This window comes from Actinoplanes sp. NPDC049802 (assembly GCF_040656595.1).
In the GTDB taxonomy this organism is placed as follows: Bacteria; Actinomycetota; Actinomycetes; order Mycobacteriales; family Micromonosporaceae; genus Actinoplanes.
Map to the genome: position 1 here is coordinate 56450 of NZ_JBFAMR010000001.1, position 115107 is coordinate 171556.

Here is a 115107-nt window from a genome sequence, read left to right on the forward strand (position 1 = left end):
CCCGCGCCAGGGCGGGAATCATCACCGCCGCGGCGACGAGGTGCAGCCCGATCAGGGCGGCGACGGTGCCCGTATCCGCCCCGCAGACGAACGGCGGCACCAGCGAGATCCCGGTCAGGGTCACGGTGGTCCACACGAATCGGCGGGCGGGCCGGGCGCTCCACCTCCGGAACGCGGCGGCGATGACCACGCCCACCAGCGAGAAGAAGCCGGTCACCACGGCGAACCCGGCCGGCGGGATCGACTCGCCGCCGTCGGGAATCTCGAAGTCGGCGCCGGCGGCCCGGGCGAGCGCGGCGGCGACGGTGGTGACCACGATCGCCGCGAACGTGGCACTCAGGCCGGTGACGACGAGCCCACGAGCACGGCCCGCGGGCAGGGCGACGGCGGTCTTCGGCATGCTGCTCATGTCTGTTCTCCCATCGATGATGCGCACTCGTGCCGTACGCGGGCCGGGGTTTCGCAGTGCGCGGACGCCGGTCCCGCGCAGCCAGAAGGCGGCGTCGCGGCCGAGGACCGGCCCGGGTCGGCCGTCGCGCAGTTCCAGCTGCACCCGGCCACGGGTGACGACGGCGAAGGCGTCGCGCCACTGCGACGCGATCACGGCGGCACGCTCGCCGCCGCGCAGCGTGAGCGTCCGCACCCGGAGCTACTCGGTGCCGTCCGCCGGAAGGCGGTCGGGCAGCCCGAGGCTCGGGAACCGGTCGGCGTGGAAGATGGTGATCTCGGTGATCGCGCCGCCGACGATGCGCAGCACGTCGATCGTCAGCGGCAGGTAGGCGCCTTCCCTACCGCGCCACTGGTAGCAGGCGACGGCGGGCTGCCTGTTCACCACGGTGAAGACCGTGCGCAGGCCGGTCATGCTCTCGAAGCCGCTCTCGATCCAGTCGTTGATCACGGCGTCGCGGCCGGTGACCAGCCCGGGGGTGGGCGGCATCGAGCAGCGGACGTCGTCGCGCAGCATCGTGGCGAGCGCGGAGATGTCGGTGGCCACGCTGGCCTCGGTGAACCGGCGCACCAGCTCCCGCGTCCCGGAGTCCTCGTCGCCGCCGGTCCAGTCCTGCCGCTGCGCGGGCAGGTGCTCCCGCATGCCGGCGCGGGCCCGCTGCAACGCGCTGTTCACCGAGTTGACCGAGTCCCCGAGCAGTTCGGCGACGTCTTTCGCCGGCCAGCCGAGCACATCCCGCAGGATCAGCACGGCCCGCGGCCGCGGCGCCAGGTGCTGCACCGCCACCAGATAGGCCAGCTCGATCGTCTCCCGGGCCACGGCGACGGTCTCCGGCTCGTCGGCGCCGCCGGCGGGCAGCTCGTCGAGCAACCGGTCCGGGTAGGGCTGCAACCACAGCACCTCACCACCGGTCGCCGGCTCCGGCCGGCACTTGGCGAGCAGGTCGAGGCAGGCGTTCGTGGCGATCCGGTACAGCCAGGCCCGGAACGTCGACCGCCCCTCGAAGGTCTCCCGCCGCCGCCAGGCCCGCAGGAACGTCTCCTGCACGGTGTCCTCGGCGTCCTCGAACGAGCCGAGCATCCGGTAGCAGTGCACGTGCAGCTCCCGCCGGTGCCGTTCGGCCAGCCCCGCGAACGCCGGCTCGTCGACCTCAGTCAGCCGCGTCTCCACACCCATGACGTCATCCTTCCGCCTGTCGTATCCGGTCACAGATATGACGGCGGCGGCGGGAAGAACTCATCACCGACCTTTCCGGTACGCGCGACCCCGTTGCGCCGAACGAGGACCGTTCCGCCGTACCACCGCGATCTCACTGCCCGCTCACGCCCGTGCCGCGCCCGCCGGGCTGAGCTCGGTGGCATGTCCGTTCGCAGGTGGCGGCGCACTGTGGTCGACCTTGTTCAGCTGGCCGGTGGGTGTCTCACGGCGGGCACAGCAGGTGCTCGAGGCCGGTGACGGTGATGACGCGTTTGACGATGCCGTTGGCGTTGACGACCCGGAAGGAGCCACCGGACGAACTCGCGGCGAGATAGCCCTCGATGAGCGCGCTGATGCCTTCGGAGTCGATGAACCGCAGCTGACCGAGATCGACCACGACCGTGCCGTCGCGCACGCCTTCGATGACATCGAGCAGCGTGTCACGGACCCGGTCGCGTGCCTCGATGTCGAGTTCGCCGGCGAGCCTGACCAGGGATGCCACGGCGCCATCGCCGCCGGTGGCCGCGTGCTCGACAGCGATGGTGAAGTAGTCGTCGGTCACAATACTTGTCTACCAGCAAATAACGCGGGCGCGTCTCGGGGACGGTCACGATTGGGAAGCTGATCCCAGCCCGACCCCGGAGGTTGACTGTGACGTTACGTCACAGTCGACACTGACATGGTGCGCATCGCGGAGTTGGCGGACCTCACCGAGACGACCGTCCGGACGATCCGCTTCTATCATCAGATCGGCCTGCTTCCGATCCCGCAACACCGCGACGGCCGGCGCGACTACGACCTGTCGCACCTGGCCCGGCTGGTGCGGATCCGCTGGCTGGCACAGGCCGGCATTCCCCTGACCACGATCGCGGTGATGCTGGAGCAGCAGCCCGCGATCCGGGAACGGCCCGACCCGACGGCGGCGCTGACCGATCTGCGAGCCGTCGCCGAGGCGGTCGGCGACGAGATCGAACGGCTGCACGCCCGCCGGGACCGGCTGCAGCACCTGATCGACGTCGTCGAACGCGACGGGCACCTGTCACCGATGCCCGCCTCGATGGTGCGCTTCTACGACGAGATGTCCGCCCGCGCCACCGATCAGGACGCCCAGCGGATGATCCGGCGGGAACGCGACTTCATGGAGCTGGCCTTCTACCGCGGCGACATGCCCGCGGAGTCCGTCGCGGCGTACGAGGGGCTCAGCGAAGCGGCCCTCGCCGAGAGCTCCGGCCTGTTCGGGGAGATGGCCGACCGGATCCAGCACGAGGACCGGCTCGACCCGCGGGAGATGGACCGGATGGCCGCGGCGGTCGTCGACCGCGTCTCCCGGCATCTCGGCGCCGACCTGCACCGGCTCCTCGGGTCGGTCGACATGGAGACGGCACGCCGTGCCGTCGGCCTGTACGTACGGCTCGCCGAACCCGGTCAGCGCCGCGTCGCCCAGATCATCGGCGACGCGATCCTGACCATGATCGAGAAGGAGCAGCCGACATGACGGAACCGATCGTCGACGTCGCCGGGCTGGTGAAGAACTTCGGGTCCTTCACCGCCGTCGACGGCCTGGACCTGCGGGTCGCCCCGGGCGAGGTGCACGGTTTCCTCGGCCCCAACGGCGCCGGCAAGTCGACCACGATCCGGGTGTTGCTGGGTCTGTACCGGGCCACCACCGGCCGGGTCCGGGTCTGCGGCCGCGATCCGGCACGTGACGCCGCCGCTGTCACCGCCCGGATCTCGTACGTTCCCGGGGAGGTCACCCTGTGGCCGAACCTGACCGGGCAGGAGGTCCTCGACGCGTTCGCCGGGCTGCGCGGGCGCCGCGACACCGCCGCCGAGCGGCGTCTCACCGACGCCTTCGCTCTCGACACCCGCCGGCTGGTCCGCACCTATTCGAAGGGCAACCGGCAGAAGGTCGTGCTCGTGGCCGCGTTCGCCGCCCCGACCGGACTGCTGATCCTCGACGAACCGACGTCTGGGCTGGATCCGCTGATGGAGGAGGTCTTCCAGCAGTGTGTCCGGGACGCCGCCGCGGCGGGCCGCACCGTTCTGCTGTCCAGCCACATCCTGGCCGAGGCCGAGGACGTGTGCGACACGGTCACCATCATCAAGGACGGCCGGCTCGTGGAGTCGGGCAGCCTGGCCGGCATGCGCCACCTGGCCGCCTCCACGATCACCGCCCGTCTCGCCGGCGACCGGGCGGGCGCGGTCGTCGCACGGTTGCGGCAGACCGGCGCCGCCGTCGACGGTGACACCGGCGCCGTTCGCCTCGCCGTACCCCGCGATCTTGTCCCGGCCGTTCTCGGGGTGCTGGCAGACGCGAACGCCGACGACATCACCTGCACCCCCGCCAGCCTGGAGGACCTTTTCCTGCGGCACTACGAGGTGGCGGCCCGATGACTCTCACCCGTCTGCTGGCTCGCCGGCACCGGCTGATGCTGATCTGCTGGCCGCTGCTGCTGGTGGCGCTGTGCTGCACGCTGCCCGCCTACCAGAACACCTACACCACACCGGGTCAGCGCCGGATCGCGGTCGAGTCGGCGCAGCACAACGCGGCGAGCACCCTGCTCTACGGGCGCCTGCCGGATCCCGGCACCCCGGCACAGATGTACGCCTGGGAGATCGGCGCGTTCGTCACCATCCTCGCCGCCGTCATGGCGGTTCTGGTGGCCGTCGCGGTGACCCGCGCCGCCGAGGACGACGGCTCACTGGAGCTGTTCCGCGGCTGCGGCATCAGCCCGGCCCAGCCGCTGCGCAGTGCCCTGACCATTCTCGCCACGATGAGCGTCGTGCTGGCGGCCGGCTGCGCCGCCGCGATCACGGTGACCGCGGGCGGGGCCGAAGGGGTGACCGGCGCCGGCACGGCCGTGTTCGGGGCGGTCACCGGGCTCACCTTCCTGGTCGTGGCCACCGGCACCGTGCTGCTGGCGCAGATCGTCGCGACGGCGGGTCACGCCCGGCTGCTGGGTTTCACCGCGCTGGGCGGCGCGTTCGCGGTACGCGCGTTCGCCGACACCGAGCACCTCGACGGGCTGAACCGGCTCAGTCCGCTGGGACTGCGTGCGGTCGCCGAGCCGTTCACCGCCGACCGGTGGACGGCGCTGGCGCCCGCCGCCCTCGCCGCGCTGCTGCTGGCGGCCGCGGCCATGATCCTGTCGGCCCGGCGCGAGTTCGGCACGGGCTTGGTGCGCCGCCGCGACACCCGGGCCACCCGGCTGCGCATACGCACCACGGCGGGGCTGCACGCCCGGCTGACACGGTCGTCGCTGCTGGTCTGGACCGTGGCGGTGGCCGCGATCGGAGCCCTGTTCGCCACCATGGGCTCCGGCGCCGTCGAGCAGCGGCGCGACGGCGAGGTCGGCGGATTCCTCGGCGCCCAGCTCGGCGCCGGCGACCCGACCGCCGGATACCTCGCCTATCAGGGCACCCTCGTCGGGATCGTCGTGTCCGTCTTCGCGATCCTGGCCGTGCTGGACGGCCGGCACGCCGAGGACACCGGCCTCACCGCCCAGATCCTGGCGACCGGCGTACGCCGGTGGGCGCCGACCGCCGCGCGGGCCGCCGTCACCGTCGCCGGAGGCGCCGTGATCCTGACCGTGACGGGCGTGCTCACCGCCCTGGTCGCGCCGGAGTTCCTCGCCGGTGACGACATCGCCGTACGCGGTCTCGCCTTCACGCTCGGGCAGTGGCCGGCCGTGGTGGCGCTGACCGGTTTCGCCACCCTGCTGGCCGGCGCCGTGCCGCGCTTCGCGGTGCTGGCATGGTTGCCGCTGCTGGCCGGCGGTGTGACGGCGCTGCTCGGCGATCTGCTCGGCATTCCCGGCCGGGTCCAGGACCTGGGCGTGTTCCTTCACGTTCCGGACGTCGCCGCCCCGGACCGCCCGGTCGCCGCGCTGCTGGTGCTCGTCGTGGCAGGCGTGGTGTCGATCGTGGCCGGATCGATCGGAGCCGGCCGCCGGGACGTCCGCGCCTGACGGACTCCGCCAGGCGGGCGGCGAGGCGGCCTGACCAGGCCGCCGACCCGAGCTCAGGGATCGAGCCGTCCTACGTCCGGCCTGCGAAGGCATCGAGCTTGTCCACGGGGAACCTCCCGCACGAACGGTCACGTGTTGTCGGACAGGACCATGGCACCCCAGCCAGGGGCGCCGCAGCAGAGTCGCCGGTCCCGGCGCGCGGCCGTCATCAGCCCGGACCGTGACATGGAACCGGGCACGGGCGTCGTCAGCCCGGCTCGGACTCGTGACCGGCCGGAAGGGAACGCAGCAGGCCGGCGTAGGCGCGCTCGGCGGTGATCTCTCCGGTGACGACACGGTGGATGGTGCGGGTGATCGGCATCGCCAGGCTGTGCCGGTCGGCCAGCTGGACCGCGGCGTGAACCGTCTTGACGCCCTCGGCGACCTGCCCCATCTCGGCGAGGATGTCGTCCAGCCGGCGCCCGCGGCCGAGTTGTTCGCCGACGTGGCGGTTGCGGCTGTGCGGGCTGATGCACGTCGCGACGAGGTCACCCATCCCGGCGAGCCCGGCGAGCGTGCTCGGCTCGCCGCCCATCGCGACGGCGAGGGTGGTCAGCTCGGCCAGCCCACGCGAGATCACCCCGGCCCGGGTGTTGTCGCCGACGCCCAGCCCCTGGGCGATGCCGGTGGCGATCGCCACCACGTTCTTCAGCGCCCCGCCGACCTCGCAGCCGATCACGTCGTGGTTGGTGTACACCCGCAGCAGGCCGCGCCGGAACACCCGCTGGATCTCGGTGGCGACGGTGAGGTCCTCGGTGGCGATGACCGTGGCCGCCGCCAGGCCGGCCATTATCTCCTTGGCCAGGTTGGGGCCGGTCAGCGCCGCGGCGGGACGTCCCGGCAGCACGTCCTTGATCACTTCGGTCATCCGTAGCAGGGAGTCACGCTCGAGTCCTTTGCTGAGACTCACCACGGGGATCCAGGGATGCAGGTCCGGCCGGACGCGCTCCAGCGTGTCGCGGAACGCCCCGGTCGGCACGCCGACGACCAGCAGCTCGGCGTGGGCGGCCGCCTCGGCCAGGTCCGAGGTGGCGCGAAGCCGCTCCGGCAGGCCGAAACCCCGGAGGTAGCGGTCGTTGGTGTGCTTGGCGTTGATCTCGTCCGCGGTGCCCGGGTCACGCGCCCAGATCAGCGATCGGTGATCGCGGCGGGTGAGGACGGACGCGACCGTGGTGCCCCACGAACCCGCTCCCAGCACGGTGATCCGCATTGATTCCCCCATTCTCGGATGCGAAATGAGGATACGGCCGCGCCGGCCCCGTTCCGGCGATTGCGCTCGGCTTCCCGCGCCGGCCACTCCGGATCCCCCGGGCGGCGCGTTCACCGTCGGGGCGGGTCTGCCACGGCGGACGATCGGCGCCTCCTGGACCAGATCACGTAGACGGCGCAGATGCCCAGCATGAGGCCGGCGACGGCGGTCCACGCCCAGCGGGCGAAGGGCTCGTCCGCCATGAAGGCGCGGATGCCGGCCAGAACCGCGAGCACCAGCGGGCCGAGGCCGAACCACTCGGAGTGATCGGAGAAGGTCAGGTCTTTCAGCTCCTGCCGCATGCGGCAAGTCTAGGCAGAGCCATCGACGATCCGCTCCCACCGTGACGCCGGGTCAGAGGATTCCCATGTCCCGTGCGCGTACCACCGCGTCGCTGCGCCGCTCGGCCTGCAGCTTGCGGTAGATCGCTCGCATGTGGGCCTTGACGGTGTTGACGGAGACACCGAGTTCGACGGCGATCTGCGCCGTGGTCAGCATCGTCGGCAGGTAGCGCAGCACCTCCGCCTCCCGCTCGCTGAGGTGTGCGCCCCCATGCGGGGCCGCCGGCGGACGGCCGGCGCCGGGGAGACCGGCGATGAGGTCGGCGGCGGCGGCCGCCTGCTCCGGTTCGAGCAGCCGCAGCCGGTCGAAGAGCCCGGCGAGCCGGGCGTCGAACATGGCGGCGAACGGCCGGCGGATGCCCTCCCGGACCGCCACCCGGACGGCTTCCAGAAGGAGGTCCACCGCCTGGGTCGCGTAGCCGCGCGCGTCCGCCACCAGGGCGCCGACGACGCCGGCCTCGACGATCGCGACCGTCTCCGGGCGGGTGACGGGGCCGTCGGCGAGCAGCTTCTCGGCGCGGCTCAGGTCGCGGCGGGCGAGGGCGGCCCGGGCCAGGCGGACCCGCTGTGCCAGGCCGGAGGGCGTGCCCGGGTAGCGCTGCACGACCCGCTCGGGCAGGCCGACGGCGAGATCGACCTCCGCGCCGAGAAGTGTGAGCCAGTCGTCGAGGGTGGGGACGTACATCCGCGGATGCCGGTCGCGGCGTGCCTGGTCCAGGAGCGTCTGCGCGTGGTGCGGGTTGCCCCGGGCCAGCGCCAGCCGCGCCTGCACGCCGAGCAGGACCAGCCGCTGGGCGGCTTCCCGCTCGGCGTCGTGGGCACGCAGACCGTCGCGCAGCACCTCCTCGGCGGCGTTCAGTTCCTGCCGTTCCAGGTGGACGAGCGCCTGCGCGAAATGGGCGGCGACGGTCTGCACGGTGTAACGCCACGCCCGGCGTTCGGCCAGCTCCCGGGCGCTGCCCGCGAGCCGGGCCGCCTCGCTGACCGAGCCGTGCATCATCTCGAGCAGAGCGAGGTGGCCGGTGGCGTTGATCTGGGCCAGTTCGACGCCGGCCGCGCCCGCGGCTTCGGACGCCGCCCGCAGGTCGGCGGCGCCGCGGTCGATCCGGCCGGTCCAGATCAGGCCGACACCCCTGCTGTTCAGGGCGATGGCCCGGAACTGAAGCACCGCGGTGACGTGGTGGAACGGCGACCGGGCCAGCAGCGCGAGCTGTTCGTCCTCCACCGCGATGACGGCCGGCATGTCGCCGATCGCCCGGTCCGCCGCCACCTGCAGGGCCATCAGCAGCACCTCGATGGGATCACGGACCGCGGCCGGCCGGTCTCGCAGCAGCTCCCGGATCCTGCTGACGCGGGCCGGGATGGCTTCGTAGTCCCCGACGTGGAACAGCAGCAGCGCGTCGCACGCCATCAGGTCCGGTGTGGCGGCCAACTGCTCCCGTGGCACCCGGCGGAGCACCCGGACCAGGGCGGCCCGCTGGAGTGACAGGATCAGCGGGCCGGCCTGCCCGGTGACGAGGCTGCCGACGTACGCCCAGTCCTCGGCGTGGACCGCGTGAGTCACGGCTTCGATCACGGAGTTGTGGGCGGCGTACCAGCGGGCGGCACGGCGGTGCAGTTCGGGCAGGTCCGACGGCGTCTCCAGGCGCAGCCGGTGCGCCAGCATGTCTCGGAGTAGGTGGTGGTAGCGGAACCAGACGGGCTTGGGCCCCAGGCGGGTCACGAAGTCGTTGTTCTGCTCCAGTTCCTCGAGCGTCCACTGCCCGTCGTCGCTCCCGGTGATCGCGTTCGCCAGGCCGGCGCACATCTGCTCGCAGATGCTCGTCTCGAGCAGGAACCGGCGTTGCCGGGGCGGGCATCCGGCGAGGACCTCGTCGGTCAGGTAGGCGTCGACGGCGCGGACGTCACGGGCGAAGTCGGCGACGGAGCGGGTTCCGCCGGCGCCGGCGAGGAACACCGCTCCCAGTCGCAGGCCCAGGGCCCAGCCCTCGGTGCGGCCGACCATCATGGTCACGTCGTCCGGGCCGAGAGCGAGCCCGTGCACAGCGGCGAGTTCCATCGCCTCCTCCATGGTGAAGGCCAGGTCGCCGGCGCGGATCTCGCTGACGAGGTCGGCCGCCCGCAACCGGTGCAACGCCAGCGGGGGCTCGTTTCGGGTGATCAGAATCAGCCGCAGGGGCGGTGGCGGGTGCCGGAGGACGGCGCTCATCTCGTCGAGTACCTGCCGGTCGTCGATGACGTGGAAGTCGTCGATCACCAGCACTGTCCGGTCCGGCAGGTGACTCAGCCCGGCGGCGATCCGCATACCGCGTTCGCGTTCGTCGCGGGGCACCGATCCCATCTGGAGCAGTGGATTGGCCGCGGTCAGGACGCCGGCGCCGTCCAGCGCCGCCACCACGTAGGCCCAGAACGTCTGCGGATCGTTGTCGTACCGGTCCAGGCTCAGCCAGGCGACGGGGAAGGGACTGTTCTTCGCCCAGGTCGAGACCAGCACGGTCTTGCCCCAGCCGGCCCCGGCGCGCACGACGGTCAACGGGTCGCCGGCGGCGCGGTCGAGCAGTTCGAGCAGGCGCGGCCGGTCGACGCCGCCGCGCATCATCAGCGGCAGCGCCGTTTTGGCGACGGACAACCACATCGAAGGATCATCTTCGGAAAGCCGTTTGCCCACGGTGCCACCCGGAACCCGGGCCGATCCGAAACCCTTGGGATGGCTGTTCATCGCCGCACCGACAAGATGGCCACTCATCCGCCCCCAGGATGCACGCCTTCTTCGGTGTGGAAGGCCCGGCGCCAGCGAAACATGAATACGGCTCGGCGGCAACCTAGGACCGGCAATGTCACCACCCGGCTGATCCGTATCGGACTTTAGGGCTGCTGTGAAGGGCCAACCGACCTGGCCGGTACCCGGACGGTGTTCCCGCGGTCACACGCCGCTGTGTTCGGCCGGCCGCTGGTCACGGCGGCGAGTGAGGTAGTCACGCTGCGCGGGGGTGCCGGCCAGCTCGATGGCCCGGTCGTAGGCGGCCCGGGCCTCGCCGGCCCGCCCGAGACGCCGCAGCAGGTCGGCGCGCGTCGCGTGGAAGGCGTGGTAGCCGTCGAGAGCCTCGGTGAGACGGTCCACCTCGTCGAGCCCGGCTCGCGGACCGTCGACCTCGGCGACCGCGACCGCCCGGTTGAGCCGCACGACCGGCGACGGGTCGAGGACCGTCAGCCGGTTGTAGAGGGCGACGATCACCGGCCAGTTCGTCTCCTCGACCGACGGCGCCTCGGAGTGGATCGCGTTGATCGCGGCCAGCAGCTGGTAGCGCCCGGCCGGACCGGCGCCGGCCGCCACCGCGTCGATCCGCTCCCGCACCAGGGCCCGGCCTTCGGCGACGAGGGCCCGGTCCCAGGCGCTCCGGTCCTGCTCGCCGAGGGGCACCAGCTCCCCGGTACGGGACACGCGCGCCGGCCGCCGGGCATCGGTGAGCAGCATCAGGGCGAGCAGCCCGGCCACCTCGCCGTCGTCCGGGAGCAGGGTCCGCAGCAGACGGCCGAGGTGGATGGCCTGGTCGGTGAGGTCCACGCGTACCAGATCGTCGCCGTCACCGGCCAGATAGCCCTCGTTGAAGATGAGATAGACGACCGCGAGCACTCCGGCCAGCCGCTCCCGGATGTCGCCGGACGAAGGCACCCGGTACGGGATGCGCGCCGCCTTGATCTTCGCCTTGGCCCGGGTGATGCGGCGGGCCATCGCGGCCTCCTGCACCAGGAACGCGCGGGCGATGTCGGCGACGGTGAGCCCGCCGAGCAGGCGCAGAGTGAGCGCCACCCGCGCCTCCATGGCCAGCGCCGGATGGCAGCAGGTGAAGATCAGCCGGAGCCGGTCGTCCTCGACCGGTCCGGCCGGCCCGGCGGGGGTGTCGTCGTACACGATGCGGGCCGCCTCATGTTTGGCGTCGCGTTGCGACTCGCGGCGCAACCAGTCGATCGCCTTGCGGGCCGCCGTGGTGGTCAGCCAACCGCCCGGGTTGGGTGGCACACCGTCGCGCGGCCATCGTTGCGCGGCCGCCGCGAACGCCTCGGCGGTCGCGTCCTCGGCGACGCTCAGGTCACCGAACCGGCGCGTGAGACCGGCGACGACCCGCGCCCACTCCTCGCGGTGGGCGTGGGTGATCGCCTCCCCGGCCGGATTCACCTGGCCGGGGCGCCGTCACCGCGGGCCACACCGGGACCGCGGAATCGGTGCACCTCCTGCGGCCAGTCGAGCGCGGTCGCGAGCCGTCCGGCCCAGTAGCGGGCCGCCTCGTCGTCGGGAACGTCCACCACGGCGAAGCCGCCGAGGTGCTCCTTGGTCTCCACGTACGGCCCGTCGGTGAAGACGGCCTGGCCGTCGACCGCCTCGACGCCGCACACCGCGGTGGACCGGTCGAGCCCGCCGTTGCTGAAGACCAGCACGTCCGCCGCCAGCATGTCGTCGATCACCACCCGCGCGGCCTCGGCCTTCTCGGCGATCTGCTCCGGCGTGTGCTCCGGCACCCACTCGTCGTTGAAGGTGATCAGGTACTCCGGCATGTCGTCTCCTCGTGTTCCGTGCGGTCCTCGCATTGTCTCCACGAACGGCCACCCCGGATCGGACACCTCGCCGTCAGAAATCTCCGGCGTCGCGGCGCAGCTCGGTGAGGATGCCGACCAGGCCGGTGACCCCGGACGGCGGGATGCCGGGCGCCTCGAACACCTCGGCGTTGAGGTCCTTGGTCGCGGCCAGCGCCAGCTCACGGCCCGCGCCGAGCAGTTCGACCAGGATGGCACGCCGGTCGGCCGGGTGCGCCGAGCGGCGGACCAGGCCGGCCGCCTCCAGCCGGTCGACGGCGTTGGTCACGCTCGTCGGGTGCACCTGCAACCGCTGACCGATCCTGCCCATCGGCAGGGAGCCCGCACGGCTGAAGAACAGCAGCATGAGCACCTCGTACCGGGCGAAGGTGACGCCGTAGCGGCGCAGCACCGCCTCGACCCGGCCCAGCGCGATCTGCTGGGCGCGCATCAGCGACGTCACGGCGGCCATGCCGTCCGCGGCCGACTCCCACCCGTGCTCGATCCACAGCCGACGCGCCTCGGCGATGGGATCCAGTGGTTCTCGGTCAGGATGGGGCACGCGCTGATCGTCATGTGGGGTCATCCGGCGGCCGGCCGTCCGGTCATGCCGGCCAGCTCACCACGGGCGGTGGCCAGCGACGGGCCGTACCAGGTCAGCAGACGGCCCGGGACGAGCACCGCCGGGGTCCCGGGGAACGCCTCGGGGCCGTCGTCCGGGCCGAAGGCGTACGGCTCGTCGGGCAACAGCACCAGATCGGGGCGGGCCGCGTGGATGTCCGCGAGGTCGACGTGGGGATACCGTTCGCCGCCCGTACCGAAGATGTTGTCGAGACCGAGCCGGGACAGCAGGTCGCCGGTGAACGTGCGGGCGCCGACGACCATCCACGGGTCCCGCCAGATCGGCACGGCCACCTTCCGGCGCGGGCCGGGCGCAGGCCGCCGCCACCGGTCGGCCGCGGTCCGCAGCCAGTCGGGCTCACCGACGGCGAGCACCTCGGCGAACAATCGCCGCATCGAGCGCAGGGCCTCGTCGACCGACTCGATCACCGTCACCCAGACCGGTACGCCGGACGCGCGCAGCCGTTCCACATCGAGCCGCCGGTTCTCCTCCTGGTTGGCCACCACCAGGTCGGGCCGCAACGCCGCGATCGCCGCCCGGTCCGGGTTCTTGGTGCCGCGGACCCGCGGCAGGTCCAGGCCGGCGACGTGGGTGCACCAGTCGGTGACCCCCGCCAGCCGCTCCGGCACGGTGACGGCGAGCGCCTCGCTGAGTGACGGCACCAGCGACACGATCCGCCGGGGTGGCGTGTCCAGGGGCACCGGGTGGCCGAGGTCGTCTTTCACACGTTGCGCCGGTACTGGCCGCCGACGGTGAAGAAGGCGTCGCTGATCTGGCCGAGCGAGCAGTGCCGGACCGCCTCCATCAGCTCGCCGAACACGTTGCCGCCGGACATCGCCACCTGCTGGAGGCGGGCCAGCGCGGCCGGCGCCTCGGTGGCGTGGCGGGCGTGGAAGTCGGCCAGCCGCCTCAGCTGGGACCGCTTCTCCTCCTCGGTGGCCCGGGCCAGGTCGACGGTCTGCGGCGGGGTCTGGTCGCGGTTCGGGTCGAGGAACGTGTTGACGCCGATCAGGGGCAACGTGCCGTCGTGCTTGCGGTGCTCGTACAGCATCGACTCGTCCTGGATGCGGCCGCGCTGGTAGCCGGTCTCCATGGCGCCCAGCACACCACCGCGGTCGGCGATGCGCTCGAACTCGGCGAGCACCGCCTCCTCCACCAGGTCGGTCAGCTCGTCGATGATGTAGGAGCCCTGCAGCGGGTTCTCGTTGCCGGCCAGGCCCCACTCCCGGTCGATGATCATCTGGATGGCCAGGGCACGCCGGACGGACTGTTCGGTGGGGGTGGTGACGGCTTCGTCGTACGCGTTGGTGTGCAGGCTGTTGGCGTTGTCGTAGATGGCGCAGAGCGCTTGCAGGGTGGTCCGGATGTCGTTGAAGTCCATCTCCTGCGCGTGCAGCGAGCGGCCGGAGGTCTGCACGTGGTATTTGAGTTTCTGCGACCGCTCCCCCGCGCCGTACCGGTCGCGCATCGCCACCGCCCAGATCCGGCGGGCGACCCGGCCGATCACCGAGTACTCGGCGTCCATGCCGTTGGAGAAGAAGAACGACAGGTTCGGCGCGAAGTCGTCGATCCGCATGCCCCGGGCCAGGTAGGACTCGACGTAGGTGAACCCGTTCGCGAGGGTGAAGGCGAGCTGGCTGATCGGGTTCGCCCCGGCCTCGGCGATGTGGTAGCCGCTGATCGACACCGAGTAGAAGTTGCGGACCCCGTGGTCGATGAACCACTGCTGGATGTCGCCCATGCAGCGCAACGCGAACTCGGTGGAGAAGATGCAGGTGTTCTGGCCCTGGTCCTCCTTGAGGATGTCGGCCTGCACGGTGCCCCGCACGGTCGCCAGCGTCCGTGCGACGACCTGCTCGCGCGGCTCTCCCGGGGCCGCGGCGATCTGCTGGTCGATGGCGGTGTTCAGGAACATGGCCAGGATCGCCGGGGCCGGGCCGTTGATGGTCATCGACACCGAGGTCGTCGGCGAGCAGAGGTCGAACCCGTCGTACAGCGCCTTCATGTCGTCGAGGGTGGCGATCGAGACGCCGGAGGTGCCGACCTTGCCGTAGATGTCGGGGCGCGGGTCCGGGTCGCGGCCGTAGAGGGTCACCGAGTCGAACGCGGTCGACAGGCGGGTCGCGTCACCGCCCCGGCTCAGCAGCTTGAACCGCCGGTTGGTACGGAACGCGTCGCCCTCGCCCGCGAACATCCGGGCCGGCGCCTCGCCCTCGCGTTTGAACGGGAAGACGCCGGCGGTGAACGGGAAGAACCCGGGCAGGTTCTCCCGGCGCAGGAAGGACAGCAGTTCGGCGTCGTCGCGGGTGCGGGGCAGCGCCACCCGGCGAACCGTCGATCCGGACAGGGTCCTGCGGGTCAGCGGCGTACGGATCTCGCGATCGCGGACGCGGTAGACGTATTCGTCGCCGGAGTAGTCGGCGACCCGCGCCGGCCACCGCTCCAGCAGGTCACGGGCGTCCGGCAGCAGCTCGCCGTCGGCGGCGGCCGCCAGGTCCCGCACGCGCGCCGCCGCCGGCTCGTCACCGTCGCCGTCGAGCAGGTCCGCGGTGAGCAGCAGCGCCTGCCGCCGGCGGGCGATGCCGGCCTGCTCGCCGGTGGTGTGGTGGTAGCCGCGGACGGCGTCGGCGATGTCGGCGAGGTACCGCGACCGGGCGGCCGGCACCACGCTGGTCAGGCCGGACGAGGCACGGACCTCGACGGCCGGCAGTGTCCCCGCGCCGGCGGGCAGGCCCTTCGCCGTGAGCAGTTCGCGCAGCCGCTGGTAGAGGGCGGTGACGCCGTCGTCGTTGAAGCGGGCGGCGCTGGTGCCGAACACCGGCATCTCCTGCCAGGCCACGCCGAACGCCTCACGGTTGCGCACCAGCTGGCGGGCCACGTCGCGGCGGGCGTCCTCGGCGCCGCGCCGCTCGTACTTGTTGATCGCGACGACGTCGGCGAAGTCCAGCATGTCGATCTTCTCGAGCTGGGAGGCGGCGCCGAACTCGGGCGTCATCACGTACAGCGACACGTCGGCGACCGGAACGATCCCGGCGTCGCCCTGTCCGATGCCGGGCGTCTCCACGATCACCAGGTCGAAGCCGGCCGCCTTGACCGCGGTCAGGATGTCGTCGAGCCGCTCCGGCAGTTGCGCGCCGGCGCCGCGGGTGGCCAGCGAGCGGAAGAACGTGCGGCTGCCGCCGAGCCCGCTCTCCAGTGCGTTCATCCGGATCCGGTCGCCGAGCAGCGCGCCGCCGCCACGCCGCCGGGTCGGGTCGATCGCCAGGACGGCGATGCGCAGCTTGTCCTCCTGGTCCAGGCGGAACCGGCGCACCAGCTCGTCGGTGAGCGACGACTTGCCCGAGCCGCCGGTGCCGGTGATGCCCAGGACCGGCACGGTGCGGCCGGCCGCGATCTCGCGCAGCCGGGCGGCCGCCGCCGGTGACCGGCCGGCCTCCAGCACCGTGATCGTCCGGGCCAGTGCCGCCAGGTCGCCGGACAGCACCGCCTCGACATCCGGTTCCGCCGCCGCGAGGTCGATGTCGCAGGCCTCGATCAGCTGATTGATCATGCCGGGGAGGCCGAGCCGCTGGCCGTCCTCCGGCGAGAAGATCCGGACGCCGAGCTCGCGCAGCGCGGCGATCTCCTCCGGCACGATCACGCCGCCGCCGCCACCGAACACCTGGACGTGCCCGGCGCCCGCCGCGGCGAGCCGCTGCACCAGGTACGTGAAGTACTCGACGTGGCCACCCTGGTAGGACGAGATCGCCACGCCCTGCACGTCCTCCTCGACGGCGGCGCGCACGACCGCGTCGACGCTGCGGTCGTGGCCCAGGTGGACGACTTCGGCGCCCTGTGCCTGGAGCAGCCTGCGCATCACGTTGATCGCCGCGTCGTGCCCGTCGAACAGGCTCGCCGCCGTGACGAAACGGACCGGATGGGTGGGGACATGCATGTCTGCACCTGGCTTTCCCTGCCGCCCGGACCGGCGAACAGATACTAGGACGTCCGACTATCGTAGGTTCGAATACCAGGATGCCCAAGTGTGCGGGCCTCTCCGTGGCGCCGGCCGGCGGACCTCAGGTCACGAGCGGGCGGGGGCGACGGCCGCACGGCTCGCCGCGGGCGCCTCGACCGGGCCGGTGCGGCCCCGGCGTGACGCGGCGGCCTGTTCCAGGGCCGTCATGAGGCGGGCCTCCTCACCGGCCCGGTCGCGGTACCAGGCCAGTGCCCATGCCCGGTGCAGCCGCCAGCCCAAGCCGCGAAGCACCTGGTCGTACAGGCGGTCCCGGTCGCGGGCGGCCGGGCAGTCGCGGTAGCCGGGCCCGTCGCAGCGCACCCCGAGCAGGTAGTCGCCCGCCGGGTCGTCCGGGTGCCGGATCGCGATGTCGATGCGCCCGCCCGCGGTGCCGAGGCCGGCGGTCGCCGGATATCCCCAGCCCCGCACGCTCTCCAGCACCGAGTTGACGAACTCGCTGGTCCCGTCCACCCGGTCCAGGTCGGCGCCGCCCGCGTCGTGTTCCACGTAGTCGAGGTAGGCGGCGAGTTGCCGGACGCCCTCGTTCTCGGACTCGGGCACGTCCCGGGAGAGGATCGAGGTCACGATCTCCACCCGGTGGCGGGCCCGGGTGATCGCCACGTTCAGCCGCCGCCACCCGTTGGGCCGGTTCAGCGCGCCGAAGTTGGCGCTGATGCGCCCGGCCTCGTCGTACCCGTACCCGATGGAGAAGATCATGACGTCGCGTTCGTCGCCCTGCACCGACTCCAGGCTCTTGACGAAGAAGCCGTGCAGCCGGACGTCGGTCACCGCGCGGTCCTGGTCGGGGCGGCCCGCCGAGATCCGCGTCAAGGCGCGTTCGATCGCCTCTGCCTGCGCGACCGAGAACGTGACCACGCCCAGCGTCTGCTCGGGGCGGGTGGTGAAGTGGTGCACGATCCGTTCCGCGACGCGTTCGGCCTCGACCGGGTTGTCCCGGCTGGTCGCGCGGCGGTAGACGCCGGCGACCGGGAACAGTTCGACGCCGGTGTCCGGCCCGCCGATGGCGGGCGCCGGGAAAGTGCTCAGGCGCCCCTGATAGAAGGCGTCGTTGGCGAACGCGACGAGAGCCGGATGCCGGCTGCGGTAGTGCCACGTCAGGCTCAGGCCGGGGAACGCGCCGCAGGCTTTGGCCAGTTCCAGGACGGACTGGTAGTCGAGCACCTCGGTGTCCTGGTCGACGGCGGTGAAGGAACGGTCGAAGAAGGACGTCGGCGGCAACTGGCGGTCGTCACCGGCGATGATCAGGGACCGGCCGCGGTAGATGCAGTTGACCGCCTCGGCCGGGGTGACCTGGGAGGCCTCGTCGAAGATGACCGCGTCGAAGTCGATGTCGGCCGGGAGCGACTGGCTCACCGTCAGCGGGGAGGCCAGGACGCAGGGGCGCAGGGCGAGGACGGCGTCGCGGGCGAGGGCGAGCAGTTCGCGTACCGGGAGTTGCCGTTCGGCCTTCATGGCCTCGCGCCGCAGCAACTGCGCGGCCGTGCTGTCGGCCGGCGGCCGCCGGGCCTCGACCGCGGCGATGATGTCGCGGGCCGCGACGGCCGCGAGTTTCTCGTCGGCCTGCCGGAACTCGGCGACGAGCCGGTCGCGGTCGCTGCCGCGCCAGGGCCGCAGCCGGTCGTCGGCGCGGGCCACCGCGTCCACCCATCCGTGCAGCAGCGCCCGTTCCAGGACCGCGGGCACCATCGCGCTGCTCAGGTTCTGGTCGGCGCAGAACTCGACGGCGGCGTCGAGCCCGTGGAAGGCGAGCACGTCGCGGGCCTCCAGGCAGGCGAACCACTCCTCCTGGCCGCTGCTGTCGTCGCGGATGTCACGCAGCAGCGCCGCCGCGAGCCGGTAGTCGGCGAAGCGGGCGCGCAGGTCTTCCTGCCGGGCCGGGCCGAATCCGTCGAGGACGGCCCGGCTCGCCTCCTGCCATTCGCGGGCGCGTTCGGCGAGCGCGGGGACCGGCCGCAGCTCCCGCAGGGCGGTGACCTGCGCCGGGGTGAGCGGTCCACCGGCGATCTCCCGGGCGGTCGCGGCCCAGGCGATGGCCGCGGCGAGGGCCGCGGGTTCGGCTTCGGGCAGTTCCCCGGTACGCGCGCCGAGCGCCGCCGCGGCCTGTTGCGCCGTGGCACGCAACTCCCCCAGGCGTACGGTCTCCGCGTAGTCCAGATGCCGCCCGGTCACGAAGTCGTGGGCCCGAACGGTCTCCGCCGCCGCTTGCAGGGCCTCGCTGTGCCGCTGGAGCCAGGTGATCGCGTCGTCGATGGGCCCGGTCACGAGGTCCGGCCGCGCCGCCGGGTAGGGCGCCGGCCGTAGGGTGGCCTGCCAGCGCAGCAGCGCGTCGCGGGCCTCGGTGACCACCTGGATCGGCACGGGGTCGGGCGCGGGCGCGCAGAGGTAGCCGACGACCGCTTCGAGGGCGCTGGGCGGGGCGACGGCGAGCGCCGACGAGGCGACCGCGATGGCCTCGTCGAGGGCCGCGAAGTCGGTGCCGCGGCCCTGCCAGTACCGGCCGAGCGCGGTGGCGTAGGAGTGTTCGGCGGCCGCGAGCTCCTGGAGCGCCCGTTTCCAGGCGACGGCCGTGCCGATGCGGGAGATCGCGACCCCGAGGTGCGCGTTGGGCAGCACGAACCCGGCGACCTGCCGCTTGTCCTGCCGGTACGCCCCGAACAGTTTCCGGAATCCGCGGTGCACGTGGGTGAACCGTTCGGCCAGTTCCTCGATCGGCTGGGCCAGGATGGCCTCGGAGAAGTAGGGCCGGGCCTGGATCTCCGCCGCGACGAGGGTCTCCAGGGCCCGGCGCAGCGTGCTCGCCCCGGTCTGCACGGCCGCGAGCGCCCCGGCCCGGAACCAGAACCGTTCCGGTTTGTGTTTGCGGGTGCCCAGTTCGACGACGGCGGCGACACCGGCGATGTCGCGGCAGGTGGCGACCGGGGGCAGGCCGAGCCGGGCGGTGATCCGGTCGACGGCACGGCGGTGTTTCTCGAGCTGTTCGGCGGCCCGGGTGAAGGAGAGGGCCAGTTCGTCGGCGTCGGCGGCGGTCAGCGCGCCGAGGTCGACCGGCGCGGCGAGCCCGTCCAGGGCGGGGACGGGTGGCAGGTCGGCGGGGTCGGGCAGCACGTTCCAGGGCACTCCGGCGCGCTGTTTGACCGCTTCGGCGGCCTGGGTGGCGGCGGCCAGCACTTCGCCGCGCCGGTCGGCGGCCTCGCGGACCGGGTCCAGGTCGGCGGCGGTGAGCCAGTCGTCGGCGACCTGTTCGGGCCGGGCGCCCGCGTGCTCGGCGAGCCGGGCCAGGGTGGGCGCGTCGGACGGCCGGCGCAGCCCGAACGCGCCGGCGGCCCGGTCGGCCGCGCGGGCGGTACGCGCGAGCGCGGCGAGGGCCTTCTCGGCACGGCTCAGGGCCGGGTCGAGCGGTTCCCGGGTGGTCACGTCGCGCCACAGCAGGGCGTCGCCGCCGGACATCGCCCGCCAGGTGCGGGCCAGCTGGTCGGTGGCTTTGCGGATGCGGTGCATCACGTCGGGGGTGAGGGTGTCGGGGGCGATGGCGGGTGCCGGCGCGGCCGGCACCTTCGCGAGCCCGGCGCAGCGGCCGATGATCTCGTGGAGTCCGGCGCCGAGCGGCCGGCGGGTCTCGTTCATGGCGTACGCGTACGCGGTCAGCCGTTCGCGGCGTTCACGCAGCGCGTCCCGGTCCATCGCCGGGCCGGGACCGGGCGGTTCGGGTGCCTCGTCGACGGCGGCGGCCAGCAGGGTGGCGACCTCGCGGCGGCCGGCTTTCTGACCGTGCAGTTCCAGCAGGTAACGGTCCAGCCCGGATTCGGCGAGCCGGTTGCGCACCACGTCGAGGGCGGCGACCTTCTCGGAGACGAACAGGACCCGTTTCCCGGCGTGCAGCAGGGCGCCGATCATGTTGGCGACGGTCTGCGACTTGCCGGTGCCGGGCGGCCCGTCCATGACGAAGCTGTGCCCGGCCAGGGCTGCGGCGACGCAGGCCCGCTGGGACGAGTCGGCGTCCAGCACGAGCGGCACGTCCTCGGGTGGCGCGATCCGGTCGGCGTCCTCGGGCCTGATCGGCGTGAACCGGAACCGGTCGGTCTGCCGCTGGGGGCCGGTGGTGGCGAGGGCACGGATCGCCGGATGGGCGAGGATGCGCTGCTCGTTGTCCTCCAGGTCCCGGTAGATCGCCTCCTTGTGGAAGGTGAGGCAGGTCAGGATCACCGACCGTTCGACGTGCCAGCCGTGCCGGCGGGCCACGGTGTCGGTGACCTCGTCCCAGAACCGGGAGACGCGCAGTTCGGCACCGGGGTCCGGCGCGGGCACGGTGATGCCGGCGCGCCGCAGCCGCAGGACGAGAGCCGGGTTGAGCACGGGGTCGGCGTCGGCCAGCCGCAGTCCGGGGTTCCCGCCCTGCTCGCCCGCGACGAGTTCGGCGGGCAGCAGCAGCAGCGGGCTGGCGGAGCCGGGGGCCTCGACGTCGGCGTCCTCGTCGTCGGCGGCGAGCCGCCAGTGCAGCAGCCCGAGCGCGAGGTGCAGCACGGCCACGCCACGGTCGAGGTTCTCCTGCTGGGCGCGGCGCATCATCCGGCGCAGCGACGGCCCGAGGAGGCGCCCCGGCAGTTCGGCACGCAGCGCCACGACGTCCCGGCCGGTGCCGTCGTCGGATCCGGCCAGCGTGCACAGCCCGCCGCGGGTCAGCGTGGCGACCACCTCGTCGGCGTCCGGCGAGGTGAATTCCACGGCGTCGCCGTTGCCGTCGACGAAGTTGATCAGGCGGTTGTTGTCGCCGAGGTCGATCAGGCTGTCGCGCCAGGCCCGCAGCGCCGCGTGGACGCCCGCTCGGGCCGGCCTCGGCTCGGACCGGTCGTCGTCTTGCCTGGATGCCATGTACCCGATTGCAGCAGTGTCAGGGCTTTCACGCGGGAGAATTAGATTCTTCGTGTTTGTCGGTTTCACTTTTCTCGGTCCCGGGTGGTCCGGGATCGGGCAGCACGCACGTCTCGGCCAGGTGGGCGATCAGGATCGCGGGGTCGGCGCCGGACGGGAACGGCACGATGCGGGCCGGGTCGACCGGCGGCACCCGCACGTGGGAGATCAGCGGGTGGAACGGCCGCCGCCCGGTCTCACCGGCGCCGAAGAGTGTCTCGTTCAGCTTCTCCCCGGAGCGCAGCCCGGTGTAGACGACCGGGGTCGAGGTGTGGGACAGGGCGACCATCTGCCGCGCCACCTCGGCGATCCGCACCGGGTCGCCCATCTCCAGGACCAGGGCCTCGCCGCCCGTGCCGATCGCCGCGGCCTGGATCACCAGGTGCACGGCCTCCTGCATGGTCATGAAGTAGCGGGTGACCTCCGGGTGGGTGACGGTGACCGGGCCGCCGTCGGCGATCTGGGTGCTGAACGTGGTGAACACCGATCCGCGGCTGCCCAGCACGTTGCCGAAGCGGACGCTCAGGAACGTGCCACCGCTGCGCCGGGCCGTCCACGCGGTGAGGCGCTCGGTGATCCGTTTCGAGTAGCCGAGCACGCTGGACGGATCGGCTGCCTTGTCGGTGGAGATGTTGACGAACCGCTCGACCGACGACGCGGCCTCGGCGGCCTCCAGGACGTTCAGCGTCCCCAGCACGTTGGTCTTCATCGCCTCGGCCGGGTAGCGCTGCAACAGCGCCAGGTGCTTGAGGGCGGCCGCGTGGAACACCACCTGGGGCCGCCGCGTGCCGAAGATTTCCCGCATCCGCCCGGCGTCGCGGACGTCGGCCAGGATCACCGACGGGTCGTCCAGCCGGGCCTGCGCGTCGATCGACAACTGGGTGGCCAGCAGTGACGACTCGTCGCGGTCCAGCATCAGCAGCTCGGCCGGGCGGAAGTGATGGATCTGCCGGCACAGCTCGGATCCGATCGACCCGCCGGCCCCGGTCACCAGGACCCGTTTGCCGGTCAGGTAGCCGGCGATCGCGGTCAGGTCGGTGTCGATCTGGTGGCGGCCGAGCAGGTCGGCGACCTGCACCTCGCGGACGTCGCCGACGCGTACCGGCTGGTCCATCAGCTCGCTGACCGACGGCACCACCTTGAAGGCGGCGCCGGCCTCCAGCGTACGGTCGCGGACCTCGCGCACCAGGGCGGCGTCCGCGTTGGCCACCGCGAAGATCAGCGTCCCGGCGCCGGTGCCGGTGAGCGCCCGCGCGATGTCGTCGCGGCCGCCCAGGACCGGCACGCCGTGCAGGCGCAGCCGCCGTTTGCCGGGGTCGTCGTCGATCATGCCGACCGGCAGGTAGCGGCCCTTCGGATCGTGCAGCATCGACTGCAGGAGCAGGTCGGCGGCCCGGCCCGCGCCGAACAGGAGCACCGGGGCGGCGGTGCGGCGGTCCGGGCGCAGGCGGTGGGCCAGCAGCAGCCGGCACAGGTAGCGGGCGGCCATCATCAGGGTCAGCGCGACCGCCCCGCCGACGGCGGGCACCCCGACCGGCACCAGCGGACGGGCCAGCAACATGCCGGCGGTGAGGAGCAACGAGACCGCGAGGCTGGTGGTGGCGACCGCGTGCACCTCCTCGAAGCTGGCGAAGCGGTAGCGGCCCCGGTAGAGCCGCCGGGTGTGGCCGACCGCCGCCTGCAGGGCGATGGCCAGCGCGATGGCGGCCAGGGTGCCGGCGAGGCGGTGGTGGACGGGGGCGAAGTCGTAACGGGCGTGGACGGCTACGAGCAGGCCGGCCACCCAGGCGGCGCTGTCCACGAGCAGCGGCAGCAGGCGAGCGCCCCTCATATTCCTGAGTATCGAGCACTCAATGGCTATTAATGAGTACTTTTCTGATCTGGGGGATTCGCGTGAGGTATAGCCCTATCCTGGCGATCAGCCTCGACACGAGGAGTCTGGGTGGGACTGCGCGAATACCTCAGTGTCGCCAGACGGCACCGGTGGTTGCTGGCCGCTTCGGTGGCGCTCGCGCTCGCCGTGGCCCTCCTCGTCAACCTCTACGCCACCCCGGTGTACGCGGCACGGGTCACGTTCTTCTTCGCCACCCCGATCTCCGGCGCCGCCGACCTCTACCCGGCCGCCATGTTCAACACCAGCCGCCTGGCCACCTACGTCGAGTTGCTGACCAGCGACGAGATCGCCGGCCCACTCGCCGGAACGCCCGGCATCGACCTGGACGAGGAGGAGGTCCGTGAGGCGATCTCCGCCGAGATCGTGCCGGACACCGTGATGATGGAGGTGGCCGTGGAGGACCTGGACCGCAACCGGGCGATGCTGCTGCTCACCCGGATCACGGCACGGTTCGTCAGCGCGATCGAGGAACTCGAACGGCCGGAGCCGGGCAAAGCGTCGCTGGTCAAGGTCACGGTCGTCGACGGGCCCGCCCTGGACGAGGACCCAGTCCATCCGGACCCGGTGAACAACTTCGCTCTCGCCCTGGTGGCCGGGCTGGTGGCCGGCGCGATCGCCTCGGTCGGCCGGGAGGTCGCCGATCAGACGGTCCGCACCGAGGAGGTGCTCCACACGCTCACCTCGGCGCCGGTGCTGGCCCGGGTGCCACTGGACCCGGGCGGCCCGATCGTCTCGCCGAGCGGCTCGGCGCGCACCGAGGCGCTGCGTGAGGTCCGCACACAGGTGCAGTGCGCCGCCGCCGCGCGTTCGGTGAAGACCCTGGCGGTGACCAGCGCGGTCCCGGGCGAGGGCCGGTCGGCCACCGCCTGCGGGCTGGCCCTGCTGTTCGCCGAGGCCGGGCAGCGGGTCCTCGTCGTCGACGCCGAGCTGCGCCATCCGCGGCTGGCCGCGTTCCTGGGCCGGGAGGACTCGGCCGGCCTGAGCACGGTCCTGGACGGCACCGCCCCGCTGGAGCAGGTGCTCCAGCCGTGGGGGGCGGGGCTGTGGCTGCTGGCCAGCGGGCGGACCCCGCCGAACCCGAGCGAACTGCTGAGTTCGCCCCGGATGACCGAGCTGGTCGACGAGGTCCGCAAGCGGTTCGACGTGGTCATCTTCGACTGCCCGCCGCTGCTGCCGGTCACCGACGCCGCCGTGGTCGCCGCCCGCACCGACGGCACGTTGCTCGTCGTGCGTGCCCGCCGCACGACGCAGACGCAGGTCACCGCCGCCGTACGGGCGCTGCACGCGGTCAACGCCACGCTGCTGGGCTGCGTGCTGAACATGGTCGCCCGCAAGGGCCCGGACGCGGTGCCGAACTACGACACGTACCTCACCGCCCGGAAGCCGCCACAGCACGGCCCGGGCGGCTGGAAGATGCAGGCGGCCTGATGCATGGCCGCCGGTGAACGCCTCGGCTTCCGGTCGCTGCTGCGCAGCGTGCCCGCGGCCGTACGCCGCGACTACGTCGTCACGCTGCTGGTCCAGTGGTTCGTGCTCGCCGTCGGCCTGCTGCTGTTCCACCTGGTCGCGCGGCGGGGCGGCGTCGACGGGTTCACGTTCTACCAGATCGCCCGGAGCACGGTGAGCACCCTGCAGCCGGTCCTGCTCCTGGGGCTCGGCGTGGGCCTGCTGCGTTACCTGCCCCGCACCGAGCACACCACCCGGCGCCTCACCCGCAAGGCGCTGTCCCTCGAGGCCACCGTGGTCGTCGGCGTGGGCCTGGCCGGTGTCGCGGCCGGCGACCGGATCGCCGGCCTGCTCGGGGTGGCCGGCGGCCGGTCCGCGGTGACCGCCGTCATGATCATGCTGGGTGGCAACTGCCTGTGCACCGTCGCGCTCGCCGCGCTGCGCGGCACCCATCAGACGGGCGGCGCGATCCTCGGCATGTGGGCGGGCTTCGGGCTGACCCCGCTGCTCGCCTTCGCCGCGGTGGCACGCATCGAGGACTTCCTGATCCTGCAGGGCGTGGGCGCCGCCCTGGTGGGCCTGTGCGGCACCCTCGCCGTCCGGCGGCTTCCGGCCACGGCGGAGAAAACCCCGGAACCCGACGTCAAAACCCTCGTCACGTACGGCGTACGCCGGATGCCCGGGGAAGTCGCCCTGCCCGCGCTCTACACCGTGCCGACCTTCGCCGTGGCGGTGATGATGCCGGGCAGCCCGCAGGCGGGGTACCTCGGGTTCACCACCTCGGCGGTGACCCTGATCTGCTCGGTCTTCGCCATGCTCACGCCGGTGCTGATGCCCCGGCTCGGCCGGCTGTTCCACCGGGGCGGGGAGAACAGCGGCGTGCACCGGCTGCTCACCCTCCTGCCGGTGTTCGCCGCGCTGCTGGCACTGATCCCCACCGGGGTGATCCTGTTGTTCGCGCCGGCGATGGTCCGCGGTTTCCTCGGCCCCGAGTTCGCCGCCACCGTCCCGCTGCTGCGGCTCGGTGTGCTCGCGGCGGTCCCGCTCGCCATGTTCTACGCGGCCCGCCCGACGATGGACACGCTGCTGGACGCCAAGGTCGTGAGCCGGCTGCTGCTGGCGTGCCTGGCGCTGGAGATCGTGGTGACCGGCGCCGCGAAGGCGGTCCTGGCGCCGCCCGACGCGGCGGTGCTGGGCTTCGTGGTGGCCTCGGCGGCGCTGGGGCTGGACGCGGTGGGGCTCACCGCGTACGCCCTGCGCCGTCAGCGCCGATGACCGCCCCGGCCCGCCCCGGGCCGGTGGTGCTGATCGCGTTCGTGGCCGCCCTGTCCGGCCGCTTCACCCTCGACCGCATCGGCTTCGACGTCCCGCTCGTCAACGACGTACGCGTACCCCTGTTCCTGGTCCTGGTCCTGGCCGTCGTCCTGGAGGCGCATCACATCGGCCCGCGCCCGGTCGAGGGCACGCAGGCCCTGCTCGGCATTCTGGCGCTGCTGCTGTACCAGATGCTGTCGGTGCTCTGGGTGCCGCCGGGCACCGAGACCGGCCCGGTGGTCGGCGACCTGTGCGCGATCGCCGGGCTGGCGGTGGTCTACTTCAACCTGGCGGCCTGGGACCGCGACTGGGTCACCGCGACGACCCTGAAACTCTTCCACGCCACCGCGTGGGTCTACTTCCTGGCGGCGGCGTCCGGCCGGGGCCACCATTCCAACGGCCGGTGGGCGGCGCTCGGCGGTGGCCCCAACGTCTTCATCCGCATCATGATCCTCGGCATCATCACCTCGCTCTACCTGTACCTGCGCAGCGGCGAACGGCTGATCTGGCTGATCCCGATGCCGGCGTTCATGTTCGGCGCGATCGCCTCGGGCTCCCGTGGCGGCATCGTGGCGCTCGCCATCACGATCGTCATCGCGCTGCTGGCCATCCGGCCGCGCATCGACGCCGACCGGCTCGTGAAACCACTCGCCCTGGTCGCCGTGGTCGGCGCGGTCCTGGTCATCCTGGCCGGGCCGATGATCGCCGACTACGTCCGGCAACGGTTCGTCGAGGAGACCATCGGGCAGGGGTACGCGTCGTCGCGTGACGTGCTGTTCCAGATGGCGATCCGGCTCTTCCTGCAACGGCCGGTCCTCGGCTCCGGCGTCAACGGTTTCCACACCGTCACCGACCTCGGATTCGGCGAGCGGTACGTGCACAACCTGCCGCTGTCCATCGCGGCGGAGGGCGGCTTCGTGGGGCTGGCGCTGCTGGCGGTCGCGTGGCTCGGGCTGTGGCACGCGTACGCGGCGCTGCCCCTGCCGCAGCGCAGCCTGGAAGCCCGCACGGCGGCCTACTGCGGCATCTTCATCGGCGCGGCCAGCCTCTTCTCCGGCGACTACTACGACGCCCGGCTGATGTGGATCCTGCTGCTACTGGCCGCCGTACGCCCCGCTCGGCGACCGGTCCGGGCCCGGCGCTGACGCCCCGAGCAGCACCCGCTCGAAGTCGCGGAACAGCAGTTCACGGTCGAAGCGGTCGCATGCCAGCGCGTACGCGGCCGACCGTGCCGCCGCACACGCCGCGCGATCGCCCAGGAACGCGGAGACCCGGGCGGCCGCACCCGCGGGATCGCCCGGCGGAAGCACCAGCCCGGCGCCGCTGCCGGCCAGCAGCTCGGCGATCCAGCCGCCGTGATTGACGGCGACCGGCCGCCCGGCGGCGAAGGCGTCGAAGACCTTGTTGGGCGAGTTGTCGCCGAGTTCGGCGATGTCGAGGAACACCGACGCCGCCAGGTCGCACGCGCCGAAGAAGGCCACCACACGCGACTTGGGGACCGGCCCGAGCAGGAACAGGTTGCGGTCCAGGACGCCCAGCTCGGTGGCCAGGTCCCGCAGCGCCTGGCGCATCCGGCCGTCGCCGACGATCGCGATCCGCACCTCCGGATCCGTCTCGGCGAGCCGGGCGGCCATCCGCACCAGGTAGTCCACGCCGTTGGCCAGTCCCAGCGCCCCGGCGTACAGCACCAGCGGCCGGCCGCCGAGCCACGGTGTCTCGGCCCGCAGCCGGGCCCCGGCCCGGTCGGCGCCGGCGAACAGGTCGCGGTCGCAGCTGTTGGGCACCACGGTGACCGCCACCTCCGGGAAGCGGCGGCGGATGCTGGCCGCCATGCCCGGCGACAGCGCGATGACGTGCGCGGCCCGCCGGTAGGCCCACGCCTCCAGCCGCCCGGCGGCCCAGCGGCTGACCGGTGAGCGCAGCGCACCCACCGCGATCGGCAGTTCCGGCCACACGTCGCGCACCTCCAGGACCATCGGCGCCCGGCGGCGCAGCGCCGCGTAGGCGCCCGGGATCGCGACCGTCAGCGGCGTGCTGGTGGCGAGGACGAGATCGTGCCGCAGCCGCCCGGCCGTCACCGCGGCACGGCCGACGAACCAGAGGAACGCCATGATCCGCCGACGGTACGACATGGCGTTGCTGTAGGGCACCGGCAGCCAGTGCACGACGATGCCCGCTTCCCGGGTGGTCCGGGACCGGTCGGCGTCCGGATCACCGGTGATCATGTGCACCTCGTGGCCGCGTTCCACCAGCCGCCGGGCGAACTCGTAGGACCGGGTTCCACCGGCCATTCCCGGCGTCTTGAAATACTGGTGAATATAGGTTATTCGCACAAACTCACCATAAAGGCGGATGTTACCGGGCCGGAACGCCTTTGACGATCCGTTCCGCGCCCACGTCCCGGACCACGCACGCGCCGGCGCCGACCGTCGAGCCGTCCCCGACCGAACGCCCCTGCAGGATCGCGGCGTTCGTGCCCACCAGCACCGCCCGGCCGAGGACACAGCTGCCGGAGACCGCCGCCAGCGGATTCACCTGCACGAAGGCGGCCAGCACCGCGTCATGGCCGACCGTCGCGTTCTGGTTGACGTGCACGTGCGGGCCCAGGGTCACGTTCGTGGTGATCCGGGCCCCGGCGAACACCACCACGCCGTCCGCCATGTCGTTGTCCAGGCCCACCGTCGCCGCCGGATGCACGAGCGGGGACGCCGGGGTGCCCAGCGGGCCGAGGCGGTCGGCGGCCCCGGCCCGGATGCGCGGGTCGCCGATGCCGATGACGTACCGGGCGTCCAGGCCCGCCAACCGCCCACAGGGCCCGAGCCAGACCGACCCGAGCCGCTCGACGCCCCGCAGACCGGCCTCCGACGGCGCGTCGTCGAGAAAGCCCGCCACCTTCCACACGTCGCCGCCACTGTCGTTGATGGCCGCGATGATCCCGAAGATCTCCCGGCCGTGGCCTCCGCAGCCCACGATGACGATCGGCTCAGGCACCGTCACGGCCCTCGCGTGCGGCCCGCGGCGTGCCGGTGAACTGCGGCATCGTCGACTCCCCCGGCGCGGTGATGCCCTCCCGCCGCAACAGGGTCAGGACGGTCCGCGCACAGATCCGCAGGTTCAGGCCGAGCGAACGGTGCTCGACGTACCAGACGTCGAGCGCGAAACGTTCCTCCCAGGTCAGGCCGTTGCGGCCGCTCACCTGCGCCAGCCCGGTCACCCCCGGCCGCACCTCCTGGCGGCGCGCCTGCTCCGGTGTGTACAGGTCCCGGTAGTGCAGGAGCAGCGGCCGCGGCCCCACCAGGCTCATGTCCCCGCGCAGCACGTTCCACATGGTCGGCAGCTCGTCCAGGCTGGCCGCGCGCAGCGCCCGGCCCAGGCCGGTGAGCCGGTCGGCGTCGGTGACCAGGCCGCGCTCCTCGTCGACGTCCCGCATGGTGCGAAACTTGATCAACGTGAACGGGCGGCCGTGCAGCCCGGGACGTGCCTGGCGGAACAGCACCGGCCGGCCGATCCCGGCCGCGACCGCCACCGCGACCCCGGCCATCACCGGAGCGAGAACGACCAGGCCGGCGCCGGCGACCACCACGTCGATCGCCCGCTGCGCCACGTCGGAGGCGCGGGTCACCGGAAACCGTCCAGGAAGTCCGTGATGTCGTCGAGGACCCGGCGCACCTCGCCGTCGGCGAGAGCCGAGCCGGACGGCAGCACCAGGCCGTTGGTGAACAACCGCTCGGCGGCGCCGCCGAGCACGGCGCGGGCACCCGCGAACACCGGCTGCAGATGCATCGGCTTGAACACCGGCCGCGTCTCCACGTTCCGCCCCGCCAGATGAACCGCCAGGTCACGAGCCCGCCAGCCGGCCCGGCCGGGATCGACGACGACGGCCGTGAGCCAGCAGTTGGCCTCCTGGTCGTCGCCACCCAGCAGGCTCACTCCGTCCACGTGCGCGAACACCTTCGCGTACCCGTCACGGACCGCCCGGCGGCGCGCGATCATCCCGTCCAGCCGGCACAGCTGCGCCCGGCCCAGCGCGGCGAGCACGTTGCTCAGCCGGTAGTTGTAACCGATGTCGGCGTGCTCGTAGTGCGGCACCGGCGACCGCGCCTGCCCGGCCAGAAAGCGCGCCCGGGCGGCCAGCCCGGCGTCGGCGGTGAGCAGCATGCCACCACCCGACGTGGTGATCACCTTGTTGCCGTTGAAGGAGAACGCCGCCACCCGGCCGAACGACCCGGCCGGCCGTCCGTCACGGGCGGCGCCGAGGGATTCCGCCGCGTCCTCGACGACCGGAACGCCGTACCGCTCACACAACGGCAGGATCCGCCCGTAGTCGGCGCAGGACCCGTACACGTCGACCGTCATCACCGCGCGCACCGGCCCGCCGCCGGCGAGCAGACCGGACAGCAGATCCGGATCGAGGTTGCCGGTGGCCTCGTCACAGTCGGCGAAGACCGGCGTCGCGCCGGTGTACACCACGGCGTTCGCGGTGGCCGCGAACGTCAGGGTCGGCACGACCACCACGTCACCGGGGCCGGCGCCCACCCCCAGCAGCGCCAGATGCAGGGCGGCGGTGCCCGAGCTCAGCGCGACCGCGTACGGCACGCCGGCCCGGTCGGCGATCTCCCGCTCGAACAGATCCAGATCCGGGCCGGCCGGCGCCACCCAGCCCGACCGCAGCGCGGCCACGACGTACTGCGCCTCGAGGTCCCCGACGTCGGGCGCGGACAGCAGAACGGCGCGATTCTCAGCAGGCATTCCCCCACCACCCGTACGGTGGCACGATCATCTCGCCAGGGACGCTACCCCGCCCCGGTTGCCGATCCGGCGGATGTAGACGGCATTGCGTGAACGGTGCGCTCGTCGCTGGGCAAGACCGGCGAAACGACCCGGCCGGCCGCGAGGGCTCCTCGGCGACCGCTGCTGACGCTGCCCCGTAGAACTCCAGCGTGTGGCACCGGCCGGCTGCCATACGCAACCACCGCCACGGTCACCGGCTGGCAGCGCACGTAGAGACGAGTCCCCGTTCGGGGGGACGGGACACGGATCTCGGCTATCTGTGTTCCGTAGACGTGACACCCGCAACGGGTGTCGTCACACCCACTACGGGTGTCGTGTTCTCCGAGCACACATTGCCCTGGACGCTGGCCCTCCGCCCATTGGATGCCAGGACGGCAGGGCGCCGGGGGCAGGGCGCCGGGGGCAGGGCGCCGGGGGCAGGGCGCCGGGCGGCAGGACGCCGGGACGGCAGGGCACTGTGTGCGCCCGCCCGGCGGGCAGACGGTGCCGAGCGATTCGGCACGCACGCAGGGCCCCGCGCGGTCGCTCACGAGCGTCACAGCGGTGCTCGGGGCGTGCCCGCCCCCGCCCGGCGGGAGTGCAGGCGGGCGGGGCGGGCGGTTCGGCCAGCAGGGTCAGCTCCAGCGCTCACGACCAGCCGGGGAGTTCGGGCTGGCCGCTGGGCCGACCAGCGCAAAGGTACGCAGTCATGGGTGTGGGGTGGGTGACGACGCTCTTTCGGTGTCAGGGGTGCATGAGGAACGGGACCTCGCGACAGGCAGGTAGTCGACCAGGATCTATCTGCTGCCGGGAATTGGCTCAGTAGACCGGCGGCCCCGGCCGATAGGAACGTTGACGGCCCCGGGCGACCTGGTCATGGACCGCGCGTCACCGTCCTTGGAGGTCAGGATGCCGGAATCAACAGGCAGAACTTCGCCGACCGGCCGCGGGTGGGGGCCGACCCGTTCGCGGCGAGCCGATCGGCCTGCGCGGCGACCGGGGATCCGCCGCGGCCCACGCCGTTGCGCCGGGCGCGGCCTCGGCATCCGCACGGTCGCCGATGACCAGTCGTCCGCCGCTCACCACCTAAACCGCGACGCCGAGTAGCAGCGTCGGCTGCATCTCCGGGAGCATCCATGGACACTCACACCGACCACCTGTCCCAGCTCGGCGATCCGCGGCGCATGCGGGTCCTGGCCAGCATCGATCTGGAGAACGCCGACCTGCGGGACCGGCTCGACAGCATCACCGAACGCACCGCACAGCGGCTGGGACTGCCGATCAGCCTGGTCACGCTGGTGCTGGACACCGCCCAGTTCCTGGCCGGCTCGCACGGCGTCACCGGCTGGGTCGCCGAATCCCGGGGCACCCCGGTCGAGTGGTCGTTCTGTGCCCGTGCCGTGCACCGGCGCGGCCCCTACGTCATCGTCGACGCCTCCGCCGACCCCGACCACGCCACGAACCCGATGGTCGCTTTCGAGGGTGTCCGCAGTTACGCCGGCGTGCCGCTGGAGCTGGACGGACAGTTCCTGGGAGCGCACTGCGTCGTCGGTGGCGCGGCGCACACCTTCACGGACGACGACATCAGCGAACTCCGCCGCGCCGCCGACGAGATCGTCGCCCTGCTCGATCGATATCGCATCAAGGCAGATTGATCTCCTGACCCTGGCGGGCCGAACGGCGCGCGTGAGCCGCGGCGCCGGTGCGGTCGATGTCGCCGAAGGAGGTACGCCGGACGACAGCCTCAGGCCGTCGTCTCGCCGCCGGCTGGAATCCCTGCGGGCCTGATGCCGGATCCCCTACGTTGGTTTTCGTACCGGCCGGCCGCTTGCGGGCGGACGCCGGATCGGGCGTGGCGGCGAAGAGTCGGGCCATGACCAACGCATCCGTGGAGAAGAACCGGCGACGATCGGCGTGCCTGGCACTGGTCGTCGCGGCGATCGGCGACGCCGGACCCGAGATCGTCGAGTCGCGCAGCCTGTTCGCCGGTTACGACGGGCCTGGCCCGCTGATCTACCTCGGAGTGGCCGCCGTGGTGGCGGTGGCCGGATGGCGCTTCATGCCGTTGCTGGCGGCGGCGACGGGCGCTTTGTTCCTCTTCGGCGCCTTCGCCGACGCCTCCTTCGCGGACCGGCTCGGGGGCTATCTGCTCGGCGGCGTGCTGCCGTCGGCCGTGACCGCGGTGCCGGTGGCACTGTGGTCGGGCCGCCCGTTGACCCAGGTCAGCCTCACCACGGCGGCGGTTCTGTGGCTGATCACCGGCGGGCTCGCCTACCGGGCCGCACGCCGCCATGACTTCGCCGCTCACCGCGACTGGATGCTGCGCAACTACGCGCTGACGTTTCTGGCGGTGAACGCCCGCGTCGTCGTTCCGCTGTTCCTGCTGGCCCGTGCCCCGTTCGACGCCGGTGGAACCGTGGCGGAGAACGCCGCCGCGATGATCCCCATCGGCCAGACTGTCGGCTGGATCCTCAACCTGACCGCGGTGGAGGTGTATCTCAGGCGACGCCGCCGCCGAAGAATCTCTGGCAGGGTGTCGAACAGGCCGCCCGCCGTTCGACGCGTAGGTGAACAGGCACCCTGACACGAGGAGACAACCGTGCGGTTCATGGTGATCACCAAAGCCACCGAGGACAGCGAGGCCGGTGTGCTGCCCGCCACCGAGGACTTCGACACGATGGGCAGGTTCATCGAGGAGATGGTCGACGCCGGGGTTCTGCTGGCCGCGGAGGGCATCCAGCCCAGCGCCACCGGCGCCCGGATCTACTTCGACGGCGAGAAGCGGACCGTGGTGGACGGGCCGTTCGCCGAGAGCAAGGAGCTCATCGCCGGCTTCTACCTGGTGGAGATGCGATCGCTCGAGGAGTGCGTGGAGTGGTTCAAGCGCTGCCCGATCCAGCCGAAGGGTGGCGCACCGACGAACATCGAGATCCGGCGGGTCTTCCAGCCCGAGGACTTCGGCGAGAACTTCACCGCCGAGCAGCAGGAGGCGGTGCTGGAACGGCGGGCGAAGGCCACCGGGGCGAAGGGCTAGGCCACGGACACCCACCGTACCGTCGAGGCGGTCTGGCGCATCGAGTCGCCGCGCCTGATCGCCGGGCTGACCAGGCTGGTCCGCGACGTCGGCGTGGCCGAGGAGCTGGCACAGGACGCGCTGGTGGCGGCCCTGGAGCAGTGGCCGTCGGAGGGTGTCCCGGGTAATCCCGGCGCTTGGCTGACGACGATCGCCAAGCGCCGGGCCATCGACCGGATCCGGCGCGACGAGACCTACCGTCGCAAGTTGCGGGAGGTGGGCCGGAGCCTGGAGGAGGTGGTTCCGGCCGGCACCGGGGACGACGGCATCGGCGACGACCTGCTGCGGCTGGTGTTCGTCGCCTGCCATCCGGTGCTGTCGGCGGAGGCCCGGGCCGCGCTGACGCTGCGCCTGCTCGGCGGCCTGACCACCGGTGAGATCGCGCGGGCCTTCCTGGTGCCGGAGCCGACCGTGGCGCAGCGGATCGTGCGGGCCAAGAAGACCCTGGCCGGCGCGCGGGTGCCGTTCGTGGTGCCGGAGGGCGACGAGCTGGCGGCCCGGCTCTCCTCGGTGCTGGAGGTCGTCTACCTGATCTTCAACGAGGGGTACGCGGCGACCGCGGGCGACGACTGGATGCGCCCGGCGCTCTGCGAGGACGCTTTGCGACTGGGCCGGGTCCTGGCCCGCCTGGCGCCACGGGAGCCCGAGGTGCACGGCCTCGTCGCGCTGATGGAGATCCAGGCGTCCCGCGCGGCCGCCCGTACCGGCCCGGCCGGCGAGCCGATCCTGCTGGCTGATCAGAATCGGGCTCGCTGGGATCAGTTGCTGATCCGGCGGGGCCTGACCGCGCTCCAGCGGGCCGAGTCTCTGATCAACGGCAGACCCGGCCCGTACGTGCTGCAGGCCGCCATCGCCGCCTGTCACGCCCGCGCCCGCCACTTCGACGACACCGACTGGCGGCGGATGGCCGCGCTGTACGAGCTCTTGGCCGCGACGGCGCCGTCACCGGTGGTCGAGCTGAACCGGGCGGTGGCCCTGTCCATGGCGTTCGGGCCGGAGGCCGGGCTGGCGCTGCTGGATCAGCTGGCGGCGTTTCCCGCGTTGCGGGGCTACCACCTGCTGCCCAGCGTGCGCGGCGATCTGCTGGCGAGGCTCGGGCGGCACGCCGAGGCGCGGGCGGAGTTCGAGCGGGCCGCGTCGCTGACCCGCAACGAGCGGGAACGCGCCCTGCTGCTGGGCCGCGCCGCCTCGGCGGCCGGCTCATGACCCGCCCAGCATGTCCAGGTAGTGGGGGTTGTGCATGATTCCGAGCAGGTTTCCGAACGGGTCGAGCACCGTCGCGGTGACGAAACCCTCCCCACGGTCCTGCGGCGGTTCGTGCACGGTGGCGCCGAGTTCCACCAGCCGGTCGAGCGTCTTCGGCAGGTCGTCGACGTGCCAGTAGAGGACGGCGCCCACCGGGCCGGTCGGCGTCCCGGGCGTCCGGTAGCGGGCGTCGATCAGCCCGAGTTCGGCCTGGTGGTCGCCGAGGCGCCATTCGGCGTAGCCGTCGCGCAGGAAGTACGGTTCCATCCCGGTGACCTGGGTGTACCAGTCCCGGGCGGCGGCCCAGTCGGCGGCGAAGTAGCTGACAGTGGCCATTCCTCTGAAGGTCATGCCCTGACGCTAGAAGCAGTTGCGGAACATCAGGTTCCTAATCTTCGGCGGACTCTTTCAGGCGCGGGTGATGTCGGAGGCCGGAGCCATCACGATGCGCGGCCGCTTCGCCGGATCGAGCCATCTGAGCAGGCGAACCATGTCGGCCCGGCGGACCGACACGCAGCCGGCGGTGGCGCCCTTCCCGCTGGCGTGCAGGAAGATGGCCGACCCGCGGCGGGTGTCCGCCGTGCGGGCCGCGACGTACTGGCGGCGGGTGGCGTCCCAGCGCACCCCGCCCGGCCGGTTGAAGTCGATCACCACGGCGTGGGCGTACTGGACCGGGTACGCGGCGAGCCGCTCCGCCCGCGACTTGCGCCAGGTACGCTGCGCCGACGCCGACGGCTGGAAGAGGTTGTAGGTCGCGGCGTCCCGGTTGTCGCCCACCCAGTAGTCGTTGCCGTCGACCTTGCGGTACGGCAGCCGCGTCCCCGGATCGGCCCGCACACCGAACGCCCGCGTGAGCGTGAACGTGCCGGCCGGTGTCTGCCCGGTGTCCTGGACCCGGCGCGCGGCCCAGGCCCAGCCGCCGTAGCCCGTACGCCCGCTCATGGTGGTGAAGACCTTGCGCCATCGGCCGTCACCGCCGCGCTGATAGGCGCGCAGCTCCGCGTGCGACGACGCCCAGCCGCGCCCGGTGACCACGATGAGCTGCCGGGCGTCGCCGACGTGGGCCAGCGTGTCGGGCAGCGCGGCGGCGGCCGGCGCCGCGGGCAGCAGGACGGCCGCCGTCACGACAGTCAGCACCGCCGCGCGTCTCCGCATGGGTTCGAGCCTGCCCGCCCACGATGCGGATCTCCATGGCCCGATCAGCCAGGTCCACGAAAACGCGACGATCGCCGGGAAGACGGTGTCCTCCCGGCGATCGAATGTCCGTCCTCGGTCAGGCGGCGACACCCAGGGCATCGGACTTGAGCCGCTCGAACTCGGCCGGGGTGATCGCGCCGGAGTCGAGCAGCGCCTTGGCCGAGGCGATCTCCTCGGTGGCGCTGCGTTTGCCGTCGGCCGGCGCCGCGACCGACCGGATGTAGGCTTCCTGCCGCTTCTGGATCTCGGCCGCCTGGGCCAGGGCGCGCTCGTTCATGCCGTCGCCCCGGGCGATCAGGTACACCAGCATGCCGATGATCGGCAGGATGACGATGAACAGCGTCCACAACGTCTTGCCCCAGCCGCCGAGGTCCTTGCTGCGGAAGAGGTCGCCGAACAGCCAGAAGAGGCACATGAACCAGGCGCAGAAGATGAAGAATTCGAAGACCGCCAGCAGGAACGACCCGTTGTCGTCGAACATGTGAGTGTCCTTCCAGGTAGCCGCCGACCTGGTCGGCGGCATGTGCACCCAGTACAGCGGGGGCCGCCGCCGGGGGCCTCATCCGCAGTGGATTATTCGTGGCCCCGGCTCCCGGCGCCGGCGTCCGGAGCCGGGGCCTCGCGTACCGGCGAGACATCCGTTCGAGATTCGCGGGCCAAAACTGTTATTCGCGAATGGGCCGAGAAGTCGTCGCCGCCGCCTTTCGCGGCTTTTCGAATAGCGCACAGGCGTACGCCAAAAAGGCTCTTGAATGTCTCGAAACATCCTGGCAATCTTCGGTACCAAGCTGTTAGCGCTCCCATCATCAGCCGATGAAACGCTGATCCCCATTCCACACCCGTGCGTGAGCGATAACAGCCTGCCGGTACTCTCCGCTGCTCGCCAGGAAGGCATCACCATGCCGTTGAGGAAAATCGCCATCGCGGCGCTACTGCTCGCGGGCGCCGCCGCCCTTCCCGCCTCCCCCGCCCAGGCCCTCGACAACGGCGTGGCCCGCACTCCCCCGATGGGCTGGAACACCTGGAACACGTTCGGCTGCAACATCAACGAGACGCTGATCAAACAGACCGCGGATGCCATGGTCAGCAACGGGCTACGCGATCTCGGCTACCAGTACGTCGTGGTGGACGACTGCTGGTTCGACCCGAACCGGGACAGCGCCGGAAACCTCCAGCCGAATCTGTCCCGGTTCCCGGGCGGCATGAAGGCCCTCGGCGACTATCTGCACGCCCGCGGCCTCAAGTTCGGCATCTACGGGGTGCCCGGCACCCGCACCTGCGCACAGGGGGTCGGCACCTATCCGGGCTCGACCGGCAGCAAGGGGCACGAGGTCCAGGACGCCAACCGGTACGCGTCGTGGGGTGTGGACTTCCTGAAGTACGACTGGTGTGACGGCACCGGCACGATCAACGACCAGGTGACCGCGTTCGCCAAGATGCGCGACGCGCTCCGGGCCACCGGCCGGCCGATCGTCTTCAGCATCAACTCCAACAGCTTCCACTGCTGCACCGGCCCGCAGCGCAACTGGAGCGACGTGGCCAACATGTGGCGTACCACCGAGGACATCACCAACCGGTGGGACACCGGGAACACCAACGGCTACCCGATGGGCATCAAGAACATCATCGACGTCAACGTCCCCCTGTCCGGTCAGGCCGGCCCGGGCGGATTCACCGACCCCGACATGATGGTCGTCGGCCGTGGCGGGATGACCGACACCGAGATGCGCACCCACTTCGCGATGTGGGCGGTCATGGCCGCTCCCCTGATCGCCGGCAACGACGTCCGCACCATGGACGCCGCCACCTCGGCCATCCTGAAGAACAGCCGGCTGATCGCCATCAACCAGGACAGCCTCGGCCTGCAAGGCACCCAGGTCGCCAACGACGGCGGGCGCCGGGTGCTCGCCAAACGGCTCGCCGGCGGCGATGTCGCGGTCGCGCTCTACAACCCCGGGTCCACCGCCGCGACGATGACGACCACCGCCACGGCGATCGGCAAGAACGGCGCCTCGTTCACCCTCACCGACGCGTGGACCGGCGCCACCACCACGACGTCCGGCACGATCAGCGCCGGCGTGCCCTCGCACGGGACCGTCGTCTACCGGGTCAGCGGCGGCACGTCGACGCCGCCTCCCACCTCGAGCACGCTGGTCAGCTCGGCCTCCGGCCGCTGTCTGGACGTACCGAACAGCAGCACCGCCAACGGCACCCAGCCGATCATCTGGGACTGCGGCAGCGGAGCCAACCAGCGGTGGACCGCCTCGGGGCAGACCCTGCAGTCGCTCGGCAAATGCCTCGACGCTCCGGTCGGCGCGACCGCCGGGACGAAGGTCCAGCTCTGGGACTGCAACGGTGGCGCCAACCAGCAGTGGACCTTCCAGAGCAACGGCACCGTTCGCGGTAACCAGTCCGGGCTGTGCCTGGACGTCGACCGCAACCTGACCGCCAACGGCACCCTCGTCCTGCTCTGGACCTGCACCGGGTCGGCGAACCAGGTCTGGGCCAAACGCTGAGGGATCCGGCCGTAGGGCCGGGTGATCCGGGACGGGACCGCGACAGCGGTCCCGTCCGCGCGTGCACCGGACGGCCTCAGCGGTCGCGCCCCCACGGGCTCGTGGGCTGCAGCACCGCCTCGCTCAGCGCGCCGGCCCGCAGGTGGCTGATCTGCCGGTACCGCGGGTCGGCGACCATCCGCGCGAAGGCCCGCCGGGACGGGTACCGCACCAGCAGAACCGCGTCCCATTCCTGCCCCGGCTCCGCGACCAGCGCGCCCGATCCGTCACCGGCGTAGAGGACCTCGACGCCGTAGTGGTGCGCCACCCGCTCACCGAACGCCTCGGTGTATCGCCGGTAGAGTTCACGGCCGCCCTCGGCGAACCGGAGAAGGTTGAGCATCACCACGGGCCGGTCGGGCTCGTCGGCGAGGAACGCGGTAAGGAAGTCTCCATCGGGATCCACAGCCATCGTCATTCCCCTCCCGGGCCGGCCACCCGGATATTATTGCACGCTTGGTGCAACTAATAGCCGGCGAGCCCGGCCGAAAGGCCGGGCTCGCCGGGGTCGAGAGGTACGTCAGCGCTGCAGCGTCAGCACGCCCGGCCGGTACGGCAGCAGACCGTAGTCGCCGCCGGAGCTCGGCGAACGGCCCTGGTAGAGCAGCTTGAGGTTGCACGGGTCGATGGTCATGGTCTGGTCCGCGCTGGTCCGGATCAGCTCGCCGTGGCTGATGTCGTTGGTCCAGGTGGCGCCGCTGTTGGCCTTGCCCGCGAACGGGTTGCTCTCGGTCGCGGCCTGCGGCGTCCACGAGCCGCCCAGGCTGGTGGCGGTGAAGGACCGGAAGTAGCGTCCGTTGGAGCCGATCGCCTCGACGATCATCAGGTACTGGTTGCGGCCCTGCACCTTGTAGACCTGCGGGGCCTCGAACAGGTTGTTCGTGGTGTCGCTCATGATCGTCGTGTACGACGAGCCGAAGCTGCCCGGGAAGTTGCCGATCGGCATGCTGGCCCGGTAGATCTTGCCGTTGTCGCCGGCGAAGAACAGGTACATGTTGGTGCCGTCACCGATGATCGTCTGGTCGATCGGGCCGGTGCCGGAGCCGGTGATGCTTCCGGAGAACAGCGTCTGCGGCGCCGACCAGCCGTTCGGGTTGGTCGGGTCGGACGACGTCCGGTAGGAGAACGCCGGGCCGCCCCACTGGTAGGTGAGCACCCAGATGTTCTTCGGCGCGAAGTAGAACAGCGACGGCGCGACGGCCGAGAAGTTCATCCCGTTCTGGCTGGCCGACCCCATGTCCGACCAGTTGGTGAACAGGCCGAAGTTCATCGACCCCCACGAGGTGCCGGTGTCGTGCGTGGTCGCGTAGACCAGCTGCCTGCCGTTGTAGGGCGCGTGGGTGAAGTCCTTCAGCGCCACCCATCCGGACTTCGGTGTGGCGAGCACGCCGGTCGAGCTCCACCGGTACGTCGACGGCAGCGCGCACGTCCCGGACGTGGGCGTGGTCGTGGGAGTCGAGGTGCCGGCCCGGACGAGCTGCCACTGCTGGTTGGCGCCGTTCCAGTCGGAGTACTGGACGACGTTCGCCCCGTCGGCGGTCGACGCGCCCTGCACCTCGACGGCCTTGCCGCTGTTGCGGTTGATCAGCTGGATGTAGCCGTCGATGTCCTGAACGCTGAACTGCTGGTTGGTGGTGTTGTTGTCGGTCCACTGCACGATCGAGCCGCCGTCGGCGGTCGAGAAGTTGTGGACGTCCAGCACCTTGCCCGAGTGCTTGGACTTGAGCCGGTAGTAGCCGCCGCCGGAGTCGACGAACTGCCACTGCTGCTGCGCCTGGTCACTACGGGCCCACTGCACGATCTTGCCGCCGTCGGCGGTCGACAGGTTGTAGACGTCGAGGGCCTTGCCGCTGTTGCGGTTGACCAGCACATATGAGGCGCTGGTGTCGATCGTCGCGGCCGAGGCCGACGAGGCGGTCACCGCGACGGCGCCGCCGCCGGCGAGCAGGACCATCGCGGCCAGGCCGGTGCGCCACCAGGTGCGGCGCGTCCGGGTCGGTGTCATCAGAGCTCCTGAGAATCTTGGGGATGTACGGGGGAAGTCAGCTGATCCGGGCCAGCTGCCACTGCTGGTTGGCGCCGTCCCAGTCGGAGTACTGGACGATGTTGGCGCCGTCGGCGGTGGAGGCGCCCTGCACCTCCAGGGCCTTGCCGCTGTTGCGGTTGATCAGCTGGATGTAGCCGCTGATGTTCTGCACGCTGAACTGCTGGTTGGTGGTGTTGTTGTTGGCCCACTGCACGATCGAGCCGCCGTCGGCGGTCGAGAAGTTGTGGACGTCCAGCACCTTGCCGGACAGCTTCGACTTGAGCCGGTAGAAGCCGCCGCCCGAGTCGACGAACTGCCACTGCTGCTGCGACTGGTTGTTGCGGGTCCACTGGGTGATCCGCCCGCCGTCCGCGGTGGACAGGTTGTAGACGTCCAGGGCCTTGCCGCTGTTGCGGTTGACCAGCACGTACCAGGCGTTGGTGTCGATGCCGGCCGACGGGGTCGTCGGCGAGGTGGTCGCGCCGCCGGCGTTGAGGGCGTTGAGCACGGCGGTGTAGGCGGCCTTCTTGTTACCGCTGGAGTCGAACAGCAGCGGGTTCGCGCCGGTGCGCCACGAGTCGCTGTCCCGGATGCCCCACACCGTGATGCCGGTGCAGCGGGACACCGCGAGGCAGGCCTTGGTGACGGCCGCGTACGCGGTGGCCTGCGTGCTGCCGGAGATGTCCAGCTCGGTGATCTGCACGTCGACGCCGAGGTCGGCGAAACGCTGGAGGTTGGCCTGGTAGTCGCCGGGCGCCGAGTTGGTCAGGTGGGACTGGAAGCCGACGCAGTCGATCGGGACGCCGCGGCTCTTGAAGTCCCGCACCATGTTGTAGACGGCGGTGCTCTTCGCGTTGACACCGTCGGTGTTGTAGTCGTTGTAGCAGAGTTTCGCGGCCGGGTCGGCGGCCCGCGCGGCCTTGAACGCGGCCTCGATCCAGTCGTTGCCGGTGCGCTGGAGGCTCGAGTCGCGGCGGGCGCCGCTGGTGCCGTCGGCGAAGGCCTCGTTCACCACGTCCCACGAGTGGATCTTGCCCTTGTAGTGGGTGGCGACCTGGGTGATGTGGTTGAGCATCGCCGAGCGCAGGGTGCTGCCGGACAGCGCCTGCGCCCAGCCCGGCATCTGCGAGTGCCAGGCGAGCGCGTGTCCGCGTACCTTCTGGCCGTTGGTCTGGGCCTGGTTGAGGATCCTGTCGCCGTTGGTGTAGTTGAACGTGCCGCGGGACGGCTCGGTGGCGTCCCACTTCATCTCGTTCTCGGCGGTGACCGAGGTGAACTCGGTCTTGAGGATTTTGGTGTAGGTCGAGTCGCCGAGCTTCGACGCGGCGATCGCGGCGCCGAAGTAGCGGCCCTTCGCCTCGGCGGAGGCGCCGAGAGTGGTCGCCGCCTCCGACGTGTTCGCGAAGACCATCGCGGCGCTCGCGGCGACCGCGCCGGTCAGGATCACCGGCAGGATGGCGCGCAGCCTGCGCCGTGGGGATGTGGGACTTGCCATCGTGGTGCCTTTCGGGGATGTGGGGGTGATGCGGCGTACCTCAACCGGTGGTGAGGTCGAATCTCCTGACCGTGACGGCTCCGCCCAGCGCCGTGGTGGCGTAGTTGAAGACGCCGAACCGGTAGCCCATGAAGAACCGCCAGTCGTTGGTCAGGGTGAAAGCCGGGCCCAGCGTGGTGAACGTGGTCCCGTCGGTGCTGTAGGAGAACGTCGCGGTGCGGCCGGAGCCGGGCTGGATGTTCGCCCTGACCCGCAGCCAGATCCGGCCGCCGGTGACGGTGGCGCCGGCCTGTTCGGTTCCGGTTCCGGTGGTGCCCCAGCCGCTGGTGGACATGGTCAGCCCGTTGGTCATCGAGACCCGGGTCGCGCCGTTGTCCTTGCGGACGCCGATCCACGCCGACTGGTCGCGCAGCATCGCCAGGCCGGCCCGGTCACCGTTGGCCATCGCCGAGTGGTCCAGCTCGATCGTCGCGGTCGATGTCGGCCCCTGGATCCGGTGGGTCAGGGTGTTGCGGGCGTTGTAGAGATCGTTGGTGACCGTCGCGGTGCTCAGCCTCAGGCCGTTGCCGACGGTGAACCTGGACGTGTCGGGGTTGTGGTTCCACTCCCACCGGTGCCCCAGCGTGCCGGCGGTGAAGGTGTCCGGGCCGGTCATCGACTGCACGGTCTTCGTGGTGCTGATGTTCGGTCTCGGGTAGGTGGCGCCCCACCGGCCGTTGACGGTGGTCAGCACCGGCCAGCCGTCGCCGCTCCAGGTGATCGGGGCGAGGGTCGGCACACGCCCGCCGGGGTAGGCGTCGGTGAACGCCATGTACCACCAGTCGCCGGCCGCGGTCTGCACCAGGCCGCCCTGGTGCGGCACTCCCCCGCCGGAGATCGGGCCGGGCAGGTCCAGCAGCACCTGACGCTGCTCGTACGGTCCCCACGGGCTGGTCGAACGCAGCACGTACTGGCCGTTGGCGGGGCGGGTGAGCCAGATGTAGTAGTAGGAGCCGCGCTTGTACATGCGGGCGCCTTCGAGGGTGCCGATGCTCGACGGGGTGGTGTAGACCGTCTGCGCCCGCACCTGCGACGTCAGGTCGGCCGACAGCTGGGCGACGCTGATCGTGCCGTTGCCGTACGCCACGTACGGGGTGTCGTTGTCGAACAGCAGACCGGCGTCGTAGTAGCAGTTGTTGATCCGGGCCTTCTTCGACCAGGCGCCGTCCACCGCCTGCGCCGTGTAGACGTAGGTGCGGTTGAACTCGGTGCAGCCCAGCCAGTAGTAGGTGCTGTTGCTGGGCCGGTAGTTGAACGCCGACGCCCAGATGCCCTTCACGTACGCCCGCGACCCGCTCATGTCGTAGGCGGCGCTGTCGAAGTCCAGCCGCGGCACCGAATGCCCGGCGTACTCCCAGTTGACCAGGTCGTACGAGCGCAGGATCGGCGCGCCCGGCGAGTAGTGCATGGTCGACGCCGAGTAGTAGTAGGCGTCGCCGACACGGATGATGTCGCCGTCGGCGAAGTCCTGCCACACCACCGGATTGGTGAACGTGCCCGTGGTGGCACCGACCCGGACCAGCTGCCACTGCTGGTTCGCGCCGTTCCAGTCGGAGTACTGCACGATGTTCGCCCCGTCGGTGGTCGCGGCGTTCTGCACTTCGACGGCCTTGCCGCTGTTGCGGTTGATCAGCTGGATGTGGCCGTCGACGTCCTGCACGCTGAACTGCTGGTCGGTGCTGTTCGCGTCGGCCCACTGGACGATGCCCGCGCCGTCCGCGGTCGACGACCCGGTGACGTCGAGGACCTTGCCGGAATGCCTGCTCTTGAGGCGGTAGTAGCCGTTGCCGGAGTCGGCGAACTGCCACTGCTGCCAGGCGCCGTCACCCCGGGTCCACTGGGTGATCCGGCCACCGTCGGCGGTCGACAGGTTGTAGACGTCCAGGGCTTTGCCGCTGTTGCGGTTCACCAGCACGTACCAGGCGCTGGTGTCGATCGTCGCCGCGGAGGCGGTGGAGGCCGTCACCACGACGGCGGCACCACCGGAGAGCAACACCACGGTGGCGATGAGTCCGCGCCACCATCGGCGTGGGCGATCGCCTTGCATCATGACTCCTTGATGGTTGCTGAATGGGCGCCGAAACGGGGATTGGGAGCGGTCCCATCGCATTGACGAATGCTGCCAGAACAATTTCGCCAAATCAACCCGACAACAGATCATGAAGCATACGGGCAGGTCAGAGCAGGTCGACCAAATGAATACGGGTCACATAACAGCTTTTCGAATAGGAGGTTTTTTAATTTTTCCCTAGATCACTGACCACAACAGCAATGTAGCCGTCAGTGACGGTTGAGGAATCGCCGACCAGCGAGCGGCAACCCGGATAACAACTTCTGCGGAATTCATTTGCGGACGTTTCCGCGCCGTGGCGCGACGGCGGCCGGCCGGGTCGGCTGAACGACCGACGCAACTCACCGGCAACAGGCATAAAGTATCCCCGCTATGAAACTGACGGATGCGAACGTGGCGGAGCTGGTCACCGCGGCTCAGAGCGGCGACCGGGATGCTCTCGACCGGCTGATCGCCGCGCATCTCCCGCTGGTCTACAACATCGTCGGCCGCGCCCTCGACGGCCATCCGGACACCGACGACGTCGTCCAGAACACGATGCTGCGTGCCGTTCGCGACCTCGGCGCCCTGCGCACCCCCGGCAGTTTCCGCTCCTGGCTGGCCGCCATCGCGGTCCGGCAGGTCGGCACCCACCAGCACCAGCGCGACACCCGCCAGAGCCGGACCGCCACCCTCGACGAGGCCGCCGGGCAACCCGACCCGCGGACCGATCTGGTCACCTCGACGGCCCTGCGCGTACAGCTCTCCGGCCAGCGCCGTGAGGTCGCCGAGGCCACCCGCTGGCTCGACCCCGACGACCACACCATCATGGTCCTCTGGTGGCAGGAGGTCGCCGGCCTGCTGACCCGCGCCGAACTCGCCGAGGCCGCCGGGCTCACCGTCGCCCACGCCGGCGTCCGCGTGCAGCGCATGCGCGAACAACTGGACCTGGGCCGCGCGATCGTCGCCGCCCTGTCCACCGGGCCGGCCTGCCCGCGACTGGCCGCCCAGATCAGCGGCTGGGACGGGCGGCCCGGCCCGCTCTGGCGCAAACGGATCACCCGGCACCTGCGTACCTGTCCGGTCTGCTCGGCCGCCTCGAACACCCGGATCCCCGTGGACCGGCTTCTGGGCAGCCTGCCCGTCCTCGCCGTGCCCGGCGGTCTGGCCGAGGTCACCCTGACGAAAACCGCGGCCGCCGGCATCGCGGGAACGGCGACCGCCGCCGGCCTCACCACGATCATCAGCGCGCATCCGATCGCCGCCGCCATCGCCGGCGTCACCGCCGCCACCGCGATCGCCGTCCCCGTTCTCGTCCAGTCCGGACCGGAACCGCGCCCGCCCGCCCCGATCGCGGCGCCCACCGCCACCGCCACCGCCACCGCCACCGCCACCGCGCCGCGGCCACCGGTCGCCACCTCCACACCGGCGCCCCGGCCCAGCCGCGGCACGGCCACCCCCTCGGCGCCGGCCGGCGCCGTACCTCTCGGCCGCCTGTCACTGGAGTGGAACGGCGGCGGATATCTCACCGCGAACGCGGCCACCGGCGTCGCCGCCGTCACGAACGTCGGCAGAGGCGGCAGCGCCCCGGACCGGCGGGCGGCCACCTTCGTCGCGGTGAAGGGTCTCGCCGACCCGGCCTGCTACTCGTTCCAGACGCTCGACGGACGCTACCTGCGCCACTACGAACTCGAGGGCTTCACCAACACCTTCGACTACACCGACATCTTCCGGGAGGACGCGACCTACTGCCCGGAGCCCGGCCTCACCGCCGGCTCGGTCATGCTGCGGTCGCACAACTACCCGGACTTCTTCCTGCGCTGGACCGGCACCAAGTTCGGTATCGGCTACTTCAAGGACACCGACGAGTTCCGGGCCGCCAGTTCCTTCCACATCCGTCCCGCCCTGGCCACCGGCTGACGGCTTCCCGGGATGCCCGAGACCCGGCTACGCGGGTCGTCCACCGCTTCGGGGGCCGCAGCAGGCGGGAGACCGAAGCCCACGGGAGCGTCTGATGCGGCGAACGGGCCACGCCGGTTCACCGCATGCGGCAGAATTCGAGTACGCATCAACCGTGCGGACGCGGCGCCGCTGATCGGGGAAGGCTCCCCTGGGCGGAGGAGTGACTGTGATGGCCGCATCTGGCGCGGAGAAAGCTGCCGGCACACCGGGCCGGGCCGGGCACAGGCACATACGGCGAAGCGTGGCATTGACGCTGTGGGCGCTCGCGACCGGAGATTTTCCGGCCCTTGATGTCACTGATGACTACGACGCCGTCCACCGCCAGTATGGTGCCCCGTTCGGGCCGTGGGCCGGGCCGTACGCGATCAGCGACAACGACTCCCCGAAGGCCCTGCTCGCGGCCGCAGCTGTCGTCGCCGGCACCGACCGCGTGCTGAAGGCCCTCGAAGGGGCGGCGGCCGATTGGCGGATGCTCGGCGACGGCGTCAGCTACGAGGGCATCGGTATTCCTGACTTCCCGGAGCACCCCACCGTCGGCGACGTCGTGGCGCGATGCCCGCACGGACTGCTCGTCGCGCGAGGACTCGTTCGCATCACGACCCCTGTGGCGGCCACCGAAACCATCCCGTCGGGGTTGGTCCTTCCCGTTGATCAAGCCGTGGACGAGGCTCACGCCGATCCGGGCGCCGATGGAGGAGATCGATCTGATTGACGTAGGCCCATGCAGATCCCACACCCGTCCGAGCAGAGCGCGAAAATCGATCCGCCCGTCTGCAACTGCTCCGGCACGATTGAAGAAAATGTAGGCACACCTCATGGCCAAAGCCGACAACAGGCAGGTACGCGTCGTCATCATCCCCACCGGCGCCACCGAGCCCATCCAGGACACCCGTATCTCCGGTGCCTCCCTCGGCACCGTCGTCGGTGGAACTGCCGGGCTCCTGAGCCTGCCCGGGACCACCGCCCAGCTGTACTGCAACGACAACGGCCGCCAGCTCCAACTTCCCCCGAATCCGCGGGCCACCCGGTTCGTCACTCATTTCATTCCCCATTTCGCACGTGCCGACATGATCCTCGGCCCTGCCGTGATCATCGGCGTCGGCGATGACGGTTACGAAGGCGACATCCCCGACGACGTCGCTGACCTCGCGCTCGACATTCGCTGACGTGCCGACGTCGGCCATCTCGTCGCCGCACAGGTAGGACCAGTCTTGCGCGCGGACCGCCCGCCGACCGTGCCCAGCGCGCCGGATCCACGCCACCCTCCCCCTACTACGGGCGCCGGCCGGGACGGGGCGTGAGGGTGTACCTACCTCCACCGTGGTTCGGTAGCTTGCACTCATGTGGTGGCGGCCGCCCGCACGAAGACTCGAACCATGACTCGCCTCGCTCTCGCCGTACCCCGGTGTCTGGTTCTGAGCATGCTGGCCGTGGCCGGCCTCGCCTATGGACTCCTGCTCCTCGCCGCCGCCACCCTGGTTCTGCCCTATCCGGCGGCCGCCGTCGGCCGGTCCCGGCTGACCGCGCTCGGCCGGCGGCTCGCCCGTGACTGGGCCGGCGCCGACCTGCCCGATCCGGTCCGGCAGCCGCCGCCCGCGCCGCTCCGCCGGGCCGACGGCTGGTATCTGCACGGCAACACGCTCTACCGGTCGCGGGCCGTCGCGGCCTGGCTGATCAGGATGGAGCACTTCGCCGACGACCCGGAGACCGGCCGCGAGTGGCGGTGGCTGATCCTCGCTCCGGTCACCAGCGCAGTGCCGGTCATCGTGCCCGCCGCCCTGCTGGCGACCGGCGTCCTGCTCGCGCGGACCAGCCCGTGGGTCACCCTCGCCGCCGTCGCCGCGGCCTTCCTGCTGGCACCGGCAGGTCTGCGACGGTACGGCCGGAGCACTCACCGCATCCTGCAAGGCGAGTTCCGCCTCCGCCCGATCTGGATCAGTCGCGCCTCGGCGAGCCTCTGGCGCGGCGCCGGTCTCGCCGGGTTCTCACTCGCCGTCCTCGGCGCCGCGATCCTCACCGTGATCGCGACCGTGGTGTCCTGGGGCGGCCTGCTGCCATGGATCACCGCGGCGACCCGGCCGCTCACCGAGGCGTACCGCCGTTACGCCGGCCTGCCCAGCCCCTACCGCCCACCGCCGCCCGCGCCGCAGCCTGAGGACGACGGCGCCTACCGTGTCGGCCGGACCCTCTACCCGAGCCGGTCCGACGCGGTCGCGGCACAACGGTACGGATGGATCGGCCGCGACCCGGCCACCTGGCGTGACCTGCTGTGGTCGCTGACCGCCGTGGTCACCGCCCCGCTCACCATGCTGCCGGCGATCGTGTTCAGCGTCGGCGTCTTCGGGCTGGTCTGGCAGCCGTTGACCTGGGCACCGTGGGGAATCCCGGTCGGAATCGCCACCGGCCACTGGGTCACCCCCTTCTATCTCTGGTACGGCCTGCAGCTCGGCGGCGCCGTACCGTCCTGGATCCCCGGCTGGACCAGCGTCCTGACCGGCGCGGCCATCGCCGCGGCCGGGCTGGCCGTGGCCGGGCCGATGCTGCGACTGCGCCGCTGGTGGGACCGCCTGCTGCTGGGCCCGACCGCCGCCGCGGCGCTGGCCTCCCGGGTCGAGCAGCTCAGCGCCAGCCGCGCCGACACCGTCGACGCCCAGGCCGCCGAGCTGCGCCGGATCGAACGCGACCTGCACGACGGCGCGCAGGCCCGCCTCGTCGCCGTGGGTCTCGGGCTCGCGACGGTGGCCCGGCTGATGGACAGCGACCCGCGGCGGGCCCGGCAGGTGCTCGCCCAGGCGCAGGAGACGTCGGCGACCGCCCTGGAGGAGCTGCGGCGGCTGGTCCGCGGCATCCATCCGCCGGTGCTGGCCGAGCGCGGCCTGGCCGACGCGGTCCGCGCGATCGCCCTGGACACCCCGCTGCCGGTGACCGTGCACGTCGACGTGCCCGGGCGCCTGGACCCGGCCGTGGAGTCCGCCGTCTACTTCGCCGCCTGCGAGGCCCTGGCCAACGCCGCCCGGGTGGCCTCCCGTGTCTCGTTCACACTCACCCACCACGACGACCGGCTCCGCATGATCGTCATGGACGACGGTCCGGGCGGCGCCGATCCGGCCGCCGGGACCGGGCTGCGCGGCATCATCCGCCGCCTGGCAGCCTTCGACGGCACGCTGACCCTGCACAGCCCGGTCGGCGGCCCGACCGTCCTCACCATGGAGGTGCCGTGCGCATCGTCCTCGCCGAAGACCTCCACCTGCTGAGGGACGGCCTGGTTCTGCTGCTGGAGAGCCACGGATTCACGATCGCCGCGGCGGTCGCCGACGGCCCCTCGCTGCGCGGCGCGCTGGCCCGCGAACGGCCCGATGTCGCCGTCGTCGACGTACGCCTGCCACCCACGTTCACCGACGAGGGCCTCCAGGCCGCCCTCGCGGCCCGGCGCGACACCCCCGGTCTGCCCGTGCTGGTGCTGTCCCAGCACGTCGAGCAGCTCTACGCCCGGGAACTGCTGGCCGACGGCCGCGGCGCCGTCGGCTACCTGCTCAAGGATCGCGTCCTGAACGGCGACCAGTTCGCCGACGCGGTCCGGCGGGTCGCGGCCGGCGGCACCGTGATGGATCCGCAGGTCATCGCCAAGCTTCTGACCGCCGGCGGGACCGCCTCCCCGCTGGCCCGGCTCACCGCCCGGGAACGCGACGTCCTGGAGCTGATGGCGCAGGGCCGCTCCAACGCCGCCGTCGCCCAGCGCCTGTTCCTGAGCGAGAGCGCGGTCAGCAAACACATCGCCGCCATCTTCGCCAAGCTGGATCTGTCCCCGTCCGACGACGACAACCGCCGGGTGATGGCCGTCCTCGCTTTCCTCAACGACTCGGGTCGGCCGACTTCGTGACCGCGCCAGGGGACGCACCTCCCGTCCTACGGCTATACGTAATTACGTTATAGTCGATGGATGAGCGACTCCGACCGCCTCGACGCGCTGGAACGGCGCGTGGCCGAGCTCGAGAAACGTCTCTCCGAGCCGGCGGCCCGGCAGACACCGACGCCGGACCCCGACGTCTTCTGGGCGCTCGAAGGCCTTCTCGCCCGCGTCGGTGACCCCGGCGCCGCTCTGATCACCGGGCACGTGACACTGCCGGACGGCCGCACCGCCCGCTGGCAGCAAGGCGCCACCACCGGCGAACTGCTCGGCGCCGACTGGACGGAGCAGGTCACGGCGCTGGCCGCGCTGGCCCACCCCGCCCGGATCCGGCTGCTCCAGCATGTGCTGCACGGCCCGGCCACCGCCGCGGATCTCACCCGGATCGAGGGCATGGGAACCAGCGGCCAGGTCTACCACCACCTGCGCCAACTGGTCGCCGCCGGCTGGCTGCAGACGGTCGGCGGCGGCCGCTACGAGGTGCCCGTCGCCCGCGTCGTCCCCCTGCTCACCACGATCCTGGGAGTCCGCCGATGAAACGCGCGATCGCCCGCCTGCAGACCTGGTGGCTACGACTGTTCGTCGTCACGGTTCTGGCTCTGACGGCTCTGCCCGTACCCAAGCCTTTCGATCTTCTGATGATGGCCGCGCCGCTGGTGCTGGCTTTCGTGCGGCCGCCGCGGGCGGGGCGGGAGCCGATCGAGACGGCGCCGCCGGTGGAGGGCCGATGGGTCGCCATCAACAGTCCCGGCACCGCCGTGCCGAGCCACGGCGTCAAGGCCTACGGCCAGACGTATGCCGTCGACCTGCTGCAACCGTCCCCGGACGCGCCGACGTCGATCGGCTGGGGACTGCGCACCCGCGCGCCCGAGTCGTTCGCCTGCTTCGGCGCCCCGGTCCTGGCCATGGCGGCGGGCACGGTCGTGCACGTCACCGGCGGGTGGCGTGATCACCGCAGCCGCGACACCTGGCCCGCGCTGATCTGGATGATGACGGCCGAAGCGTTCGCCCGCGAGCTGGCCGGGCCCTCCGCCGTCCTCGGCAACCACGTGATCGTCGAGCACGACGACGAGACCTTCTCGGTCTACGCCCACCTGCGCCGCGGCTCCCCCCGGGTCCGCGCGGGCGACCGCGTGACGGCCGGGCAGCAACTCGCCGAGGTCGGCAACACCGGCAACACCTCCGAACCGCACCTGCACGTCCAGCTGATGGACCGCCCGCGACCGACAGCGGCCGCCGGCCTCCCGATGCGCTGGCCCGCCGTGACCGTCGACCCCGCCGGCCGGGACGCCCGCTGGTCCACCGGCGACCCGAAGCCGTCCGCGCTGCCCGGCTTCCCGGAGAACGGCCGGCTCTTCGACGCGGCGCCCGCGGAACGGCAGAGACACACCGGCCGGTGACCGCGGTCGCCGGTGATCCGAGTTCACTTCGTGCCGGGTGGGTACCAGGAGCCCGGTAGGGTCCGGGTGTGTCTCGGCGAGGAGGGGCGGATGGATCCCTTGCGGCGTCTGCTGCGCGAGTCGCACCACGCCCGGCCCGATGACCTGCCGCTGATGGCGATGCGGGCCGCCGGCCTGCTCGGCGCCACGGCCGCCGTCATCTACCTGGTGGATCACCAGCAACGGGTGCTCACCCCGCTGTCGGCCGCGACGACACCGGACCGGGCACCGATCGACGTGGACGGCACCCTGCCCGGCCGGGCGTTCTCCCTCGTCAAACCGTTCTCCAGCGAGGTCGGCCCGGACGGCGGGACCTGGTGGCTGCCGCTGCTGGACGGCGCCGAACGGCTGGGCGTGGTCGAGGTCGTCACCGGCGGCCCACCCCGCGACGACATGCTGGAGCACTACGTGGCGGTGACGTCGCTGCTCGGCGAGCTGATCGTGACGCGCAACGCGTACAGCGACGGCGTCGAGCGGGTTCGGCGCCGCGAGCCGATGCGGCTGGCCGCCCAGATGTTGCGCTCCCAGTTGCCGCCGTTGACGTTCTCCACCGGCAACGTGGTGATCAGCGGCATCCTGGAGCCCTGTTACGACGTCGGCGGTGACGCGTTCGACTACGCCGTCAACGGCGACATCGCCCACCTGGCGCTGTTCGACGCGGTGGGGCACGGCTCCAGCGCCGGAATGCGGGCGGTGATGCTGGCGTCCGTCGCGCTGGCCGCCTACCGCAACGCCCGGGTCGAGGGACGGGATCTGACGGCGACCTACCACCACATCGACGCCGCGGTCGCCGCCCTCGAACGACCCGGGATGATCACCGCCGCCCTGGCCGAACTGGATCAGCGCAACGGGCGGCTGCGGGTGATCTCGGCCGGGCATCCGGGCGGGCTGATCATCCGGGGAGGCAACGTGGTGAAGATCCTTCCGACGCCCACCGCGCTGCCGGTGCCGCTCGGCAACCGGCGGCCGCCCACCGTCGTAGCGGAGTACCTGGAGCCCGGGGACCGGCTCCTGCTCTACACCGACGGCATCACCGAGGCCCGCACCAGCGACGGCGAGGAGTTCGGGCTCGACCGGCTGACCGACTTCGCGGTCAAGGCCACCGCGGACGGGCTGTCCGCGCCGGAGACCGCCCGGCGGCTGGTTCACGCGATCCTCGAACACCAGCGGCACACGTTGCAGGACGACGCCACCCTGCTGCTGGTCGAGTACCGCAAGCCCGCGCCACCGGCGGAGGCCGGCCCGTTCACGCCGCCCGCCGACGACCTGCTCGGCGTCGGCCACTGATCAACCCGGGGCCTGCGGATACGGCGCCAGCCGCACCCACACGTCCTTGCCGTCGCGGTGCACGTCGGCGCTCCACCCCGCGGCCAGGGCGTCGACGAAGCTGATCCCGCGTCCACCGGCGGTCCGCTCGTCGCTGTGCCGGCGCTGCGGCACCCGCGTCGACCTGTCGCTCACGGTGAGGACCACCCGGCCGTCGCCGTCCAGGCGTACCCGCAGTTCGAGACAGCCGCCGCCGTGGCGTACCGCGTTGCTGACCAGCTCGCTGACGATCAGCGTCGCGTCGTAGACCCAGTCCTCGTCGGTCAGATCCCAGCCGAGCAGCACCGCGCGCACCGCCGACCGGGCCGCTGAGGCCGCCGCAGCGCCGTCCGGCAGCCGAACGTCGGCACTCAGCTCCCTCATCAGCACAGTCCTTCGGCGTTCCCCCGTGACGGTGCTCCCATACCCTCTCTCGCGGGCATCAACCGGCCTTTCGCCCCACCGCTTCAGCCGGCCCGCGGATGACGCCGGCGGGCGTGCCGACGAGCGGACCGTCAGCGGAAGCCGGGATGACGCAGGGCCGACAACGCGGCCCGGCCGGCGCCGTTGAGGGCCGCCGCGCACGGGTCGGCGGCGCGATGAACCCGCAGGTCCAAGGCGTGCTCCAGCGCCGCCGGCAGGTCGGCGTGCAGGGCGCCGTCACCGACCAGCAGCAGCCCGCGGGCGGTGGCCTCGCCCATGGCCTCGTCGCCGCTGACGGCCCGCAGGTCGTCCACGTGCGCGGCGACGACGCCGGTGAGCCGGTCGAGGCCGCTGCCGCTGCCGAGGTCGTGGGTGCCGATGTCGGCGCGGCGGGCCGCGGTGACCCGGCCCTGTTCGAGCAGGGCGGTCTCGGTGATCTCGGCGCCGAGGTCGACGACCAGCAGACTGCCCGCGACGGCGCCCGCACCGATCGCCGCGGCGCGGACCGTGTCGATGAACAGGGTCCGGCGCGGCGCGAAAGCACTGTCGATCACCTGGCGCATGAGCGTCTGCTCGGCCTCGGTGGACAGCACCGGCCGGCAGGCCACGACCACATCGGCGACCGGCGCCGGATCCGGGTAGCGGTTGATGAGCTCGGTGAGCAGGGTGACGCAACCGTCGAGGTCGGCGACCCGGCCGCGGCGGATCAGGGCGCCGCCGGACGCCCGTGCGGTCGGGCCGGTCACGACGCCCCGGTCGGCGGCCCAGACCGCGGCGGTGCTGCTGCCCAGGTCGACCGCGAACGCGACCGGTGAAGTCCGGCGGACGCGGAACGGTGCGGGATCACGGGTGTCGACGCTCATGGTGTATTTCCTGTTCTGTGGGGGGCGTTCCGGGAAAAGAAAAAAGGCCGAAGCTGATCAGCTTCGCCCTGGCGGTCGATCGAGGATGCGGTCCGCCGGGGGGCCACGGTCGGCGGGTGCCGGAACGGGCAGACCGTCGGCGGTCAAGCGGGCGGCACGACTTGCCGCCACCGCGGTGGCGGCGAGCGGACGAGCTCCGGCTGCCGGCATCCGACCACCATAGGTCGCCCCGGCGGGAAACGCCAAACGACCGGCAATCAATCGTCCGGCAACAGATTTCCCACGAACCGAAAAAGAAATTCCGAGGTCGTCGAAAAAGAGAGAACACCCACTTCTTTTCGGTACGCGTGACCCCGTCCCGTCACATCAGGGCCGTCCCGCCCGTCCGGCGCGATCTCGCCGCCGGGTCCGGCCCGTGCCGCGCCCGCCGGGCGGAGCCGGGTGGTTGCGCGTACCCCGCCGGGGTGACCGGGCGATCTCAGCCCGGCGGGCGCGCCACCGGCGGGAGGGGGCAGTGAGATCGCGCCGGACGGACGGGACGGCCCGAACGGGGCGGGGCGAGGTCACGCGTACCGAAAAATGGGGTGGAAGAGACCAACCGACCATCGCGCGGGCGGTGTTCGCCGAGATGTCCGTGGACGCAGGCCGCGGCATGCCGGGCCTGCCGTGGACCACGCGCCGCGCCTGCTCGCCCGCACATCGACCCGGCCGGCCGGCCGTGAAACCGATCCGGATTCCTTGATCGTCCGGCTCCCCGCACGAACGACCCCGCGAAACCGGATACCTGGACCTTGCGACCCGCGCCAGTTTTCTGTGCTACGGTTGGCCGCAGTTGCAGTTTTGATTTCCGTAGACGCATCCGGCGCCTGATGGGTTATCTGAACCCGTCTAGGTGCCTTTTCGTTTTTCGGTCCGTTCAATGCGGGTGATCAATACGGCGGCGTGCGAGTCCGCACGGTGCGGGCTCCGGCAGGCCTGCTAAGGAGCACACATGCCTACAGGTACCGTGAAGTGGTTCAACGGCGACAAGGGTTTCGGCTTCATCAGCCAGGATGATGGCGGCGCCGACGTGTTCGCCCATTTCTCGGCAATCGCGACTAGCGGCTTCCGCAGTCTCGAAGAGAATCAGCGGGTGGAATTCGACGTCACCCAGGGCCAGAAGGGCCTTCAGGCGGAGAACATCCGGCCTCTCTGACTCCGCGTTCTGCCAACGGCGGCCCGACTGGTTCAGCGGGCCGCCGTTCGGCATTTCCGATCACGGCCGGATCGTTGTCACGCGGCGGCGGAAACTCGACTCGCCGCTGGTCCGCCGATGAACGGTCCCCATGGCCGGCACGCAGCTCCGACGACCGAGACGCCGTCTCCGGCCGGGCCGGGCGGCGACCGGACATCCGGAATCCAGCCTGGCCGGACCGGTCGAGCCGGAATGATCCGGAGAGGGCCACTGGCCGGCCGGACGACGGACTGGGGACGCGATGACGACACTCGACGCCGACGCCGCCCCGGCGTCCGGGCTGACGTCCGCCCAGGTGGCGGCCGCACGGGAGCGCGGCGAGACGAACACGGTGCGATCGGCGGCGTCTCGCGGATACCGGACGATCCTGCGGGCGAACCTGTTCACCCTGTTCAACAACTTTCTGTACGTGATCGGCGTCTCCCTGCTGGCGATGGGCCGCACGAAGGACGCCGTGGTCAGCGTCGGCCTCGGGCTGCTCAACTCGTTGATCGGCTCGGTGCAGGAGATCCGCGCCAAGCGCAAACTCGACCGCCTGCGGCTGCTGCACCGGGCGCCGTGCCGGGTGATCCGCGACGGCGCCGAGCAGCGGGTGCCGCCCGAAGAGATCGTGCGTGGTGACCTGCTGCTGCTGGGCCCCGGCGACCAGATCGTGGTGGACGGCCCGCTGCTCGACACCGGCCGGCTCGAGATCGACGAGTCGTCGCTGACCGGCGAGACCGGGCCGGTCCCGAAACGTGCCGGTGACCTGTTGCGATCGGGCACGGTCGTGCTCGGCGGCTCGGGCGGCCAGCGCGCAGAGGTGGTCGGCGACCAGAGCACCGTGGGCACGCTGACGTCGACGGCCAAGTCGTGGGCGCCCGATCCCACGCCGATGCAGTGGCGCATCGATGCGATCGTCCGGCTGATCATGGTGACCGTGGCGCTGATGAGCGCGGCGGTTCTGGCCAACGCCGCGTTGAAGGGGTTGTCACTGGTCGAGGTGGTGCAGACGGCCGCCGTGCTGTCCGGGCTGGTGCCGTACGGCCTGTTCTTTCTGATCACGATCTCCTACGCGGTGGGTGCGGCGGCGATCGCCCGGCGTGGCGCCCTGATCCAGCAGATCAGCGCCGTCGAGGCGCTGTGCAGTGTCGACGTGCTGTGCGCCGACAAGACCGGAACGCTGACCACGGGCCGGCTGAGCCTCGAACGGGTCGAGGCCCTCGACGGTCACGACCCGGAGGCGGTGCGACGGCTTCTGTCCGCCGCGGTCAACGCCGCGACGGCCCCCGACCGGACCGTCGCCGCCCTGGCGGAGGCGCTGCCCGGTCCGCCGGCGAGCGTACGCCGGGAGGTGCCCTTCTCTCCGGAACGCCGGTGGAGCGCCGTCGGCGGGCACGTGCTCGGCGCCGTCGAGGCCCTGAGCGAGGCGTTCTCCGCCGAGGATCACATGCGGATGTACGACCATCTGGACAGGCTGACCCGCCGGGGTCTGCGGGTGCTGCTGTTCGCCGCGACGGTCGATCCCGATGCCGATCTGTTCGATCGGGACGGGACACCCCGCCTGCCGGAGCTGACGCCGCTGGCCCTAGTGGCGCTTCGTGACGAACTTCGCCCCGGGATCACGGAGACCCTGGACGATCTACGGGCCGACGGTGTGGCGGTCAAGATCGTCTCCGGGGATGATCCCCGTACGGTGGCCGCTCTGGCCCGCCGCCTCGGATTCGGTGACGGTGAACCGGTGTACGGCGCCGATCTGGAGTCGATGGCGCCCGCGGAGTTCGACCAGGCGATCGCCCGGGGCACCGTGTTCGGGCGGGTCACCCCGCGGTTGAAGGAGCGCCTGCTCGGCGGCCTTCGCCGGCAGGGCCGGTACACGGCGATGATCGGCGACGGCGTCAACGACATCCCATCGCTGCGTAAGGCCCATGTCGGAGTCGCACTGAGCAGCGGAAACAGCGTCGCGTGCGAGGTCGCGGACGTGGTGCTGCTGGATGACGCCGTAGACGCCCTCGGGCCGGCGCGGCGGCAGGGGCGGCGGATCGTCACCGGCATCGCCACATCGATGTACCTGTATCTGGCCCGGGTCAGCACCTCCATCCTGATCATCGTCGGTGTCGCGATCCTCGGGCTCGGTTTTCCCTACGAGCCGGCCCAGGTGGCCCTGGTGTTGTTCACCGTCGGCCTGCCGACGATGCTGCTGACCGCCTGGGCGGAGCCGGAACCGCCCGATCCGCGGCTGATCGGTTCGCTGGCCCGTTTCGTGGCGCCCGCCGCCATCGTGACCGCCGTCTTCGGTGTGACCGTCTACGCCACCCTGTACGAGTTCGTCGTCGGTCTGCCCGGCAAACGGGTGCCGGAGCATCTGGTCGCTCGGTTCGAGGAGTTCACCGGACTGCTGAGCACGAACGCCACGTTCGCCGAGCGCGCCGCGACGGTCGTCGCGCAGACCGGGCTCACGGTGTTCACGTCGGTGGCCGCGTTCGTGCTGATCCTGTTCCTCAAGCCGCCGGTACGCCTGTTCGCGAGCTGGACGGGAGTCTGCCGGGACAAGCGGCCCGCGCTGCTCGTCGCCGCTCTCCTCGTGTGCTTCGGCACCATCATGGCCGCACCGGTGCTCTACAACTACTTCGGGCTGTTCCCCGATGTCGCCGCGTTCGCCGTCGCGGTCGCGGCTCTGCCTCCGTGGTTTCTGCTGTTGAGCGCGGTCTGGCGCTACGACCTGCTCAGCCGCATGATCGGCTTTCGCCGGCCGGCCGAACCGGACTGACGTCCGCCGTGAGGCGCACCCGGCCGGCCCGGCCATCGAGTGGCCGAGGAGCCTTCGCGCCAGCCGGTGACCGGTCCGGCGTGGCGGCTACTCCGCCGGGCCATGCTCGGCCCCGGTGTTCATGAGGTGCAGGATGTTCTTGGAGGTCTTGTCCCCGCCGCGCAGTTCAGCGCAGATCCGGCCGCGGTAGAAGACGAGCACCCGGTCGGTCGCGGCGGCCAGTTCCGCGAGGTCGTTCGAGGAGAACAGGACCACCGCGCCCGCGCGGGCGGTCGCACGGACCAGGGCGTGGATCTCCGCACGCGCGCCGATGTCGACGCCGCGGGTCGGATCGTCGAGCAGAATGGTGGACGGCTCGTTGTCGAGCCATTTCGCGACCACCACTTTCTGCTGGTTGCCGCCGGACAGAGAGCCGGACGCGGCCTCGGCCGAGGGCACCTCGTCGCAGAGGCTCATGACCTCTTCCAGGATGTGGCTCACGAAGACCACCGCGACTTCGCGTTCACGGAGCACACGGATGACACCCAGCAGCCGGTCGGTGGCCCGGCCGTCGAGGGCCGAGCCGAGTTGACGTTTTTGTCAACAATATTGGTGACATCAGTTCGGGACAGTTGTCACCCGCTGGGAAGATCATTTGGGGTGTGGGGTTCCGGCGGCGCCCGGCGCCCACCCGAGCGTCGCCGGCCGGGCCTCGACGGGTCACGTCCGGAAGCGGGCGACCAGGGTCTGGAGTTCGTTGGCCATCGAGCTGATCTCGGTGATCGCCTGCCGGGACTGGGCGGCGCCCTCGGTGGTGCGTTCGGAGGCGGACGCCAGCCCGGCCACCCCGCCGGCGATGGTCTGCGCGCCGTCGGCCACCGCCGTGATGGCGCGGTTCATCTCGGCGGTGGTGGCGGTCTGTTCCTCCACGGCGGCGGCGATGGTCGCCTGGAAGCTGTTGATCTGTTCGATCACCGAGGTGATCTGGCTGATCGCCTCCACGGCGCCGGCGGTGTCGGCCTGGATCACGGCGACCCGGCCGGTGATGTCCTCGGTGGCCCGGGCGGTCTCCTGCGCCAGATCCTTGACCTCGGACGCCACCACCGCGAAGCCCTTGCCCGCCTCCCCGGCACGGGCCGCCTCGATGGTCGCGTTCAGGGCGAGCAGGTTGGTCTGCTCGGCGATCGCGGTGATCGCCTGGACCACGCTGACGATCTCCGCCGACGAGGCGCCCAGCTTGTCGATGTGCCCGCTGGTCGACCGGGCCACGTCCACGGCCTGGCCGGCGACGTCGGCCGCCCGGGAGGTGCTCTGGGCGATCTCCCGGATCGATTCGGCCATCTCGTGCGCCCCGGCGGCGACCGCGCCGACGTTCGACGACACCGAGGCCGCGGTTCCGGAGATGTCGCGGGCCTGCGACGACGAGCCGAGCGCGTCGTCGGCGATGGCGCCGGCGGTCCGGGTCATCTCCTCGGCGGCGGTCGCCAGGGTGCGTGCCGAGGCGGCGGCCTGTGCCACGACCGTACGCATGTTGCCCTGCGCCTCGTCGAGGGCGTGCGCCATCTGGCCGACCTCGTCGCCTGAGGCGACGTCCGTGGTCACCGTCAGGTCGCCCGCGGCCATCGCCTTGAGCGCGGTACGCACCCGCAGCAGCGGCCTGGTGATGGAGGTGACGATGACCCGGGCGAGCAGGCACAGCACCAGGGTGGCCGCCAGTGCGGTGGCGAGCAGGATCAGCTGTGCCCGGTCGCGGCTCGCGGCGGCGTCCTCGCTCGCCGCGGTGAGGGTCGCGGCGAACAGCGCGCGCTCGTTCTCCAGGACCGCGCTCGTCAGATAGTTGTCCACGTCGATCTGTTCCCAGGCCAGGCGGGCCTGGGCCTGGTCGGCCACCGAACCGGCGACGAACCGTTCGATCACCTCGGTGTAGTCGGCGTAGACGGCCCGGATCCGGCCGACCGCCGCGGGCAGCTCGCCGGAGAGTTCGACGGCGCTGAGCTCGGCGATCAGCGTCTCGGCCTCGTCCAGGCGGTTCTGCAGGATCGCCGTCTGTTCGGTGGCGTCGTCGCGGGTGATCGCCTGCAGGCCGTTCAGTTTGAGCTCGCTGGCCACCCGGTCGAGCCGCAGCACCAGCGCACTGGCGGCGTTGAGGTCGCTGAGACGTCTGGCGGTCTCGTCGGCGACGTGGTTGTTGTAGAGGGTGACGCCGACGCAGGTGCCGACGGCGAGCAGGCCGGCCGCGACCAGGCCGGTGAGTTTCACCCCGACGGGGGCGTCTCGGAGTGAGCGGTGACCGGGCACCGGGGACGTCCTTTCGGCGGCGTTCATGAGGCGGCGATCTGGTCGGCGGTGTAGTAGCCGCCGTCGACGAGGACACGCTTGTAGTTCGACCGGTCCACGTTCACCGGCTGCAACAGGAACGTCGGCACCGCCTCGACCCCGTTGTGGTACTGCTCGGTGTCGTTGACCAGCGGCTCCTCGCCGGTCAGCACGGCGTTGGTCATCTGTACCGCGACCTTGGCCAGCTCCCGCGTGTCCTTGTAGACGGTTTCGGTCTGCCGGCCGGCGGCGATCAGCTTCACCGACTCCAGCTCGGCGTCCTGGCCGGTCAGCACCGGAAGGGCGCGGCCCCGGGCGCCGTAACCGGCTTCCTCGAGGGCGGTCAGGATGCCGCGGGAGATGCCGTCGTAGGGTGACAGGACCGCGTCGACCCGGGCGTTGCCGTAGTCGGACCGCAGCAGCCGGGCCATCCGTTTCTGCGCCACCGCGCCGTCCCAGCGCATGGTGGCGACCTCGGCGAACTTCGTCTCGCCGCTGCGCACCACCAGCTTGCCCGCGGAGAGGTACGGCTTGAGCACACTCATCGCCCCGTTGAAGAAGAACGTGGCGTTGTTGTCGTCCGGCGATCCGGCGAACAGCTCAAGGTTGAAAGGGCCTCTGGCGGTGCGCAGTTCGAGCCCGTCGACGATCGCACCGGCCTGCTCGACACCCACCTTGAAGTTGTCGAAGGTGGCGTAGTAGGCGACGTCGCCGGTGTCGCGGATCAGCCGGTCGTAGGCGATCACCGGAATGCCGGCCTGGGCCGCCTTGCCGAGCACGCTCTTGAGCGCGGTCCCGTCGATCGCCCCGACCACCAGTGCCTTGACCTTCGCGCCGACCATGTCGTCGATCTGGTCGACCTGCCGTTGCACGTCGTCGTCGGCGTACTGCATGGTGGTGCGGTATCCGAGCAGCTCGAACTGCTTCACCATGTTCTCGCCGTCGCCGATCCACCGCGTTGACGCCTTCGTCGGCATGGCCAGCCCGATCACGCCCCGGTCGGGTGCGGCGGGGGGCTCGAAGTCGTCACCGCAGCCGGCCGTGGCGGCCAGCAGCGTCACGGTCGCCGTCCACGCGAGCCAACGTGCCACCGGAACCCCTCCTCGTCACGATTGATCACTCCAATCTCAGATCGGCTCAGGCCGTCCGGTCTTTAGGCGAATACCGTCCTCCTTCGGTGGCCGGGCACGGAAGAGTCCGGGCCCGGCCGGATGCGGAATGCGCGGTTCCTAAACTCGGGGGATGTTGGAGACCTCGGTCCGGGTGCTGCGGCTGCTGTCGCTGCTGCTGCAACGGCGCGAATGGGCGGGCGCCGAACTCGCGGAACGGCTCGAGGTGACCACCCGCACGGTCCGCAACGATGTGGACCGGCTGCGCCGGCTCGGCTACCAGGTGGACGCCGGCACCGGGCCGGGTGGCGGCTACCGGCTCGGATCCGGCAGCGCCCTGCCGCCGCTCGTGCTCGACGACGACGAGGCCGTCGCGGTGGCCGTCGGCCTGCGGGCGGCCGCCGCCGGCAGTGTCGCCGGCATCGAGGAGGCGTCGCTGCGGGCGCTGACCAAACTGGAACGCACCCTGCCGAGACGCCTGCGGCCGCAGGTGGATGCGCTGCGGAACACCACCGTCTCGGCGGCCGGCGGCGGCCCGGTCGTCGACCGGGACACGCTGACCCGGCTGGCGGCGGCGGCACACGGGCACGAGCGGGTGCGGTTCCGCTACGAGGCGCACTCGGGCGACGCCACCGAACGCGACGTCGAACCGCACACCCTCGTCTACACGGGACGCCGGTGGTATCTGCTCGCCTGGGACACCGGCCGCCGCGACTGGCGCACCTTCCGCGCCGACCGCATCACGATGCTGCCGCCCACGACCCCGGCGCAGCGGTTCGTCCCGCGCGAGCCGCCCGGCGGCGACGCGGCCGCACACGTGCTGCGCGGGGTGGTCGACGCACCGTTCCGCTACCGGGTGCGGGTGCGTTTCGCCGCCGCGGCCTCGGTCATCGCCGAGCGGGCCACCACGACATCGAGCCGGATCACGCCGCTCACGGCCGACAGTTGCGAGATGGAGACGGGCACCGACTCCCTCTTCGACCTCGTCACCTACCTGGGCGGATTCGGCGTCCCCTTCACCGCCGAGGAACCCGGGGAACTTCGCGACCTCTTGCGTACGCTCGCCGAGCGCTACCTGGCGGCGGCGAATCCGTAGCCGAAGGCGACATCTGCCGCCGCCCGTCAACCGTCGCCGAAGGGTCAGGCGGCGGCACGGACCCGCTCGGCGAGGGCTTCCCACAGGGCCGGGGCCGCTCCGATGGTCAGCTCGGTGGAGAAGTCCGGGCCGTGGCCGCCGAGGACCACGCCGGCCTCGCGGGCGATCAGGGCGCCCGCGGCGATGTCCCACAGGTTCGTGTCCAGGGCCACGCCACCGTCCAGCCGGCCGCACGCCTGGTAGACGAGGTTGAGCGCGGCCGGGATCCGGCGGATGTCACCGGTCACCGGCAGCAGCTCCCGGATCAGTCTGCCGGTGCGTTCCTTGGTCTTCGGGTTCGGCTGGAAGCTGACGCCGACGAGCGCCTCGGCCAGCGGCGGGCCGCTGGACGCGGTGATCGGCTGGCCGTCGAGCAGGGCCCCGCCGCCGTCGAGGGCGCTGAACGTCTCGTCCGCGGCGGGGTCGCGCACGACCGCCATCCGCGGCTGATCCCCCTGGTAGAGGGCGATGCAAACCGACCACGGACCGGTCCGGCTGATGTAGTTGCGGGTGCCGTCCAGCGGATCGACGACCCACGTCCAGCCGCTGCCGCCGGAGCGGCCGTGCCCCTCCTCCGCCTGCACCGCGTCGTCGGGCCAGGCCGCCCGGATCGCGTCGACGATGAGGCGTTCGCTGGCGATGTCGACGTCGGAGACGACATCGTTGGCGTGCGCCTTGGGCGCGCCCATCCGCAGCGTGTCGCGCCGCTCCAGCTGCAGGCGCCCGGCCCGGACCGCCAGATCGACGGCGAGGTCGCGGGCGGCGAGAAGATCACGGTTCATCGCGACCACGCTATCGGATCGGCGCCGGGCCGTTGCCGCGAGGAGCCGGACATCGCGCCGATCCGCGTTTTGCTAAGCCTCGCGACTCCGCCTCCGATAGAGCCGGCGGCCAGGTAAACGGATGAGAAGGTGGGCCTGCATGGGGACATCCGCCACCATCGCCATCCTCACCACACTGAACGGGGTGGCGGCTGCCGGATCTGCGGTTCTCGCCGCCGTGGCGTGGCGCCGGCGTCGTACCGGGGTGATGGCGGTCGGCCTGGTGGCGGCGATGACCGCCGTCGCGGTGTGGACGGCCTCGGATTGCCTGATCGCGTTGAGCGTGGTCGGATGGCTGCCGGCCGGCGTGGGACGAGCCGCCGCGATGGTGATCTTCCCGGCCAGCTCGACGATGGTCGCCGGCTTCTGGTGGCTCAGCCGGGCGCTGCTGAACCCCGCGTGGCGGATCACCCGCCGCAAGGTGGCGATCTTCATGGCCGAGCCGCTGTTCATCACGGTGGCCGCGGCGACCGACTTCCGCCATCACGCTCTCTTCCGCTTCCTGTCGGCCGGCCCGGACGACCTCTGGATCCGGTTGGAGCCGCAGTGGCTGTTCTGGTGTCACTGCGCGTTCCTCTACGCGATGCTCGCCGCGAACCTCGTGATCCTCCTCGCCGGCGTCCGGCACGCCGGCCATATGCGACGGCGCCAGGCCCGGTGGATCCTCTGCGGCGCGCTGGTGCCCGTCGCGGTCAGCGCGGTGACGCTCCAGTACGCGGGTGACCTTCCCGACATGACGGCGCTGGCCTTCGTGATCACCAGCCTGGTCTTCTTCCGCGCGGTCTTCGGCGAGGGCCTGCTGCGGGTCATCCCGGTGGCGCGAAGTCTGGTGTTCGACCGGCTCCGGGACGCCGTCATCGTCACCGACGGGGACGGCCGGCTGGCCGACCTGAACCTGGCAGGCGACCGGCTGATCGCCGAGGCCGCACCGGACCTGTCCCGCAGGCCGGGCGCCGTGGTCGGTCCGACGTTGCGGGCGCTCGGCCTTCCCCAGCCGGTGATCGACGGCGAGTACCGTGTGCGTCTCCCCGACGGGCTCCGCGTCTTCGAGGTGCGTGTCGAACGGCTCGCCGATCATCGGGGCCGTGCCACCGCCAGTGTCGCCCTGGTCCGCGACGTCACCGAGGTGGCCCGCCAGCGGGATGCGCTGACCCGCACCAACCAGCGGTTGCGGGAGCAGGTGGAGACCAACGAGCTGCTGCGCGCCAAGCTCTCCGAGCAGGCGTCCCGCGACGAGCTGACGGGGCTGCACAACCGGCGGCACCTCATGACCCAACTTCAAGATCAGATCGAGTACGCCGTACGAGATGAATCTGATCTGTGTGCCGTGCTGCTCGACGTGGATCACTTCAAGTCGGTCAACGACCGGCACGGCCACGCGGTCGGGGATGACCTGCTCCGGGGCATCGCGGCGGCTCTGGCCGAGGTGGTGGCGGAGCCGGGGGTGGTGGCGCGTTACGGCGGCGAGGAGTTCGTGTTGTTGCTGCCGGGCGAGGATCTGGCGGGCGCCCGGGCCCGGGCGGAGCAGGTTCGGCGGCGCTGTGCCGCGGTGACCGTGCCGAGCCCGGCCGGCCCGATCGCGCGAACCGTCAGCATGGGTGTCGCGAGCCTCGCCACACTGCGGCGGACGTCGGCGGTCGACCCGGCGTGCCTTCTGAAAGCGGCGGACACGGCGCTGTACCGAGCCAAGGCCGCCGGCCGCGACCAGGTCGTCTGTGCCGAACCGGAGAACGCCGGGGACCTCGCCCGGGGATAGCCGGGGATCGATCATTCCTGGACGGGCCCGGTCTCACCGGTGTGCCCGCCGGCGGAGGACGGCGGTGAGGACGGTGGCCGCCACCAGCAGACCGGCGGCGCCGAAGCCGGCCGCGGCCGCCGGGAACCGCCCGGTCGTGGTGGCGGCGATCCAGTCGGCGAGGCCGTCGGTACGCGCGCCGAGGTCCGGTCCGGGGTGCGGACAGCCGGGACCGCCGCTGACCACGGCCACCAGTTCGGCCGTCCCGTCGGGCAGTTCCCGGAAGTAGGGCCCGCCGGAATCGTGCGGGCACGGGCTGGTGTCCGGGCGCGGGGCGGCGCCGGACGCCTCGATCAGGGTGTCGCCGACGGCGTCGACGGTGAACCGGCCGGTCTGCATCCGGTCGGTGGGCCCGATCGTGCCGTCCCGGACGGCCAGCCCGAACCCGGTCAGCCGCAGCACCTCGCCGACGTGCGGGGCGCCGGTGGAGAGCCGGATCGGCGTGACCCCGGTGACCGGTCGCGCCAGCTCGGCGAGGGCCACGTCGGTGTCGTCGGCCTGGCGCACGGTGACGACCTCGACCTCGTACCCGTCATGGCCGCGAAGGTCGGCGCGGCCGATGACGGCGACGGTCCGCCGGGCGACGGCGCGGTCGACCCGGCGGCCGTCGCCGTCGCGGAAACAGTGCCCGGCGGTGATCACCCAGCGCTCGGCGACGAGCGCGCCGGAGCAGGAGCTGTCCCGGGTGCCGCCGGCGCCGTCGGGCAGCCCGGTCATGGTGAGCAGGACCGAGAAGGGGTAGGCGCCGTCGGCGGCGTTCTCACCGTAGGCGATGGCCTGGGCGGGCCGGGCGTTCCCGGCGACGGCGACGACGGCCAGCAGGAGCACCAGGAGACGATTCTTCACATTTCTCGGCAAGGCGACCGTCCGGGCATCGTCGGGGCAAGGGCCGACCATGTTTCACGCGGCCCCGTCCGGCGACCGTCATCAGCGCTCTTATGAACCGCTTATCCGCGCTGTGAAAACCTGTCGGAGGGCGGTGAACCGCGAAACCGGGGGGATGGCGCATGCGGGTGCTGGTGGCGGACGACGAACGGCTGCTGGCCGACACGGTCGCGCAGGGGTTGCGGCGGCTGTCGATGGCCGTCGACGTGGTCTACGACGGTGACGCCGCTCTGGAACGCCTCGGCGTCAACCGGTACGACGTCGCCGTCCTCGACCGGGACATGCCCGGCCGTACCGGTGACGAGGTCTGCCGTTGGGTCGTCGACGCCGACACCACCACCAAGGTGCTGCTGCTGACCGCCGCCGCCGGGATCCGGGACCGCGTCGAAGGGCTGGGCCTCGGCGCCGACGACTACCTGACGAAACCGTTCGCCTTCGCCGAGCTGGCCGCCCGGGTGCAGGCGCTGGCCCGCCGCTCGGCCCCGGCACTGCCGCCGGTGCTGGAGCAGGAGGGGATCGTGCTCGACAGCACCCGGCACACGGTGTCCCGTGACGGGCGGCTGCTGTCGCTGTCGTCGAAGGAGTTCGCCGTGCTGCACGTGATGATGCGTGCCGAAGGCCGGGTGGTCAGCGCCGAGGACCTGCTGGAACAGGCCTGGGACGAGCACGCCGACCCGTTCACCAACACCGTACGGATGACGGTCATGACGTTGCGCCGCAAGCTCGGCGACCCGCCGGTGCTGCACACCGTCCGCCGCGCCGGATACCGGCTCGGCGGATGAGCCGCCGCTCCCCCGCCCGCCGGATCCTGCTGCTCTGTGCGATCGTGCTGGTCGCGGGCGGGCTCAGCGGCACGGTCACGAACGTGCTGCTGGCCGTGTGGGAGGAGTTCGGCCCGTCCTGGTGCGAGTTGCCCGTCGGCCGCGCACCGAGCGCCGACAGCTCGTGGGCGTGCACGCAGTTGTGGCGGCGGCCCACCATCCCCACGGTCGCCACCACGCTGCTGGTGCTGGCCGCGATGCTGGCCGCCTGCGTTCCGGCGGTGCGGTGGTGCCTGCGCCCGCTGCGCGATCTGGTCGAGACGATCGCCGACGTGGGCCCGCAGAACCTCGGCCACCGGCTGCGCCCCGGCCCCGGCGGCGACGAGCTGGCGGTGCTCGGCCGCACCATCGACGACATGATGGACCGGATCGCCGTCGGCTACGAGGCCCAGCGCCGGTTCGCCGCCGACGCCTCCCACGAGTTGCGTACCCCGCTCGCGGTCCAGCGCACCCTGATCGAGGTCGGCATGGCCGAACAGCTCACCGCCGACCAGCTCGGCCTGCTCACCACCCAGCTGCTGGCCACCAACGAGCGCAACGAACGCCTCATCGAGGGCCTGCTGGTGCTGAGCGAGAGCGACCGCGGCCTGGTGGCGCGGGCCCCGCTGCGGCTCGACCGGATCGTCGCCGACGTCCTCGCCGCGCACCGCGCCCGGGCCGCCGACGCCGGTGTCACCATCACCAGCGATCTCCGGCCGCGCCTGGTCCTCGGCGAGCGGATCCTGCTGGAGCGCCTCGTCACGAACCTCGTGCAGAACGCGCTGAAATACAACCGGCCGGACGGCACGATCGACGTCCGGGTCGGCGGCGAGCCCGCGCTCGTCGTCACCAACACCGGCGACGACGTGCCGCCCGAGGACGTGTCCGCCCTGTTCGAGCCGTTCCGGCGGCGCACGGCGGCGCGCATCGACCACAGCGGCGGGGCGGGCCTCGGGCTGTCGATCGCCCGGTCGATCACCCAGGCCCACGGCGGGCTGATCACCGCGTCGTCGACGGGCCGCGACGGGCTCACCGTCCAGGTGTCGTTCCCGGCGGGGTGACGTGGCTGGGCGAGCGGCCCCACCGGCCGGCCCCGCGGGGACCGTGAGACGGCAGCGGTCAGCCTTTGATCGCGCCCGGAAGCGCTCGTGCGGCGGACTTGCGGGCGGGTTCGGGCAGCGGCGCCGATATGCTGCTGGCACCTGCCGTGACGCTGCGGCCGGGCGGAAGGTTCGCTGGGGGAAACAGGGATGAACACCGGCTCGTTGCGGTTCGAGCTGCTCGGGCCGGTTCGCGCCTACCGGGGCGGCGAGCCGGTCGATCTCGGGCCGCCCGTCCAGCGAGCCGTTCTCGCCGTCCTGCTGCTGCACGCCGACCGGCCGGTCGGCGTCCGGGAGATCGTCACCGCGCTGTGGAACGGCGACCCGCCGGAGAACGCCGTCGACGTGGTGCAACGGTGCGTCGGCGGGCTACGCCGGGCCCTCGATCCGGGGCGGACGTCGCTGCTCACGCTGACCGAAGCCGGCTATGTGCTGCGCGTCGGCGACACCCTCGACACCGGCATGTTCCGGGCCGCCCTCGCGCAGGCGCGCGACGAGCATCGCACCGGTGACATCGGCACGGCCACCGAAGAGATCCGCCACCAGCTCGAACGCTGGGCGGGTGAGCCGCTCGCCGGGCTGACCGGGCCGGTCTTCGACGCCGCCCGGGCCCGCCTCAACGAGGACCGCGCCACCGCCTCCGAACTGCTGGCCGCCCCGGCCGGAGCCGCGTCACAGGCGCCACCAGCGCGGCCCGAACCGCTCGCACCCAGCAGGATCGAGCCGGCCCGGCAGGCGCCACCGCCTCCACCGGCTCGCGCCGAACCACCAGCGCGGTCGCGGCCGCCGGCGCCCGCCCGCGCCGAAGCGCCCCCGGCTCGGCCGCTACCGCTCGCGGCCACCAGGATCGAACCGGCGTGGCCGCGCCCCCCGGCACCGGCCCCGCAGGAGCCCCCGGCCGCACCCACCCGGATCGAACCGGCCCCACAGAAACCACCAACCGCACCCACCCGCGTCGAACCGGCCCCGCGGAAGCCTCGGGTGGAGGATCCCGCTTACCCCGAGGCGATCGACCCGTGGGAGGGGCACGACTTGCTTCCGCCTCACTCCAGGTGAGCCGGGCTGTCCGTTGACCGGTGAAGACCCGTCCGTTGCGGTGTTTGCGCATGTAGACGGCGTTGCGTGAACGGTGCGCTCGTCGCTGAGCAAGACCGGCGAAACGACCCGGCCGGCCGGTGAGGGCGACCGCTGCTGACGCTGCCCCGTGAACTCCAGCGTGCGGCACCGGCCAGCCGTCGCACGGAATCACCATCACGTTCGCCGGCTGGCAGCGCACGCGGAGACGGATCCCCGTCCGGGGAGACGGGACACGGATCTCGGCTATCTGTGTTCCGCAGACGTGACACCCGCAACGGGTGTTCTCACACCCACGACGGGTGTCGTGTTCTCCGAGCACACATCGCCCAGCACGCCGGCCCTCCGCCCACCGGACGCCCGGACGCCCGGACGCCAGTACGACGGGGCGACAGGACGACAGGACGACAGGGCGACGGCGCGACAGGACGACAGGGCGACAGGGCGACGGCGCGACAGGACGACAGGGCGACAGGGCGACGGCGCGACTGGGCGACTGGGCGTGCCGTCGGGGCGCTGTGGGCGCCCGCCCGGCAGGCAGACGGGGCCGAGCGATTCGGCACGCAGGGGCCTGCGCGGTCGCTCACGAGTGTCACAGCGGTGCTCGGGGCACACCATCGGTGCGCTGTGCGCGCCCGCCCGGCGAGCGGGCGAGCGGGCGAGCGGGCGGGCGAGCGGGCGAGCGGGCGGGCGAGCGAGCGGGCGAGCGGGCGAGCGAGCGAGCGGGCGATTCGGCCAGCAGGGTCAGGGGCTGCCTCACGCCCGTTTGAGGCAGCGCTGAAGCCAGCCGGAGTGGATCCGCGCCGGTGACGGGGTCATCCTCCGGGGATGAGCCGAAGGATGTGCTGACCAGCCGATCCTTTATCGACGGTTGCGGGCGGAGAGTCCGTTCGGGCGCGTCGGTGAAGCCGGGAGGTCACGTGGAAACGGGGCTGATAATCCTGCAGGGCGTCGTCGTGATCGGCGCGATCCTGCTCGGCGTACGTATGGGTGGTATCGGTCTCGGCCTGTGGGGCCTGGTGGGTCTCGCGGTGCTGGTGTTCGGGTTCGGGCTGGCGCCCGGCGAGCCGCCCACGTCGTCGATGTTGATCATTCTGTCCGTCATCACGGCGGCGTCGACCATGCAGGCGGTCGGTGGTATCGACTACCTGGTCGAGGTGGCCAAGAAGATCCTCAAACGCAAGCCCGCGCTGATCGCGCTCATCGCGCCGGTCGTCGCGTTCATCTTCACCCTGGGTGCGGGCACCGGCTTCATCTACTACCCGCTCATCCCGGTCATCTTCGCGGTGGCCTACTTCAACGGGGTACGCCCGGAGCGGCCGCTCGCGGTGGCCGGTACCGCCTCGCAGTTCGCGATCACGGCCAGTCCCGTCAGCGCGTCGATGGCGACGCTCGTGGGCCTGCTCGACCCGGTCGACTTCGGGATCGGTGACATCCTGGTCGTCGTCCTGCCGGCGAGCGTGGTGGGCCTGTTGGCGGCGTCGTTCGTACAGATGAGGGTCGGTAAGGAACTCGCCGACGATCCCGTGTATCAGAAGCGGGTGGCGGCCGGCGAGATCAAGCCCGTCGACACGAGCGTGCTGGAGGCGCGGCAGCTGCCGAAGGAGGCCAAGCGGAGCACGTTCATCTTCCTGGCCGGTATCGCCGTCATCGTGCTGCTCGGCATGGTCGAGTCGCTGCGGCCGGCGTTCCCGGACGACGAGGGCAACCTGGTGCCGATCAGCACCTCGATCGTGATCCAGATCGTGATGGGTGTGACGGCCACGCTGATCGTGCTGTTCTGCAAGGTCAAGATCAAGGACGTGGTCACGCAGAGCACCATGACCTCCGGCCTGATCGGTCTGATCGCGCTGTTCGGCATCGCCTGGCTGGCGGACACCTGGATCGCGGCGAACGAGACCGCGATCGTCAGCGCCATGGGCGGTCTGGTGGAGGCGGCGAGATGGACGATCGCGATCGCCATCTTCATCGTCGCCGCGTTGACGACGAGCCAGGCGGCGGCGCTGGCCGCGATCGTGCCGATCGGCTTGGCGCTGGACATCCCGCCGCAGTTCCTGGCAGCGTTCTCGGTGGCCGCGATCGGCATCTACTTCTTCCCGGCGAACGGCTCCCAGGTCACCAGCATCGCGGCCGACGAGACGGGCACCACCGGGATCAGCCGGTTCGCGATCTGGCACTCCTTCTCGTTGCCGATGTTCATCATGTGGCTCGTCTCGACCGTGGTGGCGCTGCTGACTGCGGCGCTGGTCTACGGCACCAGCTAGGAGGTTGGCGATGACGACACCGTCCAGGTGGCTGCGATTCGTCCCGGCCACCCTGGCCGTGCTCGCCCTGCTGCTCGCGCCGATCCCGGCGCGGGCGCAGGACGGGTCCGGCTACGACGGGTTCATCCGGGACGGCAGCTGCGCCGAACCCGGCCAGGACCTGCACATCGACCTGGCCGGCGGTGGCAGCCACGACGTGGTGCCGTACCGGGCCGAGAACGACGCGGTCCTCGGCTTCTACGGGGCGCCGCAGGTGCCCGGTTTCGGCCTCGGCGCGATCTACACCGGTCAGCGGTTCTCGCTGGTCCTCACCGAGGGCGGCCAGGACGTGGCGTGCGGCGACCTGCTCCAGCCGGAGGAGGACCGGTTCGGCCGGTCCGGGCTGGCCGTGGTGCAGCTGCTGCCGGTGGGCGGCGCCACCGTCCAGGGCGTCGCCGTGATCGAACGGACCCACCTGCAACGTGAGCTCGACATCACGCCGACCCGGGCGCGCATCCTGGTGACGGCGGGCACCGTCACCCCGCCCGCGCGGCCGGAGAACGGTTACAACGCCCACGTCAAGGGCGGCACCTGTCAGGCGCCGGCCGGTGACATCCGGCTCGACATGCAGGGTGAGGGCACGTTCGACGTCACCCCGTACCGGGCCACCGGCGGGCCGGGGCGCACGGCGACCCTCGCGTACGTCGGGAGTCCGCCGGTGCCCGGGTTCGCGCTGGCCACCGCCTACTCCGGGCAGCAGGACTTCTCGCTGACGATCAGCGACCCAGCCGGGAACACCACCGCCTGCGGGGACGTCCTGCGGCCCGGCTCGGACGCGTTCGTCGAGGCGGGCCGGGCGCTGGTGCTGCTCAACCCGACCGGGGAGGCCGGCACGCCCGGCTACGCGATGATCCAGCGGGTGGGCATGCAACGCGAGCTGGACGTCACCCCGACCCGGGTGTCGATCGTGCTGTTCGCGGCGCCGGCGAGCATGTGAGAACACGAGGAGAGGCCGACGGCCTCTCCTCGTGTCTTCCTACGTCGACACGCTCCGGCTGGCGACCCGCTCGGCGAGCCGGCGGCACGGGATGTCCTCCTCGACGATCTCGCCGTCGCGGGCATACACCTTGAGGGCCCGGCCGCCCGGCTCGGAGGTGACCGCCTCGACCAGCTCGCCGCCCGCGGTGAACCGGATGGCGACCCGGTTCCACGAGGCGTACCCCGTCTCCAGCGATCCGTCGAGCAGGGCCGCGTGGAACAGAGGGCGGCGCTGGTCCTCGGCGTCGTAGTGCGGGCAGTAACTGCCCTTGATCATGCCGAGGCCTTCGTCCAGCAACTGCAGCGTCGGCCCGTACGAGTCGGTGGTCCCGCCCTCGAACCAGCACAGTCCGCCCGCGCTGCCGCCGGTGAGCACCGCCCCGCCGGCCAGCGCCTGATGCAACAGGGTGTCCACGCCCTGCCGCCGCCACACGTCCAGCATGTTGGCGGTGTTGCCGCCGCCGACGTGGATGACGTCGGCGCCGAGCACGATGTCGGTCAGGTCGTCGAAGTCGCGGTGGAACAGCCGCAGATGCCGGGGCCGGCATCGGCCGGAGTGGAACGCCTCGTAGAACGACACGATGTAGCTCGCGTCGTCGCCGGTGGCGGTCGGCAGGAACAGCACCACCGGGTCGTCCTTGCCGGTGAGTTCGAGGACGTAGTCGTGCAGCGGATCGTCGCGACGGTCCATCACCGCGCGCCCGGCGCCCATGGGAACGATGTGACCTGGCATTACTGCTCCCTCGCTGTTGCTGTTCCGGTGGCGATGGTCAGCAGAATCCCACACGCCGCCACCATGTCGTCGATCGCGATGTGCTCGCTGGTCGCGTGCTCGTCGACCATGCCGGTGGCCAGGCCGACGCACGGGATGCCGCGGGCGTTGAGGAAGTTGCCGTCGGTGCCGCCACCGGATTTGCGGGCGATCACCTCGAGGCCGTTCGCCTCGATGGCCCGGGCGGCGTCCCGGTACGGTTTCGCGACCGGGTCGATGTGGTACGTGTGGTAGATCTCCTCGGCCACGAACTCGTAGGTCGCCCCGTGCCGCCGCGCCGCCGCGTCCACGGCGTCCCGCATCGCCGCCACCTGCGCGTCCAGTTTCGCCTGGTCGTGGCTGCGGGCCTGCCCGGTCAGCACGGCCGTGGCGGGCACCACGTTGCGGGCCTCGCCGCTGGTCAGGATGCCGATGCCGGCGACCGTCTCCTCATCGATGCGGCCCAGCGGCATCGCGGCGATCGCCTCGGCGGCGACCCGCAGCGCGTCGACGCCCTTCTCCGGCTCGACACCGGCGTGGGCCTTGCGCCCGTGGACGGTGATGTTCACGTCCAGCGCGGTGGGCGCCCAGTAGGTGATGGAACCGACCGCTCCGGCGGTGTCGAACACGTATCCGTGGGTGGACCGCAGCCGGGACACGTCGAGCTGCCGGGAACCGACCAGGCCGGCCTCCTCGGAGACCGACACCACGAACTCGATCGCCGGATGCGGCAGTTCCGGATGCTCGCCGAGCAGTGTCAGCAACTCCAGGCAGGAGGCGATGCCGGCCTTGTCGTCGGCGCCGAGAATGGTGGAGCCGTCGGTTCTGATCACCCCGTCGTCGCCGACGATCGGTTTGATGCCGACGTCCGTTCCGACGGTGTCCATGTGTGTGGAGATCAGGAAGCACTCGCCGGGTGGCCCTTCCAGCGTGGCGATCAGGTTGCCCGCCTCGTCCCGGCGGACCGTCGTGCCGAGCGCCGTGAACCGGCGCTCCAGTTCCTCTCCGATGACCTGCTCCTGCCCGGTCGGGCTGTCGATCGCGACCAGGTCGAGAAACGTCCGCATGAGACGTTCCCGGTCCACCTTCACTGCGGCCATCCTCATCCCTCCCTCGGCGTACGGTCATGGTCGCGACCGGCGTGCGCCCACCGCCTCACCCGTCCGGGATGAAGGGCGAGGCGGCGCGCGCGGTTACCGTGCGCGAATGGCAGCGGATGAGTATGTCTCGACCGGCGAACTACCCTCGCCCGATCAGGTGCGGCGCTCCCTCGACGAGGCGTACCAGCGGTTCCGGACGGTGACGTCGGGCGCGCCGTCCAGCGTCTATCCGGCGCTGTCGCGGGTGGATCCCGGCCTGTTCGGCATCTGTGCGGCCGGGACGCGCGGCGGCCTGTACACCGTCGGTGACGCCGACCACGGGTTCACGATCATGAGTGTGGCGAAGCCGTTCGTGTTCGCCCTGGTCAGCGAGGTTGTCGGGGCGGAGACGATCCGGCAGCGGCTGGGAGTCAACGCCACCGGGCTGCCGTTCAACTCGCTCACCGCCGTCGAACGCGGGCCGGGCGGCCGGACCAACCCGATGGTGAACCCGGGCGCGATCGCCACGGCGAGCCTGGTCGCCGGCGACACCGCGGCCGGCAAGTGGGCGTTCCTGCGCGACGGGCTGTCCCGGTTCGCGGGCCGCGAGCTGCCGCTCGACGAGGAGGTGTACGCCTCCGCGTCGGCGACCAACCACCGCAACCGGGCGCTCGCCGACCTGCTGGAGACGTACCGGCTGCTCGGTTGTGATCCGGTCGAGGCGGTCGACCTCTACACCCGGCAGAGCTGCCTGCGGATCACCACGACCGATCTGGCGCTGATGGGCGCGACCCTGGCCAACGGTGGCGTGAACCCGCGCACCGGCGAACGCGTGGTCGACGCCTCGGTGTGTCACTTCACGCTGGCCGTGATGGCCACGGCCGGCCTGTACGAGACGTCCGGCGACTGGCTCTACGACGTGGGCGTGCCCGGCAAGAGCGGCATCGGCGGCGGCATCATCGTCGTCTCACCCGGCAAGGGTTCGCTGGCCACCTTCGCGCCACCGCTCGACTCCTTCGGCAACAGTGTCCGGGGCCAGTTGGCCGCCCGTTTCCTGTCCCACCGTCTGGGCCTGACCCTGTTCGCCTCCGAACCCGCCGCCTGACCCCGTCCACCCGGTCAGGTGGCCGGGTCCTGTTCCTCGGTCCAGGGCGTCGCACAGGGCCTCGACGGCGGCGGCGAAGCCGTGTTCCGGTGGGGTGCCGTAGCCGACGACCAGGCCGTCCCGCGGGGGCATCGTGCTGGCCGGATGCCGGTAGGCGGAGAGGCCGTCGACCGCCACGCCAAGGCTGCGGGCTGCGGCCAGGACGCGGAGTTCGCTGCCCTCGGGCAGGGCCAGGACGGCGTGCAGGCCCGCGGCGATGCCTGTCACGCGTACCCCCGGGTGGCGGTTTCGAAGGGCGGTGACCAGCAGATCTCGCCGGCGCCGGTAAGCGTGGCGCATGCGGCGCAGATGCCGGTCGTAGCTGCCGGAGGCGAGGAGGTCGGCCAGCGTGAGCTGGTCGCCGACGCCGGTCCAGAGCTCGCGACCGCCTTTGACCGCGAGCAGGTCGTCGACGAGGTGGCCGGGCAGCACCATCCAGCCGAGGCGCAGCGCCGGGGAGAGGCTCTTGCTCGCCGAACCGAGGTAGACCACCCGGTCCGGGTCGAGGCCCTGCACCGCGCCGATCGGCTGGCGGTCGTAGCGGAACTCGCCGTCGTAGTCGTCCTCCAGGATCAGGCCGCCGGTGGCGCGCGCCCAGTCGACGACGGCGGTGCGGCGGGACGCGTGCAGCGCGCCACCGGTCGGGTACTGGTGGGCGGGCGTGAGCAGCACCGCCCCGGCGCCACCGCCGGGCAGGGCTGCGATGTCGGCGCCGCGGTCGTCGACGGCCAGCGGCACCGTCCGGATTCCGGCGTCCTGCAGGATCCGGCCGTGGAACCGCAGTCCGTACGCCTCGACCGCGACCGTCTCCGGCAGCAGCGCGGTGAGCAGCCGCAGCCCGCCCGCGAATCCGGCGCAGACCACGATCCGGTCGGCGTCGGCGCGCACGCCCCGGGCCCGGCTCAGGTACTCGGCGAGCGCCCGGCGCAGTTCCGGGCGGCCGCGCGGGTCGGCCGGGCCGAACGCCTCGCTGGGTGCCGCGGTCAGTGCCCGCCGCGCCGACGCCGCCCATGCCGCCCGGGGGAAGGCGGCGGCGTCCGGTGAGCTGGGGGCCAGGTCGTGGACCGGGCGCCGGGTGTGGGCGGCCGGATGGTGTGGCCGGGTGCCGGCGGGTGGGGCGGCACGCGCCGCGACCCGGGTGCCGGAGCCTTGCCGGGCGGTCAGCCAGCCTTCCTCGACCAGTTCCGCATAGGCTTCGGCGACCGTGTTGCGGGCGATGCCGAGGTCGGCGGAGAGCGCCCGGTAGGACGGCAACCGGGTGTCCGGTTGAAGCCGGCCGGACCGGATCGCGTCGCGGAGCGCCCGCATCAGCTGTGTCCGGCGGCTGCCCGGCCCGTCCAGCGAAGTGACCCACGAATCAGGCATGGAAATGAACCATAGCCGAGGTCACTTCCGCCTCTAGGCTCGGATCATGACCGAACAGCGCATGACATTCCGTACCGCCGCACCCCAGGTCTTCCGGGCCGTGCTCGCCCTCGACGCCGCCGCGAAACAGGGGCTCGACCCGGTTCTGGCCGAGCTGATCCAGATCCGCACGGCGCAGATCAACCGGTGCGCGTACTGCATCGGTTACCACACCCGCGACGCCCGCAAGGCCGGCGAGACCGAGCAGCGGATCTTCCAGCTCTCCGCGTGGGAGGAGTCACGTCTCTACACCGAGCGGGAGCGGGCGGCGCTCGCCCTCACCGACGCGGTCACCCTGCTGCCGCACGGCGTCTCCGACGAGGTGTACGCCGCAGCCGCCCGCCTGTTCCCCGAGCCGGAGCTGGCACAGCTCATCGCCCTGATCCTCACCGCGAACGCGTGGAACCGGATCAACGTCACCTGCCGCACCGAACCCGATGCTCACTGAGGTCGCGGCCCGGCCGGCTCGCCGTCGCCGCGGTGAGCCGGGCATCGTCGCCCCGGCGGTCGGCGGGTCGCTGCCGGCCGGCGCGCGTTGCCGCTGTTCACGCTGACGGTCGCGAAGCGGGCCCCGGCCCGGTGAGGTGCGGCCGGCCCGGGGACGACGGCGCCGCCGCCGGCAGGGGCATGTAGTCCTCGAGCAGGGCCGGGGTGAGCCCGGACCGGTGGATGGCCTTGAGCGCGCTGACGAAGTCCTTCCGGAACGCCTCGCGGAAGTGCATCAGGATGATGTCGCCGGGCTGGACGCGCCGGCCCTCCTGGTAGCGGACCTTGCCCTTGTGCACGGTCTCGGTCCACATGAAGGCGGCCGTCATCCCGCAGTCCTTGGCGGCGCGCAGCGTGGTGGAGTCCTTGTTGCCGAAGGGCGGGCGGAACAGGGTGGGCCGCCGCTGGAACCAGTCGCCGAGTTCGTCGGCGGACTGGCAGATCTCCCGGCGCTGGAACTCGTAGGAGCGGCCGCTGAGGCTGGGGTGGGTGACGGTGTGCGACTCGATGGTGGCCCCGGCGTCGAGCATGGGCTTGAAGTAGCCCGGGTCGTCACGGATCGCGTCGGTGGTCAGGAACAGCGTGACGGGCACGCCGGCGGCGGCGATCAGGGCCGGCGCCTCCGGCTTCTTGAGGTAGCCGTCGTCGATGGTCAGGAAGGCGACCTTCTGGGTGGTGGGGATCCGTTTCAGGTATTCCACCGAGTCGCCGGCCGGCAGGGTGATGCGCTGCGGCGGTGGGGCGGGTGCGAAGTCCGGGATGCCGTACCGGGCGCGCTGGGCCGCCCGGGTGGACTCGGGTGTGGGCACGGCCGAGGTCGCCGGGACGCTGACGGACGGTGCCGGGGAGGGCGGGGCGGCCGGTGGTTCGCCGCCGTTGGAGCAGGCGGCCAGCAGCGCGGCGGCCACCGCCACCGCTGTCGCACGAAAAGTCCTCGCGTTCCCCATCCGCGCGATACTGGTGCGACAGGTGTGAAGCCCACGTCAAGGCCCCGCCGGGGTGAGGCGCGGGTCACCGCCGGACGCCGACCCCGAGAGCCGAGGCCGGCGTGAGGTGCGCACCCGAATGCCCCACGCCGTTCCCGGCTACCGGACGGGTGTCACGGTCAGGGCTTCCGTGCCACCGCTCCGTAGGCGTCCAGCCACTCGGCTTCACCGTCCGGGCGCCACTGGGTGATCTGCACCAGGCCCGGCTCCACCAGTGTCAGCCCCTCGAACAGGGCGCCGATCTCGTCCGGGCTGCGCAGGATGTACGGCACGCCGCCGTTCTGGGCCAGCCGGTCGGCGCCTTCCACCACGGCCGGAGTGGTGTTCGTGCCGTCCCACAACACCAGGTGGCTGCCCGCGGGGGTGGCCTCCATGATGGTGTTCACGATCCGGGACACGACCGTGAGGTCCGGCTCGTAGCCCAGAACGCCCATGAACATCACGCCGACCGGCTGGGAGAAGTCGAGCCCCTCGCGAGCCTCGGCGAGGATCCGCTCCGGGTCGTGATAGTCGGCGTGCACATGGATGGTGCGGCGGTCCCCGGTCGTCTCCGCCATCAGCGCGCGGGCGTGCACCATCACGAGCGGGTCGTTGTCCACATAGACGACGCGGCTCTCGGGCGCGACGGCCTGGGCGACCTCATGGGTGTTCTGCATCGTCGGCAGGCCGGTGCCGATGTCGAGGAACTGACGGATGCCGGCTTCGGCGGCCAGGTAGCGGACGGCCCGGATGAGGAACTGACGCGACTGCTTCGCCATGAGCACGATCTCGGGGTACACCTGGGCGACCGCGTCGCCGGCGGCCCGGTCGGCGGCGAAGTTGTCCTTACCTCCCATCCAGTAGTTCCAGATGCGTGCCGCGTGCGGCACGTCCGGCTGAAGCTGGGCAGAGATCGGGTCATCCGTGTGCGCCATGGCCACGTTGTACTGGAGGCGTCAGGGATGCGCAAGTTTCGATGACGGCGCGTCGCCGAAGCTCAGATCCGACCACCCGGTGACCCAGCGGCAGCACAGCACCGACGCCGACGGGCAACGCGGCACCCATGATCTGCTGGAGGAATCAGCGACGGCGGCTACCGGACCACTTGCCGAAAACGTTTTCGTCAGGCAGCCTGGCCAGCAGGCGATACGCATCGATTGGGGCTGATGCGTGTGGTCCGTCCGGTGATGTCCATGCACGGAGCCGACCGGGCGACAAAACCACTTCTCCGGGAGGTTCCGTGCGAACAACACGCCTGATCACCCTGATCGCAGCCCTGGTGGCGATCATCCTGGCCCCCACCTCGGCGCAGGCCGCTCCCCCGGCCTGGAGCCCGCCCGCCAACCTGGTCACCCCGCTCGCCCAGGTCTGGCAACACCAGGAGCAGACCTACAACAACGGCAATCTGTACGCGTTCCGCAACTACGGCTGGGACCAGGTCATGGCCAACCGTGGCTACATCAACTACTGCGTCCGCTGGGACTCGTCGGCGACCGTCACCGCCACCCAGCGCGACCAGATCCACGCCGCCCTCGCCCGCCAGCACAAGAAGTGGATGGACGAGCTGACCGGGCACAACGCCTGGCCGTACGCCGACGTGCCGGTCCGCGTCGTCGGCTGGGCCGTGCGCAACCGATCCCAGCTGCAGTGGTCCGACACGAGCGTCGACGTCTACGTCAACGACATCCGGGAGAACGCCCCGCAATGCTCCACCCCCTGCGGGCGCTTCTTCCACCAGAACGGCCAGTACCCCAACTGTCCCGGCGGATACGCCCGCCACTACGACCAGTCCCTGTGGCTGACCGACGGCTTCGGCGGCGGCGCGGGCGGCGACTGGGGCCAGCGGATGGGCCGCGAATACTTCATGAACAACATCAACGCGGCCAACATGACGATCCTGCTGCACGAGATCGGCCACACCTGGGGCCTGGACGACTTCTACGACTGGACCCCGACCGGTGTCAGCAACTTCATCATGCGGGCCGGCAGTTCGGCGTCGATCACCGAGTTCGACGCCTGGATGTTCCGCGACTGGTGGCGCCACCTGAAGAGCCGCTACGGCTACTGAAAGCCCCGACACCGTCCCGGCCGGGCCCGCACCCGGCCGGGACGGCGCTCAGCGCCAGCCGGGCGGTACTGGCCGGCCGTGGGCGCTGCCCAACCGCTTCGCGACAGCGCCCACGACCAGCCGATGAGGATCGGCTACAGCGGATCGCCATCCGCGAACAGCCCCGACCGCTGAGGGGTCAGCCGCCGGGGCAGGTTCGGCCGCCGCTGGTGGGGATGCACTGGGTCACCCGCGGGGCGGGCTCCAGCGCGGGTGGGACGGTGCCGATCAGCGGCGCCGCGGACTGGCTCGCGGCTGTCCCGTAAACGGCCAGGAACAGCAGCATTCCGGCCAGGGCGGCCAGGAAGTGGGTGCGCCAGTAGCGGTCGTGGAGCAGGGCGGCCAGCAGCAGGCCCAGCAACGGTACGGCCGCGTTGAGGATCATCGCAGCGCCCAGGTAACGGTCGGTGACCGCCCCGAAGTGCTCGGCGTCGGCGCGGGTGGCGAGCGTGGGTGGGGTGGCCCGGCGGATCAGGCCGACGATCAGCAGGAACGGCACACCGTAGAGCCAGCCGAAGAAGAGCGCGCCGAGCGTCGTACGCCTCATCGGGCGACGGCCAGGACCAGACCGCCGAGCGCGGCCGCCACGGGGACCGCGAGCACCGCGGAGATGGTTCCGGCCAGTGGCGCCGAAGGCAGCCGCCGGGCGAGCGGACCGGCCAGCGCCAGCACGATGGCGATCATGCCGAGGAGGAACGGGCTGGCCAGCGCCAGGGCGAGGGTGACCGCCTCGCCGGGGGTGAAGCACCACGAGGTGGTGTCGTCGCAGGTGCGTTCGCCGAGCGCCTGGACCGCTCCGGCGGTCACGGCCGTGACCACGGTGACCAGCCATCCCAGGCCGACCAGGGCGGTCGACCGGTACGACGTCTCCGTCATTCTGCGGGTCCCCGTTCACGCGTGGTCGATGTCCGGGCCGGAGCGTAGTACCCGCGCGCCCGGGTTCCGGCGGGGAAATGTCAACATGGCCGCAGCCATTCAGCGACCTGGGGGACACGTGAGACATATCGAGGCAACCGGCGTGGCGGCGCTCCTGGTGCTGGCGCTGGCCGGGTGCGAGAAGGCGGCGGAGCCCACTGCCCCGGCCCCGGCCGCGAGTGCCGCCGTGACCACGCCCACGACCACGCCCACGACGAAGGCGACGAAGGCGGCGACCGAGGCGGCGCCGGTGCTGGAGGACGGCCGGCATCCGGTCTATCTCACCAAGGTGGACGGCGCCGGGAAGAAGGTGACCTTCGACCTGATCGAGTTCCTGACCGGGGAGGAGGCCAAGGCGCGGTGGAAGAAGGAGAATCCGGAGCACCCGGACGGCCCGGACAACGACTACATGATCGTCAACGAGAACCCGAAGCTGCGGACGCTGCCGGTCGCGGCGGACGCCGACTGTCAGGTGCTGGCGTCGCTGGGCGGGGTGGACATGACGCAGGTGAAGTTCACCGAGCTGCCGGCGGTTCTGAAGGAGCAGAGCGAGGTCGTGAAGCCGACGCCGCCACGCATCGCGGTGCTGCCGTTCTGGTTGACGGTCGAGGACGGCACGGTCGTCGGGCTCGAGGAGCAGTTCCTGCCCTGACGTACCGCTCGCCATGATCGTCGCGGTGGTGTTCCCGGCTTGACGGCATCACCCGCGGCAGAGGGGTGAGCCGGTATGCCGCATTGATGGATGCACGTCGATAGAAAGGAGGGGTCCCGTTCCCCATCCCCGGAGGAAGCAATGCTGCTTCGCAGAATCGCCGCGGCCTTCGTCGCCGTGCTCGCCCTCGGCGGCGTCCAGGCCGTCACGGCCGGGCCCGCCGCCGCGGCGCCCCGCACCCTCTACTACGACGCCGGCCAGGCCCAGGAGTTCAAGGCGGTCGTCGACCAGGGCGCCCAGATCTGGAACAGCCGGGTGACCAACGTGCGCCTGCTGCCGGTCCCGGCCGGATCAACCCCCAACATCCGGGTGTACGCCGACAACGGCTGGCCGCGCGCACAGACGACGTCCCTCGGCAACGGCCGCTGGTACATGGGCCGGCAGGCCGTCAACCAGGGCTACCACCCGCCGCGGATCGCCGCGCACGAGTTCGGGCACCTGCTCGGGCTGCCGGACCGCCGCACCGGCCTGTGCGCCGACCTGATGTCCGGCAGCAGCGCGCCGGTGAGCTGCACCAACGCCTACCCGAACGCCCGCGAGGCGGCCACCGTGAACAACAACTTCGCCACCGTGGCCCGGATGCCGGCCGCCACGTTCGTCTGGTCGGGCAGCCGACCCTAGGGAGACCGTGTGGGGGCCGGATGCGCTCGTCGCCCGGCCCCTGCGCGGGTCACGGTGGCCCGCTCGGCCGGAGGTCGCGGCATGGGCCCGGACCGGGTGGGAGACCGCACGCGGCGGCCTCCCACCCGGTCACGCGTCACCCGGCGAAGGCCTTCACCTCGAGCAGGCCCACCGAGCCGGCGCTGGAGGCGCGCAGCGACACCCGCAGGCGGGTGGTGGTGACCGGGGTGAAGGTGACCGTGTTGTAGGTGTCGGCGGCCTTCGGATATCCACTGGCGGCGGGCACGTCGGCGTACGCGGTACCGGTCCAGTACTGGAGCTTCCAGGATGCGGGCAGGCGTACCCCGTTGCCGTCGTCGAACAGGTAGACCTGGGCGCGGCCGAGTTTCACGGCGGACGGCCAGGTCAGTTCGGCCCACTGGCGGCCGGTCCGCGGCCAGGTGCCCCATCGTGGGTTGACGGTGTCGTTCGAGGCCGCCGGTTCCCGGCCGTCGTTGACGGCGCTCACCTTCTCCCACGCCGAGGTGTAGGAGGCGGTCGCGGTGGCCGTACCGGCGAGGTTGCCGCTGGTGGCCGGGGCGGACGTGACCGGGGCCGCCGACGACGGGGTGACCGGCGCGGGGGTCGCGGAAGGCGTCGCCGGCGGGGTCGCCGAAGGGATCGCCGCGGGGGTTCCCGAGATCGCCAGGTCAGCGCTGGGGAAAGCGCTGAACGACGGGTTGACGTCGGTCTCACCGGCCGCGCCGTCGCACTTGCGGTCCGGGTTGAACAGCAGGTACGTGCCGGACGAGCAGGCGAACGCGATCTCCGCGTCGCCGCCGACCACGACCGTGCCGGACAGGTTGGCGCCCTCCTGGATCAGGGCGTTGTCCTTGACCACGGCGTTGCCGCCGACGGTGCCGCCGTTGACCCAGCCGAGACCCTCGATCCGGGCGTTGCCGGTGACGGTGCCGCCCATCACGGCGGCTTTCGGCCCGACGTACGCGGTGGACGCGACACTCGCGCTCGCGGCGACCCAGCCGCCGCCGTTGGAGTGCCAGCGGCCGCCCCCGGTGGGACTCGGCTTCACGTGGCCCGGCTCGAACCCGGACGGGGTGGCGCCGGAGACGCGGAACTCGTACGGGAACCGGCGCGCCTTGGGGTAGCCGTCGAGGAACCCGTAGTGCGGCACCGCGCTCGGTGTGGCGGTGACGACCAGCCACACCTCGGACTCGCCGGCCTGCAACGGGAAGTCGATCTGCCCGTCGGCGCCGACCTTCAGCGCCGAGTAGCGGGGCGTGCCGTTCTTCACCGCGACCAGGCCGAACGTCCAGCCACCGGCCCCGGTCTCGGTGTGGCCCTTGAGCCGCAGCCGCACCGGGGCGCCATCGGTGGACGGCACCAGCTTGATCTTGTTGAAGCCGTAGTCGGACGGCGCGACGCGGGCGTTGATCCGGTAGTGCCCCAGACTCGCGTCGATCGCCTCGACGTTCCCGCCGTTGTAGGCGTTGAGGAACCCGGCGCCCCACACGTTGGTGATGAACGGCATGAGCGTCGCCCGGTTGCCGAAGTCGTAGGTGACCGTGCGGGTGGCGTACTCGCCGAGGCGCCGGTTCAGCTCGGCCTGGTCGATACCGGCGATCCGCCGGTAGGTCTCCAGCGGATGTTCGGTACTGCGGGCCTCGTTCCAGATGCGGTTGAACATGGCGAGACCGTCACGGTCCTTGATGTACTGCGCGAGCATCCAGTTGCCGTAGTGGTGCCGGCTCGACGAGTAGTACAGGTTCTCCGAGCGCAGCCACCGGGTCAGGTCGCCCGCGGCCGTGGTGGGCAGCGCCTGCATGGCCATGAACTCGGCGCTGGTCTCCCAGAACGTGCCGGCCGAGGCGTCGGTGAAGCCGTAGCCGGAGCGGCCCAAAAACGTGTAGTTCTGGAACACGTGGGCCAGCTCGTGCGCGAGACCCCACGAGCCGGGCAGGGCCGCGCCGGGGGCGACGTTGATGACCCCGACCTTGCCGTCGACCGAGCCGCCGGTGGCCCAGGCGTTGAGCTCGGTACGGTTCCAGGTGTTCGTGACGATGACGATGATCTTGTGTTCGGCGAGCAGCCCGGTCTCCGGCGTGAACTTCATGGTGTTCACGTAGAAGCCGTAGAGGTTCTCCAGCTGGCTGATCACGCTGTCCGGGTCGAAGTCGTACGGCGACGGCGCCGTCTTCGGATCGGTGCCCGACTTCTCACCCCAGAGCAGGATGAAGTTGTTCGACTCCTTGGTTCGTTCGGCGGCCCACGGCACCTCTCCGGTCCGGGTCCAGTGTGCGGGGATGTAGACGGTCTTGGTGGCCGCTGACGCGCGCGACATGATCTGGGGGATCAGACCGGCGCTCGCGAGGAGCACCAGCGCACACGCGATGACGAGCCACAGCTGCCGCCGTGATCGCGTTCGGGGGATCGGCATGAACCGGCACCCTAGACCACTTTTGTTAGCGCTCCCAAAACTGTTTAGCGGGGTCTTTCCCCGCCCTTTCCGGACGCTTAAGACGGCTGCGGCCCAGCGTCCGACGAGCCCGGCCGGCAGAAGAGCGTCCTCCGCGAGGGCCGTGAGGCGCCCGGCAACCTCACCACGCCCCGGGCCGGGCCCGGGGCGAACATGCCGTTCTATCTCGTGGTCAGGGCGGTGTGGGCCTGGAGACGAATGTTCAGCGAGGCGACAGCGACCCGCACCGGCCCCGTGGTTGTTCTCAGCGCGACCGCGACGAGCTCGGCCAGCGCCGCTTGGTCGTCGGTATCCGGGCAGACATGGGCCGCCTCGCACAGCTGGGACCACAGCTGTGGGTCACCTCCGCACGCATCAATGATGCAGGCGTGCAGGTCGGCCACCAAGGGCCGCACCAGTCCGTAGGCATGGTCGCTGGCAATGTCAGTGGTCATGGAGAGCATCAAGCCTTTCCGATACGCGAGCAACGGCGACATGTCGGTGCCGAACAGGGTTGGCCGTGTGACGGTCAGCCACCCATCGCGTCCCGCATCAGCTCCACGGCACGCGGCGCCAGCGCGACCAGCACGTCCAGGTGAGCCTCGGTGAACGCACCGGGCAGCCCGGACAGCACACACAACGAGCCCACAGCCTGCCCGACCAGATGCAACGGCACCCCGGCGTAGCTACGCACCCCCGTGATCATCACCAGCGGATTGGCGATATGCGCGGGATCATCATGGGTATCGGCGACCAACAAAGGCGCGTCGCGACAGACCACCGTCGCACACGGCGCCCACTCCGCGGGCATGCCACCCGCATCAGCCAGCCAGCCACCCACCCCATGAGTGGCTGTCAGGACCCCCGCGTTGGCGAGGATCAGCGACACGCCCGCGCACGGTGCCCCCAGCACGCCGGCAACGTGATCGATGAACTGTTGCAACGCCGCCGGGGTGCCCGCAGTACGCGGCAGCAAGCGCGCCACCGCCTCCAGCCGCTCAGGGCGGGTCAACGCGTCGACCGGGGTATCAGAACAGGAACCAAGCACCATGAGACCTTCCACCTAGGGAAGCCCCAACGCTACGACCGCACCGGTCACCGAACCGGTGCCGCCCAGCAGCAGAAGAGCTGCACTACTGCGCACCCTCAAACCACCGACGGTGTACCAGCCGCAGGGACAGTCACAGGCCGAACGACCTCTCACCACCCCTCGACAGAACCCCCGACACTGGACACGATCTTGCCGCCGCCCAGGACACGACGCGATAGTTCATGCCGCCGCTCGAACGCGTCGAGTTGTGCACCGGCGTCCGCAGCCGGTGGTACGTGAGCCCGGTAGCGCGGCGAACTGGTACCCGGAGTCGATCAGGCGCACCCGGCCGGGCCTGTGTTCAGCGGGTTGGTGCGGGATCGGGGAGATGGGCGTGGTGTGCCTCTGCGGTGGGGTTTCCGGGCAGGTCAACGTCGGTGTGGCCGGTGCGGAACAGGGCTTCGGCCAGGACGGCGCGGACGTGGGTGCCGGCGGCGGAGTAGTGCACGAAGGTGCCTACGCGGCGGCCTCGGACCAGGCCGGCCAGGCGCAGTTTGGCCAGGTGCTGGCTGACCGCGGTGGGGGTGGCGCCGACGATGTCGGCCAGGCAGGTCACGGAGGACTCGCCCTGCAGCAGGGCCCAGAGGATTTTGATGCGGGTGGCGTCGGCGAGCAGCCGGAAGCTTTCGGCGGCCAGGTTGACCTGTTCGTCGGTGGGCATCTGGAAGTCCGGCAGCGTGGTATGCACCCGACCACCATAACCGGGACCTAAGTCCCTGGCTGTTCAGTCATCTGACTGCCTGCATAGGTGTGCAGGTAAGGTTCCCCTTTGTGATCACGACTGCCACGCCCACCCGTACCGTGCCGGGCCCGGCGGCCGGCTCGCCGCCGCGCCTGCGCACCCGGCTCTGGCGGTTGCCCGAAGCGCGGTGGGCGGCCGTGGCCACCGCCCTGTTCGCCGCCGGCGGCCTGGCCCAACTGCTGGGCGCCCCGCCGGCGGTGTGGTGGACGTTGTATCTGTCCTGCTACGTCACCGGCGGCTGGGAACCCGCCCTCGCCGGAGTACGGGCGCTGGGCGAGCGCACCCTGGACGTCGACCTGCTGATGATCGTGGCCGCGATCGGGGCCGCCGCGATCGGGCAGGTCTTCGACGGCGCACTGCTGATCGTCATCTTCGCCACTTCCGGGGCGCTGGAGGCGTTCGCCACCGCTCGCACCGCCGACTCGGTGCGAGCGCTGCTCGACCTCGCCCCCGATCGCGCCGTGCGCGTCGGCCCCGACGGCACCGAGACCGAGGTGGACACCACCGGGCTGCGGGTCGGCGACCTGATCCGGATCCGCCCGGGCGAGCGTGTCGGCGCCGACGCGATCGTGGTCGCCGGTGCCAGCGACGTCGACCAGGCCACGATCACCGGCGAGTCCCTGCCCGCGGCGAAGTTCCCCGGCGACGAAGTGTTCGCCGGCACCCTCAACGGCATCGGGACCCTGCTCGCGCGGGTCCACCGCGATCCGGGCGACTCGGTGATCGCCCGGATCGTCGCCCTGGTCGAGCAGGCCTCGGCCACCAAGGCCAAGACCCAGCTGTTCATCGAGAAGGTGGAACAGCGCTACTCGATCGGCGTGGTCGCTGCCACCCTCGCCCTGTTCGCCGTCCCTCTGCTGTTCGGTGCCGGCCTGCAACCCACTCTGCTGCGCGCGATGACCTTCATGATCGTGGCGTCGCCGTGCGCGGTCGTGCTGGCCACCATGCCGCCGCTGCTGTCGGCGATCGCCGTCGCCGGCCGGCACGGCGTGCTGGTCAAGTCGGCCGTGGTCATGGAACGGCTGGCCGACACGGCCGTGGTGGCGTTCGACAAGACCGGCACCCTGACCGAGGGCACTCCGCGGGTCGCCGAGATCCACCCGGCCACCGGCGTCACCGACAGGGAGGTCCTGCGGCTGGCCGCCGCCGCCGAACGCCACAGCGAACATCCGGTCGCCACCGCGATCCTGGCCGCCGCCCGCGACCACGATCTCACCGTGCCGGAGGTCACGGGATTCACCTCGACCCCCGGCCGCGGCGTGCGCGCGACCGTCGACGGCCGGGCGGTGGCCGTCGGCGGCCCCGCCCTGCTGGACTCCCGCACCGGCGACCAGGCGGTGCGCGCGGCGATCCACGCCGCCGAGACGGCCGGGCACACCGCTGTGCTGGTGCTGTCCGATGGTGCACCGGCCGGTGTCCTGGTGCTCACCGACCGGATCCGGCCGGCGGCAGCCGGCACGGTGACCGCCCTGGCCCGCCTCACCGGCACCACACCGGTGCTGTTCACCGGCGACAATCCCGGCGCCGCCGCCCACCTGGCCGCCCAGGCAGGCATCCACGGCGTGCACGCCGGGCTGTTGCCCCAGCATAAGGTCGACCGGGTCCGTGCCCTGCAAGACGACGGCCACCGGGTGCTGCTGGTCGGTGACGGCGTCAACGACGCCCCCGCCCTGACCGCCGCCGACCTGGGAGTGGCCATGGGCCTGCGCGGCTCCGACCTGGCCCTGCACAGCGCCGACGCGGTCCTGGTCCGCGACGACCTGAGCACCCTGCCCGCCGTCATCGCCCTGTCCCGCCGCGCCCGCCGCCTGGTCAAAGCGAACCTGGCCATCGCCGCGACCTTCATCATCGCGCTGGTCACCTGGGACCTGCTCGGCCACCTCCCGCTGCCGCTCGGCGTCGCCGGACACGAGGGCTCCACCGTCATCGTCGGACTCAACGGCCTGCGTCTGCTCACCAACCGCGCCTGGAACCGCGCCCGCATCGACGCCTCGGGCGTACCGCCCGCCGCTCCGCTCGGCTGAGCGGAAACGTGGCGAGCGAGCCCAGGCTGCCAGATCCAGCTGCCCGTACACCGTCACCGACGATGTCACCGGAGATCGACCGGACCGTCACCGCGATCCGCCACCTCGCCGGGCCGTAACCGCGGATCGCCGACATCTTCCGCTTCGCGGCGCGACACTACCGGGGAAGGGGGTAGGAGAAATGCTACGAAAACTGTCTGTTCTCGGCACGGCGGCCGTCTGCGTGGCGACCGGCCTGCCACTCGCCAGCGGGTCACCAGCGGCGGCCGGTACGGCGTTCGGCTGCCATTATCCGCAAGTCTGCCTGTATCAGAGCGGCTCCGACTGGGAGGACCGCCACCCGACGGCGAGCTACCGGCGGATGACCTCGCAGTGGCAGCGGCTCGGCGCGGGCGGACGCCACTCGCACGCGGTCTACAACTCACGCAACGACGACGCCGTGTGGCTGCTCGACCAGGACGGCACCTCGGCCTGCGTGAAACCCGGAGACACCTGGTTCTACGACGAGACCGACTATCCGTGGCACATCGTCGGCATCAGGATCGTCGACGAGCCCGGCTGCGTGGCCGGCTGAGCCCCGCGCCGCGGGACGGCCGCCAGTGTGCCCGGCGGCCGTGGCCCTAGGGGCGCGGGGCCGTCCGGGTCCACGATCGCTCGCCGCGGCGGCTGGTCGCGGCGACGCAACGCGGGCAGATGTGCCGGATCTCGTCGCCCGCGGTGACCATGTCGGTGGCCCGGAAGTCGAACCGCACGTGCGGGAATCGTCGCAGCCGGGTCCGGCTCAGCGCCAGGCCGCACAGCGTCTGGTTCATGCCGGGGGTCCAGGCGTGCACCTCCCCCGCCGGCTGCCGGACGCCGTCGTCGCCGGGAAACTCGCTCGACGCCGCCACCGCGGCGGCACGTGTTCTCGTCATGTCCGGGTCTTTCCCCGGCGGGGCCGGACATATCCGCTGGTGGGCGGGGTGATCCGGCGACCGTCAAGACGTGGGAGGAGTTTCGTGACGACGAACGTCCGGCAGCCCGAGATGCGGCGCAGCGGCGAATCGCCGACCACCGAGCAGCGCACCGGGGACGCCCACCGGACCGAGGCGCTTCAGGAAAGCCACGACAAGACCGGCCATCGCAAGACGCCGGCGGGTCAGACGTCGCCTTACGGTCCGTCCGGCGCGACCGCCGACGACGGCGACGGAGATCCACCGGGCGCGTAGCCCGTCTGCTGCCGCGTGGGCGGCGACAACGGCTCCAGGGTCCTCTCAACTGGGGCACACCGTCGCCGATGGTCGGCTCATGAGCCCGGGTGCCCGTTGGTGGCGGTGGTGGGTCGTGGGTGGCGTGCTCGCCACCGTCGGCTTCTACCTGCTGCCCGCCGGCAGCCCGCTGTCGATCATCGAGTACAACGCGGTCGGCCTCTGTGCCGGGCTGGTCATCCTGGCCGCGGTGCGGTGGAACCGGCCGCCGAGCCCGGCCGCGTGGGTCCTCTTCGCGGCCGGGATCCTGCTGTCGTCCGCCGGGGACTTCACCTGGTGGTATCTGCAGCACGTGCGCCACGAGGAGCCGTACCCGTCGATCGCGGACGTCTTCTACGTCGCCTCCTACCCGCCGCTGATCGCCGGGCTGTTCCTGCTGCTGCGCGAGTACCGCGGCCGGGACTCCGACGGGCTCCTCGACGCCGCGATGGCCGCCGTCGGACTGTCGCTGGGCCTGTGGGTGTTCCTCCTGCATCCGGTCGCCGCCGGTGAGTCGGCGTCGCTGCTGGAACGGATCGTCAGCACCGCCTATCCGGCGCTCGACGTGCTGCTGCTGGTGATGATCGCCCGGCTGCTCACCGGCGCCCGCACCCGTACGGTCAGCTCCGACCTGCTCGGGCTGGCGGCCGGGTTGCTGCTGGTCGGCGACGTCGCCTTCTCGGTGGCGAGCCTGCATTTCGGGTACGAGGGGCGCGGCCTCGACTGGACCTGGCTGCTGGCGTACGTGGTGTGGGGCGCGGCGGCGCTGCACCCGTCGATGGCCGTCGCCTCGTCCGCGGACGGCCCGAGGACGGTACGCACGAGCCGCTCCCACCTGGCCGTGATCGCCTGCTGTTCGGTGCCCGCCCCCGGCCTGCTGTTCATCCCGTCGGTGGGCGGCGACGACGTCGACCGGGTCGTCATCGCGGCCGGCGCGATCGTGCTGTTCGTGCTCGGCGTGACCCGGATGGCCGGTGTGATGCGCAAGGTGCAGCGGCAGGCGACCGAGCTGCGGCGGGTCGCGAGCCGGGACGACCTGACCGGCCTGCACAACCGGCGGCACTTCTACCTCGCGCTGGGTGAGGCCCTGGACGGCGGCTGTCCGCAGGTGATCCTCGTCGGGCTCAACGATCTGGGCGGCATCAACGACGAGCTCGGCCACGTGGCCGGGGACCACGTGATCGGCCGGGTCGCGGAGCGGGTGCGTTCGCTGGCCGGTCCGCGGGCGCTGGTGGCGCGGGTCAGCGGCGACGAGTTCGCGGTGCTGCTGCCGGACGCGGCGCCGGGTGAGACGGACGCGGTGGCCGGCCGGCTGATCGGGGCGGTGCACTATCCGGTCCGCAACGACGGGTACGAGGTGCTGGTCAGCGCCGACATCGGGGTCTCCGGCGCCGACGGCGCGGACGATCCGGTGGAGGTGCTGCGCCGGGCCGGGGTGGCGATGTGCGCGGCCAGGCGGACCGGTGAGCCGTACGTCCGGTGGACGGCCGCGTTCGACGAACGTTCGTCGGAGCAGGCCCGGCTGGGCGCGCAGATCCGGCACGGGCTCGACACCGGCCAGTTCCAGCTGGTGTACCAGCCGATCGTCCGGCTGCCCGAGTGCCGGGTCGTCGCCGTGGAGGCGCTGGTCCGCTGGCGGCACCCGCGGCGTGGCCTGATCAGCCCGGCCCTGTTCATCCCGGTCGCCGAACGCAACGGGCTGATCGTCGAGCTGGGCGCCTGGATCCTGGAGACCGCGTGCGCGCGGCTCACCCGGTGGACCGCCGAACTCGGGCCGCTCGCTCCGGACCGGATCAGTGTGAACGTGTCGGCCCGTCAGCTGGCGCGGTCGGGGTTCGCCGAGTCGGTGGCCGCCGTGCTCACGCGTACCGGTCTGGCGCCGCACCGGCTGACCGTCGAGGTGACCGAGACGGCGGTGTTCGAGGGCGGCCCGGCCGTGGTGGCGCTGCACGAGCTGCGTGCCCTGGGCGTACGCATCGCGCTGGACGACTTCGGCACCGGGCACTCGTCGCTGGGTCTGCTGCAGAGCGTCCCGGCCGACGTTCTGAAGATCGACAAGTCGTTCGTCGACCGGATCACCGAGGCCGGCCGCCACGCCGTCATCGCGGAGGCGATGATGCAGGTCAGCGCGGGGCTGGGCCTGGAGGCGGTGGCCGAGGGCGTGGAGACGGCCGAGCAGGCGGAGGCGCTGTACCGGCTCGGCTACCGGCTGTTGCAGGGCTACCTCTTCGGCCGGCCGGCCGAGGAACCGGACTTCACGGCACGGGCGGTGCACGCCTAGTCTCATGCTATGTCGACGGGTCTGGATCGATCGCGGGGGTTCGCCGTGGTGACGGCCGCCTACCTCGTGGCCGGGCTGGCCGCGTGGGCCGTCGCCGCCGTGCTGGACGGAACGCCTCCGCTGCTGTTGACCTTCTACGCCGACCTGGCCGCCACCCTGGTGGTGTTCGCGGCGAGCATGCTGGTCGCCAACGCCAGCCTGTACGACCCGTACTGGAGTGTCGCCCCGGCCGTGATCGTGGTCGTCTGGGTGCTGTGGCGCACCGGCGGCGACCCGTCCGCGGCGACCGGACGGCAGGTGGCCGTGCTGCTGCTGGTGCTGGCCTGGGCGGTGCGGCTGACCGCCAACTGGGCGTCGTCGTGGCGCGGCCTGAGCCACGAGGACTGGCGTTACGTGCAGTTGCGTGAACAGCGCCCGCCCGGCGTGCCGTGGTGGCTGGTCAACCTGGCCGGCATCCAGCTCATGCCGACGCTGGTGGTCTTCGCCGGGCTTCTTCCGGTCTGGCCCGCCGTGACGGTGACCGGCCGGCCGTGGGGTGTGCTCGACGTGCTGGCGGTGGCGGTGACCGCCACCGCCGTGCTGATCGAGGCGACCGCCGACCGGCAGATGCGCCGGTTCACCCGGGATCCGGCGAACCGGGGCCGGATCATCGACCGGGGCCTGTGGCGTCACTCGCGGCATCCGAACTATCTGGGCGAGATCATGTTCTGGTGGGGGTTGTGGCTGTTCGGGCTGGCCGCCGCGCCGGACCGGTGGTGGACGGTGCTCGGCCCGGTCACGATGGTGCTGCTCTTCCTGTTCGTGAGCGTGCCGATGATGGACCGTCGGTCGATGGCCCGCCGTCCGGCCTACGAGGAGCACATGCGCCGCGTCCCGGCGCTGCTGCCCCGGCCGGCCCGCCCACGGTAGGTGTGACGGCAGGATCGCCGTCTGGCGTCGAGGGTCGTTCACGCCGTGGTGGCGCGTCTGCTGGTTTTCGAACTCGGCCTCTGATCCGGCCGAACGGGGCATAGCCTACCGGCAGCATCCGGAAAGGCGGCCCAGCGATGAAGCCTCCGAAAGCGGTGCCGGGCGTCGGCGTGGCCTTCGTGGCCGTGACCGTCCTGGCCGTGCTCTCCGCGGCCTCGCCACCCCGGATGCTCACGTTCGGCATGCTGGCGCTGGGGCCCGCCCTGGCGGCCGCCACCGCGAACCCCCGCGGGGTGCTGGCCGTGGGTGCCTACGCGTGGGCCGCCGCCTTCGCCATCTCCAGCTCGCAGGGCCTGCTCGGAAGCACCGACCAGATTCTGCGGCTGCTGGTGATGACCGCCATCACGGTGATCGGCTGGGTGATCGCCCGCCGCCTGCGATCGCTGCTGCGGATCCGGTCCGCCGCCACCCGCGAACGCGAGATGCTGGCCGCCATCGTCGAGCAGTCCTCCGACGCGATCATCGTGACCGACCTCGACGGCACCGTGACGATCTGGAACGCCGGCGCCGAGAACCTGTACGGCTACCGCGCGAGCGAGGTCACCGGCCGCCGCTTCACCCGGATCCTGCCGCCGGACCGCCGGGCCGCCTTCGAACAGTCCCTGGCCGCCCTGTCCGCCGGCGGGCACCTGCGGCTCGACGAGGCCCGGCGCGTCCGCCGTGACGGCACCGAGGTGACGGTCTCGGTCACGGTCGCCCCGATCCGCGACGACACCGGCCGGGTCGTCGCGGCGGCCGCCACCGAACGGGACGTCACCGCCGCGAAACGGCTCGAAGCCGAGGAGAGGCTCGCCCTGGAACGGTCCGCCCGTGCCGCCCGGATGGAGAGCCTGGGCCAGCTGGCCGGCGGGGTGGCGCACGACTTCAACAACCTGCTGGCCATCATCCTCAACTACGCCGACTTCCTGACCGACGAGGTCACCCCCGAAGGCCGGAAGGACCTGGCCCGGATCCGTAATGCCGCCGACCGGGCCCGCGACCTGACCGGGCAGTTGCTGCTGTTCGCCAAGCGGGAACCGACCCAGGTCGAGACCGTCGACCTGAACGAGGTCGTCGACTGCTCCAGCGAACTGCTCCGCCGCAGCATCGGCGCCAACATCCGGATCCTCTGCCGCAAACATCCGCTGCCGCTGCCGGTCCGGGTGAACCGGGGCCACCTCGACCAGATAATGATCAACCTGATCGTGAACGCCCGGGACGCGATGGCCGACGGCGGCGTGGTCGTCGTCGAGACCGGCCGGGTGGACAGCGGCGACGCCCGGCTCACCGTCAGCGACACCGGCTGCGGCATGACCGCCGAGGTGCGCGACCGTCTCTTCGAGCCGTTCTTCACCACCAAACCCGTGGACCAGGGCACCGGGCTCGGCCTGGCCACCGTCTACGGCATCGTCGAGGACGCCGGCGGGCGGATCAGCGTGGACTCGTCGCCGGGTGTCGGCACCACCTTCCAGATTCTGCTGCCACCGGCCGGGGAACCGGCGAACCGGGCGGTCCGGCCGGACGACGGCCCGGCGGCGCCCGGGCACGGCGAGCACGTCGCCGTGATCGAGGACGAGGAGTACGTCCGCGACCTGGTGGTGCGGATCCTCCAGGAGAACGGTTACCGCACCACCGTCTGGCACGACGCCACCGAACCGGGGGACGTGGTCCTGCTCGTCACCGACATCGTGCTGCGCGACCGCTCCGGCCCGGCGATCGCCGACCAGTTGCGGGCCCGCCATCCGCACCTGCGGGTGCTGTTCATATCCGGTTACAGCGAGGACGATCTGCGCCGCCGCTACGATCTCGGCCCGGCCCGCATCGTGCAGAAGCCGTTCACGGCCGTGGAACTGCTCGCCGCCGTCGGCGAGGCCCTGGCGCCGGCCGCCGACCGGCGACGTTAGGGCGTACCTGTCCGCGGCGGGGCGGCGGGCCCTCGCGGGCCCGCCGAGGGCCGGTCAGGTGGTGGGCAGCCAGACGCGCATCGTGGACGGTCCGCGCCGGGCCCAGCGGTGGTACGGGCGCAGCGGAATCTCGACGGGATCCCCGGTGGCCGGCGACGGCGGGGGGCCGTAGGGCCAGCTCGGGTCGGGAGCCGCCCGGGTGTGACCGGTGACGATCACGGCCCCGTCGCGGTCCACCGGTTCGGCGGCGGGATCCAGGCGGACGGTGTCGATCGTGACACCGGGCGGCAGGTCGACCGATTCGAGGCAGTAGACGACCGGGCCGCGTTCGACGGCGACGCTTCCGCGTACCGCGTCGATTCTGGCGTCGGGGAAGGTGAGCCGCGCCCGGACCGCCAGATCGAGCGTCAGGGTGTCGCCCGCCGTGAAACGGCGCCGCACCGCGGCGAGGCCGGGCGCCACCGGTACGCCGTCGAGGGTCGCCCCGGTGGCCCACGGTGGGATCCGCAGGGTGAGCGTCCACGCGGTCTGCGGCGCGGCGACGACCCGGATGGTGACCCGCCCGTCCGCCGGATAGCGGGTGTCGATGTCGAGCCCGATGTCGCCGGTCCGGATCGACGCGGGGGTGTACTGGTGGATCTGTACGCCACCGTCGTCGTCGGTGGTGGCGACGTAGGCGGCGAGGCTGGCGAACGTGCGCGCCAGGTTGGTCATGCAGCAGGATACCGCGTACCAGGGCGCCCGCAGACTGGACGCGGCCCGCGGAACCAGGGCGCCGGCGGCCGGTTCGATGCCGGGAACCCGCTGGTGCAGGGTGTTGGTGTAGAAGAACCGGGCCCCGTCGTCGGACGGCGAGGTGGCGATGATGTTGAACAGCACCCGTTCGATCAGGTCGGCGTAGCGCGGGTTGCCTTCGGCGAGCAGCAGCCGCCAGGACAGCATGATCGACCCGACGCCGGCGCAGGTCTCCTGGTAGGCGCGGTCCGGTGGCAGTACGAAGTCGTCGCCGAAGGCCTCGTCCTGATGTCGCGACCCGATGCCGCCGGTGAGATAGGTGCGCCGGGCGACGGTGGCCCGCCACTGCCGGGCGACCGCCTCGAGCAGCCCGGTGTCGCCGGTCTCGACGGCCAGGTCGACCGCCCCGGACGCCAGGTAGACGGCCCGTACGGCGTGCCCGCGCAGTACCCGGGCCTGGCGGATCGGCACGTCGTCCTGGAAGTAGGCGCGGCCGAACTCGATGTCGTCGAGCACCTGGTGGCCGCGCCGTTCGACGAACAGTCGCGCCTGGTCGAGGTAGCGCCGGTGTCCGGTGACCCGGTACAGCTCGACCAGCGCGGGCTCGATCTCGGCGTGCCCGCAGACCGAGCCGATGCCGTCCGGGCCGAACGTGTCGCAGACGTGGTCGGCGGCGCGCATCGCCACGGTCACGAGGTCGTCGTGACCGTGGGTGCGGGCCCGGGCCACCGCCGCCTGGATGAGGTGGCCGTAGCAGTAGAGCTCGTGGCCCCACTCCAGGTCGGTGTAGCGGGCGGCCTGGCCGGGCCGCCCGAAGTTGGTGTTGAGGTAGCCGTCGGGTTCCTGGACGGCGGCGATCCGGGCCACGATCGCCTGGAAGCGGTCCTCGTAGGCGGGGTCGTTCGCCCAGGCCAGCGCCTCCAGGTACTTGTAGACCTCGGAGTCGGAGAACTCGCGGCCGCGGCGGTCCTCGACGGGTGCGCCGAAGTTGCCGAGCCAGCCGGCCTTGGTCAGCCAGTGCTCGATGTGGTCGAAGGAGGCGGTCCGGCTGGTGTGCTGCCGTTGCTGCCAGAAGCCGGGCCGCAGGGTCACCTCGTGCAGGCCCAGCGGCCGCAGCCGGCCGGTGCTCGGGGCAGCCGGTGTCCCGCCGCGCCCGGTCCATTCGCCGGACACGACGGCTTTCTCGATCGTCACCAGGTCAACCCTTCAGCGCGCCGGACAGGAAACCGCGGACGTAGTGCCGCTGGAGGGCGAGGAACAGCACGATGCAGGGCAGGGCGAGGGTGACCACCCCGGCCTCGGTCGCGCCGTAGTCGACGATGCCCATCACCTGCTGGCGCATGTTGGCGACGGCCAGCGGCAGGGGCGCCTTGTCGGAGTCGCTGATCAGCACCAGCGGGGTGATGAAGTCGTTCCAGGCGGCCAGGAAGGCGAACAGGCCGACGGTGATCAGGCCGGGCCGCACCGCCGGAAGCATGATGTGCAGCAGGGCCCGGAAGCTGCCGCACCCGTCGACCAGGGCCGACTCGCCGAGTTCCTTGGGCACCGCCTCGAAGGAGATGCGCATCATGAAGACGGCGAACGGCAGCTGGAACATGGTGAGCACCAGCGCCAGGCCGAGCAGCGAGTTCTGCAGGCCCAGGTCGTTGAGCAGGACGTAGAGCGGGATCAGCAGGGTCGCGTAGGGCACCATCAGGATGGCCAGGGTGACCAGGAACAGCAGGTTGCGGCCGGGGAACCGGAACATCGCGAACGCGTACCCGCCGAGCAGTGACACGCCCAGGGTGAACAGCACGGTCAGGACCGACACCACTGTCGAGTTCAGCAGGTACTGCCCGATGCCGGCCTGGTAGTTCGCCAGCGTCTGATAGTTGCCGAAACCCCAGCCGGCGGTCTGCCTGGTGCCGGCCTGCGGGCTCACCGAGGCGACCGCGGACCACACCAGCGGGGAGAGGAAGAGGACGGCGAGGCCGCCGCCGACGATGTGCTGCGGGGTCCGCATGGTCAGTCCTCCTTGCCGCGCAGGCCACGGAACTGCAGGACGTTGACGACCAGCAGGGCGGCCAGGATGAGGATGGAGAGGGCGGCGGCGCGGCCCAGGTTGTTCTGGCCGTAGAAGGCCATGTTGTAGACGAGCTGGACGATGGTGATCGTGCTGTTGTCCGGGCCGCCCTTGGTGAGGATGTAGAACTGGTCGAAGGCCAGCAGTGATCCGGTGACGCAGAGGATCGCGCACAGCGCCAGCGACGGTTTGAGCAGCGGCAGCGTGATGTGCCGGAAGGTCTGCGCCCGGGTGGCGCCGTCCAGGCGGGCCGCCTCGTAGACGTCACCGGGGATGCTCTGCAACCCGACCAGCAACAGCAGCATGTAGAAGCCGGCGAACCGCCAGACGATCAGCACGACCGTCGACCACAGCGCCGAGCTCGGGGTGCCGAGGAACGAGTCGATGCCGAGGAAGCCGAGCGGGCTGCTCTGCGGCGAGTAGAGGGCGTAGAACAGCAGCGACGCCGACGCCAGCCCGAGCGCCGACGGAACCAGGAACGAACTGCGCAGGAATCCCGTCCAGCGGCTCGACTCCTGCACCAGCATGGCCAGCCCGAGGGCGAGTCCGAGCAGGATGACGGTGGTGACGACGGTGTATTTGATCGTGAACCAGACGGCCGGCCACAGCAGCCGGTCGTCGAGGACATCGGAGTAGTTCTCCGGCGCGTTCCAGCCACGGTCGCCGGTGAACAACCCCCAGTCGGAGACCGACATGCGCGCGACCAGGATCACCGGCACGACGAAGAAGATCAGGACGAACAACGCGGTGGGCGCGGCATAGGCCCAGCCGGTCAGCTTCGGCCTCCGGCGTCGCCTCACCCCTTTCACCGGTACGGCGGGCGAGCTCCGTTGTTGTTCCAGGGTGGTGACGGGAGATGCCACGGTGGGTCGGTCCTCACGTTCGGTGCGGCGCCCGGCGGGTGTCCCGGGCGCCGCCATTCGTCACTGGGCCAGGACTGCGGTCAGGGCTTCGTTGTCCTTCTCGAGGGCGGCCGCGTCGCCGTACACCTGATTGCGAAGGAGGGTGGCCCATGGGCTGCCGGGCGCGTTGAACGCCTGCTGGAAGTTGACCGCGACCGGGGTCTTGCTCTGCGGCGACGCCGCGGCCTTGTTGATCGTGACCACGCGCGGGTCCTTGGCCGAGTACTGGTTGTCGACGAGGTCGGTGCGGGCCACGCTGCTGTTGTTCTTGGCGAGCACTTCGACCTGCGCGGCCTCGGAGGTCAGCCAGGACAGGAAGTTCCAGGCCTGCTGGGTCTTCTTGGAGTCCTTGGAGACGCCGATGCCGTCACCGCCGACGAACGTGGAACCCTGCCCGGCCGTGACGCCGGGGATGGCGGTGACGCCGACGTCGACGGTCTTGGACGCGGTCGGCAGCAGGGTGGCCGGGTACGGCATCACGCCGATCTTGCCCTCCTGGAAGGCGGCGACCCAGGTGGCGCCGGTCTCGTCCTTCGAGCCGGGGGCGATCGCGCCGGCCGTCTGGAGCTCGCGCCAGGTCGAGTAGACCTTCTGCGCGGCGGGCCCGTCGAGCAGCGACTCGGTGCCGGCCGGGTCCATCACCTCCTCGCCGCTGGCCCACACCATCGGGAACCAGGTGAAGACGTTGCAGCCGCCGCAGTTGCCGCCGAAGTAGGTGCCGTGGACGTCCTTCCTGCCGAGCTTCTGTACGGCCAGCGCCTGCTGCTTGAACTCGTCGACGGTGGTCGGGCCCTTCTCCGGGTCGAGGCCCGCCTCCTTGTAGAGCTTCTTGTTCCAGAACATGACCGACAGGTCCAGGACGAAGGGCAGCACGTACTTCTTGCCTTCGAAGGTGCCGGCCTGAACGTGCCCCTGGTTGATCTTGTCGGCGTAGGAGAGCTGGCCGATGCTCTCGGTCAGGTCGTGGAACAGACCCGACTTGGTCCAGTTGGGCACGTAGACGATGTCGGCGGCGAACAGGTCCGGCAGATCGCCGCTGCCGGCCGCCGCGCCCACTTTGGCCACGTAGTCGTCGTTGGGGACGATGGTCAGCTTCACCTGGTTCTTGTGCGCGGCGTTGTACGCCTCCACCAGGGCCTTGGCCTGCAACTCCAGCGGGGCGCGGGTCCACAGGGTGAGCTCGGAGCCGTCGTCGACCCCCTCGACGCCGGCGCCGGCGACAGGGGCGGCGGTGCCCCCGTCGTCGTCCCCGCCACAGGCGGCCATCCCGGTGAGCAACAGGCCCGCCAGGGCGGCGCTCAATATTCGACGCACGGAGCACCTCCGGTTTTCGGTGAGTTTCGGTGCGGGTATATTCCCGGGTACGCTCGGAACGAGTTGAGCAGTGGAGAAGTACGAGCCTGGGCGTACCGAAAACGTTTTCCGGAACGTAATACGGAGGAAAATCCGTTGTCAAGACCCTCGATGATCCGCACCGACGAGGAGGCGCTCCCTTGACCATCCGCCCCGTCACGCTGCGCGAGGTCGCCAAGCTCGCCGGCGTCTCCATCGCCACCGCCTCGAAGGCCCTCAACGGTCAGCCCCAGGTCCGCGCCAGCACCCGTGAGCGGGTCCTGCACGCCGCCGAGCAGCTCAACTTCTCCCCCAACACGCTCGCGCAGGGCCTCATCACCCAGCGCAGCGGAACGGTCGGGCTGCTCACCTCCGACCTGGAGGGACGATTCTCGATCCCGATCCTGATGGGCGCCGAGGACGCTTTCGGCTCCGACCAGACGTCGGTGTTCCTCTGCGACGCCCGCGGCGACAACGTGCGCGAGAAACACCACCTGCGGGCCCTGCTGTCCCGCCGGGTCGACGGGCTCATCGTGGTCGGCGCCCGGCCCGACGCCCGCCCCTCTCTGGGCCGCGACCTGCCGGTGCCGGTGATCTACGCGTACGCGCCGTCCGAGGACCCGGCCGACCTGTCCCTGGTCACCGACAACGTCGGCGGCGGCCGCCTCGCCGTCGACCACCTGATCCGGCACGGCCGCCGCCGCATCGCCCACGTCACCGGCGACGCCACCTACGGCGCCGCGCAGGACCGCGCCACCGGCGCCCTGGCCCGCCTCGCCGAAGAGGGCCTCGAACTCGCCGGAGACCAGGTGTGGTTCGGCAACTGGTCGGAGGCCTGGGGTCGCGGCGCCACCCGCATGCTGCTGCAGCGCGACCCCGGGATCGACGCCGTCTTCGCCGGCTCCGACGAGATCGCCCGCGGCGTCCTCGATGTCCTCCACCAGGAGAAACTCGACGTCCCGTCACAGGTCGCGGTGATCGGCTTCGACAACTGGAACATCCTGGCGGCCAACGCCCGCCCGCCGCTGTCCACCATCGACATGAACCTGGAGCAGCTCGGCCGGCTGGCCGCCCAGCGCCTGTTCGCCGCGATCGGCGGCACCCTCGGCTCCGGCACCGAGACCGTGCCGTGCCGTCTGATCACCCGCGAGTCCACCGCCCCACTGGGCTGACCGCGCCCCGGCGGCGGCCGCTCAGCCGAAGGCGACCTTCGTCAGCAACTCGGTGAGGGTCTTGCGCTCCCGGTCGGTGAGGTTGGCGAAACTGGCGTCACCGGCCGCCCGCACCGCGGCGAGCCCACGGTCCAGCAACCGCACGCCGTCCGCGGTGGCCACGATGATCCGGGAGCGCCGGTCGCGCTCGCCGGCGCGGCGTTCCACCAGGCCGCGTCTCTGCAGCTCGTCGACGAGCGCCACCACCTGGCTGGGGTCGAGGCCGAGGAACTCGCTGAGCTCCCGCTGCGACGGTCCCGGATCCTGGCAGGCCAGCCACAGCACCGACAGCTGGCGGACCTTGAGGCCGAGCGGGGCCAGGCGGGCGTTCGCGGCGCCGCTGGTGACCGCACGGGCGCGGGCCAGCAGGAAGCCGGGGTCGGCGGCCAGGTCCGATCCGAGCAACCTGTGGTCAGACATTGAAGACCTCAATCATTGACTTTCTCAAATATCTGGCGGGACGATGGCGGGCACGCGAGCCTCGGGGAGGACCTCATGCGTACCGTGAGATGTTTGGTCTTGGCAACGATCCTGGCGGTCGTCGCGGCAGCGCCCGGCAGCCCGGCCACCGCCGCGCCACCCGCCGGCGAGCACCGCGGCACGCTGACGGGCGGCGCCACCTGGCTCGGGCACATCCCGGCGCGCTGGAACGGCACGGTCCTGCTCTTCGCGCACGGCTTCGGCCCGCTGCGCCCGCAGGACGCCCCCAGCGAGCAGGCCCGGGAGCTGCTCCTCGCCGAGGGGTACGCGATGGTCGGCTCCTCCTACTCCGGCCCGACCATGTGGGCGCTGGAGACCGCCCTTCCCGACCAGCGCGCCGCCCTGCGCGCCTTCGAGGAGGTGCTCGGCACGCCACCGCGGCGGACCATCGCGATCGGACGGTCGATGGGCGGGCTGGTCAGCGCACGGCAGGCGCACGACCCGCGCGGCGGCATCGACGGGGTGCTCACCACCTGCGGCATCGTGGCGGGCGGGCTCAACCTCAACAACTACCAGCTGGACGGGCTGCACGCGCTCACCGAGCTGCTCGCCCCGGGCCGCGACATCCCGCTGGTCCGCTACCGCGACGCCGCGCAGGCGGCTCAGGCCGCCGCCGACATCGTCGCCCTCACCACCGAGGCGCACGCCACGCCGGACGGCCGGGCCCGGATCGCGCTGGCCGCCGCCCTGTTCAACCTGTCCGGCGACCACTTCCGGGCGATGACCGCCGGCGGCGCCCTCAACCGGTACGTCACCGGCCGCCAGCAGATCGAACTCTCCGCCGGCGGGAACAGCGCCTACAACCGGGGCGTCGACTACCGGGCCCTGCTCGCGAGCAGTGCGCACGCGGCCGGGGTGCGCGCCCTCTACCGGGAGGCCGGCCTCGACCTGCGCGCCGACCTCGACCGGCTCACCGCCACCGCCGACGTCACCGCCGACCCGTGGGCGGTCGCCGACCTGCGCCGCTCGTCGATGGTCGCCGGGCCGTTGCGGGTGCCGCACCTGACCATGCACACCCTGGTCGACGAACTGGTCCCGGTCGAGCACGTCGACTGGTACGGCGAGCACGCCCGGCACCGTCCCGGCATGCTCCGCAGCGTGTACGTGAACGCCACCGGCCACTGCGTCTTCCAGCCGGCCGAGGACGTCGCCGCACTGCACATGCTGGAGCATCGCCTCGATCACGGGCGCTGGCCCGACCTCACCGGCACCGGGCGGTTCGTCCGGTTCAATCCGCCCCGCCTGGTGGGTGGCCTCGGCGAACCCGGCCGCCTATAGTCAACAAATTGACTACCTACGGAGGATCGGATGAACAGCTTCCGCAAAGCCGTCGAAGCCCGCGACAGCGCCGCCATCGAGGCCCTACTGGCGGAGAACGTCGTCTTCACCAGCCCGGTCGCGTTCAAGCCGCACGAAGGCAAGGCGATCACCGCGGCGATCCTCCGTGCAGTGATGCGGGTGTTCGAGGACTTCCGGTATGTGCGGGAGATCGCCGACGGGGCCGACCACGCCCTCGTCTTCGAGACCACCGTCAACGGCAAGGCGCTCACCGGCTGTGACTTCCTCCACTACGACTCCGACGGCCTCATCGACTCGCTGATGGTGATGGTGCGGCCGCTGTCCGGGGCCAACGCGCTGGCCGAGGCGATGGGCGCCCAGTTCGACCGGATCCGCCAGGAGGCCACCCACCCCTGATCGCGGCCCGATGGCCGCCCGCCGGGTTCGTGTCACGAATGGACGGTGACAGCGCGTTCACATCCGCGGAGTACGGTGATCTTCATGAGCAGCTTGGGTGCCGGGATCGAGGTCTTTCCGCTTGCGCTGGGTGGCAACACGTTCGGCTGGACCAGCGACGTCGCCTCCTCCCATCAGGTGCTGGACGCCTATCTGGAGGCCGGCGGTGACTTCCTCGACACCGCCGACAGCTATTCGGCGTGGGCGCCGGGCAACTCCGGTGGCGAGTCGGAGACGATCATCGGGGACTGGCTGGCGTCGCGCGGCTACCGGGACCGGGTGGTCATCGGCACCAAGGTGAGCCGGCACCCGCGGTTCCCGGGGCTGGCGGCCGCCAACGTGCGGGCCGCCGCGGACGCCTCGCTGAAGCGGCTGCGGACCGACCACATCGACCTGTACTGGGCGCACTTCGACGACCCGGCGACACCGCTCGAGGAGACGGCCGCCGCCTTCGACGCTCTGGTCCGGGACGGCAAGGTGCGGGCGATCGGGTTGTCGAACTACACCGGCGACCGGATCCGGGAGTGGTTCGGCATCGCCCGCCGTGACGGGCTCACCCTGCCGGTGGCCGTGCAGCCGCACTACAACCTGGTCCGGCGCGACGGCTACGAGACCGACATCGCCCCGGTCGTCGCCGCCGAGCAGCTGGCCGTCGTTCCCTACTACGGGCTGGCCAGCGGGTTCCTCACCGGCAAGTACCGGTCCAGCGACGACCTGACCGGCGCGGCCCGCGGCGGTGCGGCCGCCGCCTACCTGAACGACACGGGACTCGCCGTCGTCAAGGTGCTGGAGGAGGTCGCGGGGGCGCACGGCGCCGCCCCGGCGACGGTCGCGCTGGCCTGGCTGCGCACCCGGCCCGGCGTCGCCGCCCCGATCGCCAGCGCCCGCACCCCGGAGCAGCTTCCCGCGCTGATCGCCTCGGCGACGCTGGAGCTGTCCGCCGCCGAGATCGAGGCGCTGGACGAGGTGTCGGCCTGACGGCGCCGGCTGAGCGGGCGGCCCGGCACCTGACCAACGGCTGACCGGGCCGCGCGGACGACGGGCGACCCGGTCCCAGGTCGCCTCTACCGGTAGTAGGACTTCATGACCTCGTGCACCCAGCCGGGTTCGCGGACGGCCGCGGCGGGCGGGACCATGGCGCTCAGGTACGCCTTGACGTCCAGCACGGGGGTGCCGTCGATGGCGTCGAGCCCGCGCACGTGCAGCCGCAGCCCGTCCACGCGGAGCAGCTCGCAGCGGGAGACGCCGAGATGGTTGGGGCGGTCCTTGACCCGCTGGGCGAGCACACCCACCTTCGGCCACGCGGTGTCACCGCGCGGGTGGCGGGCGCCGCGGGTGGTCTTCGCCGGGTCGCACAGGTGGAAGGAGAAGATCACCTCGAGGTGGGAGAACTCCTCCAGGCCGAGGGTGGACTCGGCGTCGACCTGCGTGGGGTCCAGTTCGATCACCGAGTCGATCTTGCCCCAGTAGTCGTCCTCGGGGGTGGTGCGCTCGTTGTGGACGATGCCGATCGGTGTCACGGTTCTCCTCCGGAATGCGCTCGTTCGATCGATGCTCGCCATTCGGCAGTCACTTGCTTCAAAGTACGCGCGCGGTTTAGCTGTCTTCGGCGAGGCACGCCCACGGGGGCCTGCCGGAAGGGGACGGATGTCCACGACCCGCGACATCGAGATGCTGCGCGCGAAGTACCGCGCCGAACGTGACCGCCGGATCCGGCCCGAGGGCGGCGGCCAGTACCGGCCGGTGACCGGCGAGTTCGGCTACTACGCCAAGGACCCGTACACCGAGCGGATCGAGCGGGACCCGGTGTCCGGCCGGGTCGAGGCCACCGTGATCGGCGGCGGGTTCGGCGGCCTGCTCACCGGCGCGCGGCTGCGGCAGGCCGGGTTGCGGGACATCCGCATGATCGACGAGGCGGGCGACTTCGGCGGCACCTGGTACTGGAACCGCTACCCCGGCATCCACTGCGACATCGAGGCGACCGTCTACATGCCGCTGCTGGAGGAGGTCGGCTACGTCCCGAAGTGGCGGTACGCCCCCGGCGAGGAGATCCGGCAGCACGCGGTGGCGATCGGCAAACGGTTCGATCTCTACCAGGACACCCTGTTCCACACCAGGGTCACCTCGCTGGCCTGGGACGACGACGCCACCGAGTGGACCGTCACCACCGACCGGGGCGACGAGTTCCGGTCCCGCTACGTGGTCATCTCCTCGGGTCTGCTGACGCAGCCGAAGCTGCCGGGCATCCTGGGGATCGAGACGTTCCGCGGGCACACCTTCCACACCAGCCGGTGGGACTACGGCTACACCGGCGGCGACCAGACCGGCGGCCTGGAGAAGCTGGCCGACAAGCGGGTCGCGGTGATCGGCACCGGCGCCACCGGTATCCAGGTGATCCCGCACCTGGCCAGCGACGCCGGGCATCTGTTCGTCTTCCAGCGCACCCCGTCGACGGTGGACGTCCGCGACAACCGGCCCACCGACCCGCAGTGGGCGGCCTCGCTCCGGCCGGGCTGGCAGCGGGAGCGGATGGACAACTTCCTCACCATCGTCAGCGGCGGGCACGCCGACGTGGACCTGATCGACGACCGCTGGACCGCCACCGCGAAGCTTCAGCGGACGTTCCTCAGCGGCACCCGGTCGGCGCTGACCGACGAGGAGCTGGAGCTGGCGGACGCGGCCACGATGGACGGCATCCGCGCGCGGGTGGACGAGGTGGTCACCGACCCGGCCGTCGCCGAGCTGCTGAAGCCCTGGTACCGGTACATGTGCAAGCGGCCGACGTTCAGCGACCACTACCTGCAGGCGTTCAACCGGCCGAACGTGACGCTGGTCGACACGGCCGACCACGGTGGCGTCACCGCGATGACCGAGACCTCGATCGTCGTCGGTAATCAGGCGTACGAGGTGGACTGCGTCATCTTCGCCACCGGCTTCGAGGTCGGCATCTCCGGTGTGCTGTCCGGGACGCTGCGGGTCACCGGCCGCGGCGGGCGCGACATCTTCGAGCACTGGGCGACCGGTTTCCGTACGCTGCACGGCTTCTACAGTCACGGTTTCCCGAACCTGTTCCAGCTCGGGCCGATCCACAACGCCAACGCGGTCAACTTCGTGCACATCCTCCAGGAGCAGGCCACCCACATCGCCGCGGTGGTCGCCGAGGCACGCGAGCGGGGCGCCCGCCGTATCGAGCCGACGCTGGAGGCCGAGGACGAGTGGGCCGCCACCATCGACCGCGACGCGCACCACAGCTACGAGTTCCAGGCCGAGTGCACACCCGGGTACTACAACAACGAGGGCAAGCCGATGCCGGTGAGTTTCTCGTTCGGGCCCGGGCCGGTCGTCTTCCACGAGACGCTGCGCGGCTGGCGTGCCGGCGGCGGATGGGAGCAGGTGCTGTGGAACGGCTGAGTGGACCGTCGCCGCTGCGCGGATCGAACGGCATCGCCTTCGGACCGGACGGCCTGCTGTACGTGGCCGAGTACCTGGCCGGGCGGATCAGCACGGTGGACGTGGACACCGGCGAGGTCCGGGTTCTGGTCCCCGCCGGCGGGCCGCTGCAGTCCCCCGACGACCTGGCGTTCGGTGCCGACGGCGACATGTACGTCGTCGACATGGCGCCCGGCCTGGTGTGGCGGCGTACCCCGTCCGGCGAGCTGTCTGTGGTGGCCGAGGGCATCCGCAACCCGAACGGCATCTGCTGCCTCGGCGACCGGCTGTTCGTCAACGAGATGGCCTTCGGCGGGCGGGTGCTGGAGATCACCGGCGGTGAGCCGCGGGTGCTGGCCGAGGATCTGGTGCTCGGCAACGCCATGCAGGCCGGCCCGGACGGGCGCCTGTACTTCCCGCACATGTTCCCGGGCGCGGTCCACCGGGTCGATCCGGACGGCGGCGTCCCGGAGCTGGTCGCCGACGAGGTGCCGCAGACGGTGGCGGTCCGTTTCGACCGCGCCGGCGTGCTGTACGTGCTGCTCGTCGACGACGCCGGCACGATCGTGCGCATCGACGGCGACCGGCGGGCCACGATCGTCACCGGGGTGCCGGGCCTGGACAACGCGGCGTTCTCGGCCGGCAACCGGATGTTCGTGTCCAGTTTCGCCACCGGCGGGATCACCGAGGTCCTGCCGGACGGGACCACCCGGGAGATCGTCGCGCACGGGTTCGCGGGCCCCTGGGACGTGGCCGTGGACGCCGACGGTGGCGTGCACACCGCCGACCACTACCGGATCGACGGGGCGCTGCTGCCGTTCGCGCACTGCCTGGCCGTCTCCGGCGACCTGCTGCACTTCACGTCGCAGTACGGCCAGACCGGAACGTACGACCGGGTGTCCGGGTCGGTGCGCACCCGCGAGGTCACCCTCGATCACCCTCTCGGCATCGCGGTACGCCCGGACGGCGCCGTGGTGATCGCGGAGTCCGGCGCCGGCCGCGTGCTGGCGATCGGTGCCGGCGACACGGTCGAGGTGCTGGCCGAGGGGCTGGGCAGGCCGGCCGGTGTGGCGGTCGACGCGGCGGGCCGCTGCCTCGTCAGCGACGAGAGGCACGGGGCCGTCTACCGCCTCGACGACGGCAAGCCGGTGCCGCTGGCCGAGGGCCTGCGAGCCCCGCAGGGTCTGGTGGTCCGCGACGGGCGCCCGATCGTCGTGGAGTCCGGCCGCCGCCGCCTGCTCGAACTGGGTGGCCCGGAGCCGCGGGTGCTGGCCGAGGATCTGCCGGTCGTGCCGCCCCGCGATCCGCAGCCGGCCCTGATGGTGCACGACCTGCCCGGGGTGCCACGCCCGTTCGCGGGTCTGGCCACGGGGCCGGACGGCGCGCTGCACCTGGCCGGCAACGCCGAGGGCAGTGTGCTTCGCCGGTAGGTCACCCGGGTGAGTGGGCAGCTCGGCCCGGCGGTCGCGGCACCGGCGCGACCGGATGATCGGTCGCGCCGGTGGGCGTACGAGAAGATGGTTCTCAGCCGCCGGTGATGGACCAGTGCCAGGCCTCGGAGGGCAGGTTGACGTAGCCGTATCTCGCCGCGTTGGCGGTGAGCCACTTGAAGGCCTTGGTCTTCCTGGTCAGGGATCTGCCGCCGGTGGTGATGTCGACGGCCAGGCCGATCTCGTGCAGGGAGCGGCCGGGGATGGCGGTCGGTACGCGGCAGGAGGAGGCGGGTGCGGTCCACACGTCCGGACAGCCGTTGATCTTGCGGAGTTCGATCTGGCGGGCCTTGGTGCGGAAGCCGCCGCCGGACATGGCGATGCCGTCGGCGCGGGCGTCGTCGAGCATCCGTTTGAAGGCGTAGGCGACGTTGCGGTGCACGGTGATGCCGTAGACGGTGGTGGTGTCGGCGAGCGCGAACCTGGGGCGGATCTCGGTGACCACGTCGCGGCTGAGGGCGGTGGCCTGGGCGGCGTGACCGGCCGCGGTGCCGACCGCGGCGATGCGCTGCTCGGTCTTCGGGATCGCGGCGGCGGCCGTGTCCCGCGCGGCGACGGCCCGCCGCAGGGTGGCGGCCGCGGCGGTGACCTGCTTGCGGGCGGCGCGCAGGACGGCGGCGGCCTCGTGCAGCTTCTTGCGGCGGGCGTCGCGGGTGGCGGTGGCCGTGGTGACCGCCTTCGCCGCCCTGGCGACGTCGTTCTTGCTGCGGGGACGCTGCTTCGACACCCGGGACAGGGTGTTCTTGGCGTCGGTGAGCGCGCGTTCGGCCGTCTTGAGCCGTTCGTGGACGGCGGCGTGCGCGGTGGTGACGCCGGCCAGGTGCAGGCCGGCGGCGGCGTCGGCCTCGGTGGCGGCGGTGACCTCGCTGACGCGGGTCCGGTGGGTGGCTTTCTGGGTGGCGAGGGTGCTGCGGAGTTTCGCCGTCGTCGCGTCGGCGGTGAGGCTGCGGTACATCAGTGCGGTGTAGTTCTGTGCGATCCCCGGCACCTTGGCGTGGGCCGTGCCGGGGGTGCCGACGATCGGGGCAGCGACCGCGAGTGCCGTGGCCATCGCGGCGATGATCCGTCTCTTCTTCACCTGACGTGCGCTCCTTGACTTCCGGGTGCGTGGTCGTACAACCGTGCGATCCGGTGGGTGCGGCTTCGAACCGGCGGGAGAGCGAACCGGTTGCGGTGCTCGTACATCGATCCCGATCCCGATAACATCCACGAACATCGAATCGATAGATGTCAGTGTCAGTGGGGGGACTGCATGCTTCGACGAACCGTCGCCGCTCTCGCGATCGGCGCCACCGTGGTCGGCGTCACCGGCACGGCGGCCCGGGCGGGGTCACCGGAGGACCGCGCGTACGCCCAGATCGCCGCCCTGCAGGAACTCAAGAGGTCGCTGACCGGCGACGAACGCAAACTCGACAGCCGGCTCGCCGTCGAGCTGCGCAAACGCGACAGCAAGGTGGCCACGGGCGCACTGCCGGCGCTCACCACCGGTGTCGAGGTCACCGCGTCCGGGACGGTCGAGGTCGAGGTGCGCGCCGAGAAGGCCGGTGACGACCTGCTCGGCCGGCTCCGCCAGGCCGGCGCCGGAATCCGGTTCCCGTCCGAGAAGACCGGCACGGTGCTCATCGAGGCGCCGCTCACGGCGATCGAGGAGATCGCCTCGTGGAAGGACGTCACCGCGGTCCGGCTGGCGGACGGCGCGATCACCGGCCGTCAGCGGGACCCGAAGGCCGCGACGCGCACCGAGTCCAAGCAGGCCAAGACCGCGCGGATCGAGACCGCGGTCAAGTCCTCGCCGAGACTCACCACGGCCGCCGCCGGATCGGTGGTGTCCGAAGGCGACCGCACCCACGCCGCCGACACGGCCCGCACCAGGCACAAGGTGACCGGTGTGGGCGTGAAGATCTGCGCCCTGTCCGACGGTGTGGACTCGCTCGCCGACTCACAGGCCTCCGGCGACCTGCCCGCCGACGTCGACGTGCTGCCCGGCCAGGAGGGCGACGGCGACGAGGGCACCGCGATGCTGGAGATCATCCACGATCTGGCGCCGAACGCGGAGCTGGGTTTCGCCACCGCGTTCACCAGCGAGGCCAGTTTCGCCGACAACATCCGCGAGCTGCGGTTCACCGGCGGCTGCGACATCATCGTCGACGACATCGTGTATTACCACGAGAGCCCGTTCCAGGACGGGTTGCCGGCCCAGGCGGTCGACGACGTGACGGCCGACGGCGCCTTCTACTTCAGCTCGGCCGGCAACGAGGGCAACACCCTCGACGGCACCTCCGGCAACTGGGAGGGCGACTTCGCCGACTCGGGGCTGGGCGTCGGCAAGTTCGCCGGGGACGCGCACGACTTCGACCCCGGCGAGGGCGTGTCGATCCTCAACCCGCTGTCGCCGGGCAGCGCCGGCCAGGTCACCACCCTGTGGTGGGCGGACCCGCTGCTCGCGTCGGCCAACGACTACGACCTTTACGTGATCAACTCGGCGGGCAACGTGACGTCGTTCTCGCAGGGCGTGCAGGACGGCGACGACGACCCGTGGGAGATCCTGCGGCTGCCGTCCGCCACCGGCCTGCGGCTGGCGGCCGTCAAGTTCTCCGGCGCCGACCGGTACCTGCAGCTCACCGTGTTCCGCGGCCGGATGGGCTTCGCCACGCCGGGAGTGCTGCGCGGGCACAGCGCCGCCGAGAAGGCGTTCGCCGTGGCGGCCACCCCGGCGGCGGCCGCGCTGCCGTTCGACCTGGAGGACGGCGACCCGGCGAACCCGGCCGGACCGTACCCGAACGTGCACACCCGCCAGTCGCGGCCGGAACGGTTCACCTCGGACGGGCCGCGCCGGCTGTTCTACGCCGCCGACGGCACGCCGTACACGCCCGGCGACCTCTCCTCGACCGGCGGCGTGGTCCGGGCCAAACCGCAGATCACCGCGGCCGACGGGGTGGCCACGTCACTGGCCGACTTCAACCCGTTCTTCGGCACGTCGGCGGCCGCCCCGCACGCCGCCGCGATCGCCGCGCTGGCGCTGTCCGGCAACCCGGGGATGACCGGCGACGACATCCGTGCCGCGCTCACCGAGACCGCCCTGGACCTGACGCCGGCCGGGTACGACCACCGCACCGGCAGCGGCGTCATCCGGGCCGACCTGCTGCTGCGCAACACCGGAGCCACCCCGCAGCCGCTGGTCCGGGCCGGCACGCCGACGATCACGCCGGCCACCGGGGACGGGGACGCCTACCTGGAGCCGGGCGAGAAGGCGACCGTGACGGTGCCCGCCGTGAACTCCGGCGACGGCACGGCCACCGGGGTCAGCGTGGTGCTGACCAGCCCCGACCCCGGGGTGACGGTCGCGCCGCGGTCCCGCTCGTACGGCACCGTCGCGGCCGGCGCCACCAAGACCCGCGACTACACGGTGACGGTGCCCGCCGGCCACCCGCTGGGCCGGCCGCTGACGTTGCAGGCCCGGGTCACGTTCGCCGGGGAACTGTCGCCGACCACCCGGACGGTGCCCGTGCAGGTGGGGCAGCCGTCGGCGACGGCACGCGACTTCGCCTACAGCGGCGCGGTGGTGCCGATCCCGGACAACGACCCGACCGGGGCCACCGCCACCGTCGACGTCAGCGGCGTCGGGTACGCGTCCGCGCTGACCGTGTCGATCGACGGTTCGGAGTGCACGACCGCGGCCGGGGCCACCACGGTCGGTGTCGACCACACGTACGTCGGGGACCTGATCGGCACGCTCACCGCACCGGACGGCAGGTCGGCGACGCTGTTCTCGCGTACCGGGGGCAGCGGCGACAACCTGTGCCAGGTGGTGTTCGACGACGCCGCGGCCACGCCGTTCGCGTCGGCGCTGTCCGCCGACGCGCCGTTCACCGGCAGGTGGCGGCCGGACACCGCGCTGTCCGCCCTGCGGCTGTCGCCGGTCGACGGCACGTGGACGCTGAACGTCGCCGACCGGGTCGGCAGGGACACCGGGTCGATCCGGGCGTTCTCGCTGCACATCGCCGGTTTCGAGCCGGCCTGATGACGGCCGTCCGGGCGTGTGCGCACGCGCCCGGACGGTCTCCTCACGCGTGCCGGGAGCCATGGGGACGCGCCCGGACGGTCTCCCTCACGCGTGCCGGACCGTCTCCCTCACGCGTGCGCCACGGATTCCGGCCGGGAGCCGCCGCGGCCGACCGAGAGCAGGTTCAGCAGCAGCACCGCGCCGGCCACCAGGGCGAGCAGGATCAGGCCGAGGGCGTACGAGTCGAGCCGCTCGTAGATGGCCCCCATCACCAGCGGCGGCACGAACCCGCCCAGCCCGCCGGCGGCGCCGACGACGCCGGTGACCGAGCCCACCTGGGTGGGCGGCGCCAGCTGCGCGACCAGGGTGAACGTCGCCCCGCTGCCCGCGCCGAGGGCGACCGCCATGGACAGGAAGGCGATCGTGCCGAGCGGCACGAGATCGGGGGTGGTCGACTGGAGCAGCGCGCCGGCGATGACGATGACGAGCGCCACCGCCAGCACCCGCGACGGCGGGATTCGGTCGGCGAGCCAGCCGCCGATCGGCCGCATGATCACCGCGAGGAGCACGAATCCGGCCATCCGGTTGGCCGCGTCCACCGGGGTCAGCCCGTAGGCGGTCTTCAGGTAGGCGGGCAGGTAGACCGAGAACGCGACGTAGCCGCCGAACAGCAGCGCGTACAGCGCCGCCGCCTGCCAGGTGATCCGCAGCCGGAACGTGGCGGCGAGCCGTTGCGCCAGCGGCGCGGTGGGCACCGGCCGGCCGGGCGCGTCCCGCAGCACGGTCCAGGCGATGACGGCGTACGCGACGAGCGCCCCCGCCGTGACCAGGAACGGGGTGGACGTGCCGCTGGCGTCGACCAGCCGTACGGTCGTCAGGGCGCTGATGGCGGTGCCGCCCATGCCGACGCCGAAGATGCCGACGGCGAGGCCGCGCCGCTCCGGCGGGAACCAGGCGTTGACGAACGGCACCCCGACCGCGAAGGCGGTGCCGCTGACGCCCAGGAAGAAGCCGCCGATCAGCAGGGACGCCAGCGCGTCGTGGCCGAGCAGGCCCAGGTAGAGCACCGGGACGACGCTGGCCAGCGAGACGAGTGGAAACATCACCCGGCCGCCGAAGCGGTCGGCCAGCGCGCCGACCGGGATCCGCCCGAGCGACCCGACCACCACCGGCACGGCGACCAGCAGCGCCTGTTGGGACGAGGTGAGCCCGAGCTCGGCCTGGAATCTGCTGGCGAGCGGGCTGAGCAGCGCCCAGGCCCAGAAGTTGAGGGCGAACCCCAACGTGGCCAGGCCCAGCATCAGATAGGCGCGGCCCGGTGTGGCGGCCGGTCCCGCGGTCGGTGAGGTGCTCATCGCTCTCTCCGTGGACGTCGTGAATGTGCCGCCATTCCCCACTACGAGCAGCGCAAACGAAGCTACGGCAAATCGGGGTGGCAATCCCGGGTTCCGTCATTCGGGTTGCACACCCGTCGCACGGGGAGAAATGTGGGGCCGAGGTCACTCAACCGGGAGGTTCGGTTCATGGCGGACGGATCCGGTCAGGCGCTGATGCGTGTCGGCGGCCTGGTCAGACGTGCCGAGGTGTCGCCGGACGGGCGCTCCCTCTACCAGATCGGCGGGCGGGACGCGGACTCCTTCTACCGCGACCGCTGGTCGTACGACAAGGTGGTGCGCTCCACCCACGGGGTCAACTGCACCGGCTCCTGCTCGTGGAAGGTGTACGTCCGCGACGGCATCATCACCTGGGAGCAGCAGCAGACCGACTATCCGACCGCCGGGCCGGACCGGCCGGAGTACGAACCCCGGGGCTGTCCGCGCGGGGCGGCGTTCTCCTGGTACACCTACTCCCCCACTCGGGTGCGTTACCCGTACGCCCGGGGGGTTCTGATCGAGATGTTCCGGGAGGCGCGCAAGCGCCTGGGTGACCCGGTGGCCGCGTGGGCCGAGATCCAGAACGATCCGGTGAAGCGGCGGAGCTACCAGCAGGCCCGCGGTCAGGGCGGCCTGGTCCGGGTGACCTGGGACGAGGCCCTGGAGATGGCCGCCGCCGCCCACGTGCACGCGATCAAGGAGTACGGGCCGGACCGGATCGCCGGGTTCTCCCCGATCCCGGCGATGTCGATGGTGTCGCACGCGGTCGGCGCCCGGTTCATGAGCCTGATCGGCGCCACCATGCTGTCGTTCTACGACTGGTACGCCGACCTGCCGGTGGCCTCGCCGCAGGTCTTCGGTG

The 115107-nt window shown here is 71.6% G+C and carries 98 protein-coding genes and 1 pseudogene (2 of these 99 only partly in view); 48 read left to right on the plus strand and 51 right to left on the minus strand.

Annotation, left to right across the window (positions count from 1 at the left end; all coding sequences use genetic code 11):
• The 3 genes from AB0I88_RS00270 to AB0I88_RS00280 form a co-directional block, all read right to left on the minus strand.
• Positions 1 to 643: the 5' portion of a DUF6069 family protein gene (locus AB0I88_RS00270; protein WP_361016547.1), read on the minus strand. The gene continues 23 nt to the left of window position 1, outside the view; only the first 643 of its 666 coding nucleotides appear in the window; it begins with the start codon at positions 641 to 643; its stop codon lies beyond the left edge, outside the window.
• A 6-nt stretch (positions 644 to 649) separates the two neighbouring features.
• Positions 650 to 1624, minus strand: a complete 975-nt coding sequence (locus tag AB0I88_RS00275; RefSeq protein WP_361016550.1) for an RNA polymerase subunit sigma-70 — start codon at positions 1622 to 1624, stop codon at positions 650 to 652.
• Between the two features lie 244 nt (positions 1625 to 1868).
• The gene (locus AB0I88_RS00280; RefSeq protein ID WP_361016553.1) at positions 1869 to 2207 is read right to left on the minus strand and encodes an STAS domain-containing protein; all 339 of its coding nucleotides are present in this window, start codon (positions 2205 to 2207) and stop codon (positions 1869 to 1871) included.
• Positions 2208 to 2324: 117 nt separating this feature from the next.
• Between AB0I88_RS00280 and AB0I88_RS00285 the strand changes: the two genes are divergently transcribed.
• The 3 genes from AB0I88_RS00285 to AB0I88_RS00295 are packed head-to-tail and all read left to right on the plus strand — an operon-like array spanning position 2325 to position 5613.
• Positions 2325 to 3140 (plus strand): MerR family transcriptional regulator, encoded by an 816-nt coding sequence (locus tag AB0I88_RS00285; RefSeq protein ID WP_361016556.1) that lies wholly within the window; start codon positions 2325 to 2327, stop codon positions 3138 to 3140.
• Entirely contained in the window at positions 3137 to 4039 is a 903-nt protein-coding gene (locus AB0I88_RS00290; RefSeq protein ID WP_361016559.1) for an ABC transporter ATP-binding protein, read from the plus strand. Before AB0I88_RS00285 ends, AB0I88_RS00290 begins: the two co-directional genes overlap by 4 nt.
• Positions 4036 to 5613 (plus strand): hypothetical protein, encoded by a 1578-nt coding sequence (locus tag AB0I88_RS00295; protein ID WP_361016561.1) that lies wholly within the window; start codon positions 4036 to 4038, stop codon positions 5611 to 5613. Before AB0I88_RS00290 ends, AB0I88_RS00295 begins: the two co-directional genes overlap by 4 nt.
• Positions 5614 to 5860: 247 nt before the next feature.
• On the opposite strand, the gene AB0I88_RS00300 is transcribed toward AB0I88_RS00295, so the two are convergent.
• From AB0I88_RS00300 to AB0I88_RS00345, 10 genes are all read right to left on the minus strand, one after another.
• Positions 5861 to 6874 carry an NAD(P)H-dependent glycerol-3-phosphate dehydrogenase gene (locus AB0I88_RS00300; protein ID WP_361016564.1) on the minus strand — a complete coding sequence of 338 codons (1014 nt, stop codon included), beginning with the start codon at positions 6872 to 6874 and terminating at the stop codon, positions 5861 to 5863.
• 98 nt (positions 6875 to 6972) lie between these two features.
• Entirely contained in the window at positions 6973 to 7203 is a 231-nt protein-coding gene (locus tag AB0I88_RS00305; protein ID WP_361016567.1) for a hypothetical protein, read from the minus strand.
• Between the two features lie 52 nt (positions 7204 to 7255).
• A complete protein-coding gene (locus tag AB0I88_RS00310; RefSeq protein ID WP_361016570.1) occupies positions 7256 to 9877 on the minus strand; it encodes a LuxR C-terminal-related transcriptional regulator in 2622 nt (873 codons plus the stop codon).
• 288 nt (positions 9878 to 10165) lie between these two features.
• Positions 10166 to 11419: a DUF6596 domain-containing protein gene (locus tag AB0I88_RS00315; protein ID WP_361016573.1), complete on the minus strand. Its 1254-nt coding sequence runs from the start codon at positions 11417 to 11419 to the stop codon at positions 10166 to 10168.
• Positions 11416 to 11796: a YciI family protein gene (locus tag AB0I88_RS00320; protein WP_361016576.1), complete on the minus strand. Its 381-nt coding sequence runs from the start codon at positions 11794 to 11796 to the stop codon at positions 11416 to 11418. The genes AB0I88_RS00315 and AB0I88_RS00320 overlap by 4 nt, the downstream gene beginning before the upstream one ends.
• A gap of 73 nt (positions 11797 to 11869) precedes the next feature.
• Positions 11870 to 12376, minus strand: coding sequence for a MarR family transcriptional regulator (locus AB0I88_RS00325; protein ID WP_361016579.1), 507 nt, complete (start codon positions 12374 to 12376; stop codon positions 11870 to 11872).
• A 20-nt stretch (positions 12377 to 12396) separates the two neighbouring features.
• Complete coding sequence (locus AB0I88_RS00330) at positions 12397 to 13161, minus strand: helical backbone metal receptor (protein WP_361016582.1); 765 nt, start codon at positions 13159 to 13161, stop codon at positions 12397 to 12399.
• Complete coding sequence (icmF, locus tag AB0I88_RS00335) at positions 13158 to 16370, minus strand: fused isobutyryl-CoA mutase/GTPase IcmF (protein WP_361016585.1); 3213 nt, start codon at positions 16368 to 16370, stop codon at positions 13158 to 13160. Before icmF ends, AB0I88_RS00330 begins: the two co-directional genes overlap by 4 nt.
• A 129-nt stretch (positions 16371 to 16499) precedes the next feature.
• Positions 16500 to 21323: an AAA domain-containing protein gene (locus tag AB0I88_RS00340; protein WP_361016587.1), complete on the minus strand. Its 4824-nt coding sequence runs from the start codon at positions 21321 to 21323 to the stop codon at positions 16500 to 16502.
• Positions 21324 to 21351: 28 nt separating this feature from the next.
• Entirely contained in the window at positions 21352 to 23193 is a 1842-nt protein-coding gene (locus tag AB0I88_RS00345; protein WP_361016590.1) for a polysaccharide biosynthesis protein, read from the minus strand.
• Positions 23194 to 23304: 111 nt separating this feature from the next.
• Between AB0I88_RS00345 and AB0I88_RS00350 the strand changes: the two genes are divergently transcribed.
• Genes AB0I88_RS00350 through AB0I88_RS00360 form a run of 3 tightly spaced genes read left to right on the plus strand, consistent with a single transcriptional unit; the run spans position 23305 to position 27161 of the window.
• Positions 23305 to 24684 (plus strand): polysaccharide biosynthesis tyrosine autokinase, encoded by a 1380-nt coding sequence (locus tag AB0I88_RS00350; protein WP_361016593.1) that lies wholly within the window; start codon positions 23305 to 23307, stop codon positions 24682 to 24684.
• Positions 24685 to 24687: 3 nt separating this feature from the next.
• Positions 24688 to 25977, plus strand: coding sequence for a hypothetical protein (locus tag AB0I88_RS00355; protein WP_361016596.1), 1290 nt, complete (start codon positions 24688 to 24690; stop codon positions 25975 to 25977).
• Entirely contained in the window at positions 25974 to 27161 is a 1188-nt protein-coding gene (locus AB0I88_RS00360) for an O-antigen ligase family protein (RefSeq protein ID WP_361016599.1), read from the plus strand. The genes AB0I88_RS00355 and AB0I88_RS00360 overlap by 4 nt, the downstream gene beginning before the upstream one ends.
• Here AB0I88_RS00360 and AB0I88_RS00365 read toward each other — a convergent pair.
• Genes AB0I88_RS00365 through AB0I88_RS00380 form a run of 4 tightly spaced genes read right to left on the minus strand, consistent with a single transcriptional unit; the run spans position 27111 to position 30765 of the window.
• Positions 27111 to 28349, minus strand: coding sequence for a glycosyltransferase family 4 protein (locus AB0I88_RS00365; protein ID WP_361016602.1), 1239 nt, complete (start codon positions 28347 to 28349; stop codon positions 27111 to 27113). The two genes, AB0I88_RS00360 and AB0I88_RS00365, sit on opposite strands and share 51 nt — an antisense overlap.
• Before the next feature lie 22 nt (positions 28350 to 28371).
• The gene (locus tag AB0I88_RS00370; RefSeq protein ID WP_361016605.1) at positions 28372 to 29007 is read right to left on the minus strand and encodes a NeuD/PglB/VioB family sugar acetyltransferase; all 636 of its coding nucleotides are present in this window, start codon (positions 29005 to 29007) and stop codon (positions 28372 to 28374) included.
• A complete protein-coding gene (locus AB0I88_RS00375) occupies positions 29000 to 29638 on the minus strand; it encodes a sugar transferase (protein WP_361016607.1) in 639 nt (212 codons plus the stop codon). The genes AB0I88_RS00370 and AB0I88_RS00375 overlap by 8 nt, the downstream gene beginning before the upstream one ends.
• Positions 29635 to 30765, minus strand: coding sequence for an aminotransferase class I/II-fold pyridoxal phosphate-dependent enzyme (locus AB0I88_RS00380; protein WP_361016610.1), 1131 nt, complete (start codon positions 30763 to 30765; stop codon positions 29635 to 29637). Before AB0I88_RS00380 ends, AB0I88_RS00375 begins: the two co-directional genes overlap by 4 nt.
• 1157 nt (positions 30766 to 31922) lie before the next feature.
• On the opposite strand from AB0I88_RS00380, the gene AB0I88_RS00385 reads away from it, so the two are divergent.
• From AB0I88_RS00385 to AB0I88_RS00400, 4 genes are all read left to right on the plus strand, one after another.
• Positions 31923 to 32441: a GAF domain-containing protein gene (locus AB0I88_RS00385; protein ID WP_361016613.1), complete on the plus strand. Its 519-nt coding sequence runs from the start codon at positions 31923 to 31925 to the stop codon at positions 32439 to 32441.
• A gap of 218 nt (positions 32442 to 32659) precedes the next feature.
• Entirely contained in the window at positions 32660 to 33370 is a 711-nt protein-coding gene (locus AB0I88_RS00390; protein WP_361016616.1) for a DUF2306 domain-containing protein, read from the plus strand.
• 24 nt (positions 33371 to 33394) lie between these two features.
• Positions 33395 to 33820, plus strand: coding sequence for a YciI family protein (locus AB0I88_RS00395; protein ID WP_361017117.1), 426 nt, complete (start codon positions 33395 to 33397; stop codon positions 33818 to 33820).
• Positions 33821 to 33859: 39 nt separating this feature from the next.
• The gene (locus AB0I88_RS00400) at positions 33860 to 35065 is read left to right on the plus strand and encodes a DUF6596 domain-containing protein (RefSeq protein ID WP_361017118.1); all 1206 of its coding nucleotides are present in this window, start codon (positions 33860 to 33862) and stop codon (positions 35063 to 35065) included.
• Here AB0I88_RS00400 and AB0I88_RS00405 read toward each other — a convergent pair.
• The 3 genes from AB0I88_RS00405 to AB0I88_RS00415 form a co-directional block, all read right to left on the minus strand.
• Positions 35060 to 35455 carry a VOC family protein gene (locus AB0I88_RS00405; RefSeq protein WP_361016619.1) on the minus strand — a complete coding sequence of 132 codons (396 nt, stop codon included), beginning with the start codon at positions 35453 to 35455 and terminating at the stop codon, positions 35060 to 35062. The genes AB0I88_RS00400 and AB0I88_RS00405 overlap by 6 nt on opposite strands.
• Positions 35456 to 35512: 57 nt before the next feature.
• Positions 35513 to 36259, minus strand: coding sequence for a L,D-transpeptidase family protein (locus tag AB0I88_RS00410; protein WP_361016622.1), 747 nt, complete (start codon positions 36257 to 36259; stop codon positions 35513 to 35515).
• A 118-nt stretch (positions 36260 to 36377) separates the two neighbouring features.
• A complete protein-coding gene (locus tag AB0I88_RS00415) occupies positions 36378 to 36782 on the minus strand; it encodes an SHOCT domain-containing protein (RefSeq protein ID WP_361016624.1) in 405 nt (134 codons plus the stop codon).
• 418 nt (positions 36783 to 37200) lie between these two features.
• Between AB0I88_RS00415 and AB0I88_RS00420 the strand changes: the two genes are divergently transcribed.
• Positions 37201 to 38817, plus strand: a complete 1617-nt coding sequence (locus tag AB0I88_RS00420; RefSeq protein WP_361016627.1) for a ricin-type beta-trefoil lectin domain protein — start codon at positions 37201 to 37203, stop codon at positions 38815 to 38817.
• A gap of 76 nt (positions 38818 to 38893) precedes the next feature.
• Here the strand turns inward: AB0I88_RS00420 and AB0I88_RS00425 are convergent, their stop codons facing one another.
• The 4 genes from AB0I88_RS00425 to AB0I88_RS00440 form a co-directional block, all read right to left on the minus strand.
• Positions 38894 to 39268, minus strand: coding sequence for a DUF1330 domain-containing protein (locus tag AB0I88_RS00425; protein WP_361016630.1), 375 nt, complete (start codon positions 39266 to 39268; stop codon positions 38894 to 38896).
• 108 nt (positions 39269 to 39376) lie between these two features.
• The gene (locus AB0I88_RS00430) at positions 39377 to 40861 is read right to left on the minus strand and encodes a non-reducing end alpha-L-arabinofuranosidase family hydrolase (protein WP_361016633.1); all 1485 of its coding nucleotides are present in this window, start codon (positions 40859 to 40861) and stop codon (positions 39377 to 39379) included.
• Between the two features lie 37 nt (positions 40862 to 40898).
• Positions 40899 to 42377, minus strand: a complete 1479-nt coding sequence (locus tag AB0I88_RS00435) for an endo-1,4-beta-xylanase (RefSeq protein WP_361016635.1) — start codon at positions 42375 to 42377, stop codon at positions 40899 to 40901.
• A gap of 40 nt (positions 42378 to 42417) precedes the next feature.
• The gene (locus AB0I88_RS00440) at positions 42418 to 44463 is read right to left on the minus strand and encodes a family 43 glycosylhydrolase (protein ID WP_361016638.1); all 2046 of its coding nucleotides are present in this window, start codon (positions 44461 to 44463) and stop codon (positions 42418 to 42420) included.
• 396 nt (positions 44464 to 44859) lie between these two features.
• On the opposite strand from AB0I88_RS00440, the gene AB0I88_RS00445 reads away from it, so the two are divergent.
• From AB0I88_RS00445 to AB0I88_RS00480, 8 genes are all read left to right on the plus strand, one after another.
• Positions 44860 to 46386, plus strand: a complete 1527-nt coding sequence (locus tag AB0I88_RS00445) for a sigma-70 family RNA polymerase sigma factor (RefSeq protein ID WP_361016641.1) — start codon at positions 44860 to 44862, stop codon at positions 46384 to 46386.
• A 283-nt stretch (positions 46387 to 46669) separates the two neighbouring features.
• The gene (locus AB0I88_RS00450; RefSeq protein ID WP_361016643.1) at positions 46670 to 47140 is read left to right on the plus strand and encodes a hypothetical protein; all 471 of its coding nucleotides are present in this window, start codon (positions 46670 to 46672) and stop codon (positions 47138 to 47140) included.
• A 103-nt stretch (positions 47141 to 47243) separates the two neighbouring features.
• Positions 47244 to 47594 carry a DUF3846 domain-containing protein gene (locus AB0I88_RS00455; protein ID WP_361016646.1) on the plus strand — a complete coding sequence of 117 codons (351 nt, stop codon included), beginning with the start codon at positions 47244 to 47246 and terminating at the stop codon, positions 47592 to 47594.
• A gap of 210 nt (positions 47595 to 47804) precedes the next feature.
• The gene (locus AB0I88_RS00460; RefSeq protein ID WP_361016648.1) at positions 47805 to 49682 is read left to right on the plus strand and encodes a histidine kinase; all 1878 of its coding nucleotides are present in this window, start codon (positions 47805 to 47807) and stop codon (positions 49680 to 49682) included.
• Complete coding sequence (locus AB0I88_RS00465) at positions 49646 to 50308, plus strand: response regulator transcription factor (RefSeq protein WP_361016650.1); 663 nt, start codon at positions 49646 to 49648, stop codon at positions 50306 to 50308. The genes AB0I88_RS00460 and AB0I88_RS00465 overlap by 37 nt, the downstream gene beginning before the upstream one ends.
• A 60-nt stretch (positions 50309 to 50368) precedes the next feature.
• Positions 50369 to 50872: a winged helix-turn-helix domain-containing protein gene (locus AB0I88_RS00470; protein WP_361016653.1), complete on the plus strand. Its 504-nt coding sequence runs from the start codon at positions 50369 to 50371 to the stop codon at positions 50870 to 50872.
• Positions 50869 to 51735 carry a M23 family metallopeptidase gene (locus tag AB0I88_RS00475; protein WP_361016656.1) on the plus strand — a complete coding sequence of 289 codons (867 nt, stop codon included), beginning with the start codon at positions 50869 to 50871 and terminating at the stop codon, positions 51733 to 51735. Before AB0I88_RS00470 ends, AB0I88_RS00475 begins: the two co-directional genes overlap by 4 nt.
• Positions 51736 to 51825: 90 nt before the next feature.
• A complete protein-coding gene (locus AB0I88_RS00480) occupies positions 51826 to 53061 on the plus strand; it encodes a PP2C family protein-serine/threonine phosphatase (RefSeq protein WP_361016659.1) in 1236 nt (411 codons plus the stop codon).
• On the opposite strand, the gene AB0I88_RS00485 is transcribed toward AB0I88_RS00480, so the two are convergent.
• Both AB0I88_RS00485 and AB0I88_RS00490 read right to left on the minus strand, forming a co-directional pair.
• Entirely contained in the window at positions 53062 to 53463 is a 402-nt protein-coding gene (locus AB0I88_RS00485; RefSeq protein WP_361016662.1) for an ATP-binding protein, read from the minus strand.
• A 131-nt stretch (positions 53464 to 53594) separates the two neighbouring features.
• Positions 53595 to 54365 carry a rod shape-determining protein gene (locus AB0I88_RS00490; RefSeq protein WP_361016664.1) on the minus strand — a complete coding sequence of 257 codons (771 nt, stop codon included), beginning with the start codon at positions 54363 to 54365 and terminating at the stop codon, positions 53595 to 53597.
• Positions 54366 to 55356: 991 nt separating this feature from the next.
• Between AB0I88_RS00490 and AB0I88_RS00495 the strand changes: the two genes are divergently transcribed.
• Both AB0I88_RS00495 and AB0I88_RS00500 read left to right on the plus strand, forming a co-directional pair.
• Positions 55357 to 55560 (plus strand): cold-shock protein, encoded by a 204-nt coding sequence (locus AB0I88_RS00495; protein ID WP_361016667.1) that lies wholly within the window; start codon positions 55357 to 55359, stop codon positions 55558 to 55560.
• Between the two features lie 280 nt (positions 55561 to 55840).
• On the plus strand, positions 55841 to 58348 hold the full coding sequence (locus tag AB0I88_RS00500; protein ID WP_361016670.1) for an HAD-IC family P-type ATPase: 2508 nt from the start codon (positions 55841 to 55843) through the stop codon (positions 58346 to 58348).
• Positions 58349 to 58435: 87 nt separating this feature from the next.
• On the opposite strand, the gene AB0I88_RS00505 is transcribed toward AB0I88_RS00500, so the two are convergent.
• The 3 genes from AB0I88_RS00505 to chvE all read right to left on the minus strand — a co-directional run bounded on the left by AB0I88_RS00505 (position 58436) and on the right by chvE (position 61734).
• Complete coding sequence (locus AB0I88_RS00505; RefSeq protein ID WP_361016672.1) at positions 58436 to 58861, minus strand: ATP-binding cassette domain-containing protein; 426 nt, start codon at positions 58859 to 58861, stop codon at positions 58436 to 58438.
• Positions 58862 to 59047: 186 nt separating this feature from the next.
• Entirely contained in the window at positions 59048 to 60625 is a 1578-nt protein-coding gene (locus AB0I88_RS00510; protein WP_361016675.1) for a methyl-accepting chemotaxis protein, read from the minus strand.
• Between the two features lie 23 nt (positions 60626 to 60648).
• Positions 60649 to 61734 carry a multiple monosaccharide ABC transporter substrate-binding protein gene (gene chvE / locus AB0I88_RS00515; RefSeq protein ID WP_361016678.1) on the minus strand — a complete coding sequence of 362 codons (1086 nt, stop codon included), beginning with the start codon at positions 61732 to 61734 and terminating at the stop codon, positions 60649 to 60651.
• Positions 61735 to 61885: 151 nt separating this feature from the next.
• Between chvE and AB0I88_RS00520 the strand changes: the two genes are divergently transcribed.
• Positions 61886 to 62848: a YafY family protein gene (locus tag AB0I88_RS00520; RefSeq protein ID WP_361016680.1), complete on the plus strand. Its 963-nt coding sequence runs from the start codon at positions 61886 to 61888 to the stop codon at positions 62846 to 62848.
• 44 nt (positions 62849 to 62892) lie between these two features.
• Here AB0I88_RS00520 and AB0I88_RS00525 read toward each other — a convergent pair whose 3' ends face one another.
• Complete coding sequence (locus tag AB0I88_RS00525) at positions 62893 to 63669, minus strand: inositol monophosphatase family protein (protein WP_361016683.1); 777 nt, start codon at positions 63667 to 63669, stop codon at positions 62893 to 62895.
• Between the two features lie 139 nt (positions 63670 to 63808).
• On the opposite strand from AB0I88_RS00525, the gene AB0I88_RS00530 reads away from it, so the two are divergent.
• On the plus strand, positions 63809 to 65464 hold the full coding sequence (locus tag AB0I88_RS00530) for a diguanylate cyclase (protein WP_361016685.1): 1656 nt from the start codon (positions 63809 to 63811) through the stop codon (positions 65462 to 65464).
• 33 nt (positions 65465 to 65497) lie between these two features.
• Here AB0I88_RS00530 and AB0I88_RS00535 read toward each other — a convergent pair whose 3' ends face one another.
• Positions 65498 to 66349 carry a S1 family peptidase gene (locus AB0I88_RS00535; RefSeq protein WP_361016688.1) on the minus strand — a complete coding sequence of 284 codons (852 nt, stop codon included), beginning with the start codon at positions 66347 to 66349 and terminating at the stop codon, positions 65498 to 65500.
• Positions 66350 to 66510: 161 nt separating this feature from the next.
• Here AB0I88_RS00535 and AB0I88_RS00540 point away from each other — a divergent pair, with 161 nt between their 5' ends.
• From AB0I88_RS00540 to AB0I88_RS00560, 5 genes are all read left to right on the plus strand, one after another.
• A complete protein-coding gene (locus tag AB0I88_RS00540; protein ID WP_361016691.1) occupies positions 66511 to 67170 on the plus strand; it encodes a response regulator transcription factor in 660 nt (219 codons plus the stop codon).
• Complete coding sequence (locus AB0I88_RS00545; protein WP_361016694.1) at positions 67167 to 68249, plus strand: ATP-binding protein; 1083 nt, start codon at positions 67167 to 67169, stop codon at positions 68247 to 68249. The genes AB0I88_RS00540 and AB0I88_RS00545 overlap by 4 nt, the downstream gene beginning before the upstream one ends.
• A 189-nt stretch (positions 68250 to 68438) precedes the next feature.
• Positions 68439 to 69344 (plus strand): BTAD domain-containing putative transcriptional regulator, encoded by a 906-nt coding sequence (locus AB0I88_RS00550; protein ID WP_361016696.1) that lies wholly within the window; start codon positions 68439 to 68441, stop codon positions 69342 to 69344.
• A 938-nt stretch (positions 69345 to 70282) separates the two neighbouring features.
• Positions 70283 to 71626: an anaerobic C4-dicarboxylate transporter gene (locus AB0I88_RS00555; RefSeq protein ID WP_361016699.1), complete on the plus strand. Its 1344-nt coding sequence runs from the start codon at positions 70283 to 70285 to the stop codon at positions 71624 to 71626.
• A 10-nt stretch (positions 71627 to 71636) separates the two neighbouring features.
• The gene (locus tag AB0I88_RS00560) at positions 71637 to 72602 is read left to right on the plus strand and encodes a hypothetical protein (protein WP_361016701.1); all 966 of its coding nucleotides are present in this window, start codon (positions 71637 to 71639) and stop codon (positions 72600 to 72602) included.
• Positions 72603 to 72641: 39 nt separating this feature from the next.
• On the opposite strand, the gene AB0I88_RS00565 is transcribed toward AB0I88_RS00560, so the two are convergent.
• Both AB0I88_RS00565 and AB0I88_RS00570 read right to left on the minus strand, forming a co-directional pair.
• Positions 72642 to 73376, minus strand: a complete 735-nt coding sequence (locus AB0I88_RS00565) for a peptidase E (protein ID WP_361016703.1) — start codon at positions 73374 to 73376, stop codon at positions 72642 to 72644.
• Entirely contained in the window at positions 73376 to 74494 is a 1119-nt protein-coding gene (locus AB0I88_RS00570) for a M20/M25/M40 family metallo-hydrolase (protein WP_361016706.1), read from the minus strand. Before AB0I88_RS00570 ends, AB0I88_RS00565 begins: the two co-directional genes overlap by 1 nt.
• 106 nt (positions 74495 to 74600) lie before the next feature.
• Here AB0I88_RS00570 and glsA point away from each other — a divergent pair.
• Positions 74601 to 75509: pseudogene (gene glsA, locus AB0I88_RS00575) on the plus strand (glutaminase A); the annotation flags it as partial.
• Here glsA and AB0I88_RS00580 read toward each other — a convergent pair.
• Positions 75441 to 76982 carry a PLP-dependent aminotransferase family protein gene (locus tag AB0I88_RS00580; protein WP_361016708.1) on the minus strand — a complete coding sequence of 514 codons (1542 nt, stop codon included), beginning with the start codon at positions 76980 to 76982 and terminating at the stop codon, positions 75441 to 75443. The pseudogene glsA and the gene AB0I88_RS00580 sit on opposite strands and share 69 nt — an antisense overlap.
• 46 nt (positions 76983 to 77028) lie before the next feature.
• Between AB0I88_RS00580 and AB0I88_RS00585 the strand changes: the two genes are divergently transcribed.
• Positions 77029 to 77469: a carboxymuconolactone decarboxylase family protein gene (locus AB0I88_RS00585; RefSeq protein WP_361016710.1), complete on the plus strand. Its 441-nt coding sequence runs from the start codon at positions 77029 to 77031 to the stop codon at positions 77467 to 77469.
• A 97-nt stretch (positions 77470 to 77566) separates the two neighbouring features.
• Here the strand turns inward: AB0I88_RS00585 and AB0I88_RS00590 are convergent, their stop codons facing one another.
• Together AB0I88_RS00590 and AB0I88_RS00595 are read right to left on the minus strand one after the other, a co-directional pair.
• Positions 77567 to 78454: a polysaccharide deacetylase family protein gene (locus AB0I88_RS00590; RefSeq protein WP_361016713.1), complete on the minus strand. Its 888-nt coding sequence runs from the start codon at positions 78452 to 78454 to the stop codon at positions 77567 to 77569.
• 158 nt (positions 78455 to 78612) lie between these two features.
• Entirely contained in the window at positions 78613 to 79407 is a 795-nt protein-coding gene (locus AB0I88_RS00595) for an SAM-dependent methyltransferase (RefSeq protein ID WP_361016716.1), read from the minus strand.
• On the opposite strand from AB0I88_RS00595, the gene AB0I88_RS00600 reads away from it, so the two are divergent.
• The gene (locus AB0I88_RS00600) at positions 79406 to 79639 is read left to right on the plus strand and encodes a hypothetical protein (RefSeq protein WP_361016718.1); all 234 of its coding nucleotides are present in this window, start codon (positions 79406 to 79408) and stop codon (positions 79637 to 79639) included. The genes AB0I88_RS00595 and AB0I88_RS00600 overlap by 2 nt on opposite strands.
• A gap of 73 nt (positions 79640 to 79712) precedes the next feature.
• Complete coding sequence (locus tag AB0I88_RS00605) at positions 79713 to 80540, plus strand: hypothetical protein (protein WP_361016720.1); 828 nt, start codon at positions 79713 to 79715, stop codon at positions 80538 to 80540.
• A gap of 178 nt (positions 80541 to 80718) precedes the next feature.
• On the opposite strand, the gene AB0I88_RS00610 is transcribed toward AB0I88_RS00605, so the two are convergent.
• Both AB0I88_RS00610 and AB0I88_RS00615 read right to left on the minus strand, forming a co-directional pair.
• Positions 80719 to 81126, minus strand: a complete 408-nt coding sequence (locus tag AB0I88_RS00610) for a hypothetical protein (RefSeq protein WP_361016722.1) — start codon at positions 81124 to 81126, stop codon at positions 80719 to 80721.
• Complete coding sequence (locus tag AB0I88_RS00615) at positions 81123 to 81455, minus strand: hypothetical protein (RefSeq protein WP_361016725.1); 333 nt, start codon at positions 81453 to 81455, stop codon at positions 81123 to 81125. Before AB0I88_RS00615 ends, AB0I88_RS00610 begins: the two co-directional genes overlap by 4 nt.
• A 142-nt stretch (positions 81456 to 81597) precedes the next feature.
• Between AB0I88_RS00615 and AB0I88_RS00620 the strand changes: the two genes are divergently transcribed.
• Together AB0I88_RS00620 and AB0I88_RS00625 are read left to right on the plus strand one after the other, a co-directional pair.
• Positions 81598 to 82146: a hypothetical protein gene (locus tag AB0I88_RS00620; RefSeq protein ID WP_361016728.1), complete on the plus strand. Its 549-nt coding sequence runs from the start codon at positions 81598 to 81600 to the stop codon at positions 82144 to 82146.
• A gap of 141 nt (positions 82147 to 82287) precedes the next feature.
• Positions 82288 to 82827, plus strand: a complete 540-nt coding sequence (locus tag AB0I88_RS00625; protein ID WP_361016730.1) for a snapalysin family zinc-dependent metalloprotease — start codon at positions 82288 to 82290, stop codon at positions 82825 to 82827.
• 136 nt (positions 82828 to 82963) lie between these two features.
• Here the strand turns inward: AB0I88_RS00625 and AB0I88_RS00630 are convergent, their stop codons facing one another.
• The 4 genes from AB0I88_RS00630 to AB0I88_RS00645 all read right to left on the minus strand — a co-directional run bounded on the left by AB0I88_RS00630 (position 82964) and on the right by AB0I88_RS00645 (position 87057).
• On the minus strand, positions 82964 to 85261 hold the full coding sequence (locus tag AB0I88_RS00630; protein ID WP_361016733.1) for a DUF6055 domain-containing protein: 2298 nt from the start codon (positions 85259 to 85261) through the stop codon (positions 82964 to 82966).
• Positions 85262 to 85461: 200 nt separating this feature from the next.
• Positions 85462 to 85734 carry a hypothetical protein gene (locus AB0I88_RS00635; RefSeq protein WP_361016736.1) on the minus strand — a complete coding sequence of 91 codons (273 nt, stop codon included), beginning with the start codon at positions 85732 to 85734 and terminating at the stop codon, positions 85462 to 85464.
• A gap of 74 nt (positions 85735 to 85808) precedes the next feature.
• On the minus strand, positions 85809 to 86330 hold the full coding sequence (locus tag AB0I88_RS00640) for a GAF domain-containing protein (RefSeq protein ID WP_361016739.1): 522 nt from the start codon (positions 86328 to 86330) through the stop codon (positions 85809 to 85811).
• Positions 86331 to 86670: 340 nt separating this feature from the next.
• Positions 86671 to 87057, minus strand: coding sequence for a metalloregulator ArsR/SmtB family transcription factor (locus AB0I88_RS00645; RefSeq protein ID WP_361016742.1), 387 nt, complete (start codon positions 87055 to 87057; stop codon positions 86671 to 86673).
• Positions 87058 to 87170: 113 nt separating this feature from the next.
• Here AB0I88_RS00645 and AB0I88_RS00650 point away from each other — a divergent pair, with 113 nt between their 5' ends.
• Together AB0I88_RS00650 and AB0I88_RS00655 are read left to right on the plus strand one after the other, a co-directional pair.
• A complete protein-coding gene (locus AB0I88_RS00650) occupies positions 87171 to 89135 on the plus strand; it encodes a heavy metal translocating P-type ATPase (RefSeq protein WP_361017120.1) in 1965 nt (654 codons plus the stop codon).
• Positions 89136 to 89316: 181 nt separating this feature from the next.
• Positions 89317 to 89709, plus strand: coding sequence for a hypothetical protein (locus tag AB0I88_RS00655; RefSeq protein WP_361016745.1), 393 nt, complete (start codon positions 89317 to 89319; stop codon positions 89707 to 89709).
• A 46-nt stretch (positions 89710 to 89755) separates the two neighbouring features.
• Here the strand turns inward: AB0I88_RS00655 and AB0I88_RS00660 are convergent, their stop codons facing one another.
• Positions 89756 to 90049 carry a hypothetical protein gene (locus AB0I88_RS00660; protein WP_361016748.1) on the minus strand — a complete coding sequence of 98 codons (294 nt, stop codon included), beginning with the start codon at positions 90047 to 90049 and terminating at the stop codon, positions 89756 to 89758.
• An 84-nt stretch (positions 90050 to 90133) separates the two neighbouring features.
• Between AB0I88_RS00660 and AB0I88_RS00665 the strand changes: the two genes are divergently transcribed.
• The 4 genes from AB0I88_RS00665 (at position 90134) to AB0I88_RS00680 (ending at position 95494) form a co-directional block, all read left to right on the plus strand.
• The gene (locus AB0I88_RS00665) at positions 90134 to 90343 is read left to right on the plus strand and encodes a hypothetical protein (protein ID WP_361016751.1); all 210 of its coding nucleotides are present in this window, start codon (positions 90134 to 90136) and stop codon (positions 90341 to 90343) included.
• Positions 90344 to 90422: 79 nt separating this feature from the next.
• Positions 90423 to 92642: a bifunctional diguanylate cyclase/phosphodiesterase gene (locus tag AB0I88_RS00670; RefSeq protein ID WP_361016754.1), complete on the plus strand. Its 2220-nt coding sequence runs from the start codon at positions 90423 to 90425 to the stop codon at positions 92640 to 92642.
• 9 nt (positions 92643 to 92651) lie between these two features.
• A complete protein-coding gene (locus AB0I88_RS00675; protein ID WP_361016757.1) occupies positions 92652 to 93551 on the plus strand; it encodes a DUF1295 domain-containing protein in 900 nt (299 codons plus the stop codon).
• 137 nt (positions 93552 to 93688) lie between these two features.
• Positions 93689 to 95494, plus strand: a complete 1806-nt coding sequence (locus AB0I88_RS00680; protein ID WP_361016760.1) for a PAS domain S-box protein — start codon at positions 93689 to 93691, stop codon at positions 95492 to 95494.
• 54 nt (positions 95495 to 95548) lie between these two features.
• On the opposite strand, the gene AB0I88_RS00685 is transcribed toward AB0I88_RS00680, so the two are convergent.
• From AB0I88_RS00685 to AB0I88_RS00700, 4 genes are all read right to left on the minus strand, one after another.
• Positions 95549 to 97423: a beta-L-arabinofuranosidase domain-containing protein gene (locus AB0I88_RS00685; RefSeq protein WP_361016763.1), complete on the minus strand. Its 1875-nt coding sequence runs from the start codon at positions 97421 to 97423 to the stop codon at positions 95549 to 95551.
• A 4-nt stretch (positions 97424 to 97427) separates the two neighbouring features.
• Positions 97428 to 98231, minus strand: a complete 804-nt coding sequence (locus AB0I88_RS00690; protein WP_361016766.1) for a carbohydrate ABC transporter permease — start codon at positions 98229 to 98231, stop codon at positions 97428 to 97430.
• Between the two features lie 2 nt (positions 98232 to 98233).
• On the minus strand, positions 98234 to 99091 hold the full coding sequence (locus AB0I88_RS00695; RefSeq protein WP_361016769.1) for a sugar ABC transporter permease: 858 nt from the start codon (positions 99089 to 99091) through the stop codon (positions 98234 to 98236).
• 123 nt (positions 99092 to 99214) lie between these two features.
• Entirely contained in the window at positions 99215 to 100507 is a 1293-nt protein-coding gene (locus AB0I88_RS00700; protein ID WP_361016772.1) for a sugar ABC transporter substrate-binding protein, read from the minus strand.
• 179 nt (positions 100508 to 100686) lie between these two features.
• Here AB0I88_RS00700 and AB0I88_RS00705 point away from each other — a divergent pair, with 179 nt between their 5' ends.
• Entirely contained in the window at positions 100687 to 101697 is a 1011-nt protein-coding gene (locus tag AB0I88_RS00705) for a LacI family DNA-binding transcriptional regulator (protein WP_361016775.1), read from the plus strand.
• 21 nt (positions 101698 to 101718) lie between these two features.
• On the opposite strand, the gene AB0I88_RS00710 is transcribed toward AB0I88_RS00705, so the two are convergent.
• A complete protein-coding gene (locus AB0I88_RS00710) occupies positions 101719 to 102156 on the minus strand; it encodes a MarR family transcriptional regulator (protein ID WP_361016778.1) in 438 nt (145 codons plus the stop codon).
• A 99-nt stretch (positions 102157 to 102255) separates the two neighbouring features.
• Between AB0I88_RS00710 and AB0I88_RS00715 the strand changes: the two genes are divergently transcribed.
• From AB0I88_RS00715 to AB0I88_RS00725, 3 genes are all read left to right on the plus strand, one after another.
• Entirely contained in the window at positions 102256 to 103494 is a 1239-nt protein-coding gene (locus AB0I88_RS00715; RefSeq protein WP_361016781.1) for a hypothetical protein, read from the plus strand.
• 30 nt (positions 103495 to 103524) lie between these two features.
• Positions 103525 to 103911, plus strand: a complete 387-nt coding sequence (locus AB0I88_RS00720; RefSeq protein ID WP_361016783.1) for a nuclear transport factor 2 family protein — start codon at positions 103525 to 103527, stop codon at positions 103909 to 103911.
• 84 nt (positions 103912 to 103995) lie between these two features.
• On the plus strand, positions 103996 to 104928 hold the full coding sequence (locus AB0I88_RS00725; protein WP_361016785.1) for an aldo/keto reductase: 933 nt from the start codon (positions 103996 to 103998) through the stop codon (positions 104926 to 104928).
• A gap of 86 nt (positions 104929 to 105014) precedes the next feature.
• Here the strand turns inward: AB0I88_RS00725 and AB0I88_RS00730 are convergent, their stop codons facing one another.
• On the minus strand, positions 105015 to 105470 hold the full coding sequence (locus AB0I88_RS00730; RefSeq protein WP_361016788.1) for an SAM-dependent methyltransferase: 456 nt from the start codon (positions 105468 to 105470) through the stop codon (positions 105015 to 105017).
• A 127-nt stretch (positions 105471 to 105597) separates the two neighbouring features.
• Between AB0I88_RS00730 and AB0I88_RS00735 the strand changes: the two genes are divergently transcribed.
• Both AB0I88_RS00735 and AB0I88_RS00740 read left to right on the plus strand, forming a co-directional pair.
• Positions 105598 to 107361 (plus strand): NAD(P)/FAD-dependent oxidoreductase, encoded by a 1764-nt coding sequence (locus AB0I88_RS00735; protein WP_361016790.1) that lies wholly within the window; start codon positions 105598 to 105600, stop codon positions 107359 to 107361.
• Positions 107349 to 108809, plus strand: a complete 1461-nt coding sequence (locus AB0I88_RS00740; protein ID WP_361016793.1) for a hypothetical protein — start codon at positions 107349 to 107351, stop codon at positions 108807 to 108809. The genes AB0I88_RS00735 and AB0I88_RS00740 overlap by 13 nt, the downstream gene beginning before the upstream one ends.
• Positions 108810 to 108903: 94 nt before the next feature.
• Here the strand turns inward: AB0I88_RS00740 and AB0I88_RS00745 are convergent, their stop codons facing one another.
• On the minus strand, positions 108904 to 109947 hold the full coding sequence (locus tag AB0I88_RS00745; protein ID WP_361016796.1) for a M15 family metallopeptidase: 1044 nt from the start codon (positions 109945 to 109947) through the stop codon (positions 108904 to 108906).
• A 174-nt stretch (positions 109948 to 110121) separates the two neighbouring features.
• Here AB0I88_RS00745 and AB0I88_RS00750 point away from each other — a divergent pair, with 174 nt between their 5' ends.
• A complete protein-coding gene (locus AB0I88_RS00750; protein ID WP_361016799.1) occupies positions 110122 to 112890 on the plus strand; it encodes a S8 family serine peptidase in 2769 nt (922 codons plus the stop codon).
• Between the two features lie 110 nt (positions 112891 to 113000).
• Here AB0I88_RS00750 and AB0I88_RS00755 read toward each other — a convergent pair whose 3' ends face one another.
• Positions 113001 to 114227, minus strand: coding sequence for an MFS transporter (locus AB0I88_RS00755; protein WP_361016802.1), 1227 nt, complete (start codon positions 114225 to 114227; stop codon positions 113001 to 113003).
• A 195-nt stretch (positions 114228 to 114422) separates the two neighbouring features.
• Between AB0I88_RS00755 and AB0I88_RS00760 the strand changes: the two genes are divergently transcribed.
• Positions 114423 to 115107 carry the 5' end (the start) of a nitrate reductase subunit alpha gene (locus AB0I88_RS00760; protein ID WP_361017121.1) on the plus strand. Its footprint extends 2891 nt past the window's final position, so the window shows 685 of its 3576 coding nt (coding positions 1-685); the start codon lies at positions 114423 to 114425; the stop codon falls past the right edge of the window.

Bases quoted from the DNA above. Each gene is read 5' to 3' on its own strand.
- AB0I88_RS00275 (WP_361016550.1), bottom strand. From the start codon at position 1,624: ATGGGTGTGGAGACGCGGCTGACTGAGGTCGACGAGCCGGCGTTCGCG.
- AB0I88_RS00285 (WP_361016556.1), top strand. From the start codon at position 2,325: ATGGTGCGCATCGCGGAGTTGGCGGACCTCACCGAGACGACCGTCCGG.
- AB0I88_RS00290 (WP_361016559.1), top strand. From the start codon at position 3,137: ATGACGGAACCGATCGTCGACGTCGCCGGGCTGGTGAAGAACTTCGGG.
- AB0I88_RS00295 (WP_361016561.1), top strand. From the start codon at position 4,036: ATGACTCTCACCCGTCTGCTGGCTCGCCGGCACCGGCTGATGCTGATC.
- AB0I88_RS00300 (WP_361016564.1), bottom strand. From the start codon at position 6,874: ATGGGGGAATCAATGCGGATCACCGTGCTGGGAGCGGGTTCGTGGGGC.
- AB0I88_RS00305 (WP_361016567.1), bottom strand. From the start codon at position 7,203: ATGCGGCAGGAGCTGAAAGACCTGACCTTCTCCGATCACTCCGAGTGG.
- AB0I88_RS00310 (WP_361016570.1), bottom strand. From the start codon at position 9,877: ATGTGGTTGTCCGTCGCCAAAACGGCGCTGCCGCTGATGATGCGCGGC.
- AB0I88_RS00320 (WP_361016576.1), bottom strand. From the start codon at position 11,796: ATGCCGGAGTACCTGATCACCTTCAACGACGAGTGGGTGCCGGAGCAC.
- icmF (WP_361016585.1), bottom strand. From the start codon at position 16,370: ATGCATGTCCCCACCCATCCGGTCCGTTTCGTCACGGCGGCGAGCCTG.
- AB0I88_RS00340 (WP_361016587.1), bottom strand. From the start codon at position 21,323: ATGGCATCCAGGCAAGACGACGACCGGTCCGAGCCGAGGCCGGCCCGA.
- AB0I88_RS00345 (WP_361016590.1), bottom strand. From the start codon at position 23,193: ATGAGGGGCGCTCGCCTGCTGCCGCTGCTCGTGGACAGCGCCGCCTGG.
- AB0I88_RS00355 (WP_361016596.1), top strand. From the start codon at position 24,688: ATGGCCGCCGGTGAACGCCTCGGCTTCCGGTCGCTGCTGCGCAGCGTG.
- AB0I88_RS00360 (WP_361016599.1), top strand. From the start codon at position 25,974: ATGACCGCCCCGGCCCGCCCCGGGCCGGTGGTGCTGATCGCGTTCGTG.
- AB0I88_RS00380 (WP_361016610.1), bottom strand. From the start codon at position 30,765: ATGCCTGCTGAGAATCGCGCCGTTCTGCTGTCCGCGCCCGACGTCGGG.
- AB0I88_RS00385 (WP_361016613.1), top strand. From the start codon at position 31,923: ATGGACACTCACACCGACCACCTGTCCCAGCTCGGCGATCCGCGGCGC.
- AB0I88_RS00390 (WP_361016616.1), top strand. From the start codon at position 32,660: ATGACCAACGCATCCGTGGAGAAGAACCGGCGACGATCGGCGTGCCTG.
- AB0I88_RS00395 (WP_361017117.1), top strand. From the start codon at position 33,395: ATGGTGATCACCAAAGCCACCGAGGACAGCGAGGCCGGTGTGCTGCCC.
- AB0I88_RS00405 (WP_361016619.1), bottom strand. From the start codon at position 35,455: ATGACCTTCAGAGGAATGGCCACTGTCAGCTACTTCGCCGCCGACTGG.
- AB0I88_RS00410 (WP_361016622.1), bottom strand. From the start codon at position 36,259: ATGCGGAGACGCGCGGCGGTGCTGACTGTCGTGACGGCGGCCGTCCTG.
- AB0I88_RS00415 (WP_361016624.1), bottom strand. From the start codon at position 36,782: ATGTTCGACGACAACGGGTCGTTCCTGCTGGCGGTCTTCGAATTCTTC.
- AB0I88_RS00420 (WP_361016627.1), top strand. From the start codon at position 37,201: ATGCCGTTGAGGAAAATCGCCATCGCGGCGCTACTGCTCGCGGGCGCC.
- AB0I88_RS00425 (WP_361016630.1), bottom strand. From the start codon at position 39,268: ATGGCTGTGGATCCCGATGGAGACTTCCTTACCGCGTTCCTCGCCGAC.
- AB0I88_RS00430 (WP_361016633.1), bottom strand. From the start codon at position 40,861: ATGACACCGACCCGGACGCGCCGCACCTGGTGGCGCACCGGCCTGGCC.
- AB0I88_RS00435 (WP_361016635.1), bottom strand. From the start codon at position 42,377: ATGGCAAGTCCCACATCCCCACGGCGCAGGCTGCGCGCCATCCTGCCG.
- AB0I88_RS00440 (WP_361016638.1), bottom strand. From the start codon at position 44,463: ATGCAAGGCGATCGCCCACGCCGATGGTGGCGCGGACTCATCGCCACC.
- AB0I88_RS00445 (WP_361016641.1), top strand. From the start codon at position 44,860: ATGAAACTGACGGATGCGAACGTGGCGGAGCTGGTCACCGCGGCTCAG.
- AB0I88_RS00455 (WP_361016646.1), top strand. From the start codon at position 47,244: ATGGCCAAAGCCGACAACAGGCAGGTACGCGTCGTCATCATCCCCACC.
- AB0I88_RS00460 (WP_361016648.1), top strand. From the start codon at position 47,805: ATGACTCGCCTCGCTCTCGCCGTACCCCGGTGTCTGGTTCTGAGCATG.
- AB0I88_RS00470 (WP_361016653.1), top strand. From the start codon at position 50,369: ATGAGCGACTCCGACCGCCTCGACGCGCTGGAACGGCGCGTGGCCGAG.
- AB0I88_RS00475 (WP_361016656.1), top strand. From the start codon at position 50,869: ATGAAACGCGCGATCGCCCGCCTGCAGACCTGGTGGCTACGACTGTTC.
- AB0I88_RS00480 (WP_361016659.1), top strand. From the start codon at position 51,826: ATGGATCCCTTGCGGCGTCTGCTGCGCGAGTCGCACCACGCCCGGCCC.
- AB0I88_RS00485 (WP_361016662.1), bottom strand. From the start codon at position 53,463: ATGAGGGAGCTGAGTGCCGACGTTCGGCTGCCGGACGGCGCTGCGGCG.
- AB0I88_RS00490 (WP_361016664.1), bottom strand. From the start codon at position 54,365: ATGAGCGTCGACACCCGTGATCCCGCACCGTTCCGCGTCCGCCGGACT.
- AB0I88_RS00495 (WP_361016667.1), top strand. From the start codon at position 55,357: ATGCCTACAGGTACCGTGAAGTGGTTCAACGGCGACAAGGGTTTCGGC.
- AB0I88_RS00500 (WP_361016670.1), top strand. From the start codon at position 55,841: ATGACGACACTCGACGCCGACGCCGCCCCGGCGTCCGGGCTGACGTCC.
- AB0I88_RS00520 (WP_361016680.1), top strand. From the start codon at position 61,886: ATGTTGGAGACCTCGGTCCGGGTGCTGCGGCTGCTGTCGCTGCTGCTG.
- AB0I88_RS00525 (WP_361016683.1), bottom strand. From the start codon at position 63,669: ATGAACCGTGATCTTCTCGCCGCCCGCGACCTCGCCGTCGATCTGGCG.
- AB0I88_RS00530 (WP_361016685.1), top strand. From the start codon at position 63,809: ATGGGGACATCCGCCACCATCGCCATCCTCACCACACTGAACGGGGTG.
- AB0I88_RS00540 (WP_361016691.1), top strand. From the start codon at position 66,511: ATGCGGGTGCTGGTGGCGGACGACGAACGGCTGCTGGCCGACACGGTC.
- AB0I88_RS00545 (WP_361016694.1), top strand. From the start codon at position 67,167: ATGAGCCGCCGCTCCCCCGCCCGCCGGATCCTGCTGCTCTGTGCGATC.
- AB0I88_RS00550 (WP_361016696.1), top strand. From the start codon at position 68,439: ATGAACACCGGCTCGTTGCGGTTCGAGCTGCTCGGGCCGGTTCGCGCC.
- AB0I88_RS00560 (WP_361016701.1), top strand. From the start codon at position 71,637: ATGACGACACCGTCCAGGTGGCTGCGATTCGTCCCGGCCACCCTGGCC.
- AB0I88_RS00565 (WP_361016703.1), bottom strand. From the start codon at position 73,376: ATGCCAGGTCACATCGTTCCCATGGGCGCCGGGCGCGCGGTGATGGAC.
- AB0I88_RS00570 (WP_361016706.1), bottom strand. From the start codon at position 74,494: ATGGCCGCAGTGAAGGTGGACCGGGAACGTCTCATGCGGACGTTTCTC.
- AB0I88_RS00580 (WP_361016708.1), bottom strand. From the start codon at position 76,982: ATGCCTGATTCGTGGGTCACTTCGCTGGACGGGCCGGGCAGCCGCCGG.
- AB0I88_RS00585 (WP_361016710.1), top strand. From the start codon at position 77,029: ATGACCGAACAGCGCATGACATTCCGTACCGCCGCACCCCAGGTCTTC.
- AB0I88_RS00590 (WP_361016713.1), bottom strand. From the start codon at position 78,454: ATGGGGAACGCGAGGACTTTTCGTGCGACAGCGGTGGCGGTGGCCGCC.
- AB0I88_RS00600 (WP_361016718.1), top strand. From the start codon at position 79,406: ATGGCCACGTTGTACTGGAGGCGTCAGGGATGCGCAAGTTTCGATGAC.
- AB0I88_RS00595 (WP_361016716.1), bottom strand. From the start codon at position 79,407: ATGGCGCACACGGATGACCCGATCTCTGCCCAGCTTCAGCCGGACGTG.
- AB0I88_RS00610 (WP_361016722.1), bottom strand. From the start codon at position 81,126: ATGAGGCGTACGACGCTCGGCGCGCTCTTCTTCGGCTGGCTCTACGGT.
- AB0I88_RS00615 (WP_361016725.1), bottom strand. From the start codon at position 81,455: ATGACGGAGACGTCGTACCGGTCGACCGCCCTGGTCGGCCTGGGATGG.
- AB0I88_RS00625 (WP_361016730.1), top strand. From the start codon at position 82,288: ATGCTGCTTCGCAGAATCGCCGCGGCCTTCGTCGCCGTGCTCGCCCTC.
- AB0I88_RS00630 (WP_361016733.1), bottom strand. From the start codon at position 85,261: ATGCCGATCCCCCGAACGCGATCACGGCGGCAGCTGTGGCTCGTCATC.
- AB0I88_RS00635 (WP_361016736.1), bottom strand. From the start codon at position 85,734: ATGACCACTGACATTGCCAGCGACCATGCCTACGGACTGGTGCGGCCC.
- AB0I88_RS00640 (WP_361016739.1), bottom strand. From the start codon at position 86,330: ATGGTGCTTGGTTCCTGTTCTGATACCCCGGTCGACGCGTTGACCCGC.
- AB0I88_RS00655 (WP_361016745.1), top strand. From the start codon at position 89,317: ATGCTACGAAAACTGTCTGTTCTCGGCACGGCGGCCGTCTGCGTGGCG.
- AB0I88_RS00660 (WP_361016748.1), bottom strand. From the start codon at position 90,049: ATGACGAGAACACGTGCCGCCGCGGTGGCGGCGTCGAGCGAGTTTCCC.
- AB0I88_RS00670 (WP_361016754.1), top strand. From the start codon at position 90,423: ATGAGCCCGGGTGCCCGTTGGTGGCGGTGGTGGGTCGTGGGTGGCGTG.
- AB0I88_RS00675 (WP_361016757.1), top strand. From the start codon at position 92,652: ATGTCGACGGGTCTGGATCGATCGCGGGGGTTCGCCGTGGTGACGGCC.
- AB0I88_RS00680 (WP_361016760.1), top strand. From the start codon at position 93,689: ATGAAGCCTCCGAAAGCGGTGCCGGGCGTCGGCGTGGCCTTCGTGGCC.
- AB0I88_RS00690 (WP_361016766.1), bottom strand. From the start codon at position 98,231: ATGCGGACCCCGCAGCACATCGTCGGCGGCGGCCTCGCCGTCCTCTTC.
- AB0I88_RS00710 (WP_361016778.1), bottom strand. From the start codon at position 102,156: ATGTCTGACCACAGGTTGCTCGGATCGGACCTGGCCGCCGACCCCGGC.
- AB0I88_RS00720 (WP_361016783.1), top strand. From the start codon at position 103,525: ATGAACAGCTTCCGCAAAGCCGTCGAAGCCCGCGACAGCGCCGCCATC.
- AB0I88_RS00725 (WP_361016785.1), top strand. From the start codon at position 103,996: ATGAGCAGCTTGGGTGCCGGGATCGAGGTCTTTCCGCTTGCGCTGGGT.
- AB0I88_RS00735 (WP_361016790.1), top strand. From the start codon at position 105,598: ATGTCCACGACCCGCGACATCGAGATGCTGCGCGCGAAGTACCGCGCC.
- AB0I88_RS00750 (WP_361016799.1), top strand. From the start codon at position 110,122: ATGCTTCGACGAACCGTCGCCGCTCTCGCGATCGGCGCCACCGTGGTC.
- AB0I88_RS00755 (WP_361016802.1), bottom strand. From the start codon at position 114,227: ATGAGCACCTCACCGACCGCGGGACCGGCCGCCACACCGGGCCGCGCC.